Source organism: Pseudomonas sp. NUPR-001, from assembly GCF_052147955.1.
GTDB lineage: Bacteria > Pseudomonadota > Gammaproteobacteria > Pseudomonadales > Pseudomonadaceae > Aquipseudomonas.
Window position 1 is genome coordinate 3,756,061 of the sequence record NZ_CP197353.1, and the last position, 113,013, is coordinate 3,869,073.

The 113,013-nt window shown below is 58.0% G+C and carries 112 protein-coding genes, 1 tRNA gene and 6 pseudogenes (2 of these 119 cut by a window edge); 85 read left to right on the plus strand and 34 right to left on the minus strand.

The window, feature by feature from the left end; translation table 11 throughout:
• Together ACP6KB_RS16945 and ACP6KB_RS16950 are read left to right on the plus strand one after the other, a co-directional pair.
• Positions 1-165: the final stretch of a heme ABC transporter ATP-binding protein gene (locus tag ACP6KB_RS16945; RefSeq protein WP_442108341.1), read on the plus strand. It extends 603 nt beyond the left edge of the window; 165 of the gene's 768 nt are visible here — the last part of the coding sequence; the start codon falls outside the window, past its left edge; its stop codon occupies positions 163-165.
• Between the two features lie 54 nt (positions 166-219).
• Positions 220-1,104, plus strand: coding sequence for a ChaN family lipoprotein (locus tag ACP6KB_RS16950; RefSeq protein ID WP_442108343.1), 885 nt, complete (start codon positions 220-222; stop codon positions 1,102-1,104).
• An 83-nt stretch (positions 1,105-1,187) separates the two neighbouring features.
• Here ACP6KB_RS16950 and ACP6KB_RS16955 read toward each other — a convergent pair whose 3' ends face one another.
• The gene (locus tag ACP6KB_RS16955; RefSeq protein WP_442108345.1) at positions 1,188-1,916 is read right to left on the minus strand and encodes an aspartate/glutamate racemase family protein; all 729 of its coding nucleotides are present in this window, start codon (positions 1,914-1,916) and stop codon (positions 1,188-1,190) included.
• Positions 1,917-1,940: 24 nt separating this feature from the next.
• Positions 1,941-3,470 carry an NCS1 family nucleobase:cation symporter-1 gene (locus ACP6KB_RS16960; RefSeq protein WP_442108347.1) on the minus strand — a complete coding sequence of 510 codons (1,530 nt, stop codon included), beginning with the start codon at positions 3,468-3,470 and terminating at the stop codon, positions 1,941-1,943.
• A gap of 493 nt (positions 3,471-3,963) precedes the next feature.
• Between ACP6KB_RS16960 and ACP6KB_RS16965 the strand changes: the two genes are divergently transcribed.
• Both ACP6KB_RS16965 and ACP6KB_RS16970 read left to right on the plus strand, forming a co-directional pair.
• Positions 3,964-4,653, plus strand: a complete 690-nt coding sequence (locus tag ACP6KB_RS16965; RefSeq protein WP_442108349.1) for a GntR family transcriptional regulator — start codon at positions 3,964-3,966, stop codon at positions 4,651-4,653.
• 102 nt (positions 4,654-4,755) lie between these two features.
• Positions 4,756-5,925, plus strand: coding sequence for an amidohydrolase family protein (locus tag ACP6KB_RS16970; RefSeq protein ID WP_442108351.1), 1,170 nt, complete (start codon positions 4,756-4,758; stop codon positions 5,923-5,925).
• A 19-nt stretch (positions 5,926-5,944) separates the two neighbouring features.
• On the opposite strand, the gene ACP6KB_RS16975 is transcribed toward ACP6KB_RS16970, so the two are convergent.
• Positions 5,945-6,796, minus strand: a complete 852-nt coding sequence (locus ACP6KB_RS16975) for a LysR family transcriptional regulator (protein WP_442108353.1) — start codon at positions 6,794-6,796, stop codon at positions 5,945-5,947.
• Between the two features lie 93 nt (positions 6,797-6,889).
• Between ACP6KB_RS16975 and ACP6KB_RS16980 the strand changes: the two genes are divergently transcribed.
• The 8 genes from ACP6KB_RS16980 (at position 6,890) to ACP6KB_RS17015 (ending at position 17,036) form a co-directional block, all read left to right on the plus strand.
• Positions 6,890-7,354: a multidrug/biocide efflux PACE transporter gene (locus ACP6KB_RS16980; protein WP_442108355.1), complete on the plus strand. Its 465-nt coding sequence runs from the start codon at positions 6,890-6,892 to the stop codon at positions 7,352-7,354.
• 241 nt (positions 7,355-7,595) lie between these two features.
• Complete coding sequence (locus tag ACP6KB_RS16985; protein ID WP_442108357.1) at positions 7,596-8,885, plus strand: NAD(P)/FAD-dependent oxidoreductase; 1,290 nt, start codon at positions 7,596-7,598, stop codon at positions 8,883-8,885.
• Between the two features lie 12 nt (positions 8,886-8,897).
• Complete coding sequence (locus ACP6KB_RS16990) at positions 8,898-9,455, plus strand: helix-turn-helix domain-containing protein (RefSeq protein ID WP_442108359.1); 558 nt, start codon at positions 8,898-8,900, stop codon at positions 9,453-9,455.
• A 23-nt stretch (positions 9,456-9,478) separates the two neighbouring features.
• A complete protein-coding gene (locus tag ACP6KB_RS16995; RefSeq protein WP_442108361.1) occupies positions 9,479-10,831 on the plus strand; it encodes a glutamine synthetase family protein in 1,353 nt (450 codons plus the stop codon).
• 129 nt (positions 10,832-10,960) lie between these two features.
• Positions 10,961-11,800 carry a glutathione-dependent disulfide-bond oxidoreductase gene (yghU, locus tag ACP6KB_RS17000; protein ID WP_442108363.1) on the plus strand — a complete coding sequence of 280 codons (840 nt, stop codon included), beginning with the start codon at positions 10,961-10,963 and terminating at the stop codon, positions 11,798-11,800.
• A 252-nt stretch (positions 11,801-12,052) separates the two neighbouring features.
• Entirely contained in the window at positions 12,053-15,472 is a 3,420-nt protein-coding gene (locus ACP6KB_RS17005; RefSeq protein ID WP_442108365.1) for an Ig-like domain-containing protein, read from the plus strand.
• 110 nt (positions 15,473-15,582) lie between these two features.
• A complete protein-coding gene (locus tag ACP6KB_RS17010) occupies positions 15,583-16,548 on the plus strand; it encodes an SCO family protein (RefSeq protein WP_442108367.1) in 966 nt (321 codons plus the stop codon).
• 14 nt (positions 16,549-16,562) lie between these two features.
• Positions 16,563-17,036 carry a copper chaperone PCu(A)C gene (locus ACP6KB_RS17015; protein ID WP_442108369.1) on the plus strand — a complete coding sequence of 158 codons (474 nt, stop codon included), beginning with the start codon at positions 16,563-16,565 and terminating at the stop codon, positions 17,034-17,036.
• An 86-nt stretch (positions 17,037-17,122) separates the two neighbouring features.
• Here ACP6KB_RS17015 and ACP6KB_RS17020 read toward each other — a convergent pair whose 3' ends face one another.
• Together ACP6KB_RS17020 and ACP6KB_RS17025 are read right to left on the minus strand one after the other, a co-directional pair.
• Positions 17,123-17,533 carry an MAPEG family protein gene (locus tag ACP6KB_RS17020; RefSeq protein WP_442108371.1) on the minus strand — a complete coding sequence of 137 codons (411 nt, stop codon included), beginning with the start codon at positions 17,531-17,533 and terminating at the stop codon, positions 17,123-17,125.
• A 22-nt stretch (positions 17,534-17,555) separates the two neighbouring features.
• Entirely contained in the window at positions 17,556-18,131 is a 576-nt protein-coding gene (locus tag ACP6KB_RS17025) for a hypothetical protein (protein WP_442108373.1), read from the minus strand.
• A gap of 201 nt (positions 18,132-18,332) precedes the next feature.
• On the opposite strand from ACP6KB_RS17025, the gene ACP6KB_RS17030 reads away from it, so the two are divergent.
• Positions 18,333-18,800: a hypothetical protein gene (locus ACP6KB_RS17030; RefSeq protein WP_442108375.1), complete on the plus strand. Its 468-nt coding sequence runs from the start codon at positions 18,333-18,335 to the stop codon at positions 18,798-18,800.
• 128 nt (positions 18,801-18,928) lie between these two features.
• Here the strand turns inward: ACP6KB_RS17030 and ACP6KB_RS17035 are convergent, their stop codons facing one another.
• Complete coding sequence (locus ACP6KB_RS17035) at positions 18,929-20,485, minus strand: diguanylate cyclase (RefSeq protein ID WP_442108377.1); 1,557 nt, start codon at positions 20,483-20,485, stop codon at positions 18,929-18,931.
• A 218-nt stretch (positions 20,486-20,703) separates the two neighbouring features.
• Here ACP6KB_RS17035 and ACP6KB_RS17040 point away from each other — a divergent pair.
• From ACP6KB_RS17040 to ACP6KB_RS17065, 6 genes and pseudogenes are all read left to right on the plus strand, one after another.
• Positions 20,704-21,839 (plus strand): IS3 family transposase gene (locus tag ACP6KB_RS17040; RefSeq protein WP_442108379.1). Its coding sequence is split into 2 segments (ribosomal slippage): positions 20,704-20,977 and positions 20,977-21,839, totalling 1,137 coding nucleotides; the frame shifts between segments, so codons are not numbered across the junction.
• Between the two features lie 138 nt (positions 21,840-21,977).
• Positions 21,978-22,133: pseudogene (locus ACP6KB_RS17045) on the plus strand (SDR family oxidoreductase); the annotation flags it as partial.
• A 75-nt stretch (positions 22,134-22,208) separates the two neighbouring features.
• Positions 22,209-23,111: a LysR family transcriptional regulator gene (locus ACP6KB_RS17050; protein WP_442108381.1), complete on the plus strand. Its 903-nt coding sequence runs from the start codon at positions 22,209-22,211 to the stop codon at positions 23,109-23,111.
• A gap of 169 nt (positions 23,112-23,280) precedes the next feature.
• On the plus strand, positions 23,281-24,501 hold the full coding sequence (locus ACP6KB_RS17055; protein WP_442108383.1) for a Rid family hydrolase: 1,221 nt from the start codon (positions 23,281-23,283) through the stop codon (positions 24,499-24,501).
• Entirely contained in the window at positions 24,498-25,634 is a 1,137-nt protein-coding gene (locus ACP6KB_RS17060) for a M20 family metallopeptidase (protein WP_442108385.1), read from the plus strand. The genes ACP6KB_RS17055 and ACP6KB_RS17060 overlap by 4 nt, the downstream gene beginning before the upstream one ends.
• Positions 25,635-25,735: 101 nt before the next feature.
• Positions 25,736-27,382, plus strand: a complete 1,647-nt coding sequence (locus ACP6KB_RS17065) for a BCCT family transporter (RefSeq protein WP_442108387.1) — start codon at positions 25,736-25,738, stop codon at positions 27,380-27,382.
• A 24-nt stretch (positions 27,383-27,406) separates the two neighbouring features.
• On the opposite strand, the gene ACP6KB_RS17070 is transcribed toward ACP6KB_RS17065, so the two are convergent.
• The 6 genes from ACP6KB_RS17070 to ACP6KB_RS17095 form a co-directional block, all read right to left on the minus strand.
• Positions 27,407-28,213 carry a hypothetical protein gene (locus ACP6KB_RS17070; RefSeq protein ID WP_442108389.1) on the minus strand — a complete coding sequence of 269 codons (807 nt, stop codon included), beginning with the start codon at positions 28,211-28,213 and terminating at the stop codon, positions 27,407-27,409.
• Positions 28,214-28,329: 116 nt separating this feature from the next.
• Positions 28,330-28,713 carry a hypothetical protein gene (locus tag ACP6KB_RS17075; protein WP_442108391.1) on the minus strand — a complete coding sequence of 128 codons (384 nt, stop codon included), beginning with the start codon at positions 28,711-28,713 and terminating at the stop codon, positions 28,330-28,332.
• A 32-nt stretch (positions 28,714-28,745) separates the two neighbouring features.
• Positions 28,746-29,033: a hypothetical protein gene (locus ACP6KB_RS17080; RefSeq protein ID WP_442108393.1), complete on the minus strand. Its 288-nt coding sequence runs from the start codon at positions 29,031-29,033 to the stop codon at positions 28,746-28,748.
• A 94-nt stretch (positions 29,034-29,127) separates the two neighbouring features.
• Positions 29,128-29,715: a TetR/AcrR family transcriptional regulator gene (locus ACP6KB_RS17085; RefSeq protein WP_442108395.1), complete on the minus strand. Its 588-nt coding sequence runs from the start codon at positions 29,713-29,715 to the stop codon at positions 29,128-29,130.
• 61 nt (positions 29,716-29,776) lie between these two features.
• On the minus strand, positions 29,777-30,397 hold the full coding sequence (locus ACP6KB_RS17090; RefSeq protein ID WP_442108397.1) for a class I SAM-dependent methyltransferase: 621 nt from the start codon (positions 30,395-30,397) through the stop codon (positions 29,777-29,779).
• Between the two features lie 102 nt (positions 30,398-30,499).
• Positions 30,500-30,667, minus strand: a complete 168-nt coding sequence (locus ACP6KB_RS17095; RefSeq protein WP_442108399.1) for a hypothetical protein — start codon at positions 30,665-30,667, stop codon at positions 30,500-30,502.
• Between the two features lie 278 nt (positions 30,668-30,945).
• Between ACP6KB_RS17095 and ACP6KB_RS17100 the strand changes: the two genes are divergently transcribed.
• The 3 genes from ACP6KB_RS17100 to ACP6KB_RS17110 are packed head-to-tail and all read left to right on the plus strand — an operon-like array spanning position 30,946 to position 34,722.
• Positions 30,946-32,337: an FAD-binding oxidoreductase gene (locus tag ACP6KB_RS17100; protein ID WP_442108401.1), complete on the plus strand. Its 1,392-nt coding sequence runs from the start codon at positions 30,946-30,948 to the stop codon at positions 32,335-32,337.
• A gap of 51 nt (positions 32,338-32,388) precedes the next feature.
• Positions 32,389-33,327, plus strand: coding sequence for a LysR family transcriptional regulator (locus tag ACP6KB_RS17105; RefSeq protein ID WP_442108403.1), 939 nt, complete (start codon positions 32,389-32,391; stop codon positions 33,325-33,327).
• 54 nt (positions 33,328-33,381) lie between these two features.
• Positions 33,382-34,722, plus strand: a complete 1,341-nt coding sequence (locus ACP6KB_RS17110) for an MFS transporter (protein ID WP_442108405.1) — start codon at positions 33,382-33,384, stop codon at positions 34,720-34,722.
• A 225-nt stretch (positions 34,723-34,947) separates the two neighbouring features.
• On the opposite strand, the gene ACP6KB_RS17115 is transcribed toward ACP6KB_RS17110, so the two are convergent.
• The gene (locus ACP6KB_RS17115) at positions 34,948-36,063 is read right to left on the minus strand and encodes a polyamine ABC transporter substrate-binding protein (RefSeq protein ID WP_442108407.1); all 1,116 of its coding nucleotides are present in this window, start codon (positions 36,061-36,063) and stop codon (positions 34,948-34,950) included.
• 58 nt (positions 36,064-36,121) lie between these two features.
• A complete protein-coding gene (locus ACP6KB_RS17120; protein WP_442108409.1) occupies positions 36,122-37,039 on the minus strand; it encodes a LysR family transcriptional regulator in 918 nt (305 codons plus the stop codon).
• Between the two features lie 103 nt (positions 37,040-37,142).
• Here ACP6KB_RS17120 and ACP6KB_RS17125 point away from each other — a divergent pair, with 103 nt between their 5' ends.
• The 3 genes from ACP6KB_RS17125 (at position 37,143) to ACP6KB_RS17135 (ending at position 40,446) form a co-directional block, all read left to right on the plus strand.
• A complete protein-coding gene (locus tag ACP6KB_RS17125; protein ID WP_442108411.1) occupies positions 37,143-38,885 on the plus strand; it encodes an amidohydrolase in 1,743 nt (580 codons plus the stop codon).
• A gap of 95 nt (positions 38,886-38,980) precedes the next feature.
• Positions 38,981-39,733, plus strand: a complete 753-nt coding sequence (locus ACP6KB_RS17130) for a TorF family putative porin (protein WP_442108413.1) — start codon at positions 38,981-38,983, stop codon at positions 39,731-39,733.
• A gap of 365 nt (positions 39,734-40,098) precedes the next feature.
• The gene (locus tag ACP6KB_RS17135; RefSeq protein WP_442108415.1) at positions 40,099-40,446 is read left to right on the plus strand and encodes a DUF6124 family protein; all 348 of its coding nucleotides are present in this window, start codon (positions 40,099-40,101) and stop codon (positions 40,444-40,446) included.
• A gap of 60 nt (positions 40,447-40,506) precedes the next feature.
• Here ACP6KB_RS17135 and ACP6KB_RS17140 read toward each other — a convergent pair whose 3' ends face one another.
• Complete coding sequence (locus tag ACP6KB_RS17140) at positions 40,507-41,163, minus strand: hypothetical protein (RefSeq protein ID WP_442108417.1); 657 nt, start codon at positions 41,161-41,163, stop codon at positions 40,507-40,509.
• A gap of 462 nt (positions 41,164-41,625) precedes the next feature.
• Here ACP6KB_RS17140 and ACP6KB_RS17145 point away from each other — a divergent pair, with 462 nt between their 5' ends.
• Complete coding sequence (locus ACP6KB_RS17145; RefSeq protein WP_442108419.1) at positions 41,626-42,234, plus strand: DUF6338 family protein; 609 nt, start codon at positions 41,626-41,628, stop codon at positions 42,232-42,234.
• Entirely contained in the window at positions 42,218-42,520 is a 303-nt protein-coding gene (locus tag ACP6KB_RS17150) for a hypothetical protein (RefSeq protein WP_442108421.1), read from the plus strand. The genes ACP6KB_RS17145 and ACP6KB_RS17150 overlap by 17 nt, the downstream gene beginning before the upstream one ends.
• Before the next feature lie 185 nt (positions 42,521-42,705).
• Here ACP6KB_RS17150 and ACP6KB_RS17155 read toward each other — a convergent pair whose 3' ends face one another.
• From ACP6KB_RS17155 to ACP6KB_RS17170, 4 genes and pseudogenes are all read right to left on the minus strand, one after another.
• A complete protein-coding gene (locus ACP6KB_RS17155; protein WP_442108423.1) occupies positions 42,706-43,977 on the minus strand; it encodes a hypothetical protein in 1,272 nt (423 codons plus the stop codon).
• Between the two features lie 266 nt (positions 43,978-44,243).
• On the minus strand, positions 44,244-44,771 hold the full coding sequence (locus tag ACP6KB_RS17160) for a hypothetical protein (RefSeq protein ID WP_442108425.1): 528 nt from the start codon (positions 44,769-44,771) through the stop codon (positions 44,244-44,246).
• A 229-nt stretch (positions 44,772-45,000) separates the two neighbouring features.
• Positions 45,001-45,258, minus strand: a pseudogene (locus ACP6KB_RS17165) (terminase small subunit); the annotation flags it as partial.
• A gap of 122 nt (positions 45,259-45,380) precedes the next feature.
• A pseudogene (locus tag ACP6KB_RS17170) lies at positions 45,381-45,707 on the minus strand (phage regulatory CII family protein); the annotation flags it as partial.
• A gap of 664 nt (positions 45,708-46,371) precedes the next feature.
• Here ACP6KB_RS17170 and ACP6KB_RS17175 point away from each other — a divergent pair.
• From ACP6KB_RS17175 to ACP6KB_RS17195, 5 genes are all read left to right on the plus strand, one after another.
• A complete protein-coding gene (locus ACP6KB_RS17175) occupies positions 46,372-47,106 on the plus strand; it encodes a LexA family protein (RefSeq protein ID WP_442108427.1) in 735 nt (244 codons plus the stop codon).
• 17 nt (positions 47,107-47,123) lie between these two features.
• The gene (locus ACP6KB_RS17180; protein ID WP_442108429.1) at positions 47,124-47,411 is read left to right on the plus strand and encodes a hypothetical protein; all 288 of its coding nucleotides are present in this window, start codon (positions 47,124-47,126) and stop codon (positions 47,409-47,411) included.
• A gap of 78 nt (positions 47,412-47,489) precedes the next feature.
• Entirely contained in the window at positions 47,490-48,452 is a 963-nt protein-coding gene (locus tag ACP6KB_RS17185; RefSeq protein WP_442107591.1) for an IS30-like element ISPsme1 family transposase, read from the plus strand.
• Positions 48,453-48,516: 64 nt separating this feature from the next.
• Positions 48,517-49,587 carry an AAA family ATPase gene (locus ACP6KB_RS17190; RefSeq protein WP_442108431.1) on the plus strand — a complete coding sequence of 357 codons (1,071 nt, stop codon included), beginning with the start codon at positions 48,517-48,519 and terminating at the stop codon, positions 49,585-49,587.
• 97 nt (positions 49,588-49,684) lie between these two features.
• Complete coding sequence (locus tag ACP6KB_RS17195) at positions 49,685-50,248, plus strand: HNH endonuclease (RefSeq protein WP_442114327.1); 564 nt, start codon at positions 49,685-49,687, stop codon at positions 50,246-50,248.
• Between the two features lie 270 nt (positions 50,249-50,518).
• Here the strand turns inward: ACP6KB_RS17195 and tnpC are convergent.
• Positions 50,519-51,431, minus strand: a pseudogene (tnpC, locus tag ACP6KB_RS17200) (IS66 family transposase); the annotation flags it as partial.
• A gap of 43 nt (positions 51,432-51,474) precedes the next feature.
• Positions 51,475-51,576: pseudogene (locus ACP6KB_RS17205) on the minus strand (IS66 family insertion sequence element accessory protein TnpB); the annotation flags it as partial.
• A gap of 80 nt (positions 51,577-51,656) precedes the next feature.
• Between ACP6KB_RS17205 and ACP6KB_RS17210 the strand changes: the two are divergent.
• A pseudogene (locus ACP6KB_RS17210) lies at positions 51,657-51,974 on the plus strand (integrase); the annotation flags it as partial.
• Here the strand turns inward: ACP6KB_RS17210 and ACP6KB_RS17215 are convergent.
• Positions 51,897-53,204: a hypothetical protein gene (locus tag ACP6KB_RS17215; RefSeq protein ID WP_442108433.1), complete on the minus strand. Its 1,308-nt coding sequence runs from the start codon at positions 53,202-53,204 to the stop codon at positions 51,897-51,899. The pseudogene ACP6KB_RS17210 and the gene ACP6KB_RS17215 overlap by 78 nt on opposite strands.
• Position 53,205: 1 nt before the next feature.
• The gene (locus ACP6KB_RS17220) at positions 53,206-54,354 is read right to left on the minus strand and encodes a nucleoid-associated protein (protein WP_442108435.1); all 1,149 of its coding nucleotides are present in this window, start codon (positions 54,352-54,354) and stop codon (positions 53,206-53,208) included.
• 1,081 nt (positions 54,355-55,435) lie between these two features.
• Between ACP6KB_RS17220 and ACP6KB_RS17225 the strand changes: the two genes are divergently transcribed.
• From ACP6KB_RS17225 to ACP6KB_RS17410, 38 genes are all read left to right on the plus strand, one after another.
• On the plus strand, positions 55,436-55,591 hold the full coding sequence (locus tag ACP6KB_RS17225) for a hypothetical protein (RefSeq protein ID WP_442108437.1): 156 nt from the start codon (positions 55,436-55,438) through the stop codon (positions 55,589-55,591).
• A gap of 1,457 nt (positions 55,592-57,048) precedes the next feature.
• A complete protein-coding gene (locus ACP6KB_RS17230; RefSeq protein ID WP_442108439.1) occupies positions 57,049-57,426 on the plus strand; it encodes a hypothetical protein in 378 nt (125 codons plus the stop codon).
• 498 nt (positions 57,427-57,924) lie between these two features.
• On the plus strand, positions 57,925-60,567 hold the full coding sequence (locus ACP6KB_RS17235) for a DNA-directed RNA polymerase (RefSeq protein ID WP_442108441.1): 2,643 nt from the start codon (positions 57,925-57,927) through the stop codon (positions 60,565-60,567).
• 85 nt (positions 60,568-60,652) lie between these two features.
• The gene (locus tag ACP6KB_RS17240; RefSeq protein ID WP_442108443.1) at positions 60,653-60,979 is read left to right on the plus strand and encodes a hypothetical protein; all 327 of its coding nucleotides are present in this window, start codon (positions 60,653-60,655) and stop codon (positions 60,977-60,979) included.
• The gene (locus ACP6KB_RS17245; RefSeq protein WP_442108445.1) at positions 60,976-61,632 is read left to right on the plus strand and encodes a hypothetical protein; all 657 of its coding nucleotides are present in this window, start codon (positions 60,976-60,978) and stop codon (positions 61,630-61,632) included. The genes ACP6KB_RS17240 and ACP6KB_RS17245 overlap by 4 nt, the downstream gene beginning before the upstream one ends.
• A complete protein-coding gene (locus ACP6KB_RS17250; RefSeq protein ID WP_442108447.1) occupies positions 61,629-61,808 on the plus strand; it encodes a hypothetical protein in 180 nt (59 codons plus the stop codon). Before ACP6KB_RS17245 ends, ACP6KB_RS17250 begins: the two co-directional genes overlap by 4 nt.
• 17 nt (positions 61,809-61,825) lie before the next feature.
• Positions 61,826-62,488, plus strand: coding sequence for a hypothetical protein (locus ACP6KB_RS17255; RefSeq protein WP_442108449.1), 663 nt, complete (start codon positions 61,826-61,828; stop codon positions 62,486-62,488).
• Positions 62,463-62,942: an endodeoxyribonuclease gene (locus ACP6KB_RS17260; RefSeq protein ID WP_442108451.1), complete on the plus strand. Its 480-nt coding sequence runs from the start codon at positions 62,463-62,465 to the stop codon at positions 62,940-62,942. Before ACP6KB_RS17255 ends, ACP6KB_RS17260 begins: the two co-directional genes overlap by 26 nt.
• Positions 62,939-63,415 carry an N-acetylmuramoyl-L-alanine amidase gene (locus tag ACP6KB_RS17265; protein ID WP_442108453.1) on the plus strand — a complete coding sequence of 159 codons (477 nt, stop codon included), beginning with the start codon at positions 62,939-62,941 and terminating at the stop codon, positions 63,413-63,415. Before ACP6KB_RS17260 ends, ACP6KB_RS17265 begins: the two co-directional genes overlap by 4 nt.
• A gap of 9 nt (positions 63,416-63,424) precedes the next feature.
• Positions 63,425-65,065, plus strand: coding sequence for a toprim domain-containing protein (locus ACP6KB_RS17270; protein WP_442108455.1), 1,641 nt, complete (start codon positions 63,425-63,427; stop codon positions 65,063-65,065).
• A gap of 15 nt (positions 65,066-65,080) precedes the next feature.
• Positions 65,081-65,641: a hypothetical protein gene (locus tag ACP6KB_RS17275; RefSeq protein WP_442108457.1), complete on the plus strand. Its 561-nt coding sequence runs from the start codon at positions 65,081-65,083 to the stop codon at positions 65,639-65,641.
• On the plus strand, positions 65,638-66,033 hold the full coding sequence (locus tag ACP6KB_RS17280) for a DUF1353 domain-containing protein (RefSeq protein WP_442108459.1): 396 nt from the start codon (positions 65,638-65,640) through the stop codon (positions 66,031-66,033). The genes ACP6KB_RS17275 and ACP6KB_RS17280 overlap by 4 nt, the downstream gene beginning before the upstream one ends.
• Positions 66,034-66,040: 7 nt before the next feature.
• Positions 66,041-67,981, plus strand: coding sequence for a DNA polymerase (locus ACP6KB_RS17285; protein WP_442108461.1), 1,941 nt, complete (start codon positions 66,041-66,043; stop codon positions 67,979-67,981).
• A gap of 10 nt (positions 67,982-67,991) precedes the next feature.
• Positions 67,992-68,174, plus strand: coding sequence for a hypothetical protein (locus ACP6KB_RS17290; protein ID WP_442108463.1), 183 nt, complete (start codon positions 67,992-67,994; stop codon positions 68,172-68,174).
• Positions 68,175-68,319: 145 nt separating this feature from the next.
• A complete protein-coding gene (locus ACP6KB_RS17295) occupies positions 68,320-69,063 on the plus strand; it encodes a pentapeptide repeat-containing protein (RefSeq protein ID WP_442108465.1) in 744 nt (247 codons plus the stop codon).
• Positions 69,060-70,037, plus strand: a complete 978-nt coding sequence (locus ACP6KB_RS17300) for an ATP-dependent DNA ligase (protein ID WP_442108467.1) — start codon at positions 69,060-69,062, stop codon at positions 70,035-70,037. Before ACP6KB_RS17295 ends, ACP6KB_RS17300 begins: the two co-directional genes overlap by 4 nt.
• Positions 70,034-70,243: a hypothetical protein gene (locus ACP6KB_RS17305; protein WP_442108469.1), complete on the plus strand. Its 210-nt coding sequence runs from the start codon at positions 70,034-70,036 to the stop codon at positions 70,241-70,243. Before ACP6KB_RS17300 ends, ACP6KB_RS17305 begins: the two co-directional genes overlap by 4 nt.
• The gene (locus ACP6KB_RS17310; RefSeq protein WP_442108471.1) at positions 70,240-70,620 is read left to right on the plus strand and encodes a hypothetical protein; all 381 of its coding nucleotides are present in this window, start codon (positions 70,240-70,242) and stop codon (positions 70,618-70,620) included. Before ACP6KB_RS17305 ends, ACP6KB_RS17310 begins: the two co-directional genes overlap by 4 nt.
• A gap of 10 nt (positions 70,621-70,630) precedes the next feature.
• Entirely contained in the window at positions 70,631-71,032 is a 402-nt protein-coding gene (locus ACP6KB_RS17315) for a hypothetical protein (RefSeq protein WP_442108473.1), read from the plus strand.
• Entirely contained in the window at positions 71,025-71,522 is a 498-nt protein-coding gene (locus ACP6KB_RS17320) for a hypothetical protein (RefSeq protein WP_442108475.1), read from the plus strand. The genes ACP6KB_RS17315 and ACP6KB_RS17320 overlap by 8 nt, the downstream gene beginning before the upstream one ends.
• Positions 71,485-71,685 carry a hypothetical protein gene (locus tag ACP6KB_RS17325; protein ID WP_442108477.1) on the plus strand — a complete coding sequence of 67 codons (201 nt, stop codon included), beginning with the start codon at positions 71,485-71,487 and terminating at the stop codon, positions 71,683-71,685. Before ACP6KB_RS17320 ends, ACP6KB_RS17325 begins: the two co-directional genes overlap by 38 nt.
• Entirely contained in the window at positions 71,682-71,912 is a 231-nt protein-coding gene (locus ACP6KB_RS17330; protein ID WP_442108479.1) for a hypothetical protein, read from the plus strand. Before ACP6KB_RS17325 ends, ACP6KB_RS17330 begins: the two co-directional genes overlap by 4 nt.
• Positions 71,912-72,229, plus strand: coding sequence for a hypothetical protein (locus ACP6KB_RS17335; RefSeq protein ID WP_442108481.1), 318 nt, complete (start codon positions 71,912-71,914; stop codon positions 72,227-72,229). The genes ACP6KB_RS17330 and ACP6KB_RS17335 overlap by 1 nt, the downstream gene beginning before the upstream one ends.
• Positions 72,213-73,076 (plus strand): hypothetical protein, encoded by an 864-nt coding sequence (locus ACP6KB_RS17340; RefSeq protein ID WP_442108483.1) that lies wholly within the window; start codon positions 72,213-72,215, stop codon positions 73,074-73,076. Before ACP6KB_RS17335 ends, ACP6KB_RS17340 begins: the two co-directional genes overlap by 17 nt.
• Positions 73,077-73,122: 46 nt before the next feature.
• Positions 73,123-73,338, plus strand: coding sequence for a hypothetical protein (locus ACP6KB_RS17345; RefSeq protein ID WP_442108485.1), 216 nt, complete (start codon positions 73,123-73,125; stop codon positions 73,336-73,338).
• A 12-nt stretch (positions 73,339-73,350) separates the two neighbouring features.
• Positions 73,351-73,593 carry a hypothetical protein gene (locus ACP6KB_RS17350; protein WP_442108487.1) on the plus strand — a complete coding sequence of 81 codons (243 nt, stop codon included), beginning with the start codon at positions 73,351-73,353 and terminating at the stop codon, positions 73,591-73,593.
• Positions 73,565-74,098, plus strand: coding sequence for a hypothetical protein (locus ACP6KB_RS17355; RefSeq protein WP_442108489.1), 534 nt, complete (start codon positions 73,565-73,567; stop codon positions 74,096-74,098). Before ACP6KB_RS17350 ends, ACP6KB_RS17355 begins: the two co-directional genes overlap by 29 nt.
• A 256-nt stretch (positions 74,099-74,354) precedes the next feature.
• On the plus strand, positions 74,355-75,887 hold the full coding sequence (locus tag ACP6KB_RS17360) for a portal protein (RefSeq protein ID WP_442108491.1): 1,533 nt from the start codon (positions 74,355-74,357) through the stop codon (positions 75,885-75,887).
• Positions 75,888-75,901: 14 nt separating this feature from the next.
• Positions 75,902-76,681 carry a capsid assembly protein gene (locus ACP6KB_RS17365; protein ID WP_442108493.1) on the plus strand — a complete coding sequence of 260 codons (780 nt, stop codon included), beginning with the start codon at positions 75,902-75,904 and terminating at the stop codon, positions 76,679-76,681.
• Positions 76,682-76,788: 107 nt separating this feature from the next.
• Positions 76,789-77,796 carry a hypothetical protein gene (locus tag ACP6KB_RS17370; RefSeq protein WP_442108495.1) on the plus strand — a complete coding sequence of 336 codons (1,008 nt, stop codon included), beginning with the start codon at positions 76,789-76,791 and terminating at the stop codon, positions 77,794-77,796.
• A 206-nt stretch (positions 77,797-78,002) separates the two neighbouring features.
• Positions 78,003-78,563, plus strand: coding sequence for a hypothetical protein (locus ACP6KB_RS17375; RefSeq protein ID WP_442108497.1), 561 nt, complete (start codon positions 78,003-78,005; stop codon positions 78,561-78,563).
• Between the two features lie 9 nt (positions 78,564-78,572).
• Positions 78,573-80,981 carry a hypothetical protein gene (locus ACP6KB_RS17380; protein ID WP_442108499.1) on the plus strand — a complete coding sequence of 803 codons (2,409 nt, stop codon included), beginning with the start codon at positions 78,573-78,575 and terminating at the stop codon, positions 80,979-80,981.
• Positions 80,982-81,041: 60 nt separating this feature from the next.
• A complete protein-coding gene (locus ACP6KB_RS17385; RefSeq protein ID WP_442108501.1) occupies positions 81,042-81,653 on the plus strand; it encodes a virion core protein, T7 gp14 family in 612 nt (203 codons plus the stop codon).
• Between the two features lie 2 nt (positions 81,654-81,655).
• Positions 81,656-83,986 carry a hypothetical protein gene (locus ACP6KB_RS17390; RefSeq protein WP_442108503.1) on the plus strand — a complete coding sequence of 777 codons (2,331 nt, stop codon included), beginning with the start codon at positions 81,656-81,658 and terminating at the stop codon, positions 83,984-83,986.
• Positions 83,987-84,001: 15 nt separating this feature from the next.
• The gene (locus ACP6KB_RS17395; RefSeq protein WP_442108505.1) at positions 84,002-87,955 is read left to right on the plus strand and encodes a transglycosylase SLT domain-containing protein; all 3,954 of its coding nucleotides are present in this window, start codon (positions 84,002-84,004) and stop codon (positions 87,953-87,955) included.
• 21 nt (positions 87,956-87,976) lie between these two features.
• Positions 87,977-90,175 carry a phage tail fiber domain-containing protein gene (locus ACP6KB_RS17400; protein WP_442108507.1) on the plus strand — a complete coding sequence of 733 codons (2,199 nt, stop codon included), beginning with the start codon at positions 87,977-87,979 and terminating at the stop codon, positions 90,173-90,175.
• Positions 90,176-90,177: 2 nt separating this feature from the next.
• The gene (locus tag ACP6KB_RS17405) at positions 90,178-90,375 is read left to right on the plus strand and encodes a hypothetical protein (protein ID WP_442108509.1); all 198 of its coding nucleotides are present in this window, start codon (positions 90,178-90,180) and stop codon (positions 90,373-90,375) included.
• Positions 90,372-90,611 carry a hypothetical protein gene (locus ACP6KB_RS17410; RefSeq protein ID WP_442108511.1) on the plus strand — a complete coding sequence of 80 codons (240 nt, stop codon included), beginning with the start codon at positions 90,372-90,374 and terminating at the stop codon, positions 90,609-90,611. The genes ACP6KB_RS17405 and ACP6KB_RS17410 overlap by 4 nt, the downstream gene beginning before the upstream one ends.
• A 283-nt stretch (positions 90,612-90,894) precedes the next feature.
• Here ACP6KB_RS17410 and ACP6KB_RS17415 read toward each other — a convergent pair whose 3' ends face one another.
• Positions 90,895-91,731 (minus strand): IS3 family transposase, encoded by an 837-nt coding sequence (locus ACP6KB_RS17415; RefSeq protein WP_442107850.1) that lies wholly within the window; start codon positions 91,729-91,731, stop codon positions 90,895-90,897.
• Positions 91,728-92,030, minus strand: coding sequence for a transposase (locus tag ACP6KB_RS17420; RefSeq protein ID WP_442107852.1), 303 nt, complete (start codon positions 92,028-92,030; stop codon positions 91,728-91,730). The genes ACP6KB_RS17415 and ACP6KB_RS17420 overlap by 4 nt, the downstream gene beginning before the upstream one ends.
• A gap of 84 nt (positions 92,031-92,114) precedes the next feature.
• Between ACP6KB_RS17420 and terL the strand changes: the two genes are divergently transcribed.
• The 3 genes from terL to ACP6KB_RS17435 all read left to right on the plus strand — a co-directional run bounded on the left by terL (position 92,115) and on the right by ACP6KB_RS17435 (position 94,914).
• Positions 92,115-93,662, plus strand: coding sequence for a phage terminase large subunit (terL, locus tag ACP6KB_RS17425; RefSeq protein ID WP_442114328.1), 1,548 nt, complete (start codon positions 92,115-92,117; stop codon positions 93,660-93,662).
• 203 nt (positions 93,663-93,865) lie between these two features.
• Complete coding sequence (locus tag ACP6KB_RS17430) at positions 93,866-94,114, plus strand: hypothetical protein (RefSeq protein WP_442108513.1); 249 nt, start codon at positions 93,866-93,868, stop codon at positions 94,112-94,114.
• A gap of 611 nt (positions 94,115-94,725) precedes the next feature.
• Positions 94,726-94,914: a hypothetical protein gene (locus ACP6KB_RS17435; RefSeq protein ID WP_442108515.1), complete on the plus strand. Its 189-nt coding sequence runs from the start codon at positions 94,726-94,728 to the stop codon at positions 94,912-94,914.
• A 23-nt stretch (positions 94,915-94,937) separates the two neighbouring features.
• Here the strand turns inward: ACP6KB_RS17435 and ACP6KB_RS17440 are convergent, their stop codons facing one another.
• Together ACP6KB_RS17440 and ACP6KB_RS17445 are read right to left on the minus strand one after the other, a co-directional pair.
• Positions 94,938-96,614: a DUF6538 domain-containing protein gene (locus ACP6KB_RS17440; RefSeq protein ID WP_442108517.1), complete on the minus strand. Its 1,677-nt coding sequence runs from the start codon at positions 96,612-96,614 to the stop codon at positions 94,938-94,940.
• 94 nt (positions 96,615-96,708) lie between these two features.
• Positions 96,709-96,796 (minus strand) — tRNA-Ser (locus tag ACP6KB_RS17445).
• Between the two features lie 121 nt (positions 96,797-96,917).
• On the opposite strand from ACP6KB_RS17445, the gene ACP6KB_RS17450 reads away from it, so the two are divergent.
• The 8 genes from ACP6KB_RS17450 to ACP6KB_RS17485 all read left to right on the plus strand — a co-directional run bounded on the left by ACP6KB_RS17450 (position 96,918) and on the right by ACP6KB_RS17485 (position 102,773).
• Positions 96,918-97,589: a Bax inhibitor-1/YccA family protein gene (locus ACP6KB_RS17450; RefSeq protein WP_342622679.1), complete on the plus strand. Its 672-nt coding sequence runs from the start codon at positions 96,918-96,920 to the stop codon at positions 97,587-97,589.
• Between the two features lie 276 nt (positions 97,590-97,865).
• Positions 97,866-99,245 carry a nucleobase:cation symporter-2 family protein gene (locus tag ACP6KB_RS17455; protein ID WP_442108519.1) on the plus strand — a complete coding sequence of 460 codons (1,380 nt, stop codon included), beginning with the start codon at positions 97,866-97,868 and terminating at the stop codon, positions 99,243-99,245.
• An 82-nt stretch (positions 99,246-99,327) separates the two neighbouring features.
• On the plus strand, positions 99,328-99,720 hold the full coding sequence (gene tusD / locus ACP6KB_RS17460; RefSeq protein WP_442108521.1) for a sulfurtransferase complex subunit TusD: 393 nt from the start codon (positions 99,328-99,330) through the stop codon (positions 99,718-99,720).
• A gap of 1 nt (position 99,721) precedes the next feature.
• Complete coding sequence (gene tusC, locus ACP6KB_RS17465) at positions 99,722-100,081, plus strand: sulfurtransferase complex subunit TusC (RefSeq protein ID WP_442108523.1); 360 nt, start codon at positions 99,722-99,724, stop codon at positions 100,079-100,081.
• Positions 100,081-100,380, plus strand: coding sequence for a sulfurtransferase complex subunit TusB (gene tusB / locus ACP6KB_RS17470; RefSeq protein WP_442108525.1), 300 nt, complete (start codon positions 100,081-100,083; stop codon positions 100,378-100,380). Before tusC ends, tusB begins: the two co-directional genes overlap by 1 nt.
• A complete protein-coding gene (locus ACP6KB_RS17475) occupies positions 100,377-100,712 on the plus strand; it encodes a TusE/DsrC/DsvC family sulfur relay protein (RefSeq protein ID WP_442108527.1) in 336 nt (111 codons plus the stop codon). The genes tusB and ACP6KB_RS17475 overlap by 4 nt, the downstream gene beginning before the upstream one ends.
• Positions 100,709-101,704 carry a glycosyl transferase family protein gene (locus ACP6KB_RS17480; protein WP_442108529.1) on the plus strand — a complete coding sequence of 332 codons (996 nt, stop codon included), beginning with the start codon at positions 100,709-100,711 and terminating at the stop codon, positions 101,702-101,704. Before ACP6KB_RS17475 ends, ACP6KB_RS17480 begins: the two co-directional genes overlap by 4 nt.
• A gap of 109 nt (positions 101,705-101,813) precedes the next feature.
• Complete coding sequence (locus ACP6KB_RS17485) at positions 101,814-102,773, plus strand: glutathione S-transferase family protein (RefSeq protein WP_442108531.1); 960 nt, start codon at positions 101,814-101,816, stop codon at positions 102,771-102,773.
• Between the two features lie 70 nt (positions 102,774-102,843).
• Here the strand turns inward: ACP6KB_RS17485 and cysG are convergent, their stop codons facing one another.
• From cysG to ftsK, 6 genes are all read right to left on the minus strand, one after another.
• Positions 102,844-104,232 (minus strand): siroheme synthase CysG, encoded by a 1,389-nt coding sequence (gene cysG / locus ACP6KB_RS17490; protein ID WP_442108533.1) that lies wholly within the window; start codon positions 104,230-104,232, stop codon positions 102,844-102,846.
• Positions 104,233-105,513: a serine--tRNA ligase gene (gene serS / locus ACP6KB_RS17495; RefSeq protein WP_442108535.1), complete on the minus strand. Its 1,281-nt coding sequence runs from the start codon at positions 105,511-105,513 to the stop codon at positions 104,233-104,235.
• Positions 105,514-105,530: 17 nt separating this feature from the next.
• Positions 105,531-105,905 carry a fluoride efflux transporter CrcB gene (gene crcB, locus ACP6KB_RS17500; RefSeq protein WP_442108537.1) on the minus strand — a complete coding sequence of 125 codons (375 nt, stop codon included), beginning with the start codon at positions 105,903-105,905 and terminating at the stop codon, positions 105,531-105,533.
• Positions 105,902-107,227, minus strand: a complete 1,326-nt coding sequence (locus tag ACP6KB_RS17505; protein ID WP_442108539.1) for a replication-associated recombination protein A — start codon at positions 107,225-107,227, stop codon at positions 105,902-105,904. Before ACP6KB_RS17505 ends, crcB begins: the two co-directional genes overlap by 4 nt.
• A gap of 21 nt (positions 107,228-107,248) precedes the next feature.
• Positions 107,249-107,872: an outer membrane lipoprotein chaperone LolA gene (gene lolA / locus ACP6KB_RS17510; protein ID WP_442108541.1), complete on the minus strand. Its 624-nt coding sequence runs from the start codon at positions 107,870-107,872 to the stop codon at positions 107,249-107,251.
• 63 nt (positions 107,873-107,935) lie between these two features.
• Positions 107,936-110,347, minus strand: a complete 2,412-nt coding sequence (ftsK, locus tag ACP6KB_RS17515) for a DNA translocase FtsK (protein WP_442108543.1) — start codon at positions 110,345-110,347, stop codon at positions 107,936-107,938.
• Positions 110,348-110,703: 356 nt separating this feature from the next.
• Here ftsK and aat point away from each other — a divergent pair, with 356 nt between their 5' ends.
• From aat to infA, 3 genes are all read left to right on the plus strand, one after another.
• Complete coding sequence (aat, locus tag ACP6KB_RS17520; protein WP_442108545.1) at positions 110,704-111,384, plus strand: leucyl/phenylalanyl-tRNA--protein transferase; 681 nt, start codon at positions 110,704-110,706, stop codon at positions 111,382-111,384.
• 57 nt (positions 111,385-111,441) lie between these two features.
• Positions 111,442-112,149: an arginyltransferase gene (locus ACP6KB_RS17525; RefSeq protein WP_442108547.1), complete on the plus strand. Its 708-nt coding sequence runs from the start codon at positions 111,442-111,444 to the stop codon at positions 112,147-112,149.
• 104 nt (positions 112,150-112,253) lie between these two features.
• On the plus strand, positions 112,254-112,472 hold the full coding sequence (gene infA, locus ACP6KB_RS17530; protein ID WP_002553999.1) for a translation initiation factor IF-1: 219 nt from the start codon (positions 112,254-112,256) through the stop codon (positions 112,470-112,472).
• A gap of 113 nt (positions 112,473-112,585) precedes the next feature.
• Here the strand turns inward: infA and clpA are convergent, their stop codons facing one another.
• A protein-coding gene (clpA, locus tag ACP6KB_RS17535) for an ATP-dependent Clp protease ATP-binding subunit ClpA (RefSeq protein WP_442108549.1) crosses the window boundary here: on the minus strand, positions 112,586-113,013 show its 3' end. It continues 1,843 nt past the right edge of the window; 428 of the gene's 2,271 nt are visible here — the last part of the coding sequence; its start codon lies beyond the right edge, outside the window; the stop codon is at positions 112,586-112,588.

Sequence of the window (113,013 nt, forward strand, 5' to 3'; positions counted from 1 at the left end):
GCGCGTTACTGCGATCAACTGCTGTTGCTGCAAGACGGCCTGCCCCACGCCTATGGCCCACCGGCCGAGGTGCTGACCACCGATGCGCTGGCAGCGGTGTATGGCCTGCAGGTGCTGATTCAACAGCACCCGGAACGCGGCCACCCATTGATCATCGCCCGCTGAATCGCCCCCTCGTCACGCCGTGATCGAGGGGCAACTACTTAGCAAGGAATTCCGATGCGCCTTCTGATGCTCTGCCTGGTCAGCCTGTTGGCGGCCTGCCAATCCCACTCGGTACTGCCGCCCCCGGCGCCCATCGCGCCCGAAGGGCGTGAACATGCCGAGCTGGGCGTGATCCGCGAACTGGCTACCGGCCAGACCCTGACCCCACAACAACTGATCGATCGCCTGGCCAAGGCGCCGCGCGTGCTGGTCGGTGAGCAGCACGACAACCCCGATCATCATGCGATACAGCTGTGGCTGTTGCGCGAGCTGGCCAGCCAACGCCCGCAAGGCAGCCTGCTGCTGGAAATGCTCAACCCGGACCAGCAAGCCAAGGTCGATGCGGCGCAAGCGGCCACCCGTGCAGGCAATCCACCCAGCGACGCATTCCAGGCCCTGGCCTGGCAGGCCAACTGGGACTGGGGGCTGTACGGCGCGATCGTGACCTATGCCCTGCACCAGCCTTACCCGCTGCTTTCGGCCAACCTCAACCGTGCGCAAATCATGCAGATCTACAAGCAGCGCCCGGTGCTTGAAGGCAGTGCCTCGACCCGCCCAGTGGTGCAGGCAACCTTGCTCGACGATATCCGCGAATCGCATTGTGGCTTGCTGCCCGAAGCTCAAATGCCAGCCATGCTGGCGGTGCAACAGCAGCGTGATCGGCGCATGGCCGAAAGCCTGCTGGCCGCTCCAACCCCTGCCGTGTTGCTGGCTGGAGCCTTCCATGTGCGCAAGGATCTGGGCGTGCCGTTGCACTTGAGCGATCTGGGTGCTGGCGAAGGCAGCCAGGTGTTGATTCTGGCCGAAGTAGGTAAAACCGTAAGCGCCGAAAGTGCTGACTATGTGTGGTACACCGCGGCACAACCGGCACAAGACCACTGCGCCAAACTGCGCCGCTGAATCCTGTGGGAGCGGGCTTGCCCCGCGATTGCGATGTATCAGCCACATCGTAATCGCGGGACAAGCCCGCTCCTACCACCGGATCAACCCAACAAGGCCCGCGGCCAGCCCAGTACCTGCTTGGGCCGCGGCGCTGCATAGGTGCGCACTTTCGAGGTGCTCAACTTCAGGCGCACCAGCGACTCGGCCAACGCAACTGCAGCCGTAACGCCATCAACCACTGGCACTCCAGTTCGCGCCTGAATGCGCTCATCCAGCCCGACCATACCGCCACAGCCCAGGCAGATCACTTCGGCCTTGTCATGCAGCACCGCGTGCTCGGCCTGCCCCACCACCGCTTCAATGGCGCGCTCGGGATCTTCTTCCAGCTCCAGCACCGCCAGGCCACTGGCGCGTACCGAGGCACAGCGACTCTCCAACCCGGCCAGCTTGAGGCGATCTTCAATCAGCGGCACCGTACGATCCAGGGTGGTCACCACCGAATAGCGATGGCCCAGCAACATGGCAACGCTGGCAGCGGCTTCGGTGATGTCTACCACCGGCACGTTGAGCAGTTCCTGCAAGCCTTCACGGCCATGCTCGCCGTAACCGGCCTGAATCACCGCATCGTACGGCTGGTCGTAGCTCAGTACCCGCTCCATGACGGCAATGGCCGCCAGGTAACTCTCGAAGTTGCCCTCTACCGACTCGGCACCAAAGCGCGGGGTCAAACCGACGATCTCGGTGCCCGGCGAGGCAACGCTGCGCGCCTGGCGGGCAATCGCCTCGGTGATCGACTCGGTGGTGTTGACGTTGACTACCAGTATTTTCATGAGTCAGTTCCTTGTGCGTGACGCTCAGTGCTGGGCGCTGTCGACGGCAAAGTGCTCGCCGGAACAGTCCACATAGTGTTTTTTACTATCGGAAATCAGGTAGTACACGCCGCCGGCAATCGCCGCACCGAACAGCCAGGAGAACGGTGTCAGGTCGCTGAACGCCGGCACCAGGGCCAGCATCACCGCGGCAATCGCCGAAGGCACCAGGGCTGCAATGGCCTTGTAGTTGACCCCACGGGTGTAGTGATAGGTACCGCTGGCCGCCTCGCTGTAGAGGTCTGGGACATGCACCTGGGCTTTGCGGATCAACCAGTAGTCGACCATGATGATCCCGTACAGCGGGCCGAGCAGCGCGCCCAGGCCGGAGAGGAAGTAGACGATCACCAGCGGGCTGTTGTAGAGGTTCCACGGCAGGATCAACACCGCCAGGGTGGCACTGATCAGGCCGGCACGGCGGAAGTTCAGGCGGCTCGGCGCCAGGCTGGAGAGCACGAAGGCCGGGGCGACGAAGTTGGCCATGATGTTCACCGCCACGGTAACGATCAGAAATGCCAGGCAACCGAGGACCAGGAAGGTTTTGTCGGGAATCGCGGCAATGATCTGGGTCGGGCTGTCGATCACCGTGCCATCGATGCTGAACTGCGCCCCGGACAGGACAAAGCTGATCACCGCGAACACCAGGATGTTCACCGGCAGGCCCCAGAAGTTGCCGACGCGGATGGTTTTGCGGCACGGCGAAGAGCGGGCGAAATCGCAGAAGTTGAGAATCAGCGTGCCATAAATGGCCAGCCACAACGCGCCGCCGGCAAACACCTGGGTCCACATCTTCACGCCGGTCAACGGCTCACCCACCGACCAGGCCAGGTTGCCATCGACCCGCAGGTACATCCACACCGCCAGCACCAGCACGGTGGAGAGAATCACCGGGCCGGCAAAGGATTCGTACTTACGCACCATCTCCATGCCGAAGGTGAGGATCACCAACTGCACAAACCAGATGGCGACGAAACTGGCCCAGCCCAGGCTGGAAAGCCCGAGGATGGCGTTGTGGTCGTAGCTGGCCAGACTCGGCCAGATCGCCACCAGCAACACCCGCAGCACCACCGAGGCGAGGTAGGTCTGGATACCGAACCAGGCAATCGCGATCACGGCACGAATGATCGCTGGCAGCTGCGCACCGTAGATACCGAAACTCATGCGGCTGATCACCGGGAACGGCACCCCGGTTTTCTGCCCCATATAGCCCGACAGGTTCATGAAGAAGTACACCAGCACCGCACCGACCGCTAGCGCTGCAAGCATCTGCCAGCCCGACAGACCGAGCGCGAACAGGCCCATGGCGAAGGAATAGTTGGCGATGTTGTGCACATCGTTGGTCCACAAGGCGAAGATGCTGTACCCGCCCCAACGCCGACCTGCGGCCTTGGTCGGTGCAAGGTCGGCATTGTGCAGTTTCGGGCTCAGACTGGGATGCCCCGACAACTGCGCAGACGCGGCAGAGTCGGGAGACAGGTACGCGGTATCCAGAGGTTTGGAAGTATCCAATTGCATGTTCCCCGGGCTCTTGCTGCAGCGCCTGTGGTGCTGCAACACATTATTGTTGGACTTGAGAGTTGGGACCGCTGTCGGCGCCTGGACGCCGTGGAATACAAAAATTGTATGCAATCTTTGTATTACGATTTTCGAGGAACAATATGTGTGCCAAAGCGGCACGAAATGTAGGATCGCCACACGCCGCGTGTATGGCTATCGAACTGATTTATAACGATTTAAATTTTCAACATCGTGCAAACTTGAACCGTTTAATCTGACCAAATGGTCAGCGAACCAAACACTGTGTTTGGGCATGAAAGTAACAACGCCCGGTAACATGAACACAATAAAGCGTCGCGAATGTACACAACCCACACCCACCTCCGGTAGGAGCGGGCTTGCCCCGCGATGTGATGTGACTGACACACCGCTATCGCGGGGCAAGCCCGCTCCTACCCGTAATCGCTTATTTACGGCATGCTTGTGCGGTCAAGGAACATCGGAGCTGGCAATGACGGAAAAACTCCCCGCATCGACCGTAGAACGCGTCTACCAGGGGGTCCATGAGGCCATCAGAAAGCGCACCCTGCGCCCCGGCATGAAACTGGGCGAGTCATCGCTCGCGGAGCTGTTCAAGGTCAGCCGCACCTCGGTGCGTGCCGCACTCAAACAACTGGAAGGCGATGGCCTGGTGTCCACCGAGCTGAACAAGGGCGCCTGGGTATCGCTGCCCAGCGATGAAGACATCCGCTCGGTGTTCGAAACCCGGCGCCTGATCGAAATCGGTATCGTCACCGAACTGTGCCGCCGCGCCGACAACAGCCTGTTGCACCCGCTGCGCCTGCACGTTGCGCAAGAAGAAGCCGCAGCCGATGCCGGTGACCATGGCCGCTATGTCCACTTGCTGGGTGAGTTTCACCTGCGCCTGGCCGAAGTGCTGGACAACCCGGTACTGCTCGACTGGTTCCGCAAACTGATCGAACGCGGCTCTCTGTACGCCTCGACCCTCGACGACGAACGCCATGAAGCCTGCCGTGGCAACGAGCACCTGCGCTTGATCGAATTCCTCGAGGCCGGTGATCAGGCCGCCGCCATCGAACTGGTGTGCACGCACCTGAGCGGTATCGAAGAAGCGATCCTCAAGGCCACTCACAACCTCAAGGCTGACTACCATCCGCTTAAACACCTGATTGGCGGCTGAACCGTGGGCATTCACAAACTCACTGCTATCGATCCCGATATTTAATTGGCCGATTCCCGGCGACTTTTATAGGGTGTGCGGCCTTGTCCAAGAGGTCGTGAAATGATTGATCGTGTGTTTGTGAATGCCGTTGCTGCCGACGGCAGCCCGCTGTCTGTAGCCGTCGCCGATGGCCGTATCGTGCGCCTGGGTAGCGACGTCGCGGCCATCGCCGGTGTGCAGTGCATCGACCTGGGCGGGCAGCTGCTGGTACCAGGTTTCGTTGACGGTCATATCCACCTGGACAAAAGCTTTGTCGGCGATCGCTGGCACCCGCACCAACCAGCAGGCAGCCTGCGTGAGCGTCTGGCCATCGAAAAACGCGAACTGGCCCAGGCACCCGCCATCGTTGAGCGTGCCGACGCACTGATCCGTCAGGCCGCTTCGTTCGGCACCGTGGCCATGCGCAGCCATGTCGATGTCGATGCCACCACCGGCTTGAGCAACCTGCACGCGGTGATGGAAGCGCGGGAGAAATGGCGCGGCATCGTCGACATTGAGCTGGTGGCCTTCCCCCAGGCAGGGGTGATGTCGTGCCCGGGCACCGCCGATGTGCTGGAAGCCGCCATTATCGATGGCGCCGAGGTCATCGGCGGCATCGACCCGACCACCCTCGATGGTGATGCCGACGGTCAGCTGGATGTGGTATTCGGCATTGCCGAGCGCCACGGCGTGAAAGTCGATATTCACCTGCACGAGCCCGGCCTGCAGGGCGTCGAGCAACTGCAACGCATCGCCGCACGCACCTGCGCCGCCGGCCTGCAAGGGCGCGTGAGTGTCAGCCATGCCTATGCCCTGGGCCAGGTGCCTGAAGACGTGCTTGAGCGGATTGCCGCCACCCTTGCCGAGGCCGGGGTATCGATCCTCACCAACGCCCCCGGCGATCACCCCTTCCCGCCGATCCTGCGCTTGCGCGCGGCCGGTGTGAATGTGTTCGCCGGTAACGACAACATTCGCGACGCCTGGTGGCCGTATGGCAATGCCGACATGCTCCAGCGTGCGATGCTGATCGGCTACCGCTCAGGCTTCTACAGCGACGAGGACCTGAACCTGGCCTTGGCGATGGCCACTACGGCAGGTGCGGCGGTCATGGGCAAGCGTGACTATGGCCTTGCGCTGGGCAATGAAGCGACCTTCATCGTCATCAAGGCGCCGAATGCAGCGGCGGCGGTGGCTGCAGTGCCCGCCGAGCGGCGTATCGTGCGCCGCGGTGAATTTGATAGCACCCGCTAAGGCCGCCGTACCGCCGCGCCTACACTAGGCCGTCCAACAACCACAAACCCGCCGGCCCCGGCGGTGTCAGCCGCGACCAGGCCGCATCGACCGCAATCGGTCGCGGCCAACCCGGCAAGGTCAGCTCCACCAACTGGCCATGACCGTACTGCTGCACCAGGCCGTGGGGCAGTTCGGCCCACCCAAAGCCTTGCTCGGCCATTTCCAGCAGCAACAGGTAATCCGGCGCTGACCACACCCGCCCCTGCGGCCTGTTTTCACTGTCGGCATAGGTATTGAGGTACAGCTGACGATGACCCGCCAAGTGTGCCTGGGTCGGCTGTGATAGCGCCGCCAGCGGATGCCCGGCCGCGACAAAAACCCCCATCTGGGCCTGCTTCGCCATTCTGCGCACGGCGATGTCCGGCGGGTAATTCGCCTGCGCAGCCAGCAAGCCCAGATGCGCCCGCCCACTCTGCAGCAGGCTCAACACATCACCACCCTCAGCAATCATGCATTCCAGCTCAATGTCCTGGTAGCGCTGCTCGAACTGACGCATCAGCTGATCATCCGGGGTGAGCTGGTACATGTCGGACAGAACGATGGTCAGCCGCGGCTCGACCTTATCGGCCAGACGAATGCTCAGCTCATCAAGCCGTTCGCTGGCCGCGAGGATTTCCTGCACGTGCCCCAGCACCTTGCGCCCAGCTTCGGTCAGCTGCGGATGACGGGCCTGACGGTCGAACAGACTAACGCCCAGGTCGGCCTCAAGGTTGGCAATGGCGGCGCTGATGGTCGATTGGCTTTTACGCAGTTTGCGCGCCGCTGCCGAGAAAGAACCGAGGGCCACGGCTTCGACAAAGGCATGCAGAGCTTCGGGGGAATAGCGCATGGATGTATCGCTTTTATCGATGGAACCTATTTTTAACATAAGCGAAAAAGCGATGACAATCGCTCCATCGAAACCAACCGTTCAGGTGATGTCATGCGTGTTTCCAACAAATCCTTCGGCGAGCGTATCGTCCACGCCGTAGGCTTCGAGGCCATTGCCGTACTGATCTGCGCGCCGATCGGCGCCTGGCTGCTCAATCGTTCGATGCTGGAAGTCGGCACCCTGGCCGTGGTGCTGTCGACCGTGGCCATGCTCTGGAACATGCTCTACAACGCCGGGTTTGACCGGCTCTGGCCGGCTGACCGGGTGCAGCGCAACGTCAAGGTACGGGCCCTGCACGCCGCTGGTTTCGAAACCGGCTTTGTGGTGATCGGCGTGCCGATTGCGGCACTGATGCTCAACCTGTCGCTGGTGCAGGCGTTCATGCTGGAGATCGGCTTCTTCGTCTTCATGCTGCCCTACACCATGGCCTACAACTGGGGCTACGACCTGCTGCGCCAACGCCTGATCAATGCCCGCAGCGAACGCCTGGAGGTGCAACAAGCGCTGCGTCGTTAACTTCAAAGGTTCTTCACGGATTTCCGGGGCAGGATTGGCTTTGCCTGCATCCGGCCCTACCGGTGGGAGCGGGCTTGCCCCGCGATCTGGCGCGATATAGCAAATCGCGGGGCAAGCCCGCTCCCACCGGCACGGCCAGATGCAGAAGCCAGCGGAGCCATTTAAAAGGGGGTTGGACTCGTGAAATTTATCTGGTAGTTTTTCATGAAAATATACCAATAAAAATTCACGAGACTCCGCCATGTTCAAGCAATCCGCCCAGCATGTCGCCAGCTACTACGCCCGCACCTACCCCAGTAGCATTGCCTTGCGCCCTACCCTGCATGAGCGCCTGGATACCGAGGTGCTGATCATCGGCGCCGGTTTCAGTGGTTTGCACACCGCCTTGCGCCTGGCGCTGGCGGGCAAGCGGGTCACGTTGCTGGAGGCCAGTCGTGTGGCCTGGGCGGCCTCCGGGCGCAATGGCGGGCAGGCGCTGTTGGGCTGGTCGTGTGACATGCCACCGCTGGAGAAGGCCCTGGGCCTGGAACGGGCGAAACGTCTGTGGGACAGCATGTGCTGGGCCGCCAGCGAAATGCGCGCCCTGCCCGATCGCCATGGATTTGACGTCGACTACCGCCCCGGCAGCCTGTGGGCCGCCGTGCTGCCCCGCCGGGTCGAATTGCTGCGCGAAGCACAACGTGAAGCCAGCGAAAAATGGGGTTACCACACGCTGCAACTGATCGAACGCGAGGCCATGCCCGAATGGATCGGCAGCCCACGCTACCAGGCCGCGCTCTACGACCCGGAAGGTGCGCACCTCAATCCGCTGAAACTGGCCCAAGGCCTGGCCGCCAGCATCGAAGAAGCGGGCGGACGGCTGTATGAACAGAGCCGCGTACTCGACTACCGCGAAACAGCTAACGGCTTTATCGCCCGCACCGAACACGGCGAAGTGCGCAGCGACGTGCTGGTGCTGGCCTGCAACGCCTACATCGACAAGCTCGACCGCCAGCTGGCGCGGCGCCTTTTGCCGGTGGGCTCCTACCAGGTCGCGACCGCACCGCTGGACCCAGCCCTGGCCCGCTCGCTGCTGCCACGCAACAGCTGCGTGATCGACAACCAATTCGTACCCGACTACTTCCGCCTGACCCCGGATCATCGCCTGCTGTTCGGCGGCGGCTGCACCTACCTGGGCGGCATTCCCGACGATGTCGCAGCGGCTACCCGCCCGGTGCTGGAACGTGCCTTTCCGCAACTGCGCGGTGTGGCCATTGAACATGCCTGGGGTGGCCATCTGGACTGCAGCCTGCGCCGCACCCCCGACATCGGCAGCACAGGCCAGCGCTACTGGTTGCAGGGCTTTTCCGGGCATGGCGTACTGCCGACCCTGGCCGCCGCCCGTGCCGTCAGCGATGCCATTCTCGGCAACAGTGATTTGCTGGCGTTGTACCAGGCCATCGACAACGGCCGCTTCCCCGGCGGCGACCTGCTCGCCGCCCCCTTGGAAGCGGCAGCCAAAGCCTGGTACCGCCTGCGCGACAATATTTAAGAGGACCACTCTATGGACATGCAGGACGAAATCGAAGGGTTGGCGATCCTGATCCGTGACTTGCGCAAACACCGCAACCTGACCCTCGGTGAACTGGCCCAGCGCATCGACCGCTCGGTTGGTTTCCTGTCCCAGGTCGAGCGAGGTCTGTCGCGCCCCACGGTGGCAGACCTGACCGCCATCAGTGAAACCCTGGATGTGCCTACCACCTACTTCTACAACCTGAGCAAACCACGGGAAGTGGACTGGGTCACCCGCCCGGGTGAACGGCGCACCCTGTACTACGCCGGTGGCATCACCGACGTGCTGGTCTCGCCGAAGCTCACCGGTAGTTTCTCCATGCTCGAAAGCCATCTGGCCCCCGGCGCCACCAGCGGCGAAGGCCACTTGAACGACAGCTCCGAACAAGGCGGCTTTGTTCTCGAAGGGCAACTGAGCCTGTGGCTCGATGACAGCCCGGAGCCAGTCACCCTCGGCCCCAACGACAGCTTCCAACTTCCGCCACACAGTCAGTTTCGCTACGCCAACCTCACTGAGCAGCCGACACGGGTGCTCTGGGTATTCCGTTGAATAACGCTGCAGGACTGCAATCGATGACAACAACAAAAAGCTTTCCCGATCTGCTCACTGAAGTACGTGATTTTCGCACTCGATTCCCCGAGGTGCGCTATGTCGACCTGATCAGCCTGGACATTCCCGGGCACTTCTATGGCAAGCGCTACCCCATCGACATGCTCGAAAAAGTCGCCGCTGGCAGCCCGCTGAAGCTGCCGCAGAACTGCGTGCTGCTGGGTGTGCAAGGCGGGCTATTCCCGATTGGCGACTACTGCTTCCACGACGGTGACCCGGATGCACCACGGCGCCTGATCCCCGGCACCCTCAAGCCGGTACGCTGGGAAAACCAGCCGCTGGGGCAAATGCTGATCAGCTCCGACGGCACCGAAGCACCCATCGAGTTCGAACCCCGCGAAGTGCTCGCGCAAGTCCTGCAGCGCCTGGAGCGTCGTGGTATTCGCCCGGTGGTGGCGTTCGAGCTGGAGTTCTACCTGTTCGACCGTGCCCTCAAGGAAGGCCTGCCGCAGTTCCCTCGCGACCCGTTCAGTGACGACGCTGACGACCAGCCGAACATGCACATCGAGCGCCTGTCGCGTTACTCCGACGTGCTGCGTGACATGGTCGAGGCTGCCAACGAACAAGGCGTGGATGCCAACGTGATCACCGCCGAGCTGGGCCCTGGCCAATTCGAGATCAACTTCGGCCACTGCGACGACGGCCTGCGCGCCGCCGACTGGGCCGCCCTGTTCTGCCGCAGCACCCGTGGCGTTGCGCTCAAGCACGCAATGCGTGCCAGCTTCATGAGCAAACCGTACCTGGAGGCGCCCGGCAGCGGCATGCACGTGCATGTCAGCCTGTACGACCGCGACGGCAACAACCTGCTTGCCGCCGATGACCAGCGCCCCTTGCGCCATGCCGTAGCCGGCTGCCTGGAGCTGCTGCCGCACTGCATGCCGATCTTCGCCGCCAACCACAACGCCATGCGCCGCTATGGCGCCATGGTCAACGCCGCCAGCCGCGCCAGCTGGGGTTACGAAGACCGTGATGCGTGCATTCGCATCCCAGAGTCAGACCCACGCAACCTGCGCATCGAACATCGCCTGGCCGGTGCCGACGCCAACCCGTACCTGGTACTGGCGGCGATTCTCAGCGGCATGGAACACGGCCTGGATGCCGCGAAAGAGCCCATCGCCCCGCTCAACGAAGATCGCAGCAGCGGCATCGACTTCCCCAAAGACATGCTCGCGGCCGTCAGCGCCATGCGCCAGCACCCGGTAGTCAACCAGCAGTTGGGCAGCGAGTTCGTCATGGTCTATTGCGAAAACAAGCGTCAGGACCACCTGGCCTTCATGCAAGACATCAACGCCCGCGAATACCGCTGGTTCCTCTAAATCCTCCTGTGGGAGCGGGCTTGCCCCGCGATAGCGATTTCTCAGGCAGATCGCTATCGCGGGGCAAGCTTGATCCCACCAAAAAAGGTTAGGCTTTGCCTCTGGCCCGAAATGCAGGAGATTCGCCCGATGAGCAAAGCCCCCTACACACCGCCCAAGGTCTGGACCCACGACGCCCCGTCTGGTGGCGAATTCGCCAACATCAATCGCCCCGTGGCAGGCCCCACCCATGACAAGGTGCTGCCGGTCGGCAAGCACCCCTTGCAACTGTATTCCCTGGCCACGCCCAATGGCGTCAAGGTCACGGTGATGCTCGAAGAACTACTGGCCCTCGGCGTCAGCGCAGCCGAGTACGATGCCTGGCTGATCCGCATCGGCGAAGGCGACCAGTTCTCCAGCGGCTTTGTCGAGGTCAACCCCAACTCGAAGATCCCGGCGTTGCTCGACCGCAGCGTAGAACCGGCCATTCGCGTGTTCGAGTCGGGTTCAATCCTGCTGTACCTGGCCGAGAAGTTTGGCCACTTCCTGCCCAGCGATCCCGCCGGGCGCACCGAAACCCTTAACTGGCTGTTCTGGCAAATGGGTTCCGCGCCGTACCTGGGCGGTGGCTTCGGGCATTTCTATGCCTACGCGCCAGAAAAATTCGAGTACCCGATCAACCGCTTCACCATGGAGGCCAAGCGCCAACTCGATGTGCTCGACCGCCGCCTGAGCGAAAGCCCCTACCTGGCAGGCGCCAGCTACACCATCGCCGACATTGCGGTTTGGCCGTGGTACGGCCAACTGGTGCTGGGCAACCTGTATTCGGCGGGTGAGTTCCTCAACGTACAGCAATACACCCACGTACAACGGTGGGCGCAAGCGATCGCCAAGCGCCCGGCAGTGATCCGCGGGCAGCGGGTCAACCGCACCTGGGGCGAGGAAGCCAAGCAGCTGGCGGAGCGGCACGACGCGTCCGATCTGGACTGATTAAGACGTGGGTGCGGGGGAGCGGTTCAACCATCACCAAAGACGGGGGAACGCCCCCACTCCCCCTTGGCAGCAATGAGTCGGGCGCCGCAGCGACTCAGCACAACACTTTGAATAATTTGAATTTTTTCATTTAGCGCACTCGAACCCTCACTGTTGGTGCGGTTTTTGCCCCATGCCATCACACAATGGCAATTTGATGTTTTTTTGGGCACAAACCGCCAGCGAACAGGCCGGGACGAGGTAAACGCTATGTACACCTACACGGCGCAGCGCCGCTCGATACTTCACCGTTTCCAACGCTCAAGCATTGCCTCTGCACTGTGGGTAGCCTGCAGTGTCGGCACCAGCAGTGCCGCGCCCATCGACGACACCAGCCCGCCGTCTGCCACCGACCCCTCGGCCTACACTCCAATGCCCGCCGACCCGCTGGCCGCGCAACAGGCGCTGGATGCATTGAAGCTGTTGCCCGAAGGCAACCACGGCGCGCTCGCGCTGCCCAACGGCGCCTACGGTGACCGCACCACCCCGCGCACGGAAAACGTGCTGCAGCCCGCTCAGCAAACCTCTTTCAATTACCCCACCAATGGCTTGGCCAGCCCATTGTTCGGCGCTCAGCCCTTTACTCAGCAAATGCTGCTGTACGAAGAATTCGGCCCGGAAAAGCTCGACCCGACGGTCGAAGCCGGCACGCTGCCCTTCCCGATTCCCACCACCGGCCCGGCGCCCGAGCAAGACCCCAATAGCGTCGCCCGCAGCGGCCCCACCGGCGCGGCGCTGGAAGCGTTTCTGCGCCAACCCGGGCTGTCGCCATTTCCCACCCAGTACGCCAACGTGCTTGACCGCAACCCATGGAAAGCGCAAATCGAAGCCTTCCTCAACCGCCAGCCGGTGGGCTCGCCAGCAGAGGGCCGGCCACCAGGAAAAGGCTGGTCCCACCAGCGCTGGAACGAGTTCTACCCGCAGGCAGCAATCAAGACCGCGCAAGCCGGGGCGCGGGTCAATCAGGGCCTGCGCGACCGCCGGCAAATGCACGGCTATGCCAAAGGCGAGTTCGGCCCCGGCGGCCTGTACCACAACACCGCCGGCATTCCGGCCACCGAGGGCACGGCCAAAGGCATCGGCATCCGCTTTCACCCAAACATGCCGATCCAGAACCACAACGCGCTGTGGACCTTCGATGGCACGCTACCGCCCAAGTTGCTGATGGCGCGCTACGGCCAACCAATCCTGATGCGCCATTACAACGCCCTGCCCATCGATCCGGCCGCCAATGGCGGCTTTGGCCTGCACACCCTCAGCACCCACGAGCACAACGGCCATAACCCGGCAGAAAGCGATGGCTACACCAACGCCTACTTCTTCCCCGGCCAGTACTACGACTACCGTTGGCCGCTGCAACTGGCCGGTTACGACTCGATCAACACCAAGGCCGAAGACCCCCGCGCCGCCTTCCCCTGCGCTGAAGGCGAAACGCTCTGGGTCAACGATTCCACGCCGGGGCTCAAGACCTGCCAGAACGGCAGCATCAAAGTCCGTGGTGACTGGCGCGAAACCATGAGCACCCACTGGTTCCACGACCACATGCTCGATTTCACCGCGCACAACGTCTACAAGGGCAACGCGGCGATGATGAACTACTACAGCGCCCTTGACCGCGGCAACGAAGCGCTGGAAGACGGCGTCAACCTGCGCCTGCCCAGCGGCTCGGCCCTGCCCTGGGGCAACCGCGACTATGACGTCAACCTGACTTTTGCCGACAAGGCCTGGGACCAGAGCGGCCAACTGTGGTTCAACCCGTTCAACATCGATGGGTTCATCGGTGACCAGATGATGGTCAACTGGCTGTACAAGCCCTACTTTGACGTACGCGCGCGCAGCTATCGCCTGCGCATTCTCAACGGTTCGGTGTCGCGCTACATGAAGATCGCCGTGGTCCGCGAAGTGCGTGGGACCGGTGGTGAATTCCGCGGCCCGCAGGGCTCCGGGGTGTCCTACAACCGGGTACCGTTCCACATGATCGGTAACGACGGCAACATCATGGAACATGCCATTCCGTTCGATGGCAGCATGGACCTCAATGGCAACGGTGACCTCAAGGACGACAACGGCATCATGCCGACCATGGCCATCGCCGAGCGCTACGACATCATCATCAACTTCGCCAAACACGGCATTCAACCCGGCGACAAGATCTTCTTCGTCAACCTGATGGAACACGACACCGGCAAAGGCCCGAGCGAAGAAGCGGTGTCATTGGCCGACGTGCTCTCCGAGAAGTACAAGGCCGTCATCGACCAGACCAGCAAAGGCCCACGTTGGCGCGATGGCGATCCGGTGGTCGGCAAGTTCCTGCAGTTCAACGTCAAGCCTTACAGCGGCACCGACCTGAGCATGGACCCGGTGGCCTATGAACCGGCCAAACCGGGCAAAGCCGCGGGCAAGAAAATGATCCCGCTGACCATCGACCGCAACGATCCGGCCATGCAGGCCAAACTCAAGCAGGCGCGCCACCGCAGCTTTGAGTTCGGCCGCTCCGACGGCACCGACACGGCGCCCTGGACGATCAAGACCGACGGTGGCTTCGGCTACTCCATGGACCCCCGGCGGATCACCGCCGCGCCGCAACTGGCCAGCGGCCCGACCGATGCCGGTTATGCCGGTGAAGGCACCCTGGAAGTGTGGAAAATCAAAAACGGTGGCAATGGCTGGAGTCATCCGGTGCACGTGCACTTCGAAGAAGGGGTAATCCTCAACCGCGACGGCAAGGCGCCGCCTGAGTGGGAAAAATGGGCACGCAAAGACCTCTATCGGGTCGGCCCGGAAGTGGACAGCTCCGGTGAACTGGAAATGGCCATCCGCTTTCGCGAATTCGCCGGCACCTTCATGGAGCATTGCCACAACACCCAGCATGAAGACAACTCCATGCTGCTGCGGTTCGACCTTGAGCACCCCGGCCAGTTCGAACTGATGCCATCGCCCATGCCCACCTGGGACGGCGTCACCTACATCAGTTCGGCCGCACTGCCCGCGTTCCGTGATGAAGACGCTGAAGGCCCGGGCGACGGTGACGACGAGGACAACCAACTGCCGTTGGCCAGAGACGACAGCGGCGCCACCAAAGCCGGGGTGCCGATCACCCTCAACGTATTGGCCAACGACAGCGACCCCGACGGTGACATGCCGCTCTCGGTCGTCAGCCTCGGGCAACCAGACTCTGGTCAGGGCAGCGTCAGCAGCAATGGCACTCAGGTCACCTTCACGCCGCCGGCAACGGTCAACGAAGCCTACAGCGCCCACTTCGAATACAAGGTCAAGGATGCCCGCGGTGGCGTGTCGCAACTGGCGGCCAACGTCAGCATTGCCGTGACGCCGGTGCCGGTGGAGGTTGATCAGAACCTGAAGGTCAGCAGCGCTACGGTCACCGTGCGCAGTAACAGCCGCTATGCCTGGGAACTGGTGGGTAGCAGCGCGCTGAAAATCGGCGACACCCTCGCGGTCACCGCAACAGGTATCAACGGCACGCTGAACCTCGGCACGGCCACGGTGATGTCCGGTGGCAACTGGCGCTTGTCGGCCAACACCACCGGCAGCGGGCCAGCGCCGAACCCGACGGTGACCATCAAGCCTGTCAACGGCAAAGCCATCACGGTGCCCCTGACCGTGCGCTGAAACCACGCCCCGTGCGCGTTGGCAGCTGTGTTGCCCGAGCGCACGGGGCAAGGGCTGAAACACTCGACACTGAGGTTCAGGAGATCAATCGCATGGGCTGGAAAACCTGGATGGCACTCGTTCAATCGCTGCTGCTCAGCAGCGGTGTGGCACTGGCAGCCGTCAGCGAAAACCAAGCGGAACAGGTATGGGGGCGGGACTACTTCCCCAACACAACGCTGATCAACCAGGACGGTCAGCCGCTGCGGTTTTTCGATGACCTGATCAAAGACAAAGTGGTGGCAATCAACTTCATCTTCACCACCTGCACCGACTCTTGTCCCCTGGAAACCGCACGCCTGCGCCAGGTGCAGAAACTGCTCGGCGAGCGCGTGGGCCGCGATGTGTTTTTCTACTCCATCAGCATCGACCCGGAAACCGACACTCCGGAGGTGCTCAAACACTATGCCGAGAAATTCAAGATCGGCCCCGGCTGGCAGTTTCTCACCGGCAACAAAGACGAAATCAGCCTGTTGCGGCAAAAGCTCGGGTTGTTCATCAAAGGCGTGGATGATGGCCAGACCAAGGACCATAACCTCAGCCTGATCATCGGCAACCAAAGCACCGGACGCTGGATGAAAGCATCGCCCATGGAGAACCCTTATGTGCTGGCCGACCGCCTGGGCAAAAGCCTGCACAACTGGAAACTGGCCAGCACCAACACCAACGATTACGCCAACGCACCCAACGTGCGTCAGCCCAGCGTTGGCGAACAGATCTACCGCACGCGCTGCGCCTCCTGCCACACGCTAGGCGACACCGAACACGCCGGGATGCGCAACATTGGCCCGGACTTACTCGGCGTCACCCGGCAACGGGACCCCGCCTGGCTGGCGCGCTGGATCAAGGAACCCAACGTCATGCTGGTAGAACAAGACCCGCTGGCCTTGCAGCTGTTCGAGCAATACAACCGCCTGGCCATGCCCAACCTGCGTTTGGGTGATGTCGAAATCTCGGCCTTGCTGACGTACCTGGAAGAAGAAACCGAGCGCTTGCAGCCGCGAGCACCGATCACCACCTCACAAACCCGCAACTAGGCAAGGAGTTCATCATGATTGCACGTGTTCTGGCGCTTGGCGCCCTGCTTGTTTGCAGCACCGCAGGTTTCGCTGATGACTATCGAATCGGCGAACTGCTGATCAGCCAGCCATGGTCCCGCGAACTGCCGGTCGAGCTGCCCGGCGGCTCCGCCTACTTCAGCGTGCACAATCAGGGTAGCCAGACAGATCGCCTGATCGCCGTCAGCAGCCCGCGCGCAGCAAAATCCACACTGCATACCCAGGCTGCCAGCGATGGCATGATGAGCATGCAACACATGCCAGCCCTGGACATCCCGGCCCATAGCGAAGTGACCTTCAAACCCGGCGCCAACCATGTGATGTTGTCGGGCATGGAGCAGCCGCTCAAAGCCGGAGAACACTTCCCGCTGACATTGCAGTTCGAAAAAGCTGGCAGCGTCGAGGTGCAGGTCAGCGTGTTGCCTGCCGATGCACAGTCAGGCCCCACCACTCCCCACATACACTGACGCCGCAACCTCATGCCGTTTCGGTAGGAGCGGGCTTGCCCCGCGATAGCGATCCCTCACTCAGATCGCCATCACCGTGCAGGCCATCATATCCCCAACAAACGCGCAGCCCACCACATGCCAATGACCAACTGCACAGCGAACGCGGCAAACCTGCAGAACACCGCAACCACGCTTTGCGAGGCCAGGTGAATGCATGACTGAACCAGGCGTGCCGCGAGAAACACATAGGCCAGCGGATCAGTAATTGCCGTCTGCTCGGTCAGCAACGCAAGCAGCAACAAGCCGCCAAAAATCGGCAACCCTTCCACGCAGTTGGCGTGGGCCCGCGCCAGGCGCTGCATGAACGGTGACAGGTTGGCGTTATCCGGAGTGAACTGATTGGCTGGTACACCCTTGAACATCACCAGAAACCCACGCAGCAGTTCCATCAGCACCAGCAGTGCCAAGGCCCAGGCAATAAATCCGGCCAATGTGAGTGCACTTGGACTGGTCATCACGCGTTCCTCCTGAGCATCGTTACTGTCGGTCCCGCCACTGATCCGAATCGTAGACAAAGCTGTCGCCAAGAATACTATCGTAACGAATCAACAGACGTAATCGCGCCTTGGCAATGGCCATGATCGCCACCGGGTCATGGTTCTCAGGCATGACGGTGGTGGTGGTGAATTTTTTGCCGGGGGGTATGAATTCGCCGACGATAAACAGTTCGGCGCGTTGCTCGTAAGGGATATCGCCGAGCAACATTTTACTGGCCGCCTCCAGCAAGTCCGGCCCTTCCCCCTGCACCAGCACGCCGTCGACCCAGAGGCTGACCTCACGAATAATGGCAGGCCCCAGGCCATTATTTTCCAGGGTGTAACTGTAGGACCGGGCCTTCACATCGGTGCTGTTCCACGCCGACAAATGCGGCGTTGCCATCCGCCGGTTGTGCAACTCGAACGTCTTTATTTGCCGGGCGCTGAAGCGTACAGCGATACACGCCACCAACACCGAGGCAAACGCGGCAAGCGCGGTCAACAGCGTTGACAGCTCAGACATCCAGCCTTCCTGGGCCGTAACGACGTACACCACATAATCCTGTAGCGGTTGCATGTGGGTCATCCCGGCACGCTCGGAACGTCACAGAAGCATAGCAAGCGTCGGCGCGAAGCACTTGAGGCCTACTTTGCATCTACCAACGACGACAGCCTGCACATTTTCTTAGTTTATGGCTTGACTCATTTCCACATTGTAATTACATTGCATGCATAACGAAGCAAAACAAAGAACAACGAAGGCGCATTGGAGATTAAAATGAGTTCTGTTCAGTTCATTCATGGTGACGATGGCGAAGCGGTATTTGCAGTCATGCCAATTGGTATGTACCGCGCACTGATGGCCGGCGGCGTGCAGTCAGAGGCTTCGCCCTCATCACATCCGCTTCTGAATGAGGATCAGACAATGATCAAACTGCCTTACGGTGGCCCTAACGCTTATCTCCATGTGCCAGACCTGCTGGCTTACCTGAAAGCGCACGGCATCCAGCACCTGGCGATCAACCAGCGTGCGCAAACGTACGATAAGTTCCCACAGGAACAACTGATGACGCTCGACCCGATCATCCGTCGCGAGTTTCTCGGCGACCTTCGCTACAAAAATACCATGCAAGCTACCACCGAAGTCATCGATGCGCTGGTCGCGACCGGCCACTTCCGCCGCATCAAACAGCGCTACGATGACCTGTTTATCCGCGCCGTCAATGCGCTTGAAGTAGTCGAGTAAGTGTCAGCTGGCCTCCTCCCCGGAGGCCAGCTTTCTGATGAGAAATAACAGACAATCCGCAATCGCAAGCCATCACGTGCTCTGTTAGTGCGGCTGGCCATCGCGGGGCAAGCCCGCTCCTACCATGGCTATGAGACAACCCGATTGCGTCCCTCCTCCTTGGCTCGGTAGAGGCGCTCGTCAGCCAGCCTCAGAACCGCTTCTTGGGAGGGTGACGCTGCGGACCTGCAAGCCACCCCGATCGAAAGCGTCAGTTTGCCCACACCCGGAACCTCGCTGGCAGCGATGCTTTCCCGAATCCGCTCAGCAATGGCGATGGCGACTTCCAGGGTGGTGTCAGGCAAGACCACCGTGAATTCCTCTCCGCCAGCACGGCCTACCAGATCACCGGTTCTGGAGTTGCGATTGAGCTCTTGCGCGATGAATTTGAGTGCAACGTCGCCTGCGTCATGGCCGAAAGTGTCGTTGATACGCTTGAAGTGATCGATGTCCAGCGAAAGTACCGAATAGTGTTGTTCTGCCTGATCAAGCAAGTCGAGCAAGGCATTCATCGCCCTGCGGTTGGCCAGTCCCGTCAGGGCATCGGTCTGCGCCTCCTGGGTAAGCCGGCCAAGCTTTTGCTGCAACAACTGCACGCCGGTCAACATCGCCTGGCGTATTGCCGAAGCTTCGCGGTACCAGGCATTCACCCGTTGCAGATGGGTGGTGGTTTCCATCGCCGCCAACTGCAGGGCAATCGCCGAAAGCTGGCGCAAAGGCCGTGTGATCAACGCGGTGGCCGCGAAGATAAAACCAAGGCCAACGATGCCTGTCGGAATCATTCCTTGCAGCACCTCTTTGAGCAATTGCCGCAGCGAAGACAACGCACGTTCGGCGGGAAGTTGCACCACCACCGTCCACCCCGCCAATGGAACCGGCGCGTAACCGGTCAGCATCGAAATGCCTGTATGGGTAGTGACTTGCATCGAGCCAATATTCCCTTGCGAAGCCGCAGCTACGGCCTCATGCCCGTCCAGCGCCTCACCAATGCGCTTGGGGTCTGGGTGATACAACAGACGTCGATTGCCATCGGCCACCATCGCCAGCGTACCCTCCTGATGAAAGTGGTTGCTGATGACACTGTGCAACGCGCTTTGCCTGAGCAAATAGACTGAGCCACCGATTGCCCCGAGGAACTGCCCGGATGCGTTGAATATCGGTTGAGAAATGGCCACGACCAGGTTGCCTGAGACGGACAGGTAGGCAGCACTGATCAACGGGCGCCGTTGCGCAAGGACGAGCGCAAGCCCATCGGGGCGAACAGTAGCGCCGACAATCTGCAGGGTATCCGGATAGGCCTGCAGCACTTTGCCCTTGTCATCGACAATCACGATGGAATTGAAGTCTGCATCCTGGGCTTGTAAGCGCATGGCTTCAGTGCGAAGCGCAGCAGGGTTATTCCAATCAGCCGACAAGGCGCCAGCGCTGTACTTGAGACGGCTTTGCGCTGCCGTCAGGAAATCACCGATGCTGGACGCCACTTTGGCGGCATAGGCGCTGTTGGCGTCTAATGCCGAGTGAGTCAACGCATCGCGCTGGATTCGATACGCGACGATCAGCCCATTGGCCAGCGTCGCCAGGACAGACACTACAACGACGAAGAAAATCAGCCCGCGCAGGTCAATGGGCAACAGCCTGTTTCGCATGCTGCGTCCTCTTTGCTGGGAGGAGCGTCAAAACTGGTTTTACCTTTCGAACTCAGAGCATAGTTGCAATTGCCAGTAGGGGCGGCGGTGGGAGCGGGCTTGCCCCGCGATGCGATGTGCCTGCTAAACCTCAATCGCGGGGCAAGCTGAACTGGCCTAATGATCCTGGACACCTCAATCGGGCGCTATGATGGCGCCCAAACCTGAGGTGTTTGGATATGCGTAATTCTTACTCGAGTGACTTCAAGCTACAGGCGGCCAGCATGGTGCTGGACGAAGGCCAATCAGTTCCACAGGTCTGTGCCAGTTTAGGCATTGGCCCTACAGCGTTGCGTCGTTGGGTCGATCAACTGCGCCAGGAGCGTCAAGGCTTAACCCCTGTGGGTGCCAAGGCAATAACGGCAGACCAGCAGGAAATCCAACGGCTCAAAGCCCTGCTCAAGCAGAAAGACCGGGATATCGAAATCCTAAAAAAGGCCAGCGCTCTCCTGCTTTTGGACGCCAAAGATCACTCGCGTTGATCGATGAGCTGGGTGAGCAATACGGCGTTAATGAGTGTTGTCGGGTGCTTGGGGTCAGCCGCAGCAGTTTCTACTGCTGGCGCCAGCGTAAGGACCGGCGTTACCCCGGACGGGAAAAACTCAAGGCCCAGTTGATCAGACATCATCGTGAGTCGAGAGGGGCGGCAGGTTCGCGCACCTTGGCCAAGATGCTGCAAGCCAGTGGACACCCAGTCGGCCGCTTCAAGGCGCGCCGCCTGATGCAAGAAGCTGGGATCAGCAGCCGTCAACGCAGACGCCACAAATACAAATCTTCAGGCGTTGAAGCCCTGACCGCACCGCACGAGCTCAAACGGCAATTCGATGTGCGGGCGACAAATGAGGTCTGGTGCGGAGATGTAACGTACATCAAGGCTGGTAAGCGCTGGCTGTACTTCGCGGCTGTCTTGGACTTGTTTGCACGGCGGATTGTCGGCTGGTCGTTCTCGATGATCTCGGATGCTGAACTGACCTGCGCGGCCTTACGCATGGCAACCGAGCTGCGCGGACGCCCCAAGGGTGTGCTATTTCACTCTGACCAAGGCTGTCAGTACACCAGCCACAAGTTCAGAAATGAGCTGCGCGAGCATGGGCACCGGCAGAGCATGAGCCGTAAAGGCGAGTGCTGGGACAACGCCCCGATGGAGCGGTTTTTTGGAAGCCTGAAATCTGAGTGGGTACCCGAAGATGGCTACGACTCGGAGCATGAGGCCCGAATGGATGTGCAGCGCTTTATCACCCGCTACAACACCACTAGGCCTCACAGCTACAACGGATACCGGTCGCCGGTCGAGGCAGAGAAGCTGGCGGCGTAAACCTTAACGGGTGTCCAGGATTACTTGACCAGTTCAAGCCCGCTCCCACCGCCTACCCATTTCAAGGCCAAGGAGGATCATTTATGGACAACAAACAGCACGCCAAAACCGCACTCATCACCGGAGCTGCGCAAGGCACGAAGGTTCGGCATGCCTGAAGAAGTGGCGGCCATCGCCCTGTTACTCGCTTCGGATGACGCCACCTACATCACCGGCAGTGAGTTCAACATTGACGGTGGCCTGTTGGCAGGTTCGGCTGCAACGCCCGCGATAATGGATGACGACGCACGCTAGTTCAGCAGCTGCCGATTGACATTTGCCCTGACTTGCAACCTTGATGTGGCTTTTCCGCAACCGGGAACGACGTTGATGCGCATACAGGATGCCGATCTGAAGTCACTACGGATCTTCGAAACGGTGGTGCAGTGTGGCGGCTTTTCGGCAGCGCAATCGGCGCTCAACACCAGTGTTTCGGTGATCAGCGAGCAAATGAGCCTGCTGGAAACCCGCCTCGGCGTCCGCTTGTGCGACCGCGGTCGCTCGGGGTTTCGCCTGACTGACGAGGGCGCGGTGCTGTATGAAGCGGCGCAACGCATGCTGGCAGCGGTCGAGACCTTTTCGATGGAGGCCGCCACCCTCCGCCAGCAGTTGAGCGGTGTGTTGCGCGTCGGGGTGATCGACGCCACCCTGACCGACACCGCCAGCCCGCTGACCCAGGCCATTCGCCGCTTCGGCGAGATGGCGCCGCAGGTGCATCTGCAGATCCATATCGATACCCCCAGCGCTCTCGAACAACGGGTGATGGATGGCCGCTTGCACCTGGCGGTCGGCCCGTTTCCTTCGCGCCTGCCAGGGCTGGAATACACCGCGCTGTACAAGGAAACCCACGGTCTGTTCTGCTCGCGCAGCAATCCGTTGTTCGACCAGGATGACGCCAGTATCACGCCACAGTTGCTGAGCCAGGCCAGGGTCGCGGCGCGCACCTTTCTCGGCCGCTTCGACCTCGACCAACTGCAGGCCGAACGCGCGGCGGGCAGCGTGGATAACGTGGAAGCGCGGGCGATGATGATTGTCTCCGGGCAGTACATTGGCTTTTTGCCGCTGCACTATGCCCAGCCCTGGGTCGACAAGGCTGAGCTGCGCAGGCTGTGCCCGGAGCAATACGCCCCGCAGCTGTGTTTCAACATCATCCGCCATCGCAGCGTCAGCCCACCGCGCACCGTCGTGGCCTTCCACCAGCAAGTGCTCGATTGCACTACGCCGCAGGATTGAGCGCACTAGGCGTATTTGCTTCGTGAATCGCCGAAGTCAACTTCATGAACCGGCTATTCTTCCGAAGTATCGGCTTCTCTAGAGTCAGGGGCGAGACAACCAAGCCAACCTGATGAGTGCCCCACTGGCCCAGCAACTTTGGCCCAGGCCGGGCAACGGGAGCAACGCCATGTCCGACCTCAGCACCGCAGTGCCCCTTTCCGCGCTTTTGCCCCTGCAACCCTACCGTTATCGACGTTTCGGCCAACAACTGTTCGTCGGCGGTGTACTGCCGCTCGACGCGGCCGGCACGCTGATCGGCGCGGGCGATATCGAAGCCCAGACCCACGCGGTATTCCGCAACTTGAAAGCCGCGCTGGAGGCGGCAGGCCTGCGCATGGCCGATTTGGTGCGCCTCAATACCTATTACGTCTACGAAGGCGAAGAAGCCGATGCCACGGTGTACTGGGAGAAGATGACCCGGGTGCGCCTGCAGTACTTCCCCGACCCCGGCCCCGCCGCCACCGCGGTTCGCGTTCAGGGCATGGGCTGCAGCGGCGCGCTGATCCAGCTGGAAGCCGAAGCGCTGGCCGTGCCGGTTGCCCAGCGGCAACGGATCATGCCGGTGAAAAGCTGGGACTGGAGCATTCCGGTGCCGTTGTCGCAGGGCTGGCGCTCTGGCAGTCAGGTCTGGGTCGGCGGCCAGGTCTCCGCCGACCGCGCTGGCAAGGCGATCAGCCTGGGCGACCTGCGCGGGCAGACCGCGAATGTGCTGGAGCATATACGCCATGTATTGCTCGACGCCGGGGCGACGTTCAGCGACCTGACCCAGCTGAAGATCTGCTACCTGCACGAGGGTGACGACGAGGCCGCCGAAGCGCGCCTGCAAGACATCCTCAGCGTGGTGCGCACGACCTGCGGCGAACCGCTGCCAGCGGTCACCGCCTTTGGCGTCAACCTACTCTATGAAGGCTTGCTGCTGGAGATCGATGCCACCGCCCAGGTCGGCATCGCCCAGCAAACAGCGCAGGCCGACACCGGCAATCGTAACTGGACGGCCGGGGTGCAGGCACAACGCGCCGGGTCGAGTATTCAGGTGGCCGGCCAGAGTGCAGACACCACCGCTTTGGAACCGGCCTGTCAGCAGGTGCTGCAGCGTGTTGCCGAGCAACTGCGCAATGTCGGCAGCGGCCCACACGCCCTCGCCCACCTGCATGTACTGGTCGCCGCCAGCGAGGCCGATCACGACCCAGACCAGGCCATGAGGCTGTTTACCCATGCACTGCAACAGCTGTGCGGTGACAGCTTGCCGCCCTTCTCCATGGTCAGGCTCAACGGTTTGCCGGGCGGCGCCTCACTGCAGGTGGATGCGGTTGCCATCGATCTCAGCGGGGATGCGAGGTCGCTATGAAGCCATTCGAGGATGCAATCGATCTGACCCGCAGGCTGTTGCGCTTCGACACCACCAACCCGCCGGGCAATGAGCAGCCTTGCGCCGAGTTCCTCGCCGGGTTGCTGGCGCAAGCAGGGTTCACCACCACCCTGCACCAGCTGTCTCCCGGCCGCGCCAGTCTGGTGGCCTATCTGGGCAACGGCCAGGGACGGCCGCTGTGTTTCACCGGGCATCTGGATACCGTGCCGCTGGGCAAGGCGCCGTGGTCGCACGACCCGTTTGCCGGTGAAATCCACGATGGCCGCCTGTACGGCCGTGGCAGCAGCGACATGAAAGCCGGGATCGCGGCCTTCATCACCGCGGCGCTGCAGGAGCGTAGCCTGATCGCTGACGGGCCTGGTGTGGTGTTGGTGCTCACCGCCAGCGAAGAAACCGGCTGCCAGGGCGCGGCGGCTCTGCTGCGCGATGGTGTCGATCAGCATCGCGCCGGGGCGATCATCGTCGGTGAGATGACTGCAAACTACCCGCTGATCGGTCATAAGGGCGCGCTCTGGCTCAAGCTCGGCGCCCGCGGCAAAAGCGCCCACGGCTCAATGCCCGAACGCGGCGACAACGCGTTGTACAAGGCAGCGCGCGCCCTGACCACCCTCGAGCACTATCAGGTGCCCGCGCCGCGCCATCCGGTACTGGGCAACACCAGTATCAGTGCCGGCACCTTGCACGCCGGCAGCAGCATCAACGTCGTGCCAGACTTGGCCGAGCTGTGCGTCGATATCCGCAGCCTGCCCGGCATGTCGCACGACGATACCCGCGACACCTTGCTGGCAGCGCTGCAGCCCGATATTTGCGAAGCCCAGGCGGTGCTCGACCTGCCGGCGGTGTACACCGACAGCAGCGACCCCTGGATAGCAGCGGTTTACCGCATCACCGAAGAAGAAACTGGCATACGCCCCGAACCGCGAGGCGCCAGCTACTTCACCGATGCCTGCGCGCTGCAACACGCGCACCCGGGGGTGCCGATCGTGATCCTTGGCCCCGGCACACCGGAGATGGCACACCAGACGGACGAGTACTGCGAAATCGCCCGCATCGACGAAGCCCTGCGCCTGTATCGGCGACTGATCCGTGATTGGAGCAGCCACCTCAACTGACCTTACCTGCAAGCACTTCTATAGCGGTTCCGGGTGGCCGCCCTGCACCCGGGACAAGGCAAACAACAAAACCAATACAGCCAGTAATAGAAAGGTATCCCATGAAAATTTCCACTCAAGCGAGTCCGGCCACGCCGGATGCCCACGTTCGGACAAGCAAGGACACGCTGCTGATTGTCGTCAGCGTGGTGTCGATCTTCCTCACGGTGTTTGCTCTGGCGGCCTTCCCAGCGCGCTCAGAGCAAGTGGCCAGCCAGTTGTTCCAGCGTGCCACCGATCTGCTGGTGGCCCCGGTGCTAGTGATTTTCCTCGCCTTTGTCGTCGGTTCGTTGTTCATCATTTTCAGCAAGTACGGCAACATTCGCCTGGGTGAAGGCAAACCGCAATTCAAGACACTGCCGTGGATTTTCATGTTCATCTGCGCCGGGCTGAGTTCAGCGACCCTGTACTGGGGCCTGGTGGAATGGGCCTATTACTACAACACCCCCGGGCTCAACATTGCCGCACGCAGCCCTGAGGCACTGGACATGAGCATCGCCTATGCCTTCTTCCACTGGGGCTTCGGCACCTGGGCCTGTTACGCCGTCGGTGGCATGGCCATGGCCTACTACTACCACGTGCGCAAACACAGCACATTGAGTCTGGCCGGGATCATCGAAGCGGTGACTGGCATCAAGGCCAGCGGCCCGCTCGGGCGTCTGATCGACATCATCTTCCTGATCGGTACCTTCGGCGGGCTGACCGTCACCATGGTGGTGACCACCCAGACTTTCTCCAACGCCCTGTCCAACCTGACCGGCCTGCCCAACACCTTCGCCATGCAGGCGGGCATCGTGCTGCTGATCACCAGCATTTTCTCCTTGAGTTCCTACATCGGCCTGGAGGGTGGCATGCAACGCCTGGCCAGCATGGTCTGCTGGGGCGCGCTGTTCTGCGCGCTGGCGGTGCTGGTGGTGGGGCCAACCGGGTTCATCGTCAAGAACACGGTCAACGGCGTTGGCCTGATGTTCTCCAACTTCCTGCACATGAGCCTGTTCACCGACCCGGCCGGGGATGGCGAGTTCACCCGCAACTGGACGGTGTTCTACTGGTTCTGGGCGATTTCCTACACCCCGGCGGTGTCGATCTTCGTCGCCCGCGTGTCCCGTGGCCGCACCTTGAAAGAAGTCTCTGCCGCACTGTTGCTCGGTGGCAGCGTCAGTTGCTGGGCGATCTTCGGCAGCCTCAGTGGCTATGGCATCGACCAACTGCTCAAAGGCACCCTCGACGTACCTGCCGTAGTCGCCAGCCAGGGTGGCGAAGTGGCGATTACCCAGCTGTTGAACGGCTTTCCGCTGTCAGCGCTGGCTACGGCGTTCTACCTGTTCGTGATGGTCATCTTCCTCGCCTCTCACGTCGATGCCTCGGCCTACACCGTTGCTGCTGCCACCACCCGCAACCTGCCTGATGGGCGTGATCCATCGCCGTTCCTGCGCTTGTTCTGGTGCGTGATGCTGGCCCTGGTGCCGCTGACCATGATCGCCAACCACCTGTCGCTGAAGACGGTGAAAACCTCGGTCATCCTCACCTCGATTCCGTTTTTCTTCCTGCTGGTGGTGATGGCCTGTGGCTTCGTTCGCTGGCTGCATCAGGACTACCGTCACCGCAGCGCGCACGACATCGAGGCCGAGTCCCGGCGCACTGAAACCGCAGGCCTGCCGGAGCCAACGGCGGCACCGGCACAGTGGAAGGATGAAGTGGTTGCCTGACAGCCGCTGGACGTTGCGCTCAGGCTAGGCGCGCGCGTTGAACAAAACGCGGATCGTGTCCTGGATTTTGAAAATATCAGAGACGCTGTGCAGCCCCACCGGTGGCGCCAGATGGCTGCTATCAGGTGGGGAGGTAATGCACGCAGCGACGAGCGTGATCTGGTTGGCGGGATCAGGCTGAAACTTGATGCCGCTGACCGAGTGAAGGCTTCGACGCTGCGTGCCATTGTTATACGTCTGCCCTTGGGCTGGCAGCTGCTCAAGCGCTTCCAGCGTCGGCACATGGTCGAAGGTTCCCGCATAAAACTCAATAATCGGGCTCTCATTGATGCGCGCCAGCCGGTGCACGTAGGCAGCGTGGAAACGGCCATCAAGCTCAATGGCAATCACGTCACGCGCACGGTAGAAGGTGGTGTCGTCAGGTAAGGAAGGCTTGCGGGCAAGCGCGGCGGGAGGCGATTGCAGGTCGGAAATGAATTCGTCCGAACGGCGATAAAAGCTGTCGTCCAGCGCGACTGCGCGATTCAGTTCATTGAAGGCCGCCAACGCCTGCGTGGTGATGGCGTGATCCGCAAGACCGTATTTGTGCAGCAGCGTTGCCAGTGCAAGCCAGGCCTTGTGCCGGTACAGCGGCGCTACCTGTTGTTCATCTGCCTGAAACACCGAATTCCAGCGTGCCAATAGAGGTGGCAGCACAGCGTCGATTCGGGAAGCCTGCTCACTGTGTTTCTCCATTGCCATCGCCAACCAGACCAGTCGCGCAATATCCTCGTCCAGTGTCTGTACAAGATGTTTGGCGGCCAGTTTGTCCAGTAACTGCACATGCTTCACTCGTGTTTCTCCCTGTAGTGAGTGGATGACGCGAACCGCTGAGCAGACGTTGCTCCAAGCCCTGTGCGTGAAAAAGCCTCCAGCGCATCAAGGGCCGCAACCTGCCAGCAACAACGCTATATAAAAGAGACTTCTGCCGGGCCAACCTTGACCACTTTGTCGACTTTGATGCTCACGCCGATACCATGTTCTGCATCGCCATCCCAGCGGAACAACAGACCAAACGTTTGTGTCTGGTCATGGGATACATAGATCTTCATGAGGCTGAAGCTGCAGTCATCAGCGTTGTATTGGCTTCGCACATAACCCGCCGCCGCCTCAAACACCGCCCGGCGCACACCCCATTGATGATCAACAAGGTAGCTCACATCACCTTTGAATTTTTCTTCCAGTGCATAGCATTCAAGGTTGATGACCTGGACGGGTTCAGGTCCAAACGACTCCAACAGGATGTCGCAGCACATCCCTTCATCATCTTCATAAAACCCAATGGTGCTCATGGCCTTGTAAATCCTTGCCCTTTGGTTACTTCCTACTCTTTCACTTGGCAAACCCCATTGGCTTTGTTCTTGCCGGTATACGAAACATCGGGGGTACCGTCAGGCATGATCGTCAGCGAGATGGTCACCCCTTCCGATCGGGCTTCGAAGGCGTTGTCGTTGAATTTTTTCAACTTGCCTTCTTTGCCATTGATATAGATCGGCCCGCCCTGGTCAGCGTGGACCTCGATGTTTCCGGGGCAGGTTGCGTTGAGCAGCGGTATGCCCGCTTGAGCAGCACCAGAAGCTGCCAGCAAAGCGACAAGCAGTAGTCGTTTCATTTCATGCTCCTTGAGCGGTTTGGCTGAGAAACAAGCAATAGTCCAATCTGGCCCAGCCCGCCAGGGACTGGTCAGCGCCCTTGCTCTGGCAGGGTTATTGCCGAACCAATAGCCCACGTAGCAGCAATTCCAGCGCGGCAACACTTTGCGCCAGCCTCGCACTGCCGTCTTCGCCCTCGGCGATCCAGAACGCTGCTTCGGCCAGGCTGCCGTAAATCAGCGAGGCCAGCGCCTGCGGGTCAGCCTTGGCCACCACACCTTGTTCGATAAGGCTTTCGATCAGGAGTTGCATCGACTCGACGCAATGACGTTGCGCGTCCGGCGAGGCGCCGCCCAGCACCGCCCTCGCATCGCGCAGCACGATACGCTGGATTTCCGGCTCCAGCGCCATCTGCAGATAAGCGCGGCAACGGCTGTGAAAGCCTTCCCAGGCGTTTTGCGCCGTGTCGGAAATGGCTTGCAGGCGTTGATCCATTTCAGCGTCGATCTGCTCCACCACGGCCGCCAGCAAGCCCTTTTTGTCACCGAAGTGGTGATAGAGCGCGCCACGGGTCAGACCTGCCTGCTCGGTGAGGTCGTCCATTGAGGTTGCCATGTAGCCATGTTCGCTGAAGACCTTGCGGGCAGTGCTCAGCAATGTGGCTCTGGTTTCTTCCATTTCGGCGCGGGTGCGGCGAACCATACGTCCTCTCCTTACTTACAACGGGCATGATCTTTTACAAACATCCGCATCTTCATGCGCGTTAATTCGATGCCAACTTCTGAGCAATAAAATCGAAGCGATGCCAATGCTTGGTACCCCGCAAACTGGACCCGTCATATTCATGGACCTCAAAGGTCTGCACACCAAGCCCGCGAAAGAGCGCACGTGCCTGTGATTCAGAATGGAACGTTCTGCTCGGGTCTGACGCCCACCCATCCCTGTCACCGAAGAGTTGCCCGACGAAAACCCCGCCCGGCAACAATGCAGAGGTCACCACTGACCAGAACTGTGCAAAGTGATCCGGATGGCAGAAGGGCAAGGCCATACCGGCGTGGATCAGCGACGACGGCGGCAGCGTTTCCAGCGTCTCGAAGCGTTGCAGCGCGGTCTGCAGCCTTGCACCCGGATGCTCTGCGCCGATCGCCTGTACCCATTCGATTGCAGCCGGCTCCTGGTCCAGCGCCAGCACCTGCCAGCCCGCCTGAAGCAACGCGCGCGTTTCATTGCCAGCACCACAGCCCAGGTCCACTGCTTGCCCAGGTCCTGTTTGCGGGCCGAGCACATCGAGTGCTGCGCACAGCAGCGCTGAAGCAGGACGATCCTGATGGTGCTGGTAATAGGCTTTCCACCGGGCTTCCCGGTTTGGCTCGTTGCCTTGCATATCGCTCACTTTCCCTGTGATCAGCATCTGCCCAAACACTCTCTTATGCTGACAGAGCGCCGATTACATGTCTTCTGAACAAGCAAACGCGGTGGCTGCTACTCACCGCGACTGCTGCGTCTTCTTCTGGTTTCTGATTCTGATGATCGTGAAGACGATGTTCGGCAGCATCATGATGATCAGCATCCCCGAAAAGCCCACATGGCCTGCGCGGTGAAGAAAGGCGCCCAGCGCAATGAAGGCCACTGTCAGCAAAAACTGCAGCGACAAGAATTTTTCCAGACCCCTCACCCTAACTCCTTAGACTCATTCAGAAATTTCAGACAATTCTACAGCCTGCTACGCAGCGTGGAGAGCATCCTCAGGAAACCGAATGTGTTTCGGATAAAGAGCTGGCCGAGCTGACCCGCCACAAGGCCATCTCTTGAACAGATGGCTCCATCTGAAATCAGCACTACGGGTGTTGGCCAAAGCCTGCCTAACATGCACCACAACTCCCTACAAATGCCGCCCACCTTACGCGGCGAACAAGAACCGGAGACTGCCCGATGCCCCTTCCCCACTCCCTGTGTGATGACCTGCGCTTGTTGCTCGGTGACCGGTTCTCCACCTCCGCCAGCGTGCGCGAGCACCATGGCAGCGATATTTCCGCCCTCGACCCACTTCCGCCAGATGCCGTTGCTTACGCCAACAGCCTCGACGAAATCGTCAGCATCAGCACTACCTGCTACCGTCACGATGTGCCGATGATCGCCTATGGCAGCGGCACCTCCCTGGAAGGCTGGTTGCAGGCCACACACGGCGGCGTGAGCATTGACGTCTCAGGCATGAACCAGATTGTCGAGATTCGCGTCGATGACATGGATGCCACGGTACAACCGGGCGTGACCCGCAAGCAGCTCAACGCCGCCTTGCATGGCACCGGGCTGTTCTTTCCCATCGACCCTGGCGCCGATGCTTCGCTGGGCGGCATGGCCGCAACCCGCGCCTCCGGCACCAACGCTGTGCGCTACGGCACCATGCGTGAAAACGTGCTGGGCATGACTGCAGTGCTGGCCGACGGGCGTGTGATCAATACCGGTGGCCGGGCACGCAAATCGTCTGCCGGCTACGACCTGACCCATTTGCTGGTGGGCTCGGGCGGCACCCTGGCGACCATCGCCGAGCTGACCGTCAAGCTGCACCCGATCCCCGAGGCCATTTCGGCAGCGGTGTGCCGCTTCCCCAGTGTCGATCATGCCGTACGCGCGGTGATCCAGATCATCCAGCTGGGCGTGCCCATCGCCCGTATCGAGCTGCTCGACGCCTTGACCATGCGCGCCCTCAACGCCTACAGCAAAACGCAATTGCGCGAAGTGCCCTCGTTGCTGTTCGAACTGCACGGCTCCGAAGCCGGTGTGAAGGAGCAGCTTGAAACCGTACGCATGGTTGCCGACGAACACCAAGGCCTGGATTTCGAATGGGCGGTACATCCGGAAGACCGTAGCCGCTTGTGGCAAGCGCGCCACGACGGCTATTTCGCCGCCCTGGCCCTGCGTCCCGGTTGCCGTGCCCTGACCACCGACGCCGTGGTGCCGATTTCGCGCCTGGCCGATTGCATTGAAGCCACCGCGGCAGACCTTGCGCAAAACGGCTTGCTGGCACCGATCTTCGGCCATGTCGGCGATGGCAATTTCCACGCGCTGATTCTGGTCGACCCTGATGATCATGCCGAAGTCGAACGCGCTGAAGCAGCCGCTCACCGACTGGCCGAACGCGCGATCGCCATGAACGGCAGTTGCACCGGCGAGCATGGCATCGGCCTGACCAAGCAGCACTTCATGGCGGTTGAACACGGGGAAAACGCGGTGGACACCATGAAGGCGATCAAGGCCGCACTGGACCCCAAACAACTGATGAACCCTGGGAAGATCTTTCCTCGCGGCCCCATCGCAGGCTGACGCGCTGTACCATCAGCGGCCCCGTACGCCCCCGTGATGCAGGAAGCCCACATGGAAATCCGCCAGATCAAGTACTTTGTTGCCGTGATTGATTGCGGCAGCCTGTCCCAAGCCGCGCGCCAGGTGCATGTGGCGCAATCGGCCCTGAGCAAACAGATGTCGGCGCTGGAGGACGAACTGGGGGTGCAGCTGTTTCATCGCAGCCACAATGGTGTGGTCGCCAGCGAAGCCGGCAAGGTGTTCTACGAGTATGCCCAAGGCATGCTCAAACACCTGGTCGATGCCCGGGCCGCCGTCACCAGCAGCCCGGACGCGGTCAGCGGCTCGATTATCGTGGCGTTGCCGCAAAGCGTCGCGACCATCCTCGCCATGCCGTTGATGCGAACGGTGGCGGCGCGCTACCCGCAGGTCGCGTTTCACCTCAATGAAGAGCTGACCGGCAACGTCATGGATCAACTAATCCGTGGCCGCGTGGACCTCGCCCTGTTTACCAGCGCCGACTTGCCCGAACAGGTGCTGTTCAGTGCCTTGATCGAAGAAGACTTCTACCTGATCCACCGCGCCCATGCGCCGGATGCGCCACCTGCCGGTGACGTGTCGCTGCAGCAGGCGCTGGCCCGGCCGCTGGTGTTCCCAAGCCAGGCCCACGGCCACAGCACCCGTACCTTGATTGAACGAGCGGTGGCCCAGCACGGGCTGAGCGTGGGAGAGATCGCCATGGAGGTCAACTCCGTACACATCCTCAAAAGCGCGGTAGAGGCTGGTATCGGTCACACCATCATGCCGTTGAACCTGGCCATGCGCGAAATCGATGACGGGCGCCTGGTGGCGCACCGGATTGCCGCTGAAGGACTGTCGCGCACCCTGGGCATTTGCAGTTGCGCCTCGATGCCTGCCAGCCGCCTTAAAACGCTGATCAGCGAGTTGATCCGCGACGTTGTCCGGGACATGTGCGCGTGCGGTGAATGGCCGGGAGGCCGCGCGCTCTGACCCGTTGTACTGCCATTTCAGGATCGCCCTACAACAACAAAAAAGAGGCTCGAGATGACCACCCTACCCCCACTTGCCCAGAGCATGCCGGACGCCGCCCTGCAGGGCGCCTACCGTAAAACCGCGTGGCGGATCATTCCGCTGCTGATTGTTTGCTACCTGGTGGCCTACCTTGACCGGGTCAACGTCGGCTTTGCCAAACTGCAGATGCTCGATGACCTGAAGTTCAGCGAGGCGGTATACGGCCTGGGCGCCGGTGTGTTCTTTTTCGGCTACCTGCTGTTTGAGATTCCCAGCAACATCGCCCTGCACAAATTTGGCGCCCGCCGCTGGATCGCACGGATCATGATGACCTGGGGGTTGCTGTCGGCGGCGATGATGTTCATCGAAACACCGATGACCTTCTACGTGCTGCGCTTTCTGATCGGTATTGCCGAAGCCGGCTTCTTTCCCGGGATCATCTTCTACCTCACCACCTGGTTTCCCAGCCACCGCCGGGGCGTGATGATTTCACTGTTCATTGCCGCCCTGCCGATTTCGAGCATGCTCGGTTCGCTGATTTCCGGTTTGATCATGCAGCATTTCGACGGTGTTGCAGGCTATGCCGGCTGGCAGTGGCTGTTCGTCATCGAAGGCTTGCCTGCGGTGGTGTTGGGTGCTGCAGTGTTCTACCTGCTACGTGACCGCATTGCCGATGCCCACTGGCTGAGCCCCGAAGAAAAGCGCGGGATGCAGGCGGCGCTGGATCGCGAAGCCATGACCAAGTCTGGCCACCGGCTGCGCGACGGCTTGCTGAACCCGAAAGTGTGGCTGCTGGGTGGGGTGTATTTTTGCCTGGTACTGGGGCAGTACGTCATCAGCTTCTGGATGCCGACCATCATCCGCAACAGCGGCATCGCCGAGCCATGGGCGATTGGCGTACTGACAGCAATCCCCTACTCGGTGGCGGCGGTCAGCATGGTGCTGGTTGGCCGCAGCTCAGACCGGCTTCGCGAGTACCGCTGGCACCTGGCAATCTGCGCCTTCATCGGCGGTGCCGGAGTAGTGTTCGGCACCCTGTTCGGCGGTAGCCTGGTGCTGTCGATGATCGGCCTTACCATCGGTACCGCGGCGATGATCAGCAGCTTGCCGGTGTTCTGGGGCATGCCCACCGCAGTGATTGGCGGCGCGGCGGCGGCAGCGGGCATAGCCTTGATCAACTCGCTGGGCAATGTGGCCGGATTCTTCAGCACCATGGCCGTGGGCTGGCTGACCCAGCTCACCGGAAGCACCCATGCGGCGATGTACTTCATGGCTGCTGCACTGGTGATCGGCGGCCTGCTGGGCCTAAACGTATCGCGCACGCAACCCGTGAACGACCCGGTGGGAGCGGGCTTGCCCCGCGATGCGATGTAAAACAAGGATCTTCACCACAGTACACACCGCAAGCGATTCGTGCATCGCCAAACGAAGACAATTGGCCAACTCACTGAGGTGGGGCAGTCGTGCGATTGGTTGTTCGCGGTGTGGACTGATCCATTGTTTGTTTTGGTAGTGTTGGCCATCGCGGGGCAAGCCCGCTCCTACCGGAAGGGATTGGGCAGTAGGAGCGGGCTTGCCCCGCGATAGCGCCGCCCGCCCTCACTTGCCATTACGCAGCCCCATCCATAGTCGAGTGATAAGCCGCTCGACAGCCGGCGGCATCGGCTGCTGCAAGAACAAACCGCCCTGCTCCCGGGTAGGCATCAGCAAGCCTTTCTGCGCAATCACCTTCGGATCAGCATACTTCAAAGAGTCCGCATTGGCATTCGGATAGCCAATCTGCGCAGATACACTGGCAATAACACTGGGCTCCAGGATGTAATTGATGAACGCTTCTGCCTCGGTCTTGTTCTTTGCCCCCTGCGCAATCGCCATATTGTCTGCCCACATGAGCGCGCCTTCGCGGGGTGAAGCCAACGTTATCTGCACGCCGTTATGCGCAGCCTCTGCAGTCGCCTTGGCTAACATCAGCCCTCCTGAATACCCGACAGCCACGCAGATATCGCCGGAAGCGAGGTCGGTCATAAAGCGCGAAGAGTGAAAATACTTGATGTTCGGGCGCAACTGCTTCAACAGCTGTTGCGCCTTCTGGTAGTCATCCGCAGTGGTGCTGGCGGGGTTCAGCCCCAGGTAGTTGAGGGCCAGCGCGTAGACCTCGGCCCCCGAGTCGGGAAACGCCACGCCGCAGGCGCTGAGACGAGACATGTTCTCTGGTTTGAAAATCGCATCCCAGGACTCGGTCGCGGAAAAATCATGCCCCAGTACCTTCTTCACCGCTTCGACGTTGTAGCCGAACGTGGTGGTGCCCCAGAGATAGGGGACGGCATACCTATTACCGGGGTCCATGCGCGCCAGCTCCGCCATAAATGCCGGATCCAGGTGCGACCAATTCGGTAGCCTGGCCTTGTCGAGCGGCTCCAGGGCTCCGGCCTGAATCAGCTTGGGCAACTGGTTGTGCGAAGGGAAGACGATATCGTAGCCCGAGTTGCCCACCAGCAGCTTGGCCTCAAGCACCTCGCCAGTGTCGTACACGTCATAGGTGACCTTGATCCCGGTGCGACGCTGAAAATCCTCCAGCACCGACTGCGGCAAGTATTCGACCCAGTTGTACACCCGCAATTCTCGGGTACCACCAGCAGCAAGACAGTGACTGCCGAACGACGCCCACAGCAACAGCGAGCACAGTAGCGCGCCTGCCCGGCGAGCAGGCAGCATCCGCGCGGATATTCGATTCATGTTGCTTGCACCATAACGGTTTCCTGCCGCAGCCCGGTCAGACACTATTCAGCGTTGCCAGATAGCTGCTCAGGTAATCGATAAAGGCGAGTACCTTGCGGCTAGCGCGATGATGGCTGGGATAGACCGCCAGAATGTCATCACCGAAGGCTTCCGGCTCGATGATGTAATCCTCCATCAGACGCACCAGGCGTCCATCGCGCAAATACCTCTCCACACTCCATTGCGGTGTATGCAAGATGCCACGCCCGGCCAATGCATTTTGCAGCAGCAGGTCATAGCTGTCGCTTTCCAGGCGGGCCTTGTGTGGATAGCTCAAGCGAATGCGCCCGGTCTGCGACTGGGCCCACCAATACTTCACATCCAACGCGGAGTGAACGTACTTGAGCCAGTCGTGCTGGTCGATGGTTTGCGGCGACAGCGGCAGCGGATTGCGCGCGACGTAGTGTGGACTGGCACACAGGTAGATGCGGTTTTTGCCAACAACTCGCCCTATCAACCCCGGCAAATCGCTGCGCCCCTGACGTATGCCCAGGTCGTAGCCAGCATCGATCAGGTCGACAAAGTCATCGGACAGATCGACGCGCAACTGGATATCCGGGTATTGCTCCAGAAAGCCGGCACACACTTCACTCAAGAATGCACGTTCGAATGCCAGGGGCGCGGTCAGCCGCAACGTGCCGGACAAGCCTTGGTGCAGTTGGCTGATCTCCTCCCCTGCCTCATGCAGGCTGCGCAGCACCTGTCGAGCCGTTTCCAGATAGAGGCGGCCCGATTCCGTGAGCACAATGCGCCGGGTGCTGCGCTCGAATAGCAGGGTACCCAGCTGCTTCTCCAGCATGCTGACAGACTTGGTCAGGGCCGACGGCGTTTTGCCCAGCAGTTCTGCGGCACGACTGAAACTGCCTTGGTCAGCCGTGGCAACAAACATCGATATTGCACCGAGTGTGTCCATATTTTTTCCAAACCAGCAAAACGCTTTTTAGCAAAGTGGTCATTCTGGAAACAGCATGACACAGATAATCTCGCCATCGCCAATAACTACAAGAGAGCAGCATATGATTCGCTTCGTTCCGGCGCTAATGGCACTGGCAGTCAGTTTTTCCTCATCGGAATCCATGGCAGCGGCAGACCTGATACTGGTCAACGGCAAGATCTTCACCGCCGACCATACCCATCCGCAGGTTCAGGCCATCGCCATCGACGAGGGCAAGATCGTGGCCGTGGGGAGCGACGCTCAGGTACGCAGCTTCGCCGACAATGCCACCCAGGTGATCGACCTTGCAGGCAAGCGTGTCACGCCCGGCCTGATCGACTCCCACTCTCACTCGGTGTTCGGCGGCCTGGAACTAGCGGCGGCCAACATGGAAGGCGAATCGGTCAGCGTCGACGAGCTGGAAAAGCGTCTGCGCAATTGGCGCGCCGATGGCCGCGCCAAGCTCGGCGAGTTCCTTCAGGTGGTGGGCATGAACTCCAGCGACTGGGCCAAAGCCGAAGCGTTCGGCAAGCGCTTCAACCACGGCGAGTGGACGAACACCCCGATCGTCTTCGTTGGCGGCGACCACCATACCGCCTGGGCCAACAACGCCATGCTCAAACGCGCCGGGATCGACAAAGCACTGGTTGCCAGCCTGAGCAAGGCCGACCGCTCCACCATCGGCACCCTGAGCAATGGCGAACCTAGCGGTTTCCTGGTGGATGCAGGCTGGGACCGTGTCGCCGCAGCACTGCCGCCAGTCGACGCCGCCGGCCTGCTGCACGCAGCCCAAGCCGCTGTGCGCTACAACAACAGCTTCGGCATCACCGCCTGGATGGACCCGGCCGCCAATGGCGCGCCCGGCGAAGCGTTGTTCGCTATCAAGCCGACGGAGAAAACCGTGGGTGTGCTGCCGGCCTACAAGGCGTTGGCGGAGAACGGCGAGCTGACCGCACACGTGGCCGCCCTGCTGGTGGTTAACCCGAAGAGCCGTCCGGCTGACCTGGAAGTCATCGACAAAGTGCGCCAGCAATTCACTGGTATTCCCAATCTGACCCTGCCCGGGATCAAGGTGTTCGCCGACGGCGTGCTGGAATTTCCAGCGCAGAGCGCAGCCCTGCTCGACCACTACAGCAACAGCCACAAAAGCGGAGAACTGCTGCTGGACCCGGAGCACTTCGGCGAGCTGGTTACCGCCGCCGACAAACGCGGCTGGCTGGTGCACATCCATGCCATCGGTGACCGCGCCGTACGTGAGTCACTCAATGGCATCGAGCAGGCGCGCAAGTCCGGCGACAGTGGCATTACACATTCGATCACCCACCTGCAGCTGGTCAACCCGACAGAGTTCGCCCGCTTCAAGCCGCTCAACGTCATCGCTTCGATGCAGCTGCTGTGGGCCGCTGGCGACGAGTACACCCAGGACATGGTCAAGCACTATGTCGACTCGGCTGCCTATCGCTATCAGTACCCGGCCCGCTCACTGCTGAAAAACGGCGCGACCATCGCTGGCGCCAGCGACTGGCCGGTTTCCAGCCCAAACCCCTGGCTGGCCATCGCCCAGGCCGCTACCCGAGAGGGCCCCCGGGGTGTGCTGAACGCCGATGAAAGCCTGGACCGCGAGACCATGCTGTACGCCTACACGATCAATGCAGCCAAGACCATCGGCCTGGAACAGCAGATCGGCTCCCTGAGCAAGGGCAAACAGGCCGACTTCGTCATCCTCGATCGCGACGTGCTCGCCGTCAGCGACAAAGACGTAAGCGAAACCCAGGTACTGGCCACCTACTTCGGCGGCAAACCGGTCTACACGCCCAGCAAATAACCCCCTGAGAAACGCCACGCCGTGCCCGCACCGGGGCACGGTGCGGCCCCCTATTGCCCAAACACTGCCAACAACAATTACAAGAAGAAGCAACCATGAACAGCAAGCACCTTGCAGTGAGCATCGCCCTGATGGCCGGACTGTCGGCTATCGCCCCAAAGAGCCAGGCCCTGGCGCTCAGCGATGACATCTTTCTGAAACTCGACGTGACCGCCGCCAGCGACTACCGCACCCGTGGCATCTCGCAGACCCAGAACGACCCAGCGCTCCAAGCCGGTGCCGTACTGGCTCATTCGAGCGGCCTGTATGTGGGGGCCTGGACCTCCAACGTCGACTTCGGCTTCGGCACTGCCACCCGCCAGGAAGTGGACTACTTCGGCGGCTGGTACTGGCAGGCCACCGACGCGGTGTCCCTGGACCTGGGCTACATCAAGTACGCTTACCCCAAAACCAGCGGTTTCAACCAGTCCGAGACCTACGCGGTGCTCAGCGCCTATGGTTTCAAAGCGGCTGCTTTCTACTCCAGTGATGCGCCAACGGTGTTTGGTGAGGACCAGGACACCCTCTACAGCTGGGTCGGCTATGAAACCCAACTGCCCCTGGAAGTTGGCCTGGAGCTGCGCTATGGCCGGATGGACTTCAAGGACCCGATGTACTGGTCGACAAGTGGTAGCTCGCGGGACGCCTACCACGAGTGGGAAGCCAAATTCACCCACGATTTCGTGGGCCTGACCTGGGGCCTGAGCTACATCGACACCGACCTGTCGCAAGCAGAATGTGCCAGCTTCTACGGTTTCGACGATGTCTGCACCGCCACCGTAGTGGCGAGCGTGCGCAAGGAGTTCTAAGCACACCAGATCCGGTAGGAGCGGGCTTGCCCCGCGATAGCGACCTGTCAGCCACAGCGTATCGCGGGGCAAGCCTAAAACCATTGCCCCTTGAATCGCACCTCCAACCTCGCTACCCTCCCTGAGTCACTGCCAAATCAGTGACCGGGCGTCGCGGCCCGTAAGGCAAAAGGCGCTACAGCGCCACACCACCACAATTGCAGGCGCTTTTTTTGTGCCCGCTTTCTGTGCAATGGCGGCTGTGCGTGGGAGACTTTCGAGTCTGCCGGGTTTCCTTTTGCCTCGGTCCGCGAACCCGCGCACAGCTGCCACCCAAATCGTTTCGCGGCGATGGTTGGTAGCTCCACAGCAAAAGGAGCTGCACAATGACAAAAGTAGTCCCCGATCCCCCACCCTCCACCACCCAAACCAGCACCACCTTCGGTACCTGCAACGGCAGCCACGATCCACTGTTCGCTGTCCGCAGAGGCGTCTCATCCGAAGATGCCCTGGTGCATGCCTGCGTCCTGCTCAAAAGCGCTTACCACACCAACGCCCACGCCTGTGACATGGTCGATGCCGAAGCACGCGGATTGTTGTGGGCGACGGAGCAATCGTTGGAAATGAGCATGGCGTTGGTTGAAGCCGTGCTGGATGAAGTAGAAGCCCGCTCGGCGACATTGGCGGTATTGCGCCGCGCTGCGCAGGCGGATCTAGCTGCAATGAAGGAATAGCCGCAGGCTAACGCAGGGCCGCCGACGCGGCCCACCGCGCCCGCAACATGACCACCTACTCTATCGGTTTTTCTCCATCTCACGCTGCTTGGCCTGCAACTCCAGAATTCGATCTTCCTGCGCCCTGAGCCGTGCATCCATTGCTTTTTGCTGCTCATCGAATGCCTTCTGCTGAGCCGCTGAGTTCTGCGCGCTCATATAGCCATCAACCGATGCAGGAATACTGCAACTGGTCGATGCTCTGGCGGCTGCTTCAGTGCGATCTGGAAAGGGTTTATGGACGTCCAGGGCCAGTCTCATGTCATCACGAACTGCCGCGCCCACCGCCAGCAAGCCTTCGATCGACGAGGCTGGCCCGATGCCAAAGTTATTGGCGTTGTTAACCGCTGCAACAGAAGCGCCGCCGAACCCGCTGAACCCAGCGATCCAGGGCGCATTGGCAGAGGCGTTGGCGGCCGTCAGCGCCGGAGCCACGACGGCACCAGAGATGATCCCGGCTAGCGTCCATTTCCAAGCACTGCTTGCTCTTCTTTCAGCTTCGGCAGATTTCACACCAAAGAAGTCATAACAGCTCTGCAGGCGTTCGTTGATCATCTCGTTCTGGCGTTCCAGGCTGATCTGGTCCGGCTGTTCTAGGTTGCCCGTTAGTGTTGTGAGCTCCATGGTGGAGCAGGCGGCTAGCACAAGGCACAAACCCAGAACCAGGAATTTGTTCATGCACCCTCCGTTTCAGCGACAGGCTGATAAGGTATGGATAGCTGATCGCCATTATTGTGCAAACAAAAAGCTGGCTGTTTGGTTGGGGCTTTTGGAGTGATTGCACTTCCTAGCTCCAAAACCAGACGTCAGCCGTCTGCGCTTTTCGATATCGCGGCTTCAGAGCACGCATCCTGCTACTTTGGGAGCACGCAGAGCGAATACGCTTTGGGGAGTTTCCTGGTGACCGCGGTTGTAGTGGACCCGCGGTCTTTCAAGCTGCTCGGCGACACCCACCCCGCCAGCAACGTCACCGCCCCAGTCAGAACTCGCATGTGATAACCAACGGAAAGTCGAAACCGTATCACTGCCTTAACAATTGATTAACTATTTTCTCATTTTTGAAACAGTAGACTCCTCGAACTTTCTACACCCTCAAGCTAAAATCACTTGGTAGACCTCCAACAGACAGAGTTAACCGACATGGACGACATCCCACTGGATTTAGTCTCCACATTGAAAGTTCTCTTACCCGGCTTTCTTACGTCAACTATTTTTTATTGGCTGGCAGAGGTACCCAAACCTTCGCACGCAGAAAGAATCGTTCAGGCACTAATTGTAACAAGCCTAATCCAGATTTTAATCTCTCTAACAAAAATCCTCGCCCTTTCAGTAGGAAAACACATTGACTTTGGACCTTGGAGCGAGACTGCGACAGTCATCCTATCGATACTGTTATCAACAGCACTCGGAGTTTGGCTGGCATACCTATCCAACCACGACAAGCTTTATGAAATAGCAAGAAATAAAAAGCTTACAACAAAAACCTCTCAAGACGATTTTATCCTTATTGTGAAGGAGCTAGGCGATGCAGGTGTCATTGTGCACCTTAATGACGGCAATCGGCTATGCGGTTATATATCATCATATCCCGCCAATAGAGAAACCGGGATATTCCATATTAAAAACCCTGCCTGGGTAATAGGAAGCGAGCGACAACCCCAGAAAAACGTAGACTCAATCATAGTAAATGGGAGAGATGTAAAATACATAGAGTTCTTGATCGGAGAAAAAAATGCGCAACCACAATGACACCCCTGACGAGGCTGAAAGCGCTCTACACAAGAGCATGCGCGAAGCTACCAACAGTAAAATAGATGGTGCCGAGCACTTTCAATTAAGAAGAAACCTAGATGCAGTTGTTCCAATCCCGAAGGATCTCCCAAGCGGTCCACCTTCAACAACGCCTTTGACACCCAAAGGAATTTGGACCGTAAATAACTACACCATTGAGAGCCCAAAAGACTTCTACAAAAACCCACAGAAATATTTCAGTACAAACAATATCCCCTCAGACAACGACAACCAAGATAGCTAAAAATTGAAAAATACAACCACCCTGCATAGTAGATTCCTACACGAGTCGAACTCCGAGCACTTTCCCACAAACCGCAAAAAGCCCAGCGCGAGGCTGGGCTTAGACTCCTCTAGTCCGCTGCGGTCCATACAGCCGGTTCATAGCCATCTGGGGCGAAGAAGCAGTCCATCAATCCAGCCATCGGATCATCCCTCGCCAGGTTGCGTTGCCATCGCTTGATTCGCTTCGATAGCTACGACCGAAGCTCTTCCGCCCCGCTTGGTGAGATCAATTCCAATGACTTTTATGTCTTCAACGTTCGGAAACTTCGGAGCGATAGCCAGCCAGTGATTCTGCAAAGCAGTGACCAAATCCTCGAATTTTACTTGGCCATTGTTCGGCGACGCCCAAGTGGCTTGCCCTCCATGGTTCACCAGTAAAAAGATGCCGCAACTCGAGTTCATCCCTCGCAAGTAATCACCGCATAGCTGGTTCTCGAGCCGTTCGAAGTGGTCGGGGCCACTCCAGTTTTGCGACAGCTTCAGCTCAACAGGGACGGGCTCATAAAAGTCGCTGTTTTGGATTCTGTAATCCGGGCGCTTGTCATCGGCCAACTGCTCTTCCTGCGGAACGACGTAGCGTCCTGCAGCATGATCTCTCAGCCAACTGCCGATGAATTTGCGGATCGAAGTCTCCTGGTTCGTCCTCAACAGTATCTCAGCGTAGCTCGAGTCTCCATCCTCTAGATCATGCTTCAAGTCCAGAAGGCGATCGACTGCCAGGTTCCAAAGCTCACGATGTGTGGAGGGCGTGCTTTCTAGGTTGTTATGGAACTCGATGACCTTTTCCGGCTCCCAAGGAGGAGTTTGCGAGTCAGCAGTAGCTTTCTGCTGAGCATAAAACGCACTCCAAGGGCGGAGGCTCTCTGCTGGGTGGGCCTTGGCGATCTCCTGCAGAGCTAGGAATGCTTCCTTACCAGGTGTCTCCCTAATGAAGGCCAGAAGTCCATCACGGGCATGCTGGGCATCATCCCGAAGACCTGGCGAGTATACCCCCTTGCCTGAACGGTCAATGTCATCTGCGATCCGAACGTAGTTGTGTATCAAGAGATACAGAGCCTTGGCATGCTCAACTTTTTTGTAGTTCTGCCTACAACGACTGGCCGTGCGGCTACCTACGAGAGCGATGAGGGAGAGCATTGCGAATTTTGCCTTCTCTTCATCAGATGACAGCGAGTCGATACGAGCTGCCAATGCCGATATAGCAACACGGGGCTGTGTACCAACCCACACTGCATACCAAGTCGGTGCGATATCCTCATTGCCCTCTTCCATGGCACGCCTGCTAGCGAGCGCGCCCAGTAGGTCATCATCAACCGACGATTCTTGAACAATGGTGAGCGCGAGCTGAAGAGATTCAAGATGGCTAACGGGTTGCTCCAACCGGGCCAGCAGCGGAGCAGCCAGCTCCTCATACATCCAGTCTCCACCCCAGCGCAAGCTTTGCAGCACGCGACTCCCGCCAGATTCAAAATGGGGAGCGTCTAGCTCATATAGGATTTCATGGGCCACAACGTCTTGGACTAATTGCGGATGAAGAGCGAACAGCCTAGGTAGCCACTCTGGGAAGCCATTCAGCTCAAGCAGTCCAAAACGCGCAGCGTTTCGAGCGTTCTCTGCGGACATTTGCGCAAACAAAGTGGGTTCTTCTTTGGCCTCAATGGCGAGACCTGTAAGCCCAAAAATCACCTGATATGGAGTTGAATTGGCAGGCGCCCCTGGTTGTGGGTCATCACGCCGGGCTCAGGACTGTTAATGAGAGTCAGATCAGCAGCGAGACTTTCCCGCCAAATACGACGGCGCTCTGCTTCTTCAGCTTTTCGTTGATTAGCTTCTTCCTCCCACTCAGCCATTTTTATTTGCCACTTATCGGGCTCTCGCTTCGGTGGGTTCAGCAGTGTTTCGAGATGCGCACTAAGCTCGGGGTTGCCATCGACTGCCTGCCTTAGCTGAATTTCCCATGAGGCGGGTTTGCTGTGCTCCGCGTAGATGTTGAACGCCATACTAAGCGCCATGAGGCAGTCTTGCATTTCCAAGTGGCTCACGACTTCGTCGCAGGCAAGGCTGAAGTTTTCTTTGTTCAACGACCAAAATGACCGGAAACCCAACAGCTGCCAGACCTGAGTAACGGGTTCGCGGTGCACTCGCCCTTTGCGGGCTTCCGCCACGTCATACCAGAAGAGTTTGTAATCGAGCTCTGGCCAAGTCGGCACGGACTTTCGCAGCTTCTCTCCGAGCTTTCGAGTATCTCGCTCATCGTAGAGATGCCCCTGGGCGAGCTTGCTTAAAATCGACAGTGCCGATTCATCAAACGCAAATGGGTCGCGAACTTCGAGCAGACGGAGAACCGCTACGCCGACGACGTCGACAAGCCATCGGAACTTCTTTGAGACAGCACTGAAACCTTGCTCTTTGAGTGGAGGCTTATCCAGAAGTCGGACAAGGCCACGGCACCGCAGGTATTTCAGCCGCCGGTACCAGCTGGCTACGCACGTCTCGATCGACTCGCGCTTCCTCATGCCGGGCAGCGACTGCCGATTTACTGGGGTCCGATGATTCAGCGAGCAAAGCCTCCGTCGCTTCCAGATCAACCTTGCCATCCTCGGTCAGCACCAACCGGTCTTGCTTGGCCAGTTTGGAAACGTAGGATTTGGCCCAGCCCCGCCGCGCGGCTAATTCAGATTTGCTCAAAACGGTCATGATCAAATGTCCAGTTCACCCAATGAGTTCACCCGTTCACCGCAGTTCACTAAGCTGGTGAACCTGCCGCTAACAAAGTCCCGCGGGTTTCCAGCCCCGTACCCGGCGATATTTGCCAGGGTCCCCATGGTCAAGGTTTCAGGCATGTCTTCTGTATAGGCACCGGACAACTCCTGCCAGATGGTGTCGCCGACCAGGGCATGCACGGCATCAAGAATTCGACTGTCCTTGGTCAGCTCCAGGATCTCGCCGAACTCCTGAATGTTGACCACATGACTTGGATGAGTAGGTGACAGCTTATGCTGCAAGGTGGTGGCATTACGGCCAGAGGTGGCGGCAATGGCGGCAGCACCGCCTGGGTATTCACGTACAGCGTGATACAGCGCGAGATCAAGCGGCAAGACTTCCCTCTTGGCGCGCTCGACACAACTCAGAGCAGTTCGGCTCATGGCATTAATCCTTATAGGTTGCCAGTGCCAGAGGCATGTAGTGGTGGTACATTTGCCGCGGGGCTTGAAAGGGCCCAAACGCCGGGGTGGTCCATTAGACCTAACCGGCACCGTGCCAAGGTGTCGATCCGTCAATAACCTCTGGCGCAACAGCCGCCCAATCTGTGGTGGAGAAAGGCGGTAACATCCAGGCATCCATGCCTGGATGACGCGGTCAAGGTAGGTGGTTGCATGTGGTGTGTTCACTTATCTATCACGCGGCCCGGCAGCACTGTGGTGGTGCTACTGGGGGAAACAGGGCGGCCCTTGGGTCGCCTTTTTTCTTTCTAAGGAACTGATTTTGCCGGTGCGGCAGCTTCCAGCAACCAGTTTACGTCAAGTGGATTTCCTCTATCGGATGCGATCTTTGCCAATTGCTTTGCGTAAGTGGTTTGGCCCGTATATTCCGTGCGTGGTAGCGCGCCTGCCTTACGCCATTTACTGAGCGCTTGGCAGCTGCGGCCACAAGCCTTGGCTGCGGCTCCAATCCCGCCTACAGCCTCGAAAGCGTGCGCAACAGGATTGAGGGTGGTATGAAAATCAAGCATCGCGCCTCCAAAATCAACCAGTAGTTGATCCTAAACATCAACTGACTTTTGTGCAAGCCATATGCGACTCTCAACTCATGGTTGATAAAAACGAACTCAGAGCTGCATTCAGTGCACGTCTGCACGAAGCCCTTAACGATGCCGGTGTCCGAAGCCGCGGGCGAGGTGTGGACATTCATAAACAGCTGAGGAGCGCCGGCGTAAAAAAAACTACCCAAGCAATCAGCAAATGGCTCAACGGAGAAGCTATTGCTGAAGCAGATAGCATGACAGCTCTCAGCAGTTGGCTGAATGTGCGGAGGGAGTGGTTAGAGTATGGAGTTGGCCCAAAATCACATAGAACCCTTACGAATGAGGAAAGTTCCTGCGCCCCAACTCATATGGAAAACATAAGTAAGATCCACGAGCAATTCAATAAAGTACCTTTGATTTCATGGGTGCAAGCGGGCGCATGGTGTAAGTCTGCAGCTAACTGCGAACCTCACCTCGCCGACACTTGGATATCATGCCCAGTCACGATAAGCAGTAACGGATACGCATTGAAAGTACGTGGCGACTCGATGACTAATCCTGGGTTAGGTCGTACCTATCCGGCGGGCTGCATTATTTTTGTCGACCCCGACATAGAAGTTAAAACTGGTGACCGGGTAATCGCACGAATCTCAAGCACAAATGAAGCAACTTTTAAAGTATTGGTTGAAGATGCAGGCCACAGCTACCTAAAACCAATAAACCCTCAATACCCTATCATCGCAATAACAGAAGAAACTCACATTTGCGGAAAAGTTGTTGGATCTTTTATCGCAGAATGAACCACTAAGCAGGATGCATGGAACTGATGGAAGATATTTTTTATCATAACGGGATACCATTAATAATCCCCCATGAATACAACGAAGCAAAAAACAGCTTCTCCATACTTGTCGGCAATAACGGAGTAGGGAAAAGTCGTTTGCTTAGCAGTCTTTCCAACTCGTTCATTGAGTATATTGAGCGACCTGCATACATTGCAATGGATAGTAGCTATGAGGCCGACTACTTCACAAACATCCCAAAAGTAATTACAGTCTCAACCAGCCCATTCGACACTTTCAAACTTCCTGAATTCATAGAATAAGTGCAACGTTTGAAACGATAGGCAGAGAGTCAGCCACCGGTAGAATCCAGGCTCTCACACCGAAGGATTCAAGCGCAGATGACTACGCATTACCGGCAGCTGACTCAGGGCCAACGTTACCAGATTGAGGCCGGTCTGAGCGCCGGAAAAAGCCAGGCAAGCATCGCGAAACAGGTTGGCGTACATCCCTCGACGATCAGTCGTGAGGTTCGCCGCAACAGCTCCCAGAAGACCTACAAAGCGGTTGCTGCGACCCATGAAAGTGATGCCCGTCGAGCGCAGGCGCGCAAGCACTGCAAGCCATTAACGTGGTTCAGCCATTATCTGCCGCTCTGGCTAAAACACGGTATGAGCCCGGAGCAGATTGCTCAGCGCCTGAAGCAAGAGCAGCCGGAGCGCGCGGTCAGTCACGAGTGGATTTATCGGTTTATCGCCACCGACAAACACGCAGGTGGCGAGTTATACAAGTATTTGCGGCACCGCAGGAAGCTGTACCGAAAACGCTACGGAAGCCACGACCGGCGCGGACAGTTGCGTAATCGCGTATCGATAACCGAGCGCCCTGCTGAGGTCGAAGCCCGCGAGCGTCTAGGTGATTGGGAGGGTGACACGGTGCATGGCGTAGGCGGCAATCTGGTCACGCTGGTTGATCGTAAAAGCGGCTACCTGAGCGCCTATCCGGTCAAGCGCAGGACGCGCCGGCAGGTAACGCGGGCGATCAATCTGTTGCTCAAGGGGCATGCTGTTCACACGCTGACGCTGGATAACGGGAAGGAGTTTGCCGGGCATGAACGCATTGCGCATCGGAGCCAGTGCCAAGTCTTTTTTGCAGAACCCTATTCATCCTGGCAGCGAGGCACTAATGAAAATACCAACGGCCTGCTCCGGCAGTATTTTCCCAAGGGCGGCGACTTCAGCAAGCTGACCGTCGAGGCGGTCAGTCGCGTGGTAACGAAGATCAATTTACGCCCGCGAAAACGCCTGGGCTGGAAGACGCCGTACGAAGTTTATGCAGGGGCGAGCGTTGCACTTATGTGTTGAATTCAGGCTTCCAAAACCAAATAGTAAATACAGCACTGCGAAATCGAATTACAGATATGTAGGCATGCGAGGTCCCGGACTAACAAGCTCAGGCTCCATCTCCCTTATCTCCTCCGCAGCAAGCGGTCTTCTTGAAAAACTAAAAACCAGAAATAGCTTGGACAGGCTAAAGCCTGTGTTCAAGGTCCTCGGATTCGAGCCAAACCTTGACTTCGTTTTTAAACCAATGTTTAAAAACCCATACCACGAAGAAAGTTACGAATACGACTACGAAAAAGTCGTCCATGATACGGGGCCCGTTTTTTATGGCCTTCAGGAAAGCCTCGGAATAGCAATCGACCCACGGCTCAGCAATCAAATACTCAATCTTCCTGAATACGCTATGGAAGAAATTAGATTCGCACTGAGCATATATACAGATTTTTTCTTCGACCGACCTCATTTTACACTCTCGGTCAACTACGATTACACATGGGAATACACCTTTAATAGGCACCACCACAACGATAGACAGCTGCTTTCAGCAGTTCTCCTGCTGCTTAATTATGGCTTAATAAAGCTGATGGATTTAAGGTTATCGAAACCATCCAACCCCAACTTGTCATTGCGAAGAGCGAGCTCTGGCGAGCAATGCATGCTAGTTATTATGCTGGGCATCGCCGGACACATTAGCGACTACTCTAAAATCTTCATAGACGAGCCAGAAATCAGCTTGCACCCGCAGTGGCAAGAGAAGTTTATGAGTTTGCTTATTGATGTATTTGAGTCTTATGAAGGGTGTAACTTTTACATTGCCACGCACTCACCCCAGATTCTATCAAAACTAAGCAGCAAGAACTGCTTTATCACCTCACTTACAAGAAAAGAAATATACAACTCCTCGGAATTCAGAGAGCGATCTGCCGATTATCAACTTGCTGAAATTTTTGACGCTCCCGGCAGCATGAATGAATATATTGTTCGAATAGCATTCAAATTAATGTCTAGTCTTAGAGCCAACGAGCGCCTAAGCAACGAAAATATATTGGACATTAACAAACTATCAAATTTTAGCAAACTTCTTTCAGAGAGCGACCCTCTACACCAGCTAATCGTATCAGCTCTTGATATGGGTGAGTACTATGCCGCTAATTAACAACATAGTATCTTGCGACCACAACCTCAGAGCAATTATGGATAGCAAAATTTCCGACCCAGCCTTTTCTCATACAGAATGGGGGTGCGATGATTTAATGCCTGTACGATCCTATATAAGAGAACACTATAGAAATGAGCAGCGCGGGATCTGTGCCTACTGTAAAAATCCTATTTCCTTCAATACCGCCGGCAACGCACACGTTGAGCACATCGTCCCGAAATCACTGCACATAGACTTCATTTTCGAAGAGAAAAATCTATGCGTGATTTGCGCAGATTGCAACACAATAAAGCGCGACCAAGAGACACTCGGTTCTATACCAAACACCCTGGCGCCATCTCGCACTCAAAATACGCGTAGGCGATATCCAAGATCCTCAAATGCGTTTTTGATTGTACACCCACATTTCGACGAGTGGGACCAACACATTATTAAGTTCGGAGTCAGGTATACTGACCGCTCCGAAAAAGGTGCCTTTACAATCAAAGCATGCAAACTGAATAGATTTTTTCATAAGAATTTTGACGTCGATGAAAGCTTCCTAGATGACAGCGAAATTATGGGCATGATGAGTAAATGGATAGATTCAAAATCATCGATGCAGAAAACGGAGGTGTTGCTTAAGCTTGCGGACTCCCTAAGCAAGATGAACCTCTAACCTACCACTCGCTTTCGCCCCAGAATTTTCAGCGAAACGTCAGTTGACTTTTAGCAACCGCTGGCTGATATCCGCCTCACTCTTCCACCACAGAGTGAGGCATCTCTATGCACACCTCAGCGACTTTGCACGTCCATCCCGCCGCTGCATCCACCTACGTAATCTTCGAAACTCGTCGCCTGGCACGGCTGAGCGGCTGCACGTTTGTCACCACCAAACGCAAAGCACCGTAAGCGCTCCATAAACCCCACCAGCTTCATGATGGGTGGTGCGCTTAGCTAGGTGATACCGGCGACGCGCATGGGCCCAGCATCCTAAACGCTCAACTCCGGCTTGGGCGCCCAACGCGTTGTAACCGGCATAATCATCGGTCATGACGTAACCACGATAGCCATCGAGCAGGCGCGTAGGCACCTCCTGCGCTCGGCTGGTGGAATAGTCAAAAAGGATCACCGGCTTATCCGGCGGGCCGCCGGTTTGCACCCACATCCATGACTGGCTGCTTGGCTCGCGGTCAGGCTCTTTCAACACCTGCACCCGCGTTTCATCGCAATGGATGACCCGGCTGGCCAATAGGCTGTCGCGCATTAAATTCAGCAGCGGCTGAAAGTGTTCTCCGCACTGGATAACCCAGCGTGCCAAGGTTTGGCGAGGGATATCGATGCCGTGGCGACCCAGTACTTTTTCAAAGCGGTGAAGCGGCAAACCGTCCACATATTTAGTGTGTCAGCAGCATCGCCAGAACGCTCGGGCTGGCCATGCTTTTTTCAATCACCTGAGCCGGCTTGTCCGCAGTCACCGGTGCAGTCTCGCAGTCGCGGCAACCGTAGACTTTACGAATGTGCTTGATCACCCGCATCTGCATCGGGACGATTTCAAGTTGCTCGCTGATTTCCTCGCCAATGGCGTGTTTGCGGCAACCGCAGGTACAAGTCAGCTCATGCTCGGGCAGTTCGTGGATGACTTCGATGCGCGGTAGATCGGCAGGCAATGGATTACGCTTGCCACACCGCTTTGAGGGTGCGACGACCTCTTTTTCGGTGGTCTGGCACGCCAACTCGACCTCGTGCTCCGCTTCATTGAACAACGCCATTTGAGGCGTTGCCGGATCGACGGCCTGCTCTGATTTTCGGCCGAACAGGCGCTACCTTAGCAGTGCAACTTGCTCTTCGAGCACGCTCATCCAGGAAGACGAAAAGCACGGGGTCGAACACCGCGACCTTAATGTCCAACTCGACCAAGGCCGCCAGACCGTCGATGGATTTTCGGAAGTCGATGGGCTTGGGGTACAGATACACTTTTTCGACTTTTGCATCGGGACGCATCATGGTTGGCGGGCTCCAGAAAGAAATCGGGAGCACAGCATCCGGGATCAAACAGCGGCTTTTAATGTGGGGTTCATGGAGCGCTTACGAAGCAACGTAAAGAGCGTGGTGTTCGAAATCCTTATCTGATCACCACTGAAGACGGCCGTAACGTAACCGCTTCTATGCTTAGACTTCGCTTCGATGATGCCAGGAAATCTGCTATTGGGAATGCACTCGAAGCCCAGGACGAGCTTTTGTCGGAGCAGATTCGTCAGTTTCAGTTCCGGGATATTCGCCCGAAGGCGGCAAGCGAAATTGGTGATCTGACGCATGCCAGCCGGTTACTTGGCCATACTGACAAGAGAATTACTCTTACTGTATATCGCCGCGTAGGAGAAATAGTGAAGCCAACCCGCTGAAAAACCAAAATTGTAAATAACCCCAAAAAGACCCACAACATCGCCCAGTAACTTTCTCGAAATATTCAAGGCATCAGGACTTACATACAACGTATAGACCACACCGACAAAAAAAACTACAACTGATAGATGATTTATGAAACTCAGCCTTTTAATCGCCCTATCAATCAATCCAAGCAGCTTCTTTTTCGTTTCCTCCGCACTAACCCTAACCGCATCCTCGTTCTTTATAACTTCGTATCGCTTAAGCGAGCGCTGCACTTGCTCTCTTAGCGCGCCATAGGCTTCACAATGGATATTATTAGCAACGAACGTCAAAATAGACACACTTAACAAGCCAGCACAAACAAACAGCAAGGGAAGCAGCTCAGGATTCCTTATCAAAGCCCCTACTGCAATTAACGCCCCTGGTATAGCGAAAGCCTTGGACTGGCTAGAAGAAATCGAGTCATTAATTTTAGAAATATAGTCCGTCGATTTTTCCTCAATCTCAGAAAGAAGTTTATTTACAGAAAACTTATGCAGGTACACATCATAATTTTCTTGATACTTTTTCCTAAGCCTTCCACCCTGTTTGAGTAGCCATGCAATTGAAGACTCGGCGTGATCCTCCTCCAATAGTTCTGCAAGCGAAGCCCTCAGAACATCACGCCGCTCCTTTTGATGTCCGTCAGAGATAGCAATCATATCGGCCAAATGGGCTACATCTTTATCCTCACCCAGCCCCTTGAATCCTTCCTTAACTTGCTCTAACTCAATCCCCCTTGGGTTCACTTCATACATTTTTGCACCTTTCTCGGTGCTGATGAAGTACAGGAATGTCGAGTCGGAACCGTCGCCACCCCCTCGATCTTTCAGAGAAAAAAGCAGGGACCTCCACTCAAGGTAATACGCTATAGAGCCAATATCTGAGTTAGTCGGATCTTGACCACTGAACGCCTGACTATCTAGAATATAAAACTTATCAGGCATATCTTTCCGAAGCACATGTTGCCAGAAATCGCGCGTAGTCGGAAAAAAAGGAGTCTGCGCTGGCCACGAGTCAACGCTCAAATTTAGCGATAGATAGCAATTGCCGATCGCCCCCTCTACTCGGCAGTCATCCTCATATCCAAGGCTACGCACCGCTTCGTAGAGAGCGTCCAATTTGTCTCGATCTGAGTATACTTCGAGATACCCTTCTTCGATTTCAAATTTGGCCTGCCTAAGCAGATCAGCTACTTGTTGCATCTTAGCTCTCTTTTTCCCCAATCGCTGCACGAATATTATCACGATCTTCAGGGGATAACGGAATCATAATGTATGTCAAGTTCTCATCAACTGTTACCGGCTTGTCTCCACCCGAATAACCTATAGACTTTGACTTAACAGAAACCGAATAATTATTTTGATAATCCTTAATTTGAATCGACACGCCCTTATTCAAGGAGTGCCTAGTAGCTTCAAATACAGAATTTACCTGATAGCCGTTCTCATTAGCATACTCAGAGAACTGCCCAACAGCCTCGTGACCATCTGGCAACTGCTTATCAATAATATGCTGAATATCGCCAAGCGCAACCTGCTTGCCTATATTCTTTTCAATATGCTCATAAACTTTTTCTGTGATTTTCTCTTGAATGCCAATTTTCAAGGAATTATAAGACGAGAACTGCTTAATGGCCTCAAAAAGATTAGCAACACTCTGCTTGTTAGAAACCGCACTATCGCAGCCCAGCGCAGATTTAAAGAACTCTGACTTAGACCTACCTTCGATAAAATGAAGATAAGCAGCCCCTGTTTTTTCCGGGTAAATGGCCGAGAACAATGTCAAATCAAACATTGCCGCCTGCCTCAACGCATCGGTATCAATGGGCTGCAGCCTTTTAGGCTCCAAACTCTCCTCGTCAAACTCAAACGCGCCTTTCTTGTCGACCATTACAACCATCAACCGGCCATGATCCTCCTCATCACCAGGAGTTTTGTAATGAATGAAAACAAGATTCCCACCAGATAGTGACGCCCGCTCAGCCTCATTCGCAAAGCTTACGAGAAGCCTCATTTCTGCCTGTGCCAAATCATGAAACGGCAGATCAGAATCTATATATTTCTGCAAGTTTTGTGGCGTTTGATTGGAGGGCAACCCGGAAAAATAGCTATGGAACTTATTCTTCTTCCTGAATTTTTTCTCAATCTGCTCTATAAAATCAATGGCAGCCTTGTTTTTTAAGTTCCAAACAGCCCCCATCAAATACTTAAACGGCTTCCCTTGAAGCTCTGGGTCTCGCTCCAAAGACGCTGTTATGGCAGCAACTATTTCAATAGCTGGAACACTAACAGAGTTTTCGCTCTCAACGAGCTCCGGGATATTAGCATTGGTTGCTGCGGAAAACGTATTCAATCAGATAGCCCCATGCGCAATGCTGTCCGACTTGGGCTGCGCTTAAAACACAACCCTGTCGCACAAGCTCGAAGTATTGACATGGAAACCAGAAACCAACTCTGTGCCGCTGACGTCCATGTCGTCTCCGACCTATATACACCTCAGAAGCGTAATGGCCAAGAGGCATTACGGACGAGACTAGAACTGTATAGACATACAGTCAAAAAGGCAGCATGCAGCCCTACTCGAACCGTACCTTGCGGAAATAGAAGTCAAAAATGCGGAAATGAAGGAATGGGGGCTAGCTAAAAAATTGACGCCCAGAAACGCAAAAAGCCCTGAATAATCAGGGCTTTGAAAGTGGCGGAAGCGTAGAGATTCGAACTCTAGGATCTCACCAAGGCTACTGAAACCCAGTAAATACGGGGCTGTAAGGCCCTATGGATGTCTCGCAGTGTACTCATAGCGTGTACTCATGGGAAGCCCTGAAGAGCCCTAGGAGCCTTTGAATATTGGAAAAATTTGTGAGACCCTTCATTGAGGTGAACGCCTGCGCGTTTACCCCCGTGGGTGCCCTCGCGTGTGCGCACTCCCGGTTCCTTCTGGGCACCCTCTGCCCCTCCTGGATTCCCTTCGCATAAGCCCCATTATGTTAAATACTGGATGGATGACCAGTGGATTACCCTATGGGAATCTATCAGGAGAATCCGCCTGGTAGGCTTAGGCTATCCATACTCACTCCAATAGTCTTACACTATTGATTTAATACGATTGATAGGCGCGCTATGTGCTTCCCTATCTGTTTCGCTATTCCCTTGCGGGATCCTCTCCTGGTTCCCTAGCAGATCTCCTCTAGCCCTCCTCGTGCGCTCTCCTGGATGCCTTCCTGGTCCCCTCCTGACCTACCGCCTGTCCCTTTCTCCCCACCTTAGACCGCCCTCTCCTCAGGTTTCCCTAGGGATAGCCGATGAATACACACGAATATTCAATGAATCTTCAAAAAGTGCTTGACGATGGATATTCATTGAATCTACATTTGCCCCATCGAAACGCAACACACCGCATAAAGCGCCCTGTTGATCCACCTGGAGAGCTCTAAATGACCTACTCGGAAAGCTGGTCTGAAGTTGTATCGAAGGCGGAAGCCATGCGTGAACTGAAGAAACACGAGGCGGTACTGGAAGAGTTCTTCACGGATCTCGGGGACAAGGAAGAATACGAGAGCGAGGAAGTTTTAGGATGGCTCGGTTACTAACTCAGGGAAGCACCTGTAAGGGGCCCACAAGGAGGGCCTCACAACTCACCGCATATAGCGCCCTTCAATCAGAGGCAACAGAGATGATCCCCGAGTTAGAGATTCATTGTGGTAGCTGGATAGTAAGCAGCAAAGTTACAGGAAAGGCAGTGGCCGAGATTTACTCACGCAAGCTTGCAGAGAAGGTTAATCAAACTCGGTACATTGTGGAGACGGCTCAGCAGTACCTTGCGAGGTTCAATCGGGAGTTGGTGAAATGAGGCTTTATCACGTCGTTGCTGTCAACAACAAGACACGCAATAAGGTCTATATGACTTCCTCACCTGTGACCCACAAACAAGGCTGCACGATCCTCTCCAAAATGACTAAGTACCCATGGCGCAGGGAACAGTTAGAGGAGGTGTCCCAATGAGCTCCTATAGGATCCGCTGCTGGTTGGATGGTCGAGGCATTGAAGTGGCCGAAGATCCCTTTGTGATCGCTGCCTATCCCAGGAGGTACTCCCCGCGAGTAGCTCGGATAGATGGCCCATGTTCCCTGATTGTCTGGGTAAGGAGTCAGGCATGAAACCTAGAAGGTGACCGCAGCACCCTGAGTATCACCTCAAGGGCTCTTAAAGAGAGTCCTTCGGGAGCCACTCAGGCTTAACCTTTAATCGCACACTGCGCACAACTAATGAGCCTCTTCAGGGAGAGCTCACGGGAAGACTCATGCTCAAAAAGTCGAACACTTCGAGGCCTGCAAAGGCTCCTAAAGAGGCCCTCAAGAAGGCTGCCTCTCAAGGCTTTGCGGCATGTGTGTCGGCTGAAAACTCGCACACTAAGACGACAATCCCAATGACAGCCTCATTGACAGGGTTCACAATGCCGCCGCTACCAATTCACCGCATAAGCGAGGCTCATTGTGCTCTTCAAAATAGCGAAGTGGGGTCATGGCGCCGCAATCCGGTTGCCAGCCAACGTAATGGCATCAATGGAATGGACCATCGGGGACGCTCTCGTAGGCCGCATCGAAGAAGGGGAGCTGACCCTTAAAGTCGTCCCTCACGTGCCTCCCGAAGTACGCAAGGACTTGCTTGCTCTCCTGACTGACGCGAAGGAGCGTGGCAAGACCACAGTAGCTGAAGTAATCAAAGAGCTTGAGCATGACCAGCCTAAGTCACGAACAGGAGACAACTCCGACTCCTGAGGTCTCTCCCACCGGATCCTTCGAGATCCTCACCGGGAGCCGTAGGAGGTTCCTGCAAGGGATCCATTCCCGCCAAGTCCATGCGATCTCCCATGAGGAAGCTCAGAGGGAGATCCAGGGGGCCCTACCGCCCCGTCAACATCCACTCTGGGTTATCCAAGCCGCTCCCCTGGAAGACTTCCTTTTGTCTCCTCCAGAGCGGGAGTGTGCAACCTGGATACGTTGGAACCCGGTGAAACAGCCCAAAGGTTTCAGAAGGGAGTCAAACCATGAAGCGCAGTAAATACCGTGCTACCAAGATCCTCACCGGGGAGCCTCTCCAGGAGGTCTCTGTGAAGCCACTGGCGGTGATCCTCACTGAGGTTCCTCCTGGCAAGACCCTCAAGGTCATCCTTCACAGCGAGCCCTTCGGTGAGTGCGTGTGCCTCAGTGAGTTTCGCTCAGGGCGTGAACTGACCCGCTGTCACCCATCTATGCCGCCCCTCAGCAACATCCTCAACGTCCACGGTCAGGCTGATGATCGAGCGGCTTGGATCGAGGTAGGCAAGGCGTTCCTTGAGGAGCATTTGAAGAGCTACGCACCGGGACAGTGGGCTAAAACCCTTGATTCGCTTGCCTCGGAGCCTGCCCTTAACGGGTCCTCCTAAAATAAATATGCATAAATGCATATTGCTGTATGGACATACAGGTAGCAGCTCGCTATCTTGGACGCATCGAGAGGTATTCAGATGGATAGCCGCAGGAGGCACCAGATGAGCAGTTGGGGGGATGCCTTAGCGTCCAGTATGGAATGGCTCGTGGCCAAGGCGTATGCCTGGATGTGGGGCGGCTGCATTGTCCTCTCCCTTGTCTGGTTCTTTGTACCCACGGAGGTCTTCGCGGATCTCCTCAGGCCCCTCCTAATGGGGTCTTGCGGGCTTTTGTTGGTGTGTAGCTTCGCCTGGGTTGCTGGGGCAATTCTGCGATACCTGGGCGCCTCCTCAGCCAAGCGCTGACAGTTTCTCCCCACCTTAGAAACGATTAGTAACTCCCCACCTTAGATCCTTCTGGGATTACATATAGATACTCTATAAGAGTGTCCGTGTGAATGACTCCCAAGTTTCTATGTTGGCACCCTATTGCCTGCTGATCCTTGGAGGGATCAAATGACACCGCATGAGCACCTGATAGAGAAGTTCGGGGCAGCGTTGGCTGAACGACAATTACAATTAGAAATCGAGGGATCGGAGCTTGGGACTCTGAACTTCACAAAGGAACTTGAGAAGTCGATGCAGGAAGGGGACGTGAATGGCGTCCAGGCTTACTCATGGATCTTCCGCGAGGGCGTTCCTTTAGTTGCCAAGGCAATTGACGACTGGAGGGAAGAGGCCAGTGGCCCTAAAGGTGGTCGCAAGTCCACACTACTCAAGTACATCGAGAAGATGGACTCGAAGGTGGTTGCTTACATCACCTTGAGGGCCACTATGACCGCCTTCATGGGTAAGCCTATGACTAACACCGTCGTGGCCCGGAAGATCGGCTTGGACTTGGATACTCAGTTCAAGGCTGAGAAGCTGAAGGCTGAATATGGCAGGGCTTATCAGGGCGCTATTGAGCAGGGTCTTAAACAGCGCCACGGGGACCACGTTAAGCGCGCCTATCTGCAAGCCTGGGAGAGGAGGCTTGAGGTCGAAGAAGATGGTCGCAATGAGGCTGACCTTGTGAAGGTCGGCATGCACCTGTTGTCTATCGCGCTTCAGGCAACCGGCCTTGGGCATCTCCAGAGGGTCTCCTCAGGCTCTGCCTCAGTCAAAGACACCTCACTGGTCCTGTCGATGTCCCCTGAGTTCGCTGAGAGGGCCAACAGGATCAACCTCAAGCTGGCCGAGATGGCCACAGTGCACCTCCCTACCGTGGTCCCCCCGAATCCGTGGACCCATTGGATGGGTGGTGGCTACTACACCGAGCACACCCGCCCTATCCTCTTCGTCCGCGCCCCTATGCAGGTCGTGAAGAGCGTCTATAACGAGCTCGACCTCACCCCTGTCTATGCGGCCGTGAACGCCATCCAGGAGACCGCCTGGGCAATCAACACGCCTGTCCTCGACGTGGCCCGTGAGGTCCTCTCGTGGAAACGCAACGTGATCTCCTCTTACCCGTGCATCCTCGGGGAAGACCCTCCAGATAAACCCCACGACATCGACACGAACCCAGAGGCGCGCCTGGCTTATCGGAAAGCGGCCTTTGAGCACTATCAGAAGATGGATTCTCTGGGGTCCCGCAGGAGACGGGTTGAGTCGATTTTGACTCAAGGGCAGAAATTCAGGGATGACGCTGCAATCTACTTCCCTCACAACCTGGACTTCAGAGGCCGTATCTATGCGACGACCCTACTGAACCCTCAAGGGGATGACCTCATGAAGGGCATCCTCCGGTTTTCCGAGGGGAAGGCGTTAGGCCTTGAGGGAGCTAAATGGTTGGCAATTCACGGCGCCAACTGCGCGGGGGTCGATAAGGTCAGCTTCGATGACCGCTTGGCTTGGGTCGAACGTCATGAGGAAGTCATCCTCGACTGCGCCCGGAATCCCTTCGAAGAGCTCTTCTGGACAACTGTAGATTGCCCCTTCGGTTTCTTGGCCTTCTGTTTCGAATGGGAAGGCTTCAAGCTCAAGGGAGGTGATTTCGTCAGTCATATTCCAGTCGCCTTTGATGGTTCGTGCTCGGGACTTCAACACTTCAGTGCAATGCTCAAGGATGAGATCGGAGGGTCTGCCGTCAACTTGATCCCTACCGAGCGACCCAGCGATATCTACCGCATGGTTGCTGAGAAGGTGATCAAACAGCTTGAAGCTGACTTGGCCCATGGAAGCTCCGATGAGTTCGTTGAGAAAGTGCACGACAAAGGTACAGACAAGGAGAATAGCACAACAGTTCTTCAGCTCGGCTCTAAAACCTGTGCTGAACGGTGGCTAGCCTACGGCATTACGCGCAGTGAAACCAAGCGTTCTGTTATGACTTTGGCATACGGGTCACGCGAATATGGGTTCGCTGAGCAGATCATGACGGACATTATCCGGCCATCCATGGAGTCTGGTAAGGGGCATTATTGGCCAAGCCCGTCAGAGAAATCCCAAATGGCTCGCTACCTGGCAAAACACATCTGGGACGCTGTGGGTGCAGTAGTGGTTAAGGCCGTGGAGGCAATGAACTGGCTTCAAAGTGCGGCCTCACTCTTGGGCTCCCAAGGTCTCCCCGTTCGGTGGACCACACCGGCTGGCTTCACCATCTGGCAGGAGTACCGCAAGCGGACCACTCAGCGAGTTGAGACGGTCTTCGGTGCGAGCCTCATCCGGGACTTCAATGGTGAGGTTGAGAATCGCGAAGGAGCAACGGGTCACTCAGACAAAGGCGTGAAGACCGGCGAGGTCAGGGTCAGGGTACAGATCACTCACGCTACTCCTGACATCGATAAGGTCGCCCAGAAGAACGGGATCAGTCCTAACTTCATTCATTCCATGGACGCGAGTCACCTCATGCAGACCGTCACCGCTGGCTACAAGGAAGGGATCCGCTCCTTCGCCATGATCCATGACTCCTTTGGGACCCACGCTGGGGAATCCGGGAAGTTCTTCAGGATCATCCGCGAGGAGTTCGTCAGGACGTACAGTGAGCAAGACGTACTGGCAATCTTCGCGGCTCAAGTGTCAGACCAGCTCAGCGACGAGAACCTGAAGAAGCTCTCAGAGATTCCCTTGAAGGGATCCCTGGATCTTTCCCAAGTGATGGCCTCCCAATACGCCTTCGCCTGAGGTTTCTCCCCACCTTAGAACTAACCACACAACCTCCCAGAGACCCGCTTCGGCGGGTTTCTTTATGCCCACAGGAAAGTGAGCCATGACACTAGTTCTTCGGTACGCCCCAGGCAAAAAGCTGTTCAGCGTCCAACGTGTCCTCCCCAAAGGAGGCCGCGAGATCCTCGCCCAGATCCCAGCGAACTCCCGGAAGGACTTCGTGACCATCGAAGGCAGCCACTATGCAATCACCCCGGCGATGTATGCCCAGGCCTTGGCCTTCAGGAACGTCTATCTGAGCCTCCCAGTTAGGGCCTCGAAGGTGGTCCAGGAGAAAGTCTCGCAGGCAGTGCAGAAGCCAAAGTCCTGGCTGTCATCCGCATGGTCCGCAGCCAAGGCCCTCTTCTCCCGTAAAGAGGTGCAGGCATGACTAAGCCAATCCTCGCCCTCAATAGCATCCGTGGGAAATCCGGCAAGGACACCCTCATCGAGCACCTTGAGAAACAACTGGGTCTCAAGGTCTTCCGCGTAGCCTTTGCAGACGTTCTGAAGAAGCAATGTGCGGAGGCTCTTGGCGACCCTCGCTTGGAAGCTCATATGCACACCTCAGCCAAGGACACGGACAGCGTAGCCTTGAGCATCGAGAAGCTTCCTGAAGGGGACTACAAGGAGTTCCTGGAGTGTCATACCGACTACTGCCAGACCTCTCCCCGCTCCCTCCGGTGGCACCTTCAACACTACGGGACCGAGTTCCGCCGTGAGTTCCTGAAAGAGCCTAACATCTGGCTCAATCTGGGCCTCATTGAGGTCGCCAAAGGCCTGGCCAACCCCGCAACTGATGTTGTTGTGGTCACCGATATGCGACTGCCGAACGAGTATTCCACTCTGGCAGCCCTGCCCGGTGCGAAGACTGTCCGCATTGTCCGTGACTGGTTCATTCAGGACGTGGATGAGGCGCCCTATCACATCTCTGACATCGCCCTCATGGCGCACCCCTTTGACACCCTCGTGGTGAACTCTTGGGGCAAACCGGAAGAGATGGTCAACAAGGTCAAGCCGTTGCTCGGCCTTGGTGCAGCATGAGCACTCCGCAAGAAACCCCTCAGGGGATCCCGTCCGGGACTCCTCTATCCCGCGTCAAGGCCGCAGTTGAAGAACTCGGCTATCTCCCTCCCAGCGAAGCACTCGCCCTGCAACAAGAGTTCGGGGTCTCCTCCAGCTCCTTGGAAGCCATGGAAGAGCGTTTCCGCAACAACTGATAAGGAAATCTGCCGCAATGGCTGAGAACAACTCTGTAGAAGCAATCTCCCCAGCCGGTGAACTCATCTGGCCTTGCCTGCTGAAACCTGACACCAAGTTCGATGATGCTGGTGTCTACAAGACCAAGCTGAAAGCCAAGGCCTCCGACCCTCAAGCGGCGAAGTTCCTGGAGCTCCTGGAGAAGGTTCAGCAGGAAGAGCACGACCGCCAAGTACAGGAAGCGGAGTCCAAGAAGAAAGGCTCCGGCAAGAAGGTGAAGCTGGCGGACCTCCCAGTGGAGGAGACCGACGAGAACGGTGAGGACTATCTGGTCTTCAACTTCAAGTCGAAGGCGAGCTACACCGACCGGAAAACCGGTCAGACCGTTGAGCGCAAGATCGCTCTGTTCGATGGTAAGGGCAAAGCCCTGACCCATGACCTGAAGATCGGCACCGGCACTGTGGCACGCATCTCCGTCTTCGTCTCCCCGTTCTACACCGCCCTTCTGGGCGCTGGTGTAACTCTGCGAATCCGCGCCGTGAAGATCCTGAAGCTGAAGGAGTTCACTGGTGGCGGTAACGCTGATGCCTTCGGCTTCGGTGATGACGAAGGTGAATTCGAGGTCGATGACCACGGCTTCAACGCTGACGACGACAACAGCCAGGATGCTGACGATGGTGATGACCAGCCGCAGTTCTAAGGGCCGGTCTACAGGATTCAAACGTGGTATCAAGCCGGGTACTAATCCGGCTCGGTATCGCTCGGGACTTGAGGAGACCATCGCGAAAGCCTTGGGCCCTGAGGTCCCCTTCGAAGCCTACTTCCTGGATTACCAGGTCCCCGCCAGTGCCCACAAGTACACCCCTGACTTCGTTCTGAAGAACAACATCATCATCGAGTCAAAGGGTCTCTTCGACTCTGACGACCGTAAGAAGCACACCCTCATCAAGGCGCAATACCCTGATTTGGACGTGCGGTTTGTCTTCAGCAATCCCCAAGCGAAGCTCTACAAGGGTTCCCCAACCACCTACGCAATGTGGTGTGAAAAGAACGGCTTCAAGTACGCCAAGAAGGTCGTTCCCGAAGAGTGGCTGCAAGAGCCCTCTCGTCCGCTTCACCCGGCATTACGTCCTAAGAAGGACAGCTCCAAATGACTCCACGCCTCAAGGACCGAGACCGTACAGACCTGATTGTTGTGCACTGTTCCGCAACTGGCCCGAAGGCTGACATTGGGCGCCGCGAAATCACTCAATGGCACCTCAAGCGCGGCTTCGTGACCATCGGTTACCACTATGTGATTCGTCGTGACGGGACCATCGAGAATGGCCGGCGAGAGTCTGAGATCGGTGCCCATGTGTCCGGCCACAACAGCACCTCCATTGGGGTCTGCATGGTCGGTGGTGTGGATGCCCTCGGGAAACCCTCGGACAATTTCACCCAGGCTCAATACGACACCCTGAGGGTCCTTCTGGGACAGCTCAAGTCTCGCTATGAGCGCGCCAAGATCCTCGGTCACCGGGACCTCTCCCCGGACCTGAATGGTGACGGCAAGATCACCCCCAATGAGTTCATGAAGGCCTGCCCATCGTTCGATGTGGCCGCCTGGCTCAGCAAGAATCCCCTGTAAGGAGCTCCCATGGCACATGAACATGAGGAGTCTGAGTTCCTCTACAAGGCTGAATGTAATGACTGTGGTTCCTCGGACGCATGTGCCCACTACTCCGATGGACACACCCACTGTTTCTCATGTGGGGAAACCCGTCCAGGCGAAGGCCAGGGAACCCGGCGAGAAGCAAAGCCCCCAGCTAAGGGAGTGCTCACTCAGGACGAATATCAGGGCCGCTGTGAAGCCCTGAAGATCCGAGGGATCTCCCAGGAGACCTGCCAAAAGTGGGGTTACATGATCGGCAAGGCCTACGGTAAGTGGGCCCAAGTGGCGAACTACCGGGACCTCTCAGGTTCCTTGGTCGCCCAGAAGATCCGCTTCCAAGACAAGGACTTCACCACCACCGGCAAAATCGGCAAGTACCTCTACGGCATGTGGCTGTGGAAGGATGGCGGTAAGCGAGTGGTCGTCACTGAAGGTGAGATCGATGCGCTGACTGTCTCCCAGCTCCAGGGCAACAAATGGCCCGTGGTGTCCCTCCCAACGGGCGCCGATGGAGCTAAGAAGGCTATCTCCGAGAACATCGAGTGGCTCAGCAAGTTCGATGAAGTGGTCCTGATGTTTGACATGGACGACCCTGGCCGAGATGCGACTCAAGAGGTTGCCCCTCTGTTCAAGCCGGGGACCTGCAAAATCGCTGAGCTGCCCCTGAAGGACGCCAATGAGTGCCTCCTGGCGGGCAAAGGGCAAGCGGTCATTGAGGCCATCTGGAACGCCAAGAGTTACCGCCCTGATGGTCTGGTGAACATCTCCGAGATCCGCTCCAGGATTAAAGAGAAGCCCGAGATGGGCCTCCCGTGGTTCCTCCCAAGCCTCACGAAGCTCACCTATGGGCGCCGTTGGGGTGATGTGTACACCTTCGGCGCGGGCACGGGGGTCGGTAAGACTGACCTCTTCACCCAACAGATGGCGTATGACGTGGAGGTCCTGAAGGAGCCCGTGGGCGTCGTCTACTTGGAACAGGACATCGTGGAGACCGGGAAGCGTATCGCTGGCAAGATGGCCGGGAAGCGCTTCCACGTCCCTGACGATGGCTGGACCGAGGAGGAGCTTGACGCTCAACTCGATGCAATGGGTGACAAGGTGACCCTCTACGACGCATGGGGAGGCACCGAGTGGGAGACCGTTGAGGCGAAGATCAACTATATGGCTCAGGCCTTGGGGATCCGCCTGTTCTACGTGGACCACCTCACCGCCCTAGCCGACCCAACCAACGAGAAGGAATCCCTTGAGATCCTCATGGAGGCTGTGGCCGGTATCGCCAAGCGTCTCGGAATCATCATCCACCTGATCTCCCACTTGAGCACCCCCGAGGGGAAACCTCACGAGGAAGGTGGTCGAGTCATGATCCGGCACTTCAAGGGCTCCCGCGCCATTGGCTTCTGGTCCTTCTTCATGTTCGGCCTAGAGCGGAACCAGCAGGACAAAGACCCGGTGAAGGCTCAGACAACGACCTTCAGGATTCTCAAGGATCGCTTCACGGGCCAAGCAACAGGCAAGGTCATCTATCTGGCCTACGACCCCATCACAGGTCTCCTCTCGGAACGTACTGGCTACGACCCCGAGTGTGAAGACGACCCGGAAGGTGACGCAACGTCGCACGGGTTCTAATCAAGGAAGATCGCAATGATCGCCTATCCAAAGATGCCCCTCTCATGGGAAATCTTCCAAGAAGCCATCTCAGCCGCTGTGGGTTACCCCGTGATCCTTGCTGGTGGCTGTCTCCGAGACCTCTACTCGGGCCGCAAAGAACAGGTCAAAGACCTCGACTTCTGGCCTGAGTACCTGGGCACAGCCCACCGCAAAGAGGTCCTCGAAAAACTCCAAAAGCTCCGCTTCACTGGCCGCACAGGATGCACGCTGGCCTACACCGAGGGGAACCTCAAGGACCGTGGGATCATGGCCATTGATTGGCTCGTGGCCCCGAACGGTCAGGAGGTCAATCTGATTTGGATCGACGGCGCGGATCCTCAGGCCATCCTCAACGGCTTCGACTTTGGCATCAACCAGGCATGTTGGGATGGCTCGCAATGGACCATCTCTGACGCCTTCTTCAAGGACCACCAGGACAAGACAATCTCCCTGATCCGCTCTTGGGAGGTCCCGAAGCGTCTCTGTGACCGGATTCGCCGGATGCAGGCCAAGTTCCCCGATTACACCCTCCTCTTCGAGATCCCTCAGGCATGAGCTCGTTCACGACTCCCTTGAAGCTCACCCCAGTGGACGGCACCTCGGAGACCTTCGAGCTCCTAGAAGAGTTCTTCTACTACCTCGGGCATGAGGACTCCTCGACCTACGTGAGAGTCCCTGCTGGGTTCGTCACGGACGGGGCGAGTATCCCTCGGAGCCTCTGGTCAGCGTTCTCCCCTTGGGGGCCCTACGCGAAGGCCGCTGTGGTCCACGACTACCTCTGTGTCCACCGGCTGATGATCCGCGATGGAGAAGTCACTCGGGTCACCCGTGAGGGCGCCGACTGGATCTTCCTGGAAGCCATGCAGGTCCTCGGGGTCCCGTGGTTCACCGCTCATCTCATGTGGAGGGCCGTGAGGTCCTACGCCATCTTGAAAGGAATCAAGTAGGCCACCTATGCACCTATTCGACGTTGAGTCGGATGGGCTACTCGACACGGTTTCAAAGATCCACTGTTTGGTCATCAAGGACTCCCTCTCGGGGCGCACTTGGCGATATCGACCGGACAACGTGGAGAAGGGCCTCCGCAAGCTCATGGATCTCTCATGGGCTGAGCCTTCGCCTGAAGAGCTCGAAGCGGATGGTCCTTACCGGATCGGTGGGCACAACGTCATCAAGTACGATGTCCCGACCATCCAGAAAATCTTCCCGTGGTTCAAGCCTAATCCGGCTGCTATCTATGACACCCTTGTGGTGTCCCGCCTGATCTTCTCCTCCCTGGAACTCAAAGACTCCAAGCTGATGCGCCAGGGGATCCTCCCCGGCAAGCTCTTTGCGAGCCACTCGCTGAAGGCTTGGGGTTACCGTCTGGGGATCCTCAAGGGCAACTATGCCGCTGAGACTGAGGACGCCTGGGCAGTCTTCTCGGAAGAGATGCTCTCCTACTGTGCTCAGGACGTGGAGGTCACGGCCAAGCTTTACGAGCTGCTGAACACCGCCAAGTACCCGCTCACAGCCATCGAGCTGGAGCATGACACCTGCTGGATGATCGCCCAGCAAGAGCGCAATGGCTTCCCCTTCAACGAGAAGCAAGCGGCGATCTATTACGCGCAACTCGGGGCCCGAAGAGCTGAGCTGGAGACCTCCCTCGTGGAGACCTTCGGGTCTTGGTTCGAGCCAGCCACGAAGACCCCCAAGGTTCCCGCCAAGGACAACAAGCGCTTCGGCTACACCGCTGGGGCGGCTTTCATGCCGATCAAATACGTGACCTTCAACCCTGGCTCACGGGTCCACATTGCCCGATGCCTGAAGCTCATGGGGTGGATTCCTACGGAGTTCACCGAGACGGGCCAACCGAAGGTCGATGAAAGCACCTTGGAGGCCCTGGAGTTCCCAGAGGCCCAGCTCGTTACCGAGTACCTGACGATTCAGAAACGGATCGGGCAGTTAGCAGAAGGTGACAACGCCTGGCTCAAGCTGGTGACCCCTCAGGGGCGCATTCATGGCTATGTGAACACCAACGGCGCGGTCACTGGCCGGGCCACTCACAGCTTCCCAAACCTCGCTCAGGTCCCTTCCGTGAAACTCGACAAGGACGGCAACGTCCTGTGGGGCTTCGCTGGTGGCTGGGGTGCAGAGTTCCGGGGCCTCTTCGGGGCTCCCGAAGGCTGGGTCCAAGTCGGCATCGACGCCTCAGGCCTTGAGCTCCGCTGTCTGGGCCACTTCGTGTGGGCCTTCGATGATGGGCAATACGCCTACATCGTCCTCAACGGGGACATCCACACGGTCAACATGGAGGCCGCTGGTCTCGATACCCGTGGCCAGGCCAAGACCTTCATCTACGCCTTCCTCTATGGGGCAGGTGCTCAGAAGATCGGATCGATCGTTCTCCCGCTGGGAACCGCTGAGGAACAGAAGACCATCGGCAAGAAGCTGATGAAGGAGTTCCTGAAGAAAACCCCTGGCATCAAGAAGCTCCGTGATGCGATTCAAGCGGTCCTAGTGAAGAGCTCTGAATGGGTCGGCAAGGAACAGAAGATTGCCTGGAAGCGCCGCCACCTGATCGGACTGGACGGACGTAAGCTCCACATCCGCTCTCCCCACTCGGCTCCTAACACCCTCCTTCAATCCGCAGGTGCCCTCATCTGCAAGAAGTGGGGTGTGGAGACCATCAAACGCCTAACGAGACTCGGCCTGAAACAAGGCTGGGATGGTGATTATTGCCAGCTCGCTTGGGTCCACGACGAATATCAATACGCCTGCCGAACGCCTGAGATCGCTGAGATCGTCAAGCGGGAATCCCAGTTAGCCATGCGAGACACCCAGGAGTTCTTCAACTTCAAGGTCCGCCTGGATACCGAAGGGAAGATCGGCAAGACGTGGTTTGAGTGCCACTAAGGAGTAACACATGGAAGTAACAAAGATTTGGTGTGAGTGGGACATCGGCCTCAATGAGTGCCTGTGGGCCAGTGAAGAAAAGGCCATGGAAGACGTAGCTGAAGCCCTCACCTCTTGCGGCATTGAGGACTCCGTTGCGGAACTTTTGAGCGCAGGCCTGTTGGGCTTCGAGCAAACCACCGTCCGTTCCTGATGGACCTCTCAACAACCTTCAAGCTGGGCGTCTTTGGCGCTCAGTTTGTTGCTCTCCTCTGGTTCATCCGAAGGGATCTCTGGGACAGCTTCCGAGGTTTCTCCCCACCTTAGAACTATCCCACCTCTCTCCAAAGGAATGACCCATGCGCACTTATACCGCTGACGACCTTCGTGTGATTCTGGAAAAGCACAAGCTGTGGCTTGAAGGGAACCCTGAGGGGGCCCGTGCAGACCTGGCCGATGCAAACCTGGCCGATGCAAACCTGGCCGATGCAGACCTGGCCGATGCAGACCTGGCCGATGCGTACCTGGCCGATGCAAACCTGGCCGATGCAAACCTGGCCGATGCAGACCTGGCCGATGCGTACCTGGCCGATGCAAACCTGGCCGGTGCAAACCTGGCCGATGCAGACCTGGCCGATGCGTACCTGGCCGATGCAAACCTGGCCGGTGCAAACCTGGCCGATGCGTACCTGGCCGATGCGTACCTGGCCGATGCAAACCTGGCCGGTGCAAACCTGGCCGGTGCAAACCTGGCCCGTGCAAACCTGGCCGGTGCAAACCTGGCCGGTGCAAACCTGGCCCGTGCAAACCTGGCCGGTGCAAACCTGGCCGGTGCAAACCTGGAGTCTGTGCGGTCTCTCTGGGGGACCGGCGGAAACCTCGCTGAGGTCAAAGCTGTGCAGTGTGAGCGCTACCCTGTCACCTACACCGCGACCCATATGCAGATCGGCTGCCAGATACACCGCCTGAGCGAGTGGTGGGCCTTCAGTGATGAGCGGATCGCCTCCATGGACCGTGCTGCACTTGACTGGTGGAAGGTGTGGAAGCCAGTGCTTCAGCACATCATCGAGCTCTCCCCGGCCAAAGCTGGGGGTGTCAAATGAGCACCGTAGACAAGAACGTTTTGACCCGCATGACTGGCCGCAAACCCGCCAAGCTCGTGCAACTGGTTCAGGACCTCGATGATGTCGCAAAGAAGAACCTGAAGCCCGCTGAATACCTTTACCACGTCACCACCAAGCTCGATGGGGTCTTTGCCCTGTTCGTGTGGATCGCTGGTGGCTGGGCGACCTTCAGCCGCACTGGCGAACAGATGAAGTCCTGTGGGCACATTGAGCGCCGCCTGGAAGAGCTCAACATCCCGAAGACCGTTGTGGTCATTGGCGAAGTCCTGAAGCTCAACCCGATCCCCGAGGGGTCCCCTGAAGACTTCTTCGAGGCCCTCTCCTATGCACCCGTTCAGGACACCTCCGGGGCCTTCCGCCGTCACAAGCGTGATGAGTCGTTGCGCCTCGTGGTGCATGACTTCCTGAGTCTGGAAGGTTTCACCAAGGGCACCACAAAGAGCGCCTTCGGTGATCGGATGATGCGAGCTGAGCGCTGTGGTCTCCCAATGACCCGCGACAAGGCCCCTCTGGTGCGCCTCCCTGAGTTCACCTGCGTGACCCTTGAGCTGGCCCAAGTGATTGCCGAACAGGTTATCGATGATGGCGGTGAAGGGGTGATCGTTCGAGATCTCGAAGCGACCTGGGAAGCCGGGAAGCGGGACCACAGAATCATGCGGATCAAAGAGAAGATCACCAAGGACCTCAAGGTCACTGGCGTTCAAGAAGGTGTGGGCAAGATGGCCGGTATGGCTGGTGCCCTCCTCTGCCGCTGGCGTCTGAAGAACGGCCTGTTGGTGGACATCCCCGTAGCTGGTGGTGACTTCGAGACCCGCAAGGCTTGGCTGAAGGATCCCTCGTTGATCGTCGGCCAGATCGTTGAGGTCGAGGCCATGAAGATGACCCCTACAGGAGCCCTTCGTGAACCCCGCTTCAAGGGTATCCGTCACGACAAAGCGGAGGCTGACGTATGAGCACCGTTCCCAAGGATGTGACTGGCCGTGAGCTAAAAGTGGGCCAACGAGTGGCCTACCAGACCACTGGAGAGGGTAAGGGTCTCGCCCTGGCGGAGATCATCAAGATCAATCCCAAGACCATCACCGTTAACGTCAAACACTGGAACGATAAGTATCTCACTCGCCCGTTCTCTGGCGTGTGCATCGTGGAGGATCGCCCATGACCCCTGAATACCAACAAAAGGTGGAAGCAATCCTCAAGGAGGTGAGCTACCCCGGCTTTGACTTCATTGTGGATCCCGCAAAAGGTTCCTTGCGCATCTCCTGTGTTGAAGGCGTATGTAACATCACTGGAGAGCCCTTGAAGTGGAAGGGCCGCCACTGGCTCCTCTCCCCTCACATGACTGAAGGTGAGGTGGTGCAAACCGCTTGGCTGGCACTTCAGACCGCCTTGGAACATGAGCGGCGCGAGAACTTCCGCTACAAAGGCGCAATGATCTTCGGCCCACACTTCGACATCAACGCTCTCGCTGACCTCGCTAAGAGCCCTTCGGGGATCGTTGAGCGGCCTCACCCTCCCCACACCCTACCAACTGCCTAAGGAAACGCTGATGAACCATCTTCAACTCTGGGCCTTGAGCTCTCTGCTGGCCGTTGGCGTCCTCCTCGTGGGGAGCCTCATCTGGGCGCACTACCGGGTAGCCATCAAGGGCTTCCGCTGGGACTACCGCTCCGCATCTACTCGGGACCTCGCCCAAGCTCCGCTGATTGCCCTCGTGTTCTCGATCTTCATGAGGGTCCCCGAGTGGCTGAGCGAGCTTGCGTCTGAGGCTTGGAAGTTCCTCAAGAGTGACTTCCTTGTGATCGTGGGGAGCTTCTGCCTCCTCCTGACCTCTCCGGTGTCCTTCACCGCCCTGGCCCTGTATCAGCGCCGAGAGGCTCGAAAGCAAATGCTCCTGGCCAAGAAGCGAGACCTGAAGGAGCGTGCAGGCGGAGTGCCTTACGATGTCTGAGCCTGTCCATATCCATATGGAGGTCCTAGCGGCCTCCCGTGGGCGGTTCTTGAAGACTCCTGAGGTCTCTCAAGAGGCTCACTCCCGACTGAGGCAAGCTGAGACAGCTCCCTTTTTCAAGATCGTTCAGAAGGACTTGGTTCCAGGTGTCTTCCTCGGGCTGTCCCTCACGGTCCGCTTCAAAGTGGATCGGCTGGAGCTCCTCACGCACCTCCCACGTTTGCTCCCTGGACACCTCCAAGAAGTAACCCCGGATGGTCAGGTAACCCTCTCGGGACCTGTGCTATCCCTCCTGGCCGCTTGGGCTGACATCACGCACCTCGCATTCTCTCCTGAATGGGAGGCCCTGATGCCGTTTGCCAACGGATTCAAGAAAACCATCGCTAAAGAGTTCCCAGAGGATTCCCTACTGGCTCTTCAAGCACTCATCGACCGTCGCAAGGACGCAACCAATGAAGCAACTGCAAAGCATCTTGAAGGGGTTCAATAAAACCCTGACCGCGCTGGAAAACCTGATGGCATCCCACAAGGGCACCATCAAGCTCAACGAAGCTGCGAAGGCCAATCTGGAAACTCACAACGTCCAGCTTCAGGCCGAGCATGATGCAGCCAAGAACGTTCACACCAAGCTGTCCGCTCTGGTGACTCAATGAACGAGTACCTGAGCGTCCTGCGCCACATGCTGCTGAACCCTCAGAGCTTCCAGTCGGACTTCTCCCGCAAGAACGCCGCAACCATTGCCGAAGCTGCCTCCCGTGGGCACATCACGGCTGTCCTCAACAACAAAGCTCGTGACCGCTGGTTCGTAACTTCCACTGGCCTGGCGCTGGTGGACGAAGCGGAGCCGGGTATCCGTAGCATCGTCAAGGAGGTGAACTGATGGCACGGAAAGCCGCAGTGAAAAAGCCCCTGGAAGAAACCCCTGAGCTGACCCCTTTGGGTCTCCCCACGGGCGTCTCTTGGGGTGAGGTCACCAAGTACCTCGCTCAGGAGGGCTTCTCTCCGAAGAACATGGTACGCATTCCAAAGACCTCCATCGCCTATGTCCCTCAGATCGAGGGTGACGCCTGGGCGAAGATCACTTGGAGCTTCCTGAAGAGCGAACTGACCTACACCGTGGAGTCTGTGACTCTGGTCCGCAAGGAAACGGTTCGGACAGTCGAGGTCAAGGACGTGACCTATGAAGAACGCGAATAGCGGTATTGCACTCCTGATTGATGGCGATATGGCCCTCTACCAGGCGTGCAGTAATGCCGAACAGGAGATTGACTGGGGTGTCCACTGGACCCTCCACAGTGACCCTGAAGAAGCCTACGCGATCTTCAAGAACGCCATCGAGAAGCTGTGTCTTGAGGTCAACAGTCGGTTGAAACTGGAGGAGACCCCACGGGTTTACCTCGCATTCACCGACTCGGTTAACTGGCGCAAGGACGTGCTGGAGACCTACAAGAGCAACCGCAAGGAAAAGCGTAAGCCTCTCTGCTACTACAAAGTCCGAGAGCGTGTGTTCGCTGAGTGGGAGTGCCTCATGGTCCCCACACTGGAAGGCGATGACGTTTTAGGCATCTGGGCCACCTCCCCTCACATCAAGGGTCGCAAGATCATTGTGAGTGGTGACAAGGACTTCAAGACCGTCCCCGGTGAGTTCTGGGACTACGGGCGCAAGAAGTTCTATGACATCAGTGAGGAAGAGGCCGATTACTGGCACCTCTACCAGACCCTCATGGGGGATATCACTGACGGCTATCAAGGCTGTCCAGGGATGGGCGCGGGCACTGCCGAAGAGTTCCTCAAGGCCCCCTTCATGTGGTTCCAGGAGGAGAAGATCCTCAAGAGTGGCCCACGGAAAGGCGAAGGAGTTCTCCAGTGGAAGAAGCGAGAGCTGTCCGAAGGGGAAACCCTATGGGACGCTGTGGTCTCGTGCTTCGCCAAGGCAGGCAAGACCCCTGAAGACGCTCTGGTACAGGCCCAAGTGGCCCGTATCTGCCGAAGCTCCGAGTGGGACTTCCAGGATCGCAAGGTAATCCCTTGGGTTCCGGCCTGAGTTTCTCCCCACCTTAGAAGTAAACATCAACGCATCTGGAGATTCCATGGACGTATTTGCAGAAGACTCCCTGGAGGCTGAACTGGACGATGGTCTCGATGAGGCCCCGCAAATCAGCAAGGCTCTAGTCAGTTACCTCCGCAGACGCTTTGACCCTTCAGCAGCCCTGGACAATGTGAAGCCTAACGCCGATCACCACTTGGGGTTTATGAAGGGCCAGAAGGAAATCCTGGATCATCTCCTGATGCTCTCCCGGCGTTAAGAAGGAACTGACATGGGCTCACTCTTTGGCGGCAAGGCCAAGACCCCTAAGGTCACCTTGCCCGCTGCACCTGTGACCGCCCCTGATGCCATCACTGAGCGAAAGCTCGGACAGGATGGTGAAGATGACGGCCAAGACCTCACGGATGGGGTCAAGAAACGCGGCAAGGCTTCCCTGAAGATCAACAGAGATACTCAGGTAGCCGCATCCACAGCAGGGGCCAACTATGGAACCACAGCCACCACAAGCGGCTGAATCCCTTAGAGCCCTTGGGATGCACTACCGGCTAATCAAGGACGAGGAAACAGCCCGCTACATCCATGGGCTTGGTTGGAGTGTCCAGGACGGATCTCCCTTCCGGTGCATCCGAGAGGCGTCCCTTGAGGACACCCTTGAGACGTATCTCCGGGCTACCAAGCCGTGGGAAGACTCGTTAGCCCTAATGGGGTTCTTCGATGTCGATTCAGGGGACCTCCTTGGGAGCGTCCTCTTGAGCATAGGCCCTCTCTGGTACAACCAAGAGAAGCTAGGGGTCTATGAACTGTGCCTCACCTCGACTCCGCAAGGGTCCGGTAGGGGCATCGCAAGGGCCACAGCAGTGGTCCTCAAGGGCTTCGTGGAGTCCGGCATGGCCGCAGTAGCGGAAGCTGGCTCAGCGATGTCCACCAATCCTACCCAACTGGAGAATGCCTACCGAAAGGCCGGGTTCTCTACCTTCAAATCCTTCGTGATGGAGACTCATGCCGATGGGCGGAGTTAGTAAAGTCCTCAAGAAGGCAGTCAGCCCTTTGACCGATGTATTGGGCACTAGCAAGCCAAGCGCTGTGGCTAGTGAAGCCCCTACTCCTGCAACGGAAGTGGTGACCCAAGGTGAGGTTTCAAAGGACAAAGATACGGAGTCCGGTGCGTCCGAGTCCGTCAAGCGAAAGCGCGGTAAGTCTGCCCTCAAGATCCAACAGAGTACAGGTGCTAACGCAAGCGGGTCCGGCACGGGAGTCAACGTGTAAGGAAGGACCATGGCCGCAGACGCCAAGCCCCAGGAAGGGGCAGAGACGACCTATAAGCGTCTCGAAAACGACCGCAACCCGTACACCAAGCGCGCGGAAGACTGTGCTGTCTTGACGATTCCCTCGCTGTTCCCCAAGGACTCCGACACGGGGTCCACGAACTACACCACGCCTTATCAATCGGTGGGCGCTAGGGGCCTGAATAATCTGGCTTCGAAGCTGATGCTTGCGATGTTCCCACCAAATGAAGCGTTCTTCCGCTACCAGCTCAACCAGGAGCAAGCCGCTCAGGCAAGCTCGGGTGCTGGCACCAAGACCAAGTTGGATGAAGGTCTTGCAGCGATGGAGAAGGTTGTCCTCAAGTTCTTTGAGGGCTCTGGCCACCGAGTGACCCTCTTTGAGGGCCTCAAACAGTTGGTCATTGCGGGTAACGTTCTGTTCTTCTGGACTGAGGACGGCCTGAAACTCTACCGGCTCAACCGCTTCGTTTGTGAGCGGGACGGCATGGGTAATGTTCTGACCATCGTGGCCCGTGATCGCTACTCTAAAGCCTCGCTTCCTCCTGAGCTCCTCGCTTCAGCAAAGCTGGAGGACGATTCCCAATCTTCAACTCCTGTGGATGTCTTCACGCACGTCTATTGGGATGGCGAGAATTGGCAGTCCTATCAGGAGATCGGCGGTGAGGCTGTAGCGGGCACTGAGAGTACCTATCCCAAGGGGAAATCCCCGTGGATGCCCGTGAGACTCTCAAAGATCGATGGTGAGCACTATGGCCGCTCGTTCGTTGAAGAGTATTACGGGGACCTCCTGAGCCTGGAGAACCTCTCCAAGTCCATCGTTCAGATGGCGATGATTGCCTCCAAGGTTGTATGGCTGGTGAACCCCAACGGGATCACTCAGGTCCGCCGCCTGAACAAGGCAACCAACGGTTCCTATGTGGCGGGCCGTGAAGAGGACATCAAACCTGTCCAGCTTCAGAAGTTCAGCGATATGCAGGTGGCCAAGGGCACAGCGGACGGTATTGAAGCGCGCCTGTCGTATGCCTTCATGCTCAACTCCGCAGTCCAGCGGTCAGGCGAGCGGGTTACGGCTGAAGAAATCCGCTACGTGGCCCGAGAGCTGGAAGACACCCTTGGAGGGGTCTACTCGATCCTCACCCAGGAGCTCCAGCTTCCCTACATCCGAGTCACCACCGCCAACCTGATGACCGCCAAGACACTCCCGGACCTCCCTGATGGTCTCGTGGAGCCAACGGTTATCACTGGTGTGGATGCCCTTGGCCGGGGTTACGACCTCAATAAGCTCGTGCAATTCATCCAGACCCTTGAGGGCCTCGGTGAGGTTGCCTGGCAGCGCCTCAAGATCGGCAACGTGATCTCTCGTATCGGTATGCCCCTCGGACTCGATGTGAGTGAACTTGTGATGTCCGACGAAGAGTTCCTCCAGGCTCAGCAGCAACAGCAGGCTCAGGCCGCAACAGGTCAAGCAGCCGAACAGGCGATGACCCAAGCAGCCCAGCAACAAATCCCACAACAAGCCTAAGGAGCCTCTCATAGATGGCCCATGAACTGTATGGCGATGCCGTTACCTCTGAAGGTAGCGAGGAAGCCAAAATCGAACTCACCATCGGCAATCAGGAACAGACCTTCGAGGTTGGTTCTGGTGCCTCTGAGGAGACTCCTAAAGACCATTCGGAAGAGAATCCTGAGGGCAAAACCTCTGATGAAACTCCGAAGGAAAAGCCTGAAGAGGCTGGTGAGAAAACCCCTGAAGAGACCCTTCAAGCTGATGTAGAGGCACTGAAGAACTCCGAAGACGAGCTCTCCAAGGACTTGGCCTCGAAGGGTCTGGACTTCAACGCTCTGGCGGAAGAGTTCGAAAAGGCCGGTGAGCTGAGCGCTGAGACCCTCGCCAAGCTCGCTGAGAAGGGCTACCCAAAGGTGGTGGTCGATTCGATCATTGCCGGGCGTCAGGCTGTGGAGCAGCGCTTCGCCACTGCCGTGCATTCACTGGTGGGCGGCGAAGAACAGTTCAACGCCCTTCAGGAATTCGCAGCAAGCAACCTGAACGCTCAGGAAGTCGCCTCGTTCAATCGAGCCATCGAGAGCGATGACTTGGGCGTTATCGGCCTGATGCTCAAAGGCATCCAGGCGAAGTATTCCGCCAAGCATGGCACCAAAGGCAACATCATCACCGGCGCCTCCACCGGAACTCCTAAAGCTGAAGGCTTCAAGGATAACTCCGAGATGGTCAAGGCAATGGCTGATCGCCGTTATGGCCGCGACACGAAGTACACCGACGAAGTTATCCAACGGGTAGCTGTGTCGAGCTTCTGATACACCCGCAAGACCCTCCTCAAGAAATTCCCCAAGGGCCATCTCCAGCAAGCGCGCTGGGTCTCGGTGAGCCCTTTCCCAAAGCTCGTCTCAAGGATTGAAACACTATGGCTTCTACTACTGTTGCTGCACCCGGTCAGATCAATGGCACTGGTGACCGCAAAGCCCTCTTCATGAAAGTCTTCTCGGGTGAGGTCCTGACGGCCTTCGCTCAGAATACCGTTGTGATGAACCGCCATCTGGTCCGTACCATCACCAGCGGCAAGTCTGCCCAATTCCCTGTGATCGGTCGTGGCACTGCCAAGTACCTGGCTCCGGGTGCGAACCTGGACGACCAACGCAGCAACATCAAGCACGCCGAAAAGACCATCACCATTGATGGCCTGCTGACCTCGGACTGCCTGATTACCGACCTTGATGACGCCATGAACCACTACGATGTTCGCCAGCCTTACGCGGCGACTCTGGGTGAAGAGCTGGCCATGGCTGCCGATGGCGCAGTCCTTGCCGAAGGCATGCAAGTTGCCCTTGCCGCTGAGAACATCCCCGGCCAGTCGGGCCAAGGTGGTGCAATTGGCGTGGGTACTCCGGTCATCACCGCTGAGTATGGCCGCATCGTCCTGTCGGCGCTGATCTACGCCCGTGGTCGCTTCTCCAAGCTGCGCACCCCGAAAGCGGATCGCACCGTGTATGTGGAGCCTGACATCTACTCGGCCATCCTGTGCGCCTTCGGTCCTTACGTGGGTAACTACGTGGTTCCGGGCACTGGCGATATCAAAGAAGGTGCCGTCCTGCGCTGGGCTGGCTTCGAGATCGTTGAAGTCCCTCACTTCTCCAATGGTGGTGCCGAAGAGCTGCACGCTCCAGTAGACAACGCCATCGGCCTGGCTATGCATCGTGGTGCCGTGGGCACTCTGAAGCTGAAAGACCTGGCCATGGAGACTGCCCGCCGGATCGAGTACCAAGCGGACATGATGGTCGCCAAGTACGCAATGGGTCACGGCGGCTTGCGCCCTGAAAGCGCTCTGGTCCTGACCACTGACCCGGCTTCCCCTGACCTGATCGCTGCTCAGCAATCGGCTCTGGAAACCGCTCTGGCCAACCCAGGCAGCTAAGCAACAAATCTTGAAGGGCCCTTCGGGGCTCTTCTTGACCTCCTCAAGTAACCATCTGGGAGTCCTTTTCGGATCCTTCCCTTTGGGCTCCCACCTGCGCATCCACGAGAAAGCTCCTGAGAGTTGTTGGCCCTTATAGCGGACACAGCAACCCATGGACTCCCTTCCCTCTCCGCGCTCTGCCTGTTCTCAAAAGGATTCCACAAATGGTTATTACTCCTGCCACCGAGCTCGATGCTGTCAACGAGATCATCGGGATCATCGGTCAGGCCCCTCTCAACTCTCTGGAAGATGAAGCGGACATTGACTCCCTCAACGCCCAGAGCATCCTCCAGCGGGTGTCCCGTGAAGTTCAGTCAAAAGGCTGGTCATGGAACATCGAAACCGCATCCCTGAGCCCTGACGCAACCACACAAAAGATCACCTATCGAGATGACTGGATTCGTCTTGAAGGTGCCTCCGTGGTTCGCCGTGAAGGCTATCTCTACGACCTCTCCTCCCAGACCAACCTCTTTACCGCCTCGGTTTCCGTGGACATTGTTCGCTTGATCGACTTCGAAGACCTCCCTGAGGTTGTCCGAAAGTATGTCACTGTGAAGTCCTCCAAGATCTTCCAGGCGCGCTCAGTGGGTGCTCAGGAGCTGGACCGTGAGGCTCGTGAAGAGCTCCAGGAAGCCTATCAGGCTCTCCAAGAGTATGAGCTGGACTTCGGCGCCTACAACCAAGTGGATAGCGACCCGTATCTGACCAACGTGATGTCTCGATAAGGAGGCGTCATGCCGCTCATCTCGCAATCTATCAAGTCCCTCAAAGGGGGCGTCTCACAGCAGCCCAACAACCTTCGTTTCCCCGACCAAGGGGAGCTACAGGAGAACGGCTTCAGCAGCGAGGTTGAGGGTCTCCAGAAGCGCCCTCCTTCGGTTCACCTGAAGAGGCTCATGGAGAGCATCACCGGGAAGCCGTCCTTCCACCTGATCCATCGGGATGAAGTGGAGCGGTACATGGCGATGACCGACAACCAGGCCATTCGAGTCTGGGACTTGGCCGGGAATGCGCTCACCGTGAATGCTCCTGGAGGGCTTTCCTACCTGGCCACGACGAATCCCCGCAAGGATCTCCGATTGGTCACCGTGGCGGATTACACCTTCGTGGTGAACCGGAATGTGACTGTAAGAGCCTCTACTGAGCGATGGCCAATGAGACCCAATGAGGCGTTTCTGTGGGTCAAGACTGGTCAGTACGGTAAAACCTACAAGATCACTCTTACGTTCACGGACGGTAAGACCCAGCTCATGACGTTCACAACCCCAGATGGGACGGATGCCAAGGACTCTCCGAAGGTTGCCGCCAACTACATCCGGGACCAGTTTTTTGACCAAGCTCTGAATGGCCTCCCAACGGTAATCGAAGGAGTCTCCTCAAGAGCTCCAACTTATGTGAACCCTACGGCTACCGAGAATGGTGGCCTCTACCTCACACCCAAGGACGGATATACGATCTCCAAGATCGCTATTGAGGATGGGTTCAACGGGCAATCCGTTATCGGCTTCATGTCAAGCGCCCAACGATTTAACCAGCTTCCTCCGCAGTGCCTGGACGGCTACGTGGTGAAAGTTGCGGGGGATCCTGACTCAGACGCTGATGACTACTACCTCCAGTACATCGAGAAGGACCGTATCTGGAAGGAATGCGCCCAGCCGGGCTCTCTCAAAGGGCTCCTCCCGAGCACCATGCCGCACGTTCTGGTGCGAGAAGCTGACGGGACATTCACGTTCAGGACGAACGATTGGGGCCAGAGGATGGCCGGGGACGATGATACGAACCCCTTCCCGTCCTTCGTGGACGCAACGATCAATGACGTTTTCTTCTTCAGGAACCGCATAGGGTTCACCTCAGGAGAGAACGTGGTGATGTCGGTAAGCGGAGAGTTCTTCAAGTTCTTTCCGGCCTCTGTGGTCGTCCTTGCGGACACTGACCCCATTGACACAGCAGCAAGTGGGCACACAACGGTGTCCATCTTGTACAACGCTGTGCCATTCAAGGAAGAGCTCCTCCTGTTCTCCAGCGAGGTGCAGTTCAGCTTGAGAGCTGATGGGGTTCTCTCAGTGAAGACCGCGAAGATCGACCCAGCCACGGAGTACAATTGTATTGCTTCGGTGAGACCCGTAGGGGTGGGCCGCTCGATGTTCTTTGCAAGTGAACGCGCCTTGTACTCCAGCATGAACCGCTTTTACGCCGTACAGGATGTGTCGGACGTAAAGGATGCGGATGACATCACGGCCCACGTTCCTAGTTTCATCCCCAACGGGATCTTCAAGCTGTCCTCCAGCACCGCTGAGAATCTCTTGGTGATCCCTACGAGCGGCAAGGAAGATACGCTCTTCGTGTACAAGTTCTTGTTTCAGCAAGACCAGCTTGTGCAACAGTCGTGGTCTTACTGGACGTTTACCGGCCAGCGAGTCCTAGCGGCTGAGTTCATCGGGTCGGACCTCTACTTGGTCCTTTCGAACACCTCTGGGACTTACCTGGAGAAGGTCTCGTTTACCCAGAACACCCTAGATTTCATTGAGGAACCCTACCGACTCTACATGGATCGCAAGGTCCGGTATGTGGTCCCCTCAGATGCCTCCTTTGATGACTACACGGGGATCACGACGATCAACGTGACAGGTCTCTATGGGGGAGCTCCGGACCCTTCTCACAAGTACCACGTAGTTGCCCAGGATGGGCGCGTGTGGACCTTCGAGGGAATCACTGGGGGAGCCATTGAGATCCCTACGGACATCCGTGGGCAGACCCTCATAATCGGCAAGGCCTATACCTTCCGTTACAAGTTCTCCCAGTTCTTGCTTAAAAAGACGGACCAGCAGGGGCTCTCCTCAGAAGACGTGGGGAGACTCCAGCTTCGCTATGGATGGCTGAACTACAAGGAAGCAGGACCCTTCACGATCACCGTGCAGGTAGGCAACAGGAAGCCCTTCACATACGTCCAGACCGCAAGGATCTTGGGCGCCAACAAGAACCGCCTTGGGGTCCTACCCTTGGAAACCGGTAAGAAAACCTACCCTATCCAGTCACAACCGGAAAAGGTGGAGATTACCGTCTCCTCGGACGAGGTATCACCGCTGGCCCTCACGGGGGCGGGCTGGGAAGCCCTCTACAGCAGAAGGAATCAAGGCGTTTAACCACTCGGGCTCTACAGGAATTTTCCTGTGGGGCCCTTTTTGCATACCCGAGGTAACTCTATGTCAGGCGCACTCTCAAGCGCGTTGGCGGGGGCACAAACAGGCGGCTCTGTAGGAGGACCATGGGGGGCCGCGATTGGCGCCACTATGGGGCTCTTCGTGGGCTCCAAGGTGGACCAGGAGAACCGGGCGAGGATTGAGCAGGACTACAAGGCGCAAGTATCAGCCATGGTCCAGACATACAACTTCGCCAACCAGTCCACGGACCTAGAAGTCCAGGCCGCCTCCGAGCAAGCATCCGCAGACCTCGCTAACACCCAGACGAACTCCATCATGAACCTAGCCAGCCTGAGGGCAGCCGCCGCAGAAACTGGCATGGAAGGTAATTCGATGGATCGAGTTATGCGAATCTCTAAAGGCTCGGATCTAAGGGCTGAGGATAGTATCCGCGACAACTTCAAACGCACCGTTGCCCAGTCCCTTCTCATCAAACAAACAAACCGCATTGGAACCCAGCAGCGCCTCAACGAGGCTCATCGTCTGGCCGTTAATTCGCAACCGTCGAAGTGGTCTCAACTGCTTAGCATTGCTCAGCAGGCGGGAAGCATGGTGGGGGACATGGGAGGCGTCTCCAAGCTCAGCGGGATCATTGGCAACATCAAAGGTAAGTAACCATGGCTGGATCACCTCTCAACTCCGCCTATCAATCCTGGCGGCAGTTCGCTCCCCAGGAGAAAACCCCTATGCCTCTCCAGGGCGTGTCCCTCAACGTTCAAGCTGGACGGTCCTCCGATGGGGGCCTCAATGTGGCCTTCGACGGTCTTATGAGCGCTGCCGTGAACGCTGGGCACCGATACGCCACCACCACGAAATATCAGGCGGGGCGTGAATCGGAAACCAAGGCTGAAACCTGGATGAAGTCGGTTTCCCCTGAGGAGTACCGCGCGGCCGCTCAGGAAGGGAACCTCCCGTTTCAGGATGACCCGATTGCTATGGCGCGCCTGCGCTACCTCCATGGCTTCCACGCCTCAGCGGCAGTCCAGGAGCAAGTAGCGGAGAACATCCGGGGGGGTGCCTACAAGGATGAGCTTGATGCAGCCGGGAAGGTAGTCCGTAGGGGCTCTGACATTGCGGTTGAGGACTACTTCAAGCGCATGAAGACCATGCGGTCTGACATTACCAAAGAGCTCGGTTTCTCCGAAGAGGATGAAGCCCTGACTAACGGGATGTTCCGCGACTCGGATTCAGCTCAGGTAGCTCTCAGGGGGCTCCAAGCGCAAGTCACCGATAAGCGCAACCGAGCCCAGGCTAACATCCTCCACACGTCAACCCGCAACGCTCTCCTTTCGGAGGCGGTGAAGAGGTCCCCCGAGGAAGCCGCTGGGGTAGCTACCGAGTCCTGGCAGACTGGCTACGAGACTGGGGTCTATCGGGATCTCCCGGACGCTCTCAAGGACATCGGGCAAACTCTCTCCCAGGTGTCCTCCCAGGTAGGTGGCCTGGCTGTAATCGACCAACTATTGGACGCCAAGGTCCCAGGTACGGCCCAGTCTGTGCGGGAGTTCTACGACCCTGACGAACTCGAAGGCTTCCGTCAGAAGGCCCTCAACACTCAAGTCAAGATGGATGCTCAGGCTGACCTTGACTGGCAGGTGCGGGTTCAAGAGTTCCAGGACAATCCCAACGGCCTCACGGGGCTCTTCCAGATGCACCAGGAGGAGCTCAACCGGAGTGGTGGAGTTGCCTCTAAGCGAACTCTCCAGCTTCAGCAAGAGATTGCCACCAAGAAGCACTCCCTGGCCACTCAGGCAGCGAAGCTTCAGACGGAGAACGCGAAGGCAACCCTTCAAACAGCTCGGGTGGCTGTCCTCACGGAGGAAGCTGGGAGATTCCTGGCTGGCAACCGGGATGCTCAGCGCTACGACACCATGCCGAAGGATCCTGAGCTTGGGAAGTACAGCAAGGATGACGCCCTATTGATGGAGCGCGGACTCTTGGAACGATACCAAGGACAGCCCGCGAAGCTCCTCAAGCTGGCCGAATACATGCCCAGCGGTTACATCTCCAGCACCATACAGGACTACTGGAAGGACACCTCGGCAACCATGTCGATTGATGCCTCACGGGTCTCCCAAGGACTCATGCGCCCTGAAGACATCAAGGAACCTGAAGCCCTAGCCTCGGTGAATCTCCTGAAGTCGGCAGACCCTCTGGCCTTCCGTAAGGTGATCGGCGGGGACACCGAAGGGCTCGCCAAGCTGGATACGTTGGATGCCCTCTCGGGGATGGGGCTCGGGTATAAGGATATGGTCGTCAGTCAGGCTCGTTGGCACAAGATGAGCGATAAGGACAAATCCACTCAGCTCAACAAGATCAAGCGGACACTCATGGATGAGGCCATCTCTCCGAAGAAGGTGGGCAAGAACGCTGGACTGGCAAACCTGGCTGGCAGCGAATACGCCCAAACCTACATGCGGACGATGGTCAACGGCCTGCTCTCCTTGGGAATCCCTGAGGATGAAGCCTTCAAGAAAGCCGACAGTGCCTTCGCTCAGTCCCATGTGGGGCTCAACGGGTTCCCCATCCCAGCCTCCTTCTTCTCCCCCATCAAGTCTGACGATCAAGTGAATGTCGGCATGGATCTCCTTGCGGAGGCCCTGACGGAGTACGCCCGATCTCAGGGGGTGCGTGAAGAGGATGTGATCCCTGATTACAACCAGGCGGCCGGTACAGTGGGCTTCCGCTCTCCCGGAAGGATCTCTCTGGAGATTCGTGCCGATTCCCTCCAGCAAGGCGCCCAAGCTCTCGCAGAGAAGCGGCAAGCATCCGCAGTTGTACAGAACGCTGAGGAGACTCGTGACGCGGCCATCAGCCGTGCCCAAGAGACCCTGTTCAATGCCCAGCGGGCTCAGAAAGCCAACCCCTACAGCCATCTCAACGCCAAGAAACAAGCGGACGTGGATGACGCTGAGAAGGCTCTGAACGCCCTCAAATCAACCAAGTAACTTCAGGAGGCCAGGATGGCTACCCCTAAAGAATCCCCCTACCGGGCCCTCTATGTGGCCGCTGGGGAAGCACATGGCGTGAGTCCTGACCTCCTTGAGCGTCAAGGCTTCGCTGAGTCCAGTTGGAACCCTGAGGCACTCGGGCCGATGACCAAGTACGGTCAGGCTCGGGGTCTCGCTCAGTTCATCCCCGGTACTGGCAAGGCCTATGGTCTCCTCACCGATGCAGACTTCCACGATCCTCAGAAAGCGATTCCCGCTCAGGCGCGCTATATGGCAGACCTGAAGAAACGCTTTGGGGGCTCCGATGAGCTGGCCTTGGCGGCGTACAACATGGGCCCTACAGCTCTTCAGCGGAAGCTGGACAAGGCCGGGGGCATCATCGAGAACGCTGAGATTCCTGAGGAAACCCGTGGGTATCTCCAGAAGATCCTTGAGGGAAAGCAATCAGGCTGGGCACCAGACGGCACTAGACCGCTCAGCCGCATCAACTTTGGGACCCCATCGGCTCCCGCTGAAAGTGCCTTGGACCGGATCTCTTCGGCAAACCCTGAAGAGCTCGGCACGGACTCAGAACGATCCTCATGGGAGGCCTTCATGGGGGGCCTTCAGCGGTCCTCCATCGCTAGTGACTACAAGTCCCATGAGGTCACCGGCTGGGGTGCTCGCCCAGACTGGACCCCTACCCCTCAGGATCTTGAGAAGGTCACCGCAGCCGGTATAGGTGAGGCTGGGTCCACCTTCGTATTCAACAACGCACATTCAGGAGATGACCTTGACGGACTCATCGAAATCGCAAAGGAAAACCGTGCGAGTAGCGGTGCTGACGGGCGTGGAGGGCTCCTCACGAGCCTTAGCGGCGGCGTTGGTGAGATGCTCGGTGATCCAGTCACCTACGGAGCAATGCTCCTCCCCGGCCTCGGACAAGTTGGACGCTTGTTCAATCCAGGCACAGCCAGAGTCCTCGCTGGAGCCGCTGGGTCAGGCGTCGAAGGAGCGGCCTACGGCGCCATCACGGAGTCCCTCCGGGAGTCCTCCACAGGTGTCGATGCCGACTACCAGTCTGCAATCCTCGCTGGAGCTGTTGGTGGGGCGGCGCTTCATGGTATCGCCGTAGGGGTCAAGCAGGCCTTCGGTAGGAACAACCCCATGGACTCCTTCCGGTATGTCGAGGACGCTGAGACCTCCAAGTTCCTTGAGGAAGCTGGGGTGATCTCTGAGCAACCCTACCGCCCCGGTCCCCTGACTGAACGGATCTTGGCTTCAGACGCTGCAAGGAAACAGGCTCAGGATCTCGGGTTCTTCCTTGAGGGATCCGAGAAGAGGCTCTCCAAGGCCTCCTATATCAAACAGCGGACAGCCAAGAAGGAAGGCTCCCCAGAGGTTTCCAAAGAGCAAGCGGCTGAAGAGTACGACCGGCTCAATGGGATCCTCGATATGGAGGACACCCTGAATCCTGTGGCTCGTATCTCGACCATCGGTGAACGGCTGCGCTCCAGTCAGAACTCAGAGATCCGCAAGGCAGCTCTGGGGCTCTTCAGGAACGATAAGGGTTACAAGGATGGCACCTCGGGGCTCGGTCGAATGACTGGCGAAGAGGTTAAGCGGAACCTGGACAACGAGTGGTTTGATGTTGATTCCACCTACTCCCGGCATGCAGAAAGCTACATCCGCTCCCAGCGTCATACAGGCATCTCGAAGGCTGAGCTGGAGGAAGAGTTCGGCTATCTGGTAACCCTCGCCCGTGAATCCGGCAACCGTGAGGGGCTTCCTCAGGCTGTCTCCGAAGCGGCTGAACTGATGGGTAACTTCTATGACCAGCGCATTGGCGACGTACTGACTCCAGCAGGACGCTTTGGGTCTGGTGCGGACATCATTGAGAACCCTCTCCAGTGGCAAGGCGTCAGGAACTACTCCCCGGTCATCATGGACACCGCCAAGATCGCCAGAGCTTCGGCCAAGGCTGGTGGTGACCAGGCGCTCCTTGAGACCACAGGGAAGGCTCTTTATGCCTCCCTGAAAAACCCTGAAGTTCGCACCAAGGCCGTCCAGGCGTTTGAGGCGGAGATGAAGGCTCTGGCCGAGCAGGAAGCCCGGAAGAACCCCACGGGGACTCTCCTGGAGCCTGTGAAAGCGGAGACTCCTGACGGGAAGCTCACTGAGGAGTTCCAGAAGTGGGCTCAGCAGAGAGCTCGCAATCAGGCTTTGGGCTACGTGGACCAAGATATGAGCCGCATCAAGGCCCATCTCTATAAGACCATGGACCCGGCAGAGCTTCCTGATTTCATGAAGTCTCGGGGACTCTTCACGACTGACGCGAAGATCACCCTAGCGGACGGCTCAGAGTTCAGCATCAACAAGGATCTTCGGAGCGGTGATGTTCGGTCGATCATGCACAGCTACCACAAGCGCACCGCTGGAGACTTGGCGATGTCCGTGGGGCTGGGTGACTCGGGCTATGCGGGGTTCGCTGAGAGGCTTTCCCGGATTGAACAGCAGATTGCCAAGGCGACACGGGACGACAACCCTAAGCTTCAGCGTCAGTTGGAGGGCGACCTCAACGCCATGAAGATTGCCGCCAAGAAGATCTACGGGATGAGCCTGAACCAGGATGGTCGGGGCGCCGTGGATATGCTGGCGGGATCGCTGACTAACCTCTCCTTCGTAGCCAAGTCGGCCTACATGGGTCCGATGAACTACACCGAGATTTCCTCTGGGCTCGCTAATTACGGCCTTGGGTTCTTCCTCAAGGCTCTCCCAGGTGTGGGCCCGATGTTCCAGCGGGTAGCCAAAGGAAAGGCTACGGCTGAAGACCTCACGATGCTCCAGAATCGCCTTTGGGGCGAAGAGGTACATGATGTGGTCTACCCCTCTCACCTCAGCTCTACCTATGCCATTGCACAGGAAAGCGCTAACAAGGTGGTGGCTGGCATCTACGCCGGGACCTCTCGGCTCGCCCAGGTGGCACCCTCAGCGAAACTCTTGGGGGCAACCACCAACAGGATCGTCAAGGCAGCTCAGGAAGAGTTCCTGGCGACCCTCGTTCGGCATGCCCACGGGAAGCCCTCCAAGGTTTTCTCAGCAGCAAAGCTGAAGCACATGGCCGTTCACCCCGATAAGCTCAGGCTGATCCTGGAGCACGTCAAGAAGAGTTCCACCGTGGACTCCAAAGGGCGCTTCACTCTGGATGCTGCAAAGCTCCTGGAAGGCCGTGAGGCTCTCTCGGAGATCCGCCGTATGGGGGATATCGCAGCCACTGACGTGATCCAGCGGCCTTCCCTTGGGGACACTTTCATCTGGGCTGACTCCAAGAACCCCTTCATCCGCTTCCTGACCCAGTTCCAGACCTTCTCCATGAGGTCCCTGGAGAAGAAGTTCCTGAAGGGGGCCAACAGAATTCGTAATGGCGACGTGGACGAAGCTCTCCAGATGACCCTCTCTTTGGGTCTGTCGGCAATGGGCACCACAGCCTTCACCATTGTTCGATCTCAAACGATCCGCGATGAGGACAAACGCCGGGAGTTCTACAAGAACGCCATGGGGTATGACTCCGACACTGATACGTGGGATCCGGCAACTTTAGCTGTAGCTGCCCTAAAGCGCTCTTCCTACCTCGCGGCGCCCTCTCTTGCGTATGACACCTTGGGGACCCCTCTGGGGCTTCCCTACGCTGGTCTTGCGAGAACCACTCGGGACACTGAACAGTTCTCCGGGGAGGAAGCCGCGAAGGCTTGGAAAGGTCCCAACCTCGGGGAAACCTTCGGGAACTTCCCAGCGGTGAAGTACGGCACTCAGCTCGGACAGTCCGTAGTTGCGGGCGCAAACCTTCTCCGCCCGAGTCTCGATGACGAGCAAGTAGAGCGTCAGAAGAAGCTCATTCTGCTCAACCTAAAGGGGCTTCTCCCGAACGACCCAGCGACTCAAACAGCCCTTTCGTGGCTTATCGCTAATGGCGTGGGAGAGCCTTAAACATCCCTCCAGGGCTTCTTCATGGAGCCCTACCACATCCTTCAGAGGATCATCATGGCTGCATATGCGCCTATCACGTATAAAAAGAGTGAGGCATCTGCCACTTTTGAAATACCTTTCGACTACCTCTCTCAAAAATTCGTGCAAGTTTATGTAGAGGACATTAAGAAGGTATATGGTCTGGATTATGATTTTCTAGACAAAACGCGAATTCGGTTCCTTACCGGCAACATCCAAGCAGGGGTAGCAGTAACGCTGAAGCGGCAAACTGACGCCGGACAACGCCTCGTGTCGTGGAGGGATGCCTCAGTCCTCAAGGCAAGCGACCTGGAATTATCGCAACTTCAACTTTTGCATGTAGCGGAAGAAGCCGCTGTGGTTGCTGGCCTAGCATTAGGCTTGGACTACGATTCAAACTGGAATGCGTTAGGGCGGCGCATTGTGCGCTTAGGTGATCCGCTTAAAGCAACTGATGCCACCAACAAGCAATGGGTGGAGGAGTATGTAGGAAGTCTATGGGAAAGTTCGCAAGGCCCCGGTAATTCAGCGAATAACGTTATCTACGTGTATCCTGACGGCATTGCACGACCGCTTCAGACTCTGTCACAGAAAGGGAATGCGGCTTTAGGATCAGCGGGTATTGCTCACGGTAGCGGCACTGTGCGTGAAGCGCTGCTAGCTCTCCAAAGTAGCTTGCAATCTCTCGGGATCGATCTCAACTCTGTTGCGGCCTCAACAGCGAGTGCATTGGAGCGGGCCGAGACCGGAGTTTTTGGTGATGTGATGATGCGTACCAGAGTCCGGGTCGCTATCTCCGAGAACCCATCCATCATGATCTTAGGAGACTCTATTTCACACGGAGCCTTCGCTGTCGACCTCTACAGGAACAGTTGGGTGAACCTGTTGAAGCGGATGCTAAACAGGGATTATGCAGTCAATAGTTATGGGTTTGTGCCTCTCATGACTATGGGCGCGGGGGCCACCCTATCTCAAGACATCCACAACATTAGTTTTTATGGTGCGGGTGGGGTAGGCACTCCACATACCTGGGACGCTCGCTCAGCAGAAACAGGGGGTCACGTTGCTCAAGGTCTTTCGTGGGTGTCGCAGGCGACTGGCAACACACTGGCAACAAGGATTCCGACCTTCCAGCGAAAACTGTTTGTTTGGTACGTTGGAAACCCAGGAGGCGGATCTTTTGACATCAAAGTGAATGGTGTGGTGACCTACACCGTCAACACTAACTCTTCTACAGTCACGCCATTAAATGTTCAGGTCGTACAAATCCTAGATAACGGCGCGGGCTCTTGCAATATAGAGTGTGTCGCAAAGGATGTTTCGACTGTAGAGCTTTGTGGGTTCAGCTATAATGACCAGATCAACTCTCTGACAGTAAATAACTTCTCCACATCGGGGCGGCGCCTCCGCTGGATCAACGAGAGCACTATCAAAGAAACTCTCAAAGGCTCAGCGATGCTAATTATGGCACTGGGGTACAATGACAGCGGCAGTAACCGTATTGACCCAGCTTACTTTGCTGAGTTCATCAAGCGAATCGACTGGCTAATCCAGTACGCCAACCTTTATGAAGTTCCTGTTGTTGTTCCTGATTTTGTTTGGCCATACTCTGCCGAAGATCCAACCCGACTTCAACTCAAGCGGCTTGCGACTGAGACGAAAGGTGTCTACATCCCTTTCCCAGACATGTTCCAGAAAAGCGGAGTTTCCTCTGATGACTTTCGCGTAAACACCCTCAAACTCTTCACCGATGGGGCTCACCCAAACATAGAGGGCCATAAGTACATTGCAGAGGTAATCGCTAGACGCTTAGGGCTCTCTTGCTCCTCCAAGAAAATTGCGTTGGATTACTATGACTGGTGGTATCCGCTCCCCCTCTCCTCCTCTGGCATCACCAACGTAAGCACCTTATCTGACTTGGTATCTGCTGTTAAAAATCACGGGAGTACCATTCAGATTAGGCTGTTCATTAAAGGGTTAAACGGGAGCGCCCAGCGTGCGGTCTGCGACTCTCTACCCCCGAGAGCAGGTATCAACCTTGCATTTTCGAGCATACATCCCTTAATGCCAAAGTCTGATGGTACTAGCCGAGGGACTTTATCCTTAACTAGCAGTGGCATCTTAGCCAGTCCCAATGCCCAGAACGACGTTCAGCAGCACACCATCTTTATTGATGTGCCCAGCCTGGACCACCGAGCCTAACCATGTTCAAACTCGACTTCACCAATGGGACCCTCCAGTGGACTCCCCAAGCAATCGCGGGGGTGGACGTTTCGGTCCGCCTCTTCTTTGGCCTCACTCTTAACGAATGGTTCTACGTGACAGTCATCATGGCCACCTTCGTTCAGATGTGGGCTGTCATCTACAAAACCCGCAAGGGTTCCCCTAAGGACAAAGAATGAGTGACCTTGTAGAACTTCTGAAGGAAATCCACAGCGCTCTTGCAGAGCAACTGCTGGCCGACCTTCAGAACGCTGAGAAACGGACTCCTCAGCTCTACTCCCAGATCATCAAGTTTCTCAAGGATAACGGCATTGATGCGCTGCCTAAGGGCGGTAACCCGGTGTCGTCTCTCTTGGACGGTCTGTCTGAGTATGAGAATGAGGTAAATGAGGCTGCTGGCCTTCCGCGCCACTAAGAGCCTCTTCAAGGAAGAACCAATGGGGTCCCGCAATGGGGCCCCTTTTTATTGGAGTCGCAATGACCCAAGTAGAACAGAAGAAGCTTCTCACGAACTTCGCGCTGTTTGTCTGGGTGGTCTGGAAGTCGATTGGGCTTCCCCCGCCTACCCCCATTCAGACAGACATGGCCAACACCCTCCAGGCCCCTCCGTCTCGCCGGTTCATCATTCAGGGATTCCGAGGGGTCGCTAAGTCGTTCATCACTGAACTGGTCAAGTAATCCTGGACACCCGTTAAGGTTTACGCCGCCAGCTTCTCTGCCTCGACCGGCGACCGGTATCCGTTGTAGCTGTGAGGCCTAGTGGTGTTGTAGCGGGTGATAAAGCGCTGCACATCCATTCGGGCCTCATGCTCCGAGTCGTAGCCATCTTCGGGTACCCACTCAGATTTCAGGCTTCCAAAAAACCGCTCCATCGGGGCGTTGTCCCAGCACTCGCCTTTACGGCTCATGCTCTGCCGGTGCCCATGCTCGCGCAGCTCATTTCTGAACTTGTGGCTGGTGTACTGACAGCCTTGGTCAGAGTGAAATAGCACACCCTTGGGGCGTCCGCGCAGCTCGGTTGCCATGCGTAAGGCCGCGCAGGTCAGTTCAGCATCCGAGATCATCGAGAACGACCAGCCGACAATCCGCCGTGCAAACAAGTCCAAGACAGCCGCGAAGTACAGCCAGCGCTTACCAGCCTTGATGTACGTTACATCTCCGCACCAGACCTCATTTGTCGCCCGCACATCGAATTGCCGTTTGAGCTCGTGCGGTGCGGTCAGGGCTTCAACGCCTGAAGATTTGTATTTGTGGCGTCTGCGTTGACGGCTGCTGATCCCAGCTTCTTGCATCAGGCGGCGCGCCTTGAAGCGGCCGACTGGGTGTCCACTGGCTTGCAGCATCTTGGCCAAGGTGCGCGAACCTGCCGCCCCTCTCGACTCACGATGATGTCTGATCAACTGGGCCTTGAGTTTTTCCCGTCCGGGGTAACGCCGGTCCTTACGCTGGCGCCAGCAGTAGAAACTGCTGCGGCTGACCCCAAGCACCCGACAACACTCATTAACGCCGTATTGCTCACCCAGCTCATCGATCAACGCGAGTGATCTTTGGCGTCCAAAAGCAGGAGAGCGCTGGCCTTTTTTAGGATTTCGATATCCCGGTCTTTCTGCTTGAGCAGGGCTTTGAGCCGTTGGATTTCCTGCTGGTCTGCCGTTATTGCCTTGGCACCCACAGGGGTTAAGCCTTGACGCTCCTGGCGCAGTTGATCGACCCAACGACGCAACGCTGTAGGGCCAATGCCTAAACTGGCACAGACCTGTGGAACTGATTGGCCTTCGTCCAGCACCATGCTGGCCGCCTGTAGCTTGAAGTCACTCGAGTAAGAATTACGCATATCCAAACACCTCAGGTTTGGGCGCCATCATAGCGCCCGATTGAGGTGTCCAGGATCATTAGGCCAGTTCACACCTGCGCCTATGTGGTGTGGATGCTTTGGCGGAATCCCAACCTCAAGATCATGATCGTGTCCGCATCGAAAGAGCGGGCAGACGCCAACGCCCAGTTCATCAAGAAGATTATTGCTGAGCTGGAGTTCCTGAGTCACCTGAGGGCCGGTAAGGACCAGCGGGACACTCAGAACATCTTCGACGTGGGCCCAGCCGCGCCTGACCACTCCCCGTCTGTGAAGTCTGTGGGTATCACCGGCCAGCTAACAGGCTCCCGTGCTGACATCATCATCGCGGATGACGTGGAGGTCCCCGGTAACTCCTTTACGCAAGCCATGCGCGATAAGCTGTTTGAACTCGTGAAAGAGTTTGATGCAATCCTGAAGCCTCAAGGATCGGTGATCTACCTCGGCACGCCTCAGAACGAGATGAGCCTCTATAACGAGCTCCAGGAGCGGGGTTACACCACCTACATCTGGCCAGCTCGGTTCCCCTACGATCAGAAGCACAGGGACTCCTATGGGGTTCGCCTGGCGCCATTCATTGCCCGGATCTTTGACGCTGACCCTGAGGGTGTCGCTGGAACTCCCACGGACCCTAAGCGGTTCGATGACGAGGACCTGAAAGAGCGGGAGCTGTCTTACCGCAAAGCGGGCTTCATGCTTCAGTTCATGTTGGACACCAGCTTGTCTGACGGGGACCGTTACCCTCTGAAACTGCGTGACCTCATCGTCATGGACGTGAACAAGGAAGAAGGTCCGCTGAAGCTCACCTGGATGCCCTCGCCGAGTCTTCTCCTTCAGGCGCTGGCTTTGGTCGGGCTCAAGGGTGATCGCTACTACGGGCCGCACAGCATCTCTCAGGAGGTGGGCAAGTACACCTACAAGATCCTAGCGGTGGACCCTTCAGGTCGCGGCAAGGATGAAACTGGTTACGCCGTCCTCTACTACCTCAATGGCTACATCTACCTCATGGAGGTGGGCGGCCTGCATGATGGCTACTCCGATGCAACCCTTACCAAGCTCGCTCAGATCGCCAAGCGATGGGGGGTGAATGAGGTGGTCATTGAGGCCAACTTCGGTGACGGCATGTACACCAAGCTCCTGACCCCGGTCATGGCCGCTGAGCATCGCTGCCACATCGAAGAGGTGAAGAGTAAGGGTCAGAAAGAAGTCCGCATCATCGACACGCTAGAGCCTCTCGTGACTAACCATCGCTTGGTAGTCAACTCCAGGGCAATCGATCGTGACGCTGAGTCAGTGGCCAACTCGGAACACTGCCAGCCCTACCACTCGTTCTTCTACCAGTTCACCCGGCTGACTTCCGATAGGGGCTCCCTGAAGGCAGATGACCGCTTGGACGCTGTGGCGCTCGGTGTGGCCAGGCTGACGGAGGTCATGGGGGTCGATCCTGACGAAGGCGTGAAGGCAGCCTCGGAGGACTTCATTGAGAACGCAATGGAGGGCCTCATGAATGTCGTCACGAAGACTTTGAGCGTTTGTGGGATCACCATACTAGCGTCCGAAGAGGATGGCCCTGAGGGCTCCTGGGAGAGCTTGAATTGGATGGATAACAGATGACTAAAGTGATCGATCTCCAAGAGAGAAAGAAACAGCGGGATGCCGCCGAGAGAAAGCGGCAGGAAGAGGAAGCCCTGAAGCGCATCCTTGAGCGTGCTAAGAAATTCGACTGGTAACACCCTTGCCCCTTGGCGAGTCCTTCGGGATTCGTTGAGGGGCTATTTTTTCTGGGCTACCATGAGGCTCCTTTAAGGGAAGCACACATGAACACCATTCTGAAACGGATCGGGGCCTTGAGCCTTGGCTTATTCATCATGTACATCATTATTTGGATGATTGTCGAAGATGAGAACCTCCTCCGGGTGTGGGCGAACTTCTCGCATCCTTGGGGCATCTTCCATGACAGCGCTTTTATACTTCTAGGATGGGGAGCCATGTCAGCGTTAATGGCGCTAGGAGTAATTGATAAATTGGGCCGTTGGGTCCGCTACGGATCAGGTGGTAAAACATGAAAGCCCTCCAGTCAACCCTTCTGCTTACCCTCGCTGTGGGCGCCCTCCAGGGCTGTTCTAGCCATCGTTTCGTCCCCACTGGGGATGCCCATCGGGAGGCCTCAAATGGCCTTCAGTGTGGCGCTACAGTCTACCGGCAGCTCCCAGCAACTCCCTATCGAGAGCTCGGGCTATGTTACGCCAAGGTGCCTGGCGGAGGCATCATAGGGGATAAAACCCCGGAGGCTATTGAGGAGCTCCAGAAGTGCGCCTGTGAGGCTGGTGGAGACGCTGTAGTCATTCAGGGGACCAATGACCAAGGGTTCATGACCCAATACGGAAGCTCTCAGCAAACGGTCAAGGCTGAAGGCATCGTCATTAAGCGTCAGTAGTTTCTCCCCACCTATAAGAGCCCACGTTCCTCCCCACCTTAGATCCCCCCCCGAGAGCACATATAGATAGGGAGCCCCTCTCGCACTCAGGGGCATGCTTAGGTATAGACAGTAGGAATGTACTCAGGAGTAACCGAGGAGTCAGTCTCGGGAGGTCCTGAGCAGGCCTGATGAGTCCTTCCTGGGATGGGATCAATTAATGATTAACCATCTACAGTAACCCTTCACAAGGAGTCTTCCATGACTGAAGTGAATGCAAATGAGGACAAGGCTCAAAAGGTACGCAAAGCACTCTCTGTCCTGGCTCGGGACAAACGGACGTGGGCTTTTCTGGTCGCTGTTGCGGCTGCTACTGGCTACAGCGTTTCTCCTGATGTCGCTGCGGCGCTTGGTGTCCTCTTAGAGGCCCTTCAGGCTTCGGCAAGCTAACGCTCACCGTCGCCTGAAGCTCATCACAATAGGCCGACCTTCCGCGCAATGCTCGGTATCTTGGCCATCTCTGTAGCCAATCGCACAAGTGGCATATGCCCATAGTCCCGACTCACCGACCCGTCTGAGTGCCCCGTAAGGGCGTCATGGACATCCTCTGGGATCTCCGCCTCACGGCAAAGGGTCTTGAAGGTGTGCCGGAACCCGTGGGAAGGGGCCGCTGGACTATCCAGTTTGACCACCTCGCGGAGGTAGTTGGTCCAGTGCTTGCCGTAGGCGTTCCCGTAGAACCCTTTGGGGTCCGGTGGGAGGTGCGGGAAGAGCTGACCATTCACCGGGACACTCGCCGCATACTCCAGGAAGCCCAGCTCTATTAGGTCTGGGTGAATTGGCACGTCACGGCGAGACCCTGAGGTCTTCACGCTACGGCCTTGGTCTTCCTCGTCCTCGGTGTTGAGGATGCTCACATAGTGAATACCCTCAGGGCTCTTGCGGATGTCCTTAGCGAAGAGCTGGCAGAGCTCCTCACGTCGAGCGCCCATGTAGAGAGCCAACAGGGGGATCCAGTAGAGCGCCTGGCCCACCTGAGACCGCTGAGGTGCCCAACCTTCCCCGTTGAAGACTGGGCTTCGGAAGATGGCGTTAAGCTCCGTCAGGTTGTAATCCTTCCGCTTCCGGCCACCGGCGCTCTTGCGCTGGGCCTGAGCGATCCGCTTGGTGACCCCCGAGGCACTTACAGGGTTCTCCGTGATAAGCCCAAGCTCGATGGCGAAGCCTAACAGGGCTGAGACCTTCTTCAGCCGGTTGGTGATGGTCACCATGGAGATAGTCGGCAAGCCTTCGGCCTCGACCGTCTCTATCTGCTGGCGAATTGGGAGCAACCGGATACCGTTGGCCTTCGTTGCGGGACACCGCTGGAGGTCTAGCCGGTACTGCTGGATAAGCTTGCGATCCACCTGATCCACTGGGAGGTCCCCATAGAGCTCGATGAAGCGGTCAATCACCCCTTCATACTCGTCCAGGCTCTTCAGGACTCCCCGCCCTTCCCCATCGTTGGCGATCTTGTCAGCCTTCCACGCCTTGAACAGCTCGGACATCTTCATGACCGTGGAGACAGCCTTGGCAGTGCTCAGGGGCGCCTCAGGCACAGTGACAGGCTGGGCTATCCAGTCCCCTTGAGACCTCGCCAGGGCGATCTCAGAGAGCTTCATCATGTGGATCGAGAAGGCTTCATAGACCCGTCCATAGAGCTCGGACTGAGGATCTTCGAGAGTGATCCCGTGGGCCTTGAGGGTCTTGGTAATCACCTCCTCCACCATGCTGAACGGTAGAGCCTGGCCCTCTGTGTACGCTGCTAGGGTATACGCCCCTTCATCGTCAGGCGTGACCAAGTACCGCTTGAAGTCACGGTCTTCCTCAACCCGCTGTAGCTCCTTGGTGAACCACCGGGAAGCGAGCTGCTGAATGTCAGAGGACGTGAGGACAGTAGGGCCTTCCCCTCGGGAGCGGGCCATAGCGAAGGCCTCCTCAGAGGAGACCCATTCAGTGGCGAAGAGTCGCTTAGCCAGGCTCAGATCCTTGGTCTTAAGGCTCTTCTTGTAGAGCTCACCGAAGGCCTGAACGAGGTCCTTGGGGACGCGCCGCCTGATGTAGTAAATGCCCGTTCGAGGGTCTTTCCATGGAGTAGCCATGCGAGCCATTGTGTACCCACCTTGTGTACCCAAATCAAGAGGTTTCAGTGGCCCTAGAACGAGAAAACCCCCGGAACTCAAGGTTCACAGGGGTTTCAGAATATGGCGGAAGCGTAGAGATTCGAACTCTAGGATAGTTGCCCATCGACGGTTTTCAAGACCGTTGCCTTAAACCACTCGGCCACGCTTCCTCGTATTGCGGGCGCCATAATACCGAAATGAAACAAGCTGTCAAACTCTGTGTGTAGCTGGTTTGCGTGGCTCTGTTATGATCTTTGCATCTGAACGTTACAAACCCACAGGAGTGTCGCCATGCGCGAACAGGATTACGCCGTCAATCACGGCCAGCAGGTCGAGCAGCAGGAGGTCAGCCGAGTCCTGCGCAATACTTACGGGCTGCTGGCTATTACCCTCGCCTTCAGTGGCCTCATGGCCTTTGTGGCGCAGCAAATGCGCGTCGGCTACCCGAACATTTTCGTGGTGCTGATCGGTTTCTACGGTCTGTTCTTCCTCACCAACAAGCTGCGTGATTCGGCGTGGGGTCTGGTTTCCACCTTCGCCCTCACCGGCTTCATGGGCTTTATTCTCGGCCCGATCCTCAACCGTTACCTGGGTATGGCCGGTGGCGCTGAGGTGGTCAGTTCGGCGTTTGCCATGACGGCCCTGGTGTTCGGTGGTCTGTCGGCCTATGTGCTGATCACCCGCAAGGACATGAGCTTCCTCGGTGGCTTCATCACCGCTGGCTTCTTTGTGCTGATGGGTGCGGTGCTGGCTAGCCTGTTCTTCCAGATCAGCGGCCTGCAACTGGCTATCAGCGCCGGCTTCGTGCTGTTCTCGTCGGTGTGCATTCTGTTCCAGACCAGCGCGATCATTCACGGTGGCGAGCGTAACTACATCATGGCGACCATCAGCCTGTATGTGTCGATCTACAACCTGTTTGTCAGCCTGCTGCAGTTGTTTGGGTTGATGGGCCGGGATGACTGATCATTTGGTTGGTTAGATTAGAGAGAGCCCGCTTCGGCGGGCTTTTTTGTGGGTGTGTGGTCGGTAGGAACGGGCTTGGTCCGCGAAGCAGGCGCTGCGGTGAATGGCACGGGTTTCGCCCGTGTTCGCGGGGCAAGCCCGCTCCTACAGGTAGAGCAATACGGTTGCCGCCACAGGTGGTGCAAGACGGTTGCACCCACCCGGCGCGGCGCGCCTACACTTGGCCGGTGTTTGCACGTAGAATGCGCTCCTTTTTTCTTCCGGGGCAGCACTCCCATGAGTTCAATCGAGCAAGGACCCGGCGCACCCGCGCAGGCCAATGAACTGGTCCTCGGCCTTGAAGACCGGCCGCGGCCGCTGATCGCGATGCTGGCAGCATTGCAGCATTTGCTGGCGATCATTGTTCCGATCGTGACGCCAGGCCTGTTGATTTGCCAGGCATTGGGGGTTTCGCCTCGCGATACCAACCTGATTGTGTCGATGTCGCTGGTGATTTCCGGGATCGCGACGTTTGTTCAGTGCCGCCGCTTTGGGCCGTTCGGCGCCGGGCTGCTGATTGTGCAAGGCACCAGTTTCAACTTTGTCGGGCCGTTGATCGCCGGTGGCGCGCTGATGGTCAAGCAAGGCACGCCGGTGGAAGCGGTGATGGCGGCGATTTTCGGTGTGGTGATTGCCGGTTCGTTCGTGGAAATGGGTATTTCGCGAATTTTGCCGTTCGTTAAGCGCCTGATCACGCCACTGGTCACCGGCATTGTGGTGCTGATGATCGGCCTGACGCTGATCAAGGTCGGCCTGATCAGCATGGGCGGTGGTTTTGCTGCGATGAGCAATGGCACCTTTGCCAATGGCGAGAACCTGCTGCTGTCTGGCGTGGTGCTGGCGATTATTGTGGTGCTTAACCGTATTCCGGTGGTGTGGATGCGCAGCTGTGCAATTGTCATTGCGCTGGCCGTGGGTTACGCCCTGGCGGGCTATCTGGGTCGTCTGGACTTTACCGGCATGCATGAAGCCGAGCTGTTCCAGGTGCCAATGCCGCTGCATTTCGGCCTGGGCTTTTCCTGGGCGCTGTTCATTCCGATGCTGGTGATCTATCTGGTGACGTCGCTGGAAGCCATTGGTGATGTTACGGCTACCAGCAAGGTCTCGCGCCAGCCGGTCGAAGGCCCATTGTGGATGCAGCGGATCAAGGGCGGGGTGCTGGTCAACGGCGCTAACTCGCTGCTGGCCGGGGTGTTCAATACCTTCCCGAGCTCGATCTTTGCGCAGAACAACGGGGTCATTCAGTTGACCGGGATCGCCAGCCGCCATATCGGTGTGTGGATTGCGGTCATGTTGGTGATTCTCGGTCTGTTCCCGAGTGTTGCCGGGGTGATTCAGGCGGTACCGGAGCCGGTGCTGGGTGGCGCGGCGATGGTGATGTTCGGTGCAGTGGCGGCGTCGGGGATCAATATTCTGGCGAGCATCAGCCTCGACCGTCGGGCCTTGCTGATTATTGCCGTGTCGCTGGCGCTGGGCCTGGGTGTGGCGCAGGTTCCAGAGTTTCTGGCGCATATGCCGGCGGCGCTGCGCAATGTGCTGGAATCGGGTGTGGCGACCGGGGGGATTTGTGCTTTGGTGTTGAACTGGTTTTTGCCGGAGCATAAAGAGCAGGTGTGAATGACGGGAGCGGGTTTCGCGGGGCAAGCCCGCTCCTACAATTTGCTTTATGATTGGCACAGTTTTGCTGAATGAGCCTTCCATGAAGTTCGCCATTGCGGTTTTTTCTCCAGCCCATGCCCCCTCCTCGCGCCGCGCCCTGAAGTTTGCTCAGGCTGCGCTGGCCAGCGGGCACGAAATTGTCCGGCTGTTCTTCTATCAGGACGGCGTGCACAGCGCCTCCGCCAACGTCGTCACCCCACAGGATGAACTGGATGTCGCGGCCCAGTGGCGCTCGTTTATCAGTGAGCATCAGCTCGATGCGGTGGTGTGTATTGCTGCTGCATTGCGCCGTGGCGTGCTCAATGCCGAAGAAGCTCAGCGCTATCAGCGCCCGGCGGTGAATCTGCCCGCCCCTTGGGAACTGTCGGGCCTTGGGCAGTTGCATGAAGGTGCGCAAATCGCCGACCGCTTGATCTGCTTTGGAGGTGATTGAAATGGCCAAGTCGTTGCTGATTATCAGCCGCCAGGCGCCATGGACCGGGCCATCGGCCCGCGAGGCGTTGGATATCGCCCTCGCCGGCGGTGCCTTTGATTTGCCGCTGGCCATGCTGTTTCTCGATGACGGGGTGTTTCAGCTCGCCCCCGGGCAGCAACCTGCCCAGTTGGAGCAGAAGAACCTGGCGGCCAACTTGCAGGCTCTGCCGATGTTCGGTGTTGAAGAACTCTTCGTTGCCAGCAGCAGCCTGCAGGAGCGCGGCTTGGCCGCAGCAGCGTTGAGTTTGCCGGTGCAAGCATTGGATGACGCGGCACTGGCGGCTTTGATCGACCGTTTCGACCAGGTGGTAACCCTCTGATGAGCACCTTGCATGTAATTTCTCACTCGCCGTTTGGCGACAACCGCCTGAGCAGCTGCCTGCGCCTGCTCGGTAGCGCCGATGGCCTGCTGCTGTGTGGCGATGCGGTGTATGCCCTGCAACCGGGCAGCGCACCGCTGGCCAGTCTGCAGGCGCGCAACCTGCAGGGTCGCCTGTTTGCCCTGGAAGAAGACCTGCAAGCCCGCGCCATCAGCGCTGACGACAGTATCAAGGCCATCGACTATTCGGCGTTCGTTGCGCTGTCGCTGGACTACGACAAGGTCAACAGCTGGCTATGACGACCCTGACCGTAGGTGAACGCCCTATCGCTCTAGACAAGGATGGCTACCTGGTTGACCTTGCCGACTGGTCCGAAGACGTTGCCCAGGCCCTGGCTGCCCAGGAGCAGCTGGAACTGACCGCTGAACACTGGGAAGTGCTAACGCTGCTGCGTGGGTTCTATCAGGAGTTCGAGCTGTCGCCGGCCACGCGCCCGCTGATCAAGTACACCGCGCTGAAGCTGGGCCCGGAAAAAGGCAACAGCATGCACCTGAACCGCCTGTTCAAAGGCACTCCCGCCAAACTCGCCGCGAAACTTGCAGGCCTGCCGAAGCCGACCAATTGCATATGACCAACCCTCGCCCGCTGATCACCGAAACCCCGGCCGAACATCCCTTTGCCCAGTTCGTGCGTATCCTTGGCAAAGGCAAGCGTGGCGCCCGCGGCCTGAGCCGTGAAGAGGCCCGCGAGGCCATGGGTATGCTGCTCGATGGCAAGGTCGAGGAAACCCAGCTGGGTGCCTTCCTGATGCTGTTGCGCCACAAGGAAGAAAGCCCGGAGGAGCTGGCCGGTTTCACCGAAGCGTTGCGCCAGCGCCTGGATGCACCCAAGATCGCTGTGGACCTGGACTGGCCAAGCTATGCCGGGAAAAAACGCCACTTGCCGTGGTTCTTGCTGGCGGCCAAATGCCTGGCCGCCAACGGTGTGCGTATCCTTCTGCACGGCGGTGGCGCTCACACGGCCGGGCGCCTGTACACCGAGCAATTGCTGACGCTGTTGCAGATTCCGTTGTGCCGCGACTGGGCTGCCGTCGCCCAGGCACTGGACGAGCAGCAGCTGGCGTTCGCCCCCCTGCAAGACTGGGCGCCGCAACTGCAGCGGATGATCGACCTGCGCAACACCCTCGGCCTGCGCTCGCCCATCCATTCCCTCGCCCGCGTGCTTAACCCGCTGGGTGCCCGCTGTGGCTTGCAAAGCATCTTCCATCCGGGCTACCAGGCGGTGCACCGCGAAGCCAGCCGTCTGCTCAACGACACGGCTATCGTGGTCAAGGGTGACGGAGGTGAAATCGAGATCAACCCTGACACTACCAGCCATCTGTACGGCACCGCGCAGGGCATCGACTGGGATGAAGAATGGCCCGCACTGGCCGCCCAGCGTCATGTCAAACCGGCAAGTCTTGAACCTGAGCATATGCTGACTGTGTGGCGCGGCGACGCCCGCGACAGCTACGGTGAGCTGGCTGTGGTCGCAACCATGGCCCTGGCCCTGCGCGGGCTGGGTGCTAATCGTGATGACGCCTTCGCCAGCGCACAGCGTTACTGGGATCAGCGCCTGGTTTAAGCGACCCATCAACAAAGTCGATCAAACAGGCGCAGACTTTGCGCTATTCGTTCGAACGCAAGCTCGTAGACTGTGTTCTATATTCGAACGAATCGCCAAGGAGCTCAGCATGGGCCTGTTGATCGACGGACGCTGGCATGACCAGTGGTATCAAAGTAGCAAAGACGGCTCTTTTCAGCGCGAAACCTCGCAGCGCCGCAATCAGCTGCCGGCAGCCAAGGGCGGGCGCTACCACCTGTATGTGTCGCTGGCCTGCCCCTGGGCGCACCGCACTCTGATTTTTCGCAAACTCAAGGGCCTGGAAAGCCTGATTGATGTGTCGGTGGTCAGCTGGCTGATGGGCGAAAACGGCTGGACCTTTGACCAGAGCCAGGGCTCCACGGGTGACAAGGTCGACCACATCGACTTTCTCCATCAGCGCTATACCCGTGATGACCCTCATTACACCGGGCGCGTCACCGTGCCGGTGCTGTGGGACAAACAGGAAAAGCGCATCGTCAACAACGAGTCGGCAGAGATCATCCGCATCTTCAACCATACCTTCGATGAGCTGACCGGCAACCGCCTGGACCTCTACCCCGAAGCATTGCGCAGCCAGATCGATGCGCTCAACCAGCGTATCTACCCGGCCATCAACAACGGTGTGTACCGCGCAGGCTTTGCCACTTCGCAGTCGGCATACGAGCAGGCTTTTGATGAGGTGTTTGCTGAGCTGGACTGCCTGGAACGGCATTTAAACGAACATCGCTATCTGGCGGGGGAATACCTGACCGAGGCCGACTGGCGGCTGTTCACTACGCTGATTCGCTTCGACGCGGTGTATCACGGGCACTTCAAGTGCAACCTGCGGCGCCTGGCCGATTACCCGAACCTGTCGAACTGGCTACGGGAGTTGTACCAGTGGCCGGGCGTGGCCGAAACGGTGAACTTCGAGCATATCCAGAAGCATTACTACATGAGCCACAAAACCATTAACCCGAACGGGATTGTGCCGAAAGGGCCGCTGCAGGACTTTGGTGCGGCGCATGATCGGGCGCGTTTGCCCGGGCGGGGGATTTTCAGCAGGTAAGATGCAAGAAGATCGCGGGGCAAACCCGCTCCTACCGCTGTAGGAGCGGGTTTGCCCCGCGATCGCTATTTCAGCCCTGCGATCCTTCAAACCAAGCCAGCTTGTCACGCAACTGCACCACTTCGCCCACGATCACCAAGGTCGGTGCGTGAACTTCGTGCTCAGCCACCAATGCTGGCAAGTCGGCCAAGGTCCCGGTGAACACTCGCTGGTTCGGCGTTGTGCCCTGCTGAACCAACGCCGCCGGGGTATCCGCCGCACGGCCATGGCGAATCAGCTCTGCACAGATGGTCGGCAAGCCCACCAGCCCCATGTAGAACACCAAGGTCTGTGCCGGTGCCACCAGATCGTGCCACGGCAGGTTGCTGGTGCCGTCCTTGAGGTGGCCGGTAACAAAGCGTACCGACTGGGCGTAATCGCGATGCGTCAGCGGTATCCCGGCATAAGCCGAGCAACCACTGGCGGCGGTAATGCCCGGCACCACCTGGAACGGGATGCCCTGCTCGGCCAGTTCTTCGATCTCTTCGCCACCACGGCCGAAGATGAACGGATCACCGCCCTTGAGCCGCAGCACGCGCTTGCCCTGAAGCGCCAGCTTCACCAGCAACTGGTTGATCTGATCTTGAGGCACAGCGTGATCGGCACGACGCTTGCCGACGTAGATACGCTCGGCATCACGACGGCACAGCTCGATGATCGCCGGCGCAACCAAACGGTCATACAGCACCACGTCAGCCTGTTGCATCAAGCGCAAGGCGCGGAAGGTCAGCAGATCCGGATCACCCGGCCCTGCCCCCACCAAGTACACCTCACCCGGCGCCTGGTAACTGGCTCCGTCGATTTTCGCTTGCAGCAAACGCTCGGCCTCAGCGCCCTGCCCGGCCAGCTGTCGTTCAGCAATCGGGCCCTGGAACACGTCTTCCCAGAAACCGCGGCGCTGATTGACATCCGGGTACAGCGCCTTGACCTTGTCGCGAAAGCGCGCGCCCAGCCCGGCCAGCTCACCGTAGGCAGCCGGAATCCAGGTTTCCAGCTTGGCCCGGATCAGCCGGGCCAGCACCGGGGCATCGCCACCGCTGGACACCGCCACCACCAACGGTGAACGGTCGACAATGGCGGGGAAGATCACCGAACACAAGGCCGGTGCATCCACGACATTGACCGGCACGCAGCGCTGATGCGCATCAGCCGAGACCTGGGCATTGAGCGCCTGATCGTCGGTTGCCGCAATGATCAGCTGGCAACTATCAAGGTCGCCCACCTGGTAACCACGGCTGAGGAGTTCGCCACCGCTGTGCCGAACCAGCTCGGCCAGTTGCGCTTCGATCTCGGGCGCGACCACCCGCAGCACCGCACCGGCATCGGCCAGCAGGCGCGATTTGCGCAAGGCAATTTCGCCCCCACCGACAACCAGCACTCGGCTGCCGCGCAGTTTGTGGAACAGCGGCAGGAATTCCATTTAACCGATGACCTCCAGGCCACCCATGTACGGCTTCAGCACTTCTGGCACACGGATCGAACCGTCGGCCTGCTGGTAGTTTTCCAGCACGGCAACCAGGGTACGGCCAACGGCCAGGCCGGAACCGTTGAGGGTGTGAACCAGCTCTGGCTTGCCGGTTTCCGGGTTACGCCAGCGTGCTTGCATGCGGCGGGCCTGGAAGTCGCCGCAGTTGGAGCACGAGGAGATCTCGCGGTATTTGTCCTGGCTCGGCACCCAGACTTCCAGGTCGTAGGTTTTCACCGCGCTGAAGCCCATGTCGCCGGTGCACAGCGCCAGCACCCGATAAGGCAGCTCCAGGGCCTGCAGTACGCGCTCGGCATTGGCGGTCAGGCCTTCCAGGGCTTCCATCGACTTGCCCGGTTCAACGATCTGCACCATCTCGACCTTGTCGAACTGGTGCTGACGGATCATGCCACGGGTATCACGCCCCGAAGCACCGGCTTCGCTGCGGAAGCATGGGGTGTGAGCGACGAACTTGATCGGCAGTTGCTTGGCATCGAGGATTTCGCCGGAAACGATGTTGGTCAGCGATACTTCGGCCGTCGGGATCAGGTAGAAATCGGCTTCGCCTTCGCGGCTGATCTTGAACAGGTCTTCTTCGAACTTCGGCAGTTGACCAGTGCCTTGCAGCGCCGGCGCCTGCACCAGGTACGGGGTGTAGGCCTCTTCGTAGCCGTGCTCGCTGGTGTGCAGGTTGATCATGAACTGCGCCAGGGCGCGGTGCAGGCGGGCGATCGGGCCGCGCAGCAGGGCGAAACGGGCGCCCGACAATTTGGCTGCGGTTTCGAAGTCCAGGCCGCCGGTCAACTCACCCAGGGCAACGTGGTCTTTGACTTCGAAGTCGAATGCACGCGGGGTGCCCCAACGGCGCACTTCGACGTTGTGATCTTCATCGGCGCCAACCGGTACGCTTTCGTCCGGCAGGTTAGGAATGCCCAGCAGGATCGCGTCCAGCTCGGCCTGAATGCTGTCCAGCTCGGTTTTGCCGCTGGCCAGTTCATTGGCCATACGCTCGACATCGGCCATCAGCGGGGCGATGTCTTCGCCGCGGGCCTTGGCCTGGCCGATGGATTTGGAACGGGCGTTACGCTCGGCCTGCAGTTGTTCGGTGCGGGTCTGCACCACCTTGCGGCGTTCTTCCAGTGCCTCGATGCGCGCGACATCCAGGCTGAAGCCACGGGAGGCCAGGCGGTCCGCCACTTCCTGAAGTTGGCCGCGTAACAGTTTGGAATCGAGCATGTCGTTCTCTCGTTGGTTCAGAATTTGGTCAAAGACAGGCCAGCCCAAGTTGCGAGCAGCCCGCCGAATACGCTGATTCCGGCATAACCGAAGGCCAGCGGCGCCTGCCCGCTTTCAAGCAGACGCACGGTATCCAGTGAAAAAGATGAAAAGGTTGTCAGACCGCCGAGAAACCCGACGATCAGGCCCGCACGCAGCTCGACCGGCACCAGCGGGCGATGCACAAACAGCCCGTAGAGTATGCCGATCAGCAGGCAGCCAATCAGATTGACCGCCAGCGTACCGAGATAGAAGTGGCGTGGCCAGTGGGCATTGACCCAATTGGCCGTGGCAAAGCGCAACAAGGTGCCAGCGATGCCTCCTGCGCTGACTGCGGCGACCACAGCGATCATGGTTTTCTCCGTTGCCGCGGGCTGGTGCGGTCAAGCTCGGCCAGGTGCTTGAGCTTTTCGCCGATCTTCAGTTCAAGGCCGCGCGGTACCGGCTGATAGTAGTGCCGTGGCTCAAGCGCGTCGGGGAAATAGTCTTCACCGGCGGCATATGCATCGGGTTCATCGTGGGCGTAGCGGTATTCGTCACCATAGCCCAACTGCTTCATCAGCTTGGTCGGCGCATTGCGCAAATGCAGCGGCACTTCCAGCGAGCCGTGCTCACCTGCCTCGCGCAAGGCCGTCTTGAAGCCCATGTACACGGCGTTACTCTTCGGCGCGCAGGCCAGGTAAGTAATGGCTTGCGCAACGGCCAGCTCGCCTTCCGGGCTACCCAGGCGCTCCTGCACATCCCAGGCAGCCAGGCACAGGCTCAAGGCCCGCGGATCGGCGTTGCCGATGTCTTCGCTGGCCATGCGTACTACGCGCCGGGCGATGTACAAGGGATCGCAACCACCATCAAGCATGCGTGCAAACCAGTACAGGGCACCGTCGGGGTTGGAGCCACGCACCGACTTGTGCAACGCCGAGATCTGGTCGTAGAACGCCTCACCGCCTTTGTCGAAACGTCGACGGCTGTCACCCAACAGGCTTTGCAGCAGCTCTACCGCGATTTCGCTGCCATCTTCGGCAAGGTCTGAGGCGTTTTCCAGCAGGTTGAGCATGCGCCGGCCATCACCGTCGGCTGCGGCCATGAGCATCTTGAAGGCCGCATCACCCAAGCTCAACTGACGCTTGCCCAGGCCGCGCTCTTCAGTCAATGCCCGGTTCACCAGCTTGCGCAGTGCGGGCTCGTCGAGGCTCTTGAGTACGTACACCCGCGCGCGCGACAGCAAGGCGTTGTTCAGTTCGAACGACGGGTTTTCGGTGGTCGCGCCAATAAAGATCAAGGTGCCGTCTTCCACATAGGGCAAGAAGGCATCTTGCTGGGACTTGTTGAAGCGGTGCACTTCATCAACGAAGAGGATGGTGCGCCGCCCGTACTGCCCGGCCTGTTGCTTGGCGATTTCTACCGCCTGGCGAATTTCCTTGACCCCGGCGAGTACCGCCGACACGGTTTCAAAGTGTGCGTCACAAAATTGCGCCAGCAGGCGCGCCAGGGTGGTTTTACCCACCCCCGGCGGCCCCCAGAAAATCATCGAGTGCAGCGCGCCCTGTTCCAGTGCTTCACGCAGCGGTTTACCACGCGCCAGCAGGTGCTCCTGGCCGACATACTCGTCCAGATTGGCCGGGCGCAAGCGCGCGGCCAGTGGCTGGGCGACGGGTTCACTACGAAACAGGTCCATGGACAGCGCTACTACCTCTGGTTATTCCGAAATGACGTCAGCGCCTTTCGGGATATCGAACTTGAATTTGCTTGCCGGGATGTCGCCGTTGGCCTTGACCCCAGTGAACAGGATATTGGTGCGCTGGCCGACACTGTCGATCAATTGCATATCGTTGACCAAACCTTTACGGAACGATAGACGCAAGGAATCGAACAGCGTGTCCTTGGTTTTCGGCTTGAGGGTGAAATCCACCACATCGCCCTGCTCCTTGGAGGCAATGTCGAAGCTCTGGCTGATCTTCGACACATCGCCGGAGAGCAGCAGCGCTGGCGTCTCAGTCAGGCGCTGGTCCAGCTTCTTGATGGTCGCCTGCTCCAGGTCCGGGTCCCACAGGGTGACGGTTTTGCCGTCAGACACTACCACTTGCTCCTGCGGAGCATCGGTATGCCAGTAAAACAACCCCGGGCGCTGCACCGACATCTGTCCCGCCGTCTCTTGCAGGCTGGTGCCAGTGGCATCGAGGGTCAGTTGCGAGAAGCGAGCTTCGATGGTCCTGGATTTTTCCAGTAGCTGGGTCAGACGCGCCACATCCTGCTCACCGGCAAATACCGACGCGCTGGACACGGCCAAAGCGGAAACCAACATCATGCGAATCAGGCGCATGGCAATCCTCATTGCAGTAAGAAAGGGCCTGTGACCGTCGAGGGCCACAGACCAGAGGGTTCATCAGTCGCGGGACGGCCCGGGGGCAATCACTTCGCGCGAACCGTTGGTGTTCATGGCGGTGACCACACCGGCCATTTCCATCGCCTCGATCATCCGCGCGGCGCGGTTGTAGCCGATCTTCAGCTTGCGCTGGACTGCGGAAATCGACGCCCGGCGGCTTTCCAGCACGAATTGTACGGCTTCATCGTACAGCGCGTCGGTTTCGGCATCGTCGCCATCCCCGCCACCACTGCCACCGTCAAAGCCGCTACCGGCTTCTTCGACGCCACTGAGGATGTCGTCGTTGTAGTCTGGCGCGCCACGCAGCTTCCACGCTTCAACCACGCGATGGACTTCATCGTCCGAGACGAACGCACCGTGCACACGGATCGGCAGGCTGGTGCCCGGTGGCATGTAGAGCATGTCACCGTGGCCAAGCAGCTGTTCGGCGCCCCCCTGGTCGATGATGGTGCGCGAGTCGATCTTGCTCGACACCTGGAACGCCATACGGGTCGGAATGTTGGCCTTGATCAGACCGGTAATCACGTCCACCGATGGCCGTTGGGTAGCGAGAATCAGGTGAATACCGGCCGCACGCGCCTTCTGGGCGATCCGCGCGATCAGCTCTTCAACTTTCTTGCCGACGATCATCATCATGTCGGCAAACTCATCGACCACCACGACGATGGTCGGCAAGGTTTTCAGCAGCGGCGGCACGTCGTCCATGCTTTCGCGCTTGAACATCGGGTCGTAGATCGGCTCACCCGCCTCTTCGGCGTCTTTGACCTTGCGGTTGAAGCCGGCCAGGTTACGCACGCCCATGGCCGCCATCAGTTTGTAACGGCGCTCCATTTCGGCCACGCTCCAACGCAGGGCGTTGGCGGCGTCTTTCATGTCGGTGACCACCGGGCACAGCAGGTGTGGAATGCCTTCGTAGATCGACAGCTCAAGCATTTTCGGGTCGATCATGATCAGCTTGGCGTCTTCCGGGCCAGACTTGAACAGGATCGACAGAATCATCGCGTTAACGCCCACCGACTTACCGGAACCGGTGGTACCCGCTACCAGCAAATGCGGCATCTTGGCCAGGTCGGTGATGACCGGTTTGCCACCGATGTCGTGCCCCAGGGCCATGGTGACCGGCGACTTGGCTTCATCGTATTGTGGCGACGACAGCACTTCGGAGAAGCGCACAATCTGGCGGTCTTCGTTGGGGATTTCGATACCGACGGTGGTCTTGCCCGGAATCACTTCAACCACACGCACACTGGTTACGGCCAGCGAGCGCGCCAGGTCTTTTGCCAGGTTGGCAATGCGACTGACCTTCACACCGGCTGCCGGCTGAATTTCGTAACGGGTAATCACCGGACCTGGGTGGATGGAGTCCACCGAAACTTCGACACCAAACTCTTTAAGTTTGATTTCCAGCAGGTGACCGACACCGGCCAACGATTCTGGCGAATAGTTGACCTGCTTTTTCTCGGCCGGATCCAGGATCGAGATCGACGGCAAGGTGCCCTCAATGGCGCTGTCGACAAACAACGGCGCCTGCTTTTCCTTCTGCACACGCTTGCTGGGCTCAGGTGCCTTGACCGGCGCGGGCATAATCACCGGCGCTGGTTGCTGCGCACGTTCGGCCACGTGTTTGCTCAGAGCCTGGTCCCGCTCGATGATGCGTTCTTTGGCTTTGGCCTGTTCGCGGCGATCCGCCACCACCGGGGCAACCACCTCCTGGACCTGTTCATCGACTTCACGCAGTTGCGCTACCAGGCGCTTGCGCTCATTGCGCGCAGCCCACCAGCGGTTGGCGGCGCCCTGGAACAGCTCGAACAGGTCGAGGGTGATCTTGCCGGTGATATCCATGACCTTGAACCACGACAGGTCGGTAAACACCGTCAGGCCAAACAGGAACAAGGCAATGAACATCAGGGTGCTGCCCTGCACGTTCAGGGCGTTTTTGGCCAGGTCGCCCAGGCTTTCACCCAGCGCGCCACCGGCCGAGGCCGGCAGGCTGGCAGCCGAATGGAAGTGAATATGCGCCAGGGCCGCGCCCGACAGCACCAGAAACACCAGGCCAATCAAACGCCAGGAGAACAGCCAGCCGCTCCATTGCCACGGCTGGTGACGCTCACGAAAGATCTGCCAGGTCTTGATCGCCAGCAACAGCGGGAAGATGTAGGCGAAATAACCGAGCACCATGAACAGCACGTCGGCGAAGTAGGCACCGGCACGTCCGGCGGCATTCTGCACCTGCTCGACGTTGCTGGTGTGGCTGAAACCGGGGTCGGACTGGTCGTAGGTCAGCAGCGCCATCCACAAGTACAGGCACAACGCCCCCATGGCGATTAGCGCGCCTTCCTTGAGGCGATAATGCAACTGCTGGCGCCAGAGCGGCACAGGCAAGGGATTCGGTGTTGCGGTGGATTTTTTCAAAACGCGTCTATTCCTGCGCTCAAAGCGCGTCCAACAGTGATTGACCTAATTGAACAGTCAACAAACCACTACTTTTAACATTACTGCCCGCCTACCGCTATGGCGGCACACCAGAAACCAGCGTGAACGGGGGCCAATTTCCTATATCGCAATTGGAGCATGCATTTTCTTTTGTGACAAAGGCTTATGCGGTGTTTTTGTGCAGGTGTGACAACAAAGGGCTGTGCAAGTTGCTTTAATCGTATCGCGGGGCAAGCCCGCTCCCACACAGGATGATTAAGACAGTTCTCCCCACCCTTGCCCCGGGATGCCCTTTCGGGCAATGCTGCCCTCCCCTCTTCTGCCCGTAGACCACAATGCTGACCTGGCTAAGCCGTGACTCCCTGACCTTTCCGCCGCTGGATAAAGCCCTGCGCGATCCCAACGGCCTGCTCGCAGCCGGCGGTGACCTCAGCGCCGAGCGGCTGGTGCAGGCTTACCGGCACGGCTGTTTTCCCTGGTATCAGGATGGCCAGCCGATCCTGTGGTGGTCGCCCGACCCGCGCACGGTGCTGTTCCCCGACGAGCTGCACGTATCGCGTTCGCTGCGAAAATTCATCCGCCAGGGCCATTATCAGGTCAGCTTTGACCAGGACTTTGCCGCGGTGATAAAAGCCTGCGCCGCGCCGCGTGACTACGCGGATGGCACCTGGATCACCGACAGCATGCAGAAGGCTTACCTCAAGCTGCACCAACAGGGCTTCGCCCACAGTGTTGAAGTGCGCCAGAACGGTGAATTGGTTGGCGGCCTGTATGGCCTGGCCATGGGCCGCCTGTTTTTCGGCGAATCCATGTTCAGCCGTGCCGACAATGCCTCCAAGGTCGGCTTCGTGCAGTTGGTCGAGCACCTGCAGCAGGCCGGCTTTGTTCTGATCGACTGCCAGATGCCCACCGATCACCTGCACAGCCTGGGTGCCCGCGCCATTGCCCGGGCCACCTTCGCCGATTATCTGCAGCGCTACCTGGACCAACCTAACAGCGCCAGCTGGGTTTGTTAGGCGAGTTTTTCCAGCTGGCTTACACTTAACGCTAAAGCACCTCCCGAGGGGTTGATCATGACAGAGTTGGCGCGGTTGAAGTTCTATGCCACTCAGCCCCATTCCTGCAGCTACCTGCCAGACGAGCAAGCCACAACGCTGTTCCTCGACCCGAGCCAGCCGATGGATGTGAACGTCTACGCAGACCTGTCGGAAATGGGCTTCCGGCGCAGCGGCGACCACCTGTACCGCCCGCATTGCCAGAACTGCAACGCTTGCGTACCGGCGCGCATCCCCGCTGCACGATTCCTGCCCAATCGCCAGCAGAAACGCATCATCAAGCGCAACGCCGACCTCAGCGTCAGCGCGGCGCGCCCGGCGTTCAAAGAGGAATACTTCGAGCTGTACCGGCGCTACATCGAGCAACGCCACGCAGACGGCGATATGTACCCGCCCAGCCGCGACCAGTTCTCCACCTTCCTGGTGCGCGACCTGCCGTTCTCGCGCTTCTACGAGTTCCGCCTGGGCACCCGCTTGTTGGCGGTGGCCGTCACCGACCTGCTGCCCAACGGCCTGTCTGCGGTGTACACCTTCTACGACCCGGACGAAGAACGGCGCAGCCTGGGCCGTTTCGCCATCCTCTGGCAGATTGCCGAAGCCCTGCACCAGGGCCTGGATGCGGTCTACCTCGGATACTGGATCAAGAACTGCAAAAAGATGAATTACAAGACCCAGTATCGCCCCATCGAGCTGCTGATCAATCAACGCTGGGTGACGTTGAACTGAAATCGTTGGCTTGAAGTCCATTTTTCGGGCACAATGCACGCCACTTTTTTTGCCTGGCGCAGTTGTGCACCGGGCCATTAACTGGACACCGAGGGCTTTACTGCATGTCGAAAGAAGACAGCTTCGAAATGGAAGGCACTGTCGTCGACACCCTGCCCAACACCATGTTCCGTGTGGAGTTGGAAAACGGGCACGTCGTTACCGCGCATATCTCTGGAAAAATGCGCAAGAACTACATTCGTATTCTGACCGGTGACAAGGTCCGCGTCGAACTGACGCCTTATGACCTGAGCAAAGGGCGTATCACCTACCGCGCTCGCTAAGCTGCACCAACAAAAACGCCCGGCTTTGTGCCGGGCGTTTTTGTTTGCGTCTGGGAAAGATCGCGGGGCAAGCCCGCTCCCACCGTGGGAGCGGGCTTGCCCCGCGCTAGGCATTACGCCATTTCAGCCGTCGTCTCGAAGTCGAACACCAACTCGCCATCGCGGATGTCGATGTGCACCACGCCGCCATGTTCGGCCAACTCACCAAACAGGATCTCTTCAGCCAATGGCCGCTTGATCTTGTCCTGGATCAGCCGCGCCATCGGCCGCGCGCCCATCTGCGCATCGTAACCACCCGCAGCTAGCCAGCTGCGTGCAGCATCGCTGACTTCCAGCAACACACGCTTGTCTTCCAGTTGCGCCTGCAGCTCGATAAGGAACTTGTCCACCACGCTCTTGATCGTCTCGTGACTGAGGCGGCCAAACTGAATGATGGTGTCCAGACGGTTGCGGAACTCCGGCGTGAAGCTTTTCTTGATCACTTCCATGGCATCGGAGGAGTGATCCTGCTGGGTAAAGCCAATTGAGGCTCGTGCAGCAG

Bases quoted from the DNA above. Each gene is read 5' to 3' on its own strand.
- ACP6KB_RS17130 (WP_442108413.1), top strand. From the start codon at position 38,981: ATGAACAGCAAGCACCTTGCAGTGAGCATCGCCCTGATGGCCGGACTG.
- ACP6KB_RS17115 (WP_442108407.1), bottom strand. From the start codon at position 36,063: ATGCTGCCTGCTCGCCGGGCAGGCGCGCTACTGTGCTCGCTGTTGCTG.
- ACP6KB_RS17505 (WP_442108539.1), bottom strand. From the start codon at position 107,227: ATGGACCTGTTTCGTAGTGAACCCGTCGCCCAGCCACTGGCCGCGCGC.
- ACP6KB_RS17025 (WP_442108373.1), bottom strand. From the start codon at position 18,131: ATGCAACCGCTACAGGATTATGTGGTGTACGTCGTTACGGCCCAGGAA.
- ACP6KB_RS17180 (WP_442108429.1), top strand. From the start codon at position 47,124: ATGGAACTGATGGAAGATATTTTTTATCATAACGGGATACCATTAATA.
- ACP6KB_RS17020 (WP_442108371.1), bottom strand. From the start codon at position 17,533: ATGACCAGTCCAAGTGCACTCACATTGGCCGGATTTATTGCCTGGGCC.
- ACP6KB_RS17090 (WP_442108397.1), bottom strand. From the start codon at position 30,397: ATGCAAGGCAACGAGCCAAACCGGGAAGCCCGGTGGAAAGCCTATTAC.
- ACP6KB_RS17480 (WP_442108529.1), top strand. From the start codon at position 100,709: ATGACCAACCCTCGCCCGCTGATCACCGAAACCCCGGCCGAACATCCC.
- yghU (WP_442108363.1), top strand. From the start codon at position 10,961: ATGAGCAAAGCCCCCTACACACCGCCCAAGGTCTGGACCCACGACGCC.
- ACP6KB_RS17280 (WP_442108459.1), top strand. From the start codon at position 65,638: ATGAGCTCGTTCACGACTCCCTTGAAGCTCACCCCAGTGGACGGCACC.
- ACP6KB_RS17265 (WP_442108453.1), top strand. From the start codon at position 62,939: ATGACTCCACGCCTCAAGGACCGAGACCGTACAGACCTGATTGTTGTG.
- ACP6KB_RS17435 (WP_442108515.1), top strand. From the start codon at position 94,726: ATGACTGAAGTGAATGCAAATGAGGACAAGGCTCAAAAGGTACGCAAA.
- ACP6KB_RS17335 (WP_442108481.1), top strand. From the start codon at position 71,912: ATGGCACGGAAAGCCGCAGTGAAAAAGCCCCTGGAAGAAACCCCTGAG.
- ACP6KB_RS17270 (WP_442108455.1), top strand. From the start codon at position 63,425: ATGGCACATGAACATGAGGAGTCTGAGTTCCTCTACAAGGCTGAATGT.
- ACP6KB_RS17235 (WP_442108441.1), top strand. From the start codon at position 57,925: ATGACACCGCATGAGCACCTGATAGAGAAGTTCGGGGCAGCGTTGGCT.
- ACP6KB_RS17150 (WP_442108421.1), top strand. From the start codon at position 42,218: ATGCGCAACCACAATGACACCCCTGACGAGGCTGAAAGCGCTCTACAC.
- ACP6KB_RS16995 (WP_442108361.1), top strand. From the start codon at position 9,479: ATGACAACAACAAAAAGCTTTCCCGATCTGCTCACTGAAGTACGTGAT.
- ACP6KB_RS17110 (WP_442108405.1), top strand. From the start codon at position 33,382: ATGACCACCCTACCCCCACTTGCCCAGAGCATGCCGGACGCCGCCCTG.
- ACP6KB_RS17430 (WP_442108513.1), top strand. From the start codon at position 93,866: ATGAACACCATTCTGAAACGGATCGGGGCCTTGAGCCTTGGCTTATTC.
- ACP6KB_RS17100 (WP_442108401.1), top strand. From the start codon at position 30,946: ATGCCCCTTCCCCACTCCCTGTGTGATGACCTGCGCTTGTTGCTCGGT.
- ACP6KB_RS17340 (WP_442108483.1), top strand. From the start codon at position 72,213: ATGAAGAACGCGAATAGCGGTATTGCACTCCTGATTGATGGCGATATG.
- ACP6KB_RS17050 (WP_442108381.1), top strand. From the start codon at position 22,209: ATGCGCATACAGGATGCCGATCTGAAGTCACTACGGATCTTCGAAACG.
- ACP6KB_RS17030 (WP_442108375.1), top strand. From the start codon at position 18,333: ATGAGTTCTGTTCAGTTCATTCATGGTGACGATGGCGAAGCGGTATTT.
- ACP6KB_RS17175 (WP_442108427.1), top strand. From the start codon at position 46,372: ATGGTTGATAAAAACGAACTCAGAGCTGCATTCAGTGCACGTCTGCAC.
- ACP6KB_RS17475 (WP_442108527.1), top strand. From the start codon at position 100,377: ATGACGACCCTGACCGTAGGTGAACGCCCTATCGCTCTAGACAAGGAT.
- crcB (WP_442108537.1), bottom strand. From the start codon at position 105,905: ATGATCGCTGTGGTCGCCGCAGTCAGCGCAGGAGGCATCGCTGGCACC.
- ACP6KB_RS17010 (WP_442108367.1), top strand. From the start codon at position 15,583: ATGGCACTCGTTCAATCGCTGCTGCTCAGCAGCGGTGTGGCACTGGCA.
- ACP6KB_RS17485 (WP_442108531.1), top strand. From the start codon at position 101,814: ATGGGCCTGTTGATCGACGGACGCTGGCATGACCAGTGGTATCAAAGT.
- ACP6KB_RS17225 (WP_442108437.1), top strand. From the start codon at position 55,436: ATGACCTACTCGGAAAGCTGGTCTGAAGTTGTATCGAAGGCGGAAGCC.
- ACP6KB_RS17120 (WP_442108409.1), bottom strand. From the start codon at position 37,039: ATGGACACACTCGGTGCAATATCGATGTTTGTTGCCACGGCTGACCAA.
- ACP6KB_RS17525 (WP_442108547.1), top strand. From the start codon at position 111,442: ATGACAGAGTTGGCGCGGTTGAAGTTCTATGCCACTCAGCCCCATTCC.
- ACP6KB_RS17055 (WP_442108383.1), top strand. From the start codon at position 23,281: ATGTCCGACCTCAGCACCGCAGTGCCCCTTTCCGCGCTTTTGCCCCTG.
- ACP6KB_RS17135 (WP_442108415.1), top strand. From the start codon at position 40,099: ATGACAAAAGTAGTCCCCGATCCCCCACCCTCCACCACCCAAACCAGC.
- ACP6KB_RS17315 (WP_442108473.1), top strand. From the start codon at position 70,631: ATGAACCATCTTCAACTCTGGGCCTTGAGCTCTCTGCTGGCCGTTGGC.
- ACP6KB_RS17260 (WP_442108451.1), top strand. From the start codon at position 62,463: ATGGTGATGACCAGCCGCAGTTCTAAGGGCCGGTCTACAGGATTCAAA.
- ACP6KB_RS17325 (WP_442108477.1), top strand. From the start codon at position 71,485: ATGAAGCAACTGCAAAGCATCTTGAAGGGGTTCAATAAAACCCTGACC.
- ACP6KB_RS17080 (WP_442108393.1), bottom strand. From the start codon at position 29,033: ATGAAACGACTACTGCTTGTCGCTTTGCTGGCAGCTTCTGGTGCTGCT.
- ACP6KB_RS17360 (WP_442108491.1), top strand. From the start codon at position 74,355: ATGGCCGCAGACGCCAAGCCCCAGGAAGGGGCAGAGACGACCTATAAG.
- ACP6KB_RS17245 (WP_442108445.1), top strand. From the start codon at position 60,976: ATGACTAAGCCAATCCTCGCCCTCAATAGCATCCGTGGGAAATCCGGC.
- ACP6KB_RS16990 (WP_442108359.1), top strand. From the start codon at position 8,898: ATGGACATGCAGGACGAAATCGAAGGGTTGGCGATCCTGATCCGTGAC.
- ACP6KB_RS17410 (WP_442108511.1), top strand. From the start codon at position 90,372: ATGAGTGACCTTGTAGAACTTCTGAAGGAAATCCACAGCGCTCTTGCA.
- aat (WP_442108545.1), top strand. From the start codon at position 110,704: ATGCTGACCTGGCTAAGCCGTGACTCCCTGACCTTTCCGCCGCTGGAT.
- ACP6KB_RS17390 (WP_442108503.1), top strand. From the start codon at position 81,656: ATGGCTGGATCACCTCTCAACTCCGCCTATCAATCCTGGCGGCAGTTC.
- tusD (WP_442108521.1), top strand. From the start codon at position 99,328: ATGAAGTTCGCCATTGCGGTTTTTTCTCCAGCCCATGCCCCCTCCTCG.
- ACP6KB_RS17385 (WP_442108501.1), top strand. From the start codon at position 81,042: ATGTCAGGCGCACTCTCAAGCGCGTTGGCGGGGGCACAAACAGGCGGC.
- ACP6KB_RS17345 (WP_442108485.1), top strand. From the start codon at position 73,123: ATGGACGTATTTGCAGAAGACTCCCTGGAGGCTGAACTGGACGATGGT.
- cysG (WP_442108533.1), bottom strand. From the start codon at position 104,232: ATGGAATTCCTGCCGCTGTTCCACAAACTGCGCGGCAGCCGAGTGCTG.
- ACP6KB_RS17215 (WP_442108433.1), bottom strand. From the start codon at position 53,204: ATGCAACAAGTAGCTGATCTGCTTAGGCAGGCCAAATTTGAAATCGAA.
- ACP6KB_RS17060 (WP_442108385.1), top strand. From the start codon at position 24,498: ATGAAGCCATTCGAGGATGCAATCGATCTGACCCGCAGGCTGTTGCGC.
- ACP6KB_RS16975 (WP_442108353.1), bottom strand. From the start codon at position 6,796: ATGCGCTATTCCCCCGAAGCTCTGCATGCCTTTGTCGAAGCCGTGGCC.
- ACP6KB_RS17350 (WP_442108487.1), top strand. From the start codon at position 73,351: ATGGGCTCACTCTTTGGCGGCAAGGCCAAGACCCCTAAGGTCACCTTG.
- ACP6KB_RS17240 (WP_442108443.1), top strand. From the start codon at position 60,653: ATGACACTAGTTCTTCGGTACGCCCCAGGCAAAAAGCTGTTCAGCGTC.
- ACP6KB_RS17450 (WP_342622679.1), top strand. From the start codon at position 96,918: ATGCGCGAACAGGATTACGCCGTCAATCACGGCCAGCAGGTCGAGCAG.
- ACP6KB_RS17440 (WP_442108517.1), bottom strand. From the start codon at position 96,614: ATGGCTCGCATGGCTACTCCATGGAAAGACCCTCGAACGGGCATTTAC.
- ACP6KB_RS17005 (WP_442108365.1), top strand. From the start codon at position 12,053: ATGTACACCTACACGGCGCAGCGCCGCTCGATACTTCACCGTTTCCAA.
- ACP6KB_RS17185 (WP_442107591.1), top strand. From the start codon at position 47,490: ATGACTACGCATTACCGGCAGCTGACTCAGGGCCAACGTTACCAGATT.
- ACP6KB_RS17255 (WP_442108449.1), top strand. From the start codon at position 61,826: ATGGCTGAGAACAACTCTGTAGAAGCAATCTCCCCAGCCGGTGAACTC.
- ACP6KB_RS16980 (WP_442108355.1), top strand. From the start codon at position 6,890: ATGCGTGTTTCCAACAAATCCTTCGGCGAGCGTATCGTCCACGCCGTA.
- ACP6KB_RS17395 (WP_442108505.1), top strand. From the start codon at position 84,002: ATGGCTACCCCTAAAGAATCCCCCTACCGGGCCCTCTATGTGGCCGCT.
- ACP6KB_RS16965 (WP_442108349.1), top strand. From the start codon at position 3,964: ATGACGGAAAAACTCCCCGCATCGACCGTAGAACGCGTCTACCAGGGG.
- ACP6KB_RS17065 (WP_442108387.1), top strand. From the start codon at position 25,736: ATGAAAATTTCCACTCAAGCGAGTCCGGCCACGCCGGATGCCCACGTT.
- ACP6KB_RS17015 (WP_442108369.1), top strand. From the start codon at position 16,563: ATGATTGCACGTGTTCTGGCGCTTGGCGCCCTGCTTGTTTGCAGCACC.
- ACP6KB_RS17250 (WP_442108447.1), top strand. From the start codon at position 61,629: ATGAGCACTCCGCAAGAAACCCCTCAGGGGATCCCGTCCGGGACTCCT.
- ACP6KB_RS17035 (WP_442108377.1), bottom strand. From the start codon at position 20,485: ATGCGAAACAGGCTGTTGCCCATTGACCTGCGCGGGCTGATTTTCTTC.
- ACP6KB_RS17330 (WP_442108479.1), top strand. From the start codon at position 71,682: ATGAACGAGTACCTGAGCGTCCTGCGCCACATGCTGCTGAACCCTCAG.
- ACP6KB_RS17405 (WP_442108509.1), top strand. From the start codon at position 90,178: ATGTTCAAACTCGACTTCACCAATGGGACCCTCCAGTGGACTCCCCAA.
- ACP6KB_RS17400 (WP_442108507.1), top strand. From the start codon at position 87,977: ATGGAGCCCTACCACATCCTTCAGAGGATCATCATGGCTGCATATGCG.
- ACP6KB_RS17375 (WP_442108497.1), top strand. From the start codon at position 78,003: ATGGTTATTACTCCTGCCACCGAGCTCGATGCTGTCAACGAGATCATC.
- ACP6KB_RS17300 (WP_442108467.1), top strand. From the start codon at position 69,060: ATGAGCACCGTAGACAAGAACGTTTTGACCCGCATGACTGGCCGCAAA.
- ACP6KB_RS17285 (WP_442108461.1), top strand. From the start codon at position 66,041: ATGCACCTATTCGACGTTGAGTCGGATGGGCTACTCGACACGGTTTCA.
- ACP6KB_RS17305 (WP_442108469.1), top strand. From the start codon at position 70,034: ATGAGCACCGTTCCCAAGGATGTGACTGGCCGTGAGCTAAAAGTGGGC.
- ACP6KB_RS17275 (WP_442108457.1), top strand. From the start codon at position 65,081: ATGATCGCCTATCCAAAGATGCCCCTCTCATGGGAAATCTTCCAAGAA.
- ACP6KB_RS17145 (WP_442108419.1), top strand. From the start codon at position 41,626: ATGGACGACATCCCACTGGATTTAGTCTCCACATTGAAAGTTCTCTTA.
- ACP6KB_RS17155 (WP_442108423.1), bottom strand. From the start codon at position 43,977: ATGTATGAGGAGCTGGCTGCTCCGCTGCTGGCCCGGTTGGAGCAACCC.
- ACP6KB_RS16950 (WP_442108343.1), top strand. From the start codon at position 220: ATGCGCCTTCTGATGCTCTGCCTGGTCAGCCTGTTGGCGGCCTGCCAA.
- ACP6KB_RS16985 (WP_442108357.1), top strand. From the start codon at position 7,596: ATGTTCAAGCAATCCGCCCAGCATGTCGCCAGCTACTACGCCCGCACC.
- tusB (WP_442108525.1), top strand. From the start codon at position 100,081: ATGAGCACCTTGCATGTAATTTCTCACTCGCCGTTTGGCGACAACCGC.
- ACP6KB_RS17195 (WP_442114327.1), top strand. From the start codon at position 49,685: ATGCCTGTACGATCCTATATAAGAGAACACTATAGAAATGAGCAGCGC.
- ACP6KB_RS17310 (WP_442108471.1), top strand. From the start codon at position 70,240: ATGACCCCTGAATACCAACAAAAGGTGGAAGCAATCCTCAAGGAGGTG.
- ACP6KB_RS16955 (WP_442108345.1), bottom strand. From the start codon at position 1,916: ATGAAAATACTGGTAGTCAACGTCAACACCACCGAGTCGATCACCGAG.
- ACP6KB_RS17370 (WP_442108495.1), top strand. From the start codon at position 76,789: ATGGCTTCTACTACTGTTGCTGCACCCGGTCAGATCAATGGCACTGGT.
- lolA (WP_442108541.1), bottom strand. From the start codon at position 107,872: ATGCGCCTGATTCGCATGATGTTGGTTTCCGCTTTGGCCGTGTCCAGC.
- ACP6KB_RS17105 (WP_442108403.1), top strand. From the start codon at position 32,389: ATGGAAATCCGCCAGATCAAGTACTTTGTTGCCGTGATTGATTGCGGC.
- ACP6KB_RS17455 (WP_442108519.1), top strand. From the start codon at position 97,866: ATGAGTTCAATCGAGCAAGGACCCGGCGCACCCGCGCAGGCCAATGAA.
- infA (WP_002553999.1), top strand. From the start codon at position 112,254: ATGTCGAAAGAAGACAGCTTCGAAATGGAAGGCACTGTCGTCGACACC.
- ACP6KB_RS17365 (WP_442108493.1), top strand. From the start codon at position 75,902: ATGGCCCATGAACTGTATGGCGATGCCGTTACCTCTGAAGGTAGCGAG.
- ACP6KB_RS17290 (WP_442108463.1), top strand. From the start codon at position 67,992: ATGGAAGTAACAAAGATTTGGTGTGAGTGGGACATCGGCCTCAATGAG.
- ACP6KB_RS17230 (WP_442108439.1), top strand. From the start codon at position 57,049: ATGAAGCGCAGTAAATACCGTGCTACCAAGATCCTCACCGGGGAGCCT.
- ACP6KB_RS17295 (WP_442108465.1), top strand. From the start codon at position 68,320: ATGCGCACTTATACCGCTGACGACCTTCGTGTGATTCTGGAAAAGCAC.
- ACP6KB_RS17125 (WP_442108411.1), top strand. From the start codon at position 37,143: ATGATTCGCTTCGTTCCGGCGCTAATGGCACTGGCAGTCAGTTTTTCC.
- ACP6KB_RS17140 (WP_442108417.1), bottom strand. From the start codon at position 41,163: ATGAACAAATTCCTGGTTCTGGGTTTGTGCCTTGTGCTAGCCGCCTGC.
- ACP6KB_RS17320 (WP_442108475.1), top strand. From the start codon at position 71,025: ATGTCTGAGCCTGTCCATATCCATATGGAGGTCCTAGCGGCCTCCCGT.
- ACP6KB_RS17075 (WP_442108391.1), bottom strand. From the start codon at position 28,713: ATGAGCACCATTGGGTTTTATGAAGATGATGAAGGGATGTGCTGCGAC.
- ACP6KB_RS17355 (WP_442108489.1), top strand. From the start codon at position 73,565: ATGGAACCACAGCCACCACAAGCGGCTGAATCCCTTAGAGCCCTTGGG.
- ACP6KB_RS17380 (WP_442108499.1), top strand. From the start codon at position 78,573: ATGCCGCTCATCTCGCAATCTATCAAGTCCCTCAAAGGGGGCGTCTCA.
- ACP6KB_RS16970 (WP_442108351.1), top strand. From the start codon at position 4,756: ATGATTGATCGTGTGTTTGTGAATGCCGTTGCTGCCGACGGCAGCCCG.
- ACP6KB_RS17085 (WP_442108395.1), bottom strand. From the start codon at position 29,715: ATGGTTCGCCGCACCCGCGCCGAAATGGAAGAAACCAGAGCCACATTG.
- tusC (WP_442108523.1), top strand. From the start codon at position 99,722: ATGGCCAAGTCGTTGCTGATTATCAGCCGCCAGGCGCCATGGACCGGG.
- ACP6KB_RS17420 (WP_442107852.1), bottom strand. From the start codon at position 92,030: ATGCGTAATTCTTACTCGAGTGACTTCAAGCTACAGGCGGCCAGCATG.
- ACP6KB_RS16960 (WP_442108347.1), bottom strand. From the start codon at position 3,470: ATGCAATTGGATACTTCCAAACCTCTGGATACCGCGTACCTGTCTCCC.
- serS (WP_442108535.1), bottom strand. From the start codon at position 105,513: ATGCTCGATTCCAAACTGTTACGCGGCCAACTTCAGGAAGTGGCGGAC.
- ACP6KB_RS17190 (WP_442108431.1), top strand. From the start codon at position 48,517: ATGCGAGGTCCCGGACTAACAAGCTCAGGCTCCATCTCCCTTATCTCC.